Source organism: Chryseobacterium ginsengisoli (genome assembly GCF_039542325.1).
GTDB classification, from domain to species: Bacteria; Bacteroidota; Bacteroidia; order Flavobacteriales; family Weeksellaceae; genus Chryseobacterium; species Chryseobacterium ginsengisoli.
In genome coordinates this window covers 57,672-173,014 of record NZ_BAABHX010000009.1, presented here as the reverse complement: position 1 = coordinate 173,014, position 115,343 = coordinate 57,672, and the positions used below count along the sequence as shown (strand labels likewise).

Here is a 115,343-nt window from a genome sequence, read left to right as displayed (position 1 = left end):
ATGTGAACTTTGTTGTAAACGTCTGTAAGACCGTCTAAAACCATTCCGTCCTGCATTTTAACATCGCCTAATTTAGTCGCGTTTCTTGCGTTATAATAATGAGGAACTGAAGACATGTTTTCCATACCTCCTGCAACAATTACTTCCGCATCACCAGCTTTGATTGCCTGTGCTGCCATCGTTACAGCCTTCATTCCTGAAGCACAAACTTTATTGATCGTTGTAGCGATAGTTTCATTCGAAAGCCCCGCTCCTAAAGCAACCTGACGAGCCGGAGCCTGTCCTTCTCCAGCCTGTAAAACGTTCCCCATATAGATTTCCTGAACCGACTTCGGATCAAGACCGATTTTGTCTAATGCTCCTTTTACTGCAACAGATCCAAGCTTAGTAGCCGGAACAGCTGATAAACTTCCCAAAAAACTTCCCATCGGAGTTCTTACTGCGGAAACGATGAATACTTCTTTCATGTGTATATACTTTATTTCTATTTTTTATCTTCTATTACTTTTTCTAATGGCAAATCGTATTTTTCACCATTCAAGACACTTTCAATTCTTAAAAAATTATCCTGACTTGCAAATATTCTATTTGAATAAACATCACCTATTTTTATAGGATTTTCTTTTTCTGATTTTTCAAGGACAATAGCTTTATAATTACAATCATCAACAAAAACCATAGTCGATTTTATAAAATCTTTCCCGTCATTATAATATTCTGTCTGAACATTATCTTTTACCGTCATATACCAAAGATTCTTAGGATAATTGATTCGTAAAAAAGTTCCGTCCTTAATGTTATTACATTTCACAGGATTGTCTAAAGGTTTTTTAGCCACTTCAGTTTTAGCCTTATTGTCTTCTTTTTTCTGAGCATCTATTTGAGAAACACATAAAAATAAAGCTGCTACAGAAAGTATTTTTAAAAAGTTCATATATGTGTCTATTTATTATTTTTTGCTAAAATGATAATGAAAGCGCCTAAAAATTCAACAGCCCATCCCCATCTTAATTTTACAATCCCTGCCAGTTTTTCCTGAAAAGATTTGATGGGCATAAAACTAAAATAGTCCATAGACTGCATTTTTACCGCAAATAGTGTAAAACCGAATAATACGATTAATAAAATCGCAAAAATTCTAGCTACTTTCGCACTGTTATTCACAATCCCAAACAACGCTCCAGCAGAAAGAATCCAGCATACAATAGCTAATGAATGATCAAGTTTCCAATAGTTCCAGTTTCCTATAATAGGCACATGAACTAAAGGCAGGAAACTTCCTACAATCACCAATAACAATCCTAATAACTGAATATTTTTCATAATTCTTAAAGTGCCAAAATACAAAAAAAAACACACTTAAAATGAGTGTGTTTTAAAAACAGTAATTTATCGTTAACTAAATATTAATATTAAAAATTTTAAAATTAAATTTAATATTTCACAAAAAATAATGACCATTATTATCAAATTAAAAATTGACATTCAGTAATTCGATACCGATTTGAAGTCCATATTTGTGTGTAAGATTCGCATTATTGTTAAATGTCGGTGTAAAATCTTTCTGCACATAAATATTGAAACCTGCATATCCGATCCCAAGTTTTCCTCCAACAACAAAATCATTCACTCCATGCGTTAATCTTTCTCTTTCCACAATCCTGTTACTGAATTCATTAGAGTATTTATTATAAATATTGCTCGTAACTCTTACTCCTCCATAAATTCCCGCGATAATACTGAACTGGCTTTTTCTATTATCCAAATATTTTACGCCATCATAATCAATATATTTAGGATTTAAAACAAATCTGAAATCTACCGGAACGAAAATATAATGGTTGTCAAGATGTGTTTCTTTCAAATTTCCTTTCGTAAAATCTTTGATTGCCAATGTATTATTATCCTGAGTAAAAACCTGTCCGTATTTCGGTTTTACCTGATCCCATCTGTAAGCAACACCCAAACGGTAAAATACAGGGCTTTTGAATCCACCAAGCTGATTTTCATATCGTATCGCAAAACTGGAAGAGTTGAAAACTACATTTTTTATATCAGAACTTTTATCATAGAATTTGAAAGGATTATCTTTTGAAGCATAACTCGTTCCCACAAGTGCAACAGAGTATTCCCAAGAACTAAGAAAATCTTTTGGTGTTTTCTTTTCTGTATCCATACGCGATTTGATTCCACCCAACCCAAAAATTATTTGATTTTTACCTCTTCTTGAAGAATCATTCGGTTTCAAAACAGCATCTTTTACCATTTCTCTGGTTGCCTCTTCTAGTTCAGATTTTTGGGAGTCAACTTTTTCATTGATGCTCTGTTCGTATTTTGAAGCGATTTCGGCTCTTTGCTTTTGTTTTTCGTCGATATTAATTTTGTTATTATTGAAGTTTTTATCAACATCATCAAGCTCCTTATTCATTTTTATTTTCTCCGAAACCACGATGCTGTCAATCTTTCTCGAATAGCTTTTCATTGAAGGATTTGCATGTGGATTTTCCTGTGCAAAAGTGTAAGAAAAAGCCATTAAAGCAGTCATTAAAGCAATTTTTGTTTTCATATATTTTAGATTATTTTTAGACAATATTTTACCTCTGTTCATTTTTATAAACAGTATTTTAAGATTAAAAAAGTTTAAGATTTATTTAGAATCAACGTATACGGACACTCCCAAAACCGTAACATTATCTATTTTAGGCTTATCAAAATTAAAAACTCCGAACTTTACATCATCTTTGTAAGGATTTTCTCTTGTTTTATCAAATTCTCTTCCCAAAAGAAGCTCATTGGAATTGATGTAGGTTGATTTAGCTTTTTTAACTTCTGCAATTACTGGAAGATTTGGAATTTTATTTTCAATTTCAACTGATTTAATATCAATCTTTTCAGGCTGTTTGATTGTTATTTTAGATATTTTGAATTCTGAAATCTGAGGTTGAATGATTTCTTTTTCTTTGTTTGAATTCAATTTTTGATTTTCAACAACAACTTTCACTTCATTATTTTTTATTTTTTCTTCATCTGAAATAATTGGTTGATTTTCAAACTCCGGATTTATCAGATTCATCTTATTTTCTAACCGTTTTTTAACGATATAATCTGTTTTTTTATAATTAAAGCTTTTTTTATTGATATTAAAATAGATGAAAGTTCCTGCAGAAATCAATAACAAAATAACTGCGGCATATTTCAACCACTGGAAAGATGTTTTTGAAACAATTTCGGGTGATTCGTCCAACCTTTGATCCAATTTGTTCCAAAGCTCTAATGAAGGCTTTATTTCAAGCTCTTCATAGTCGGATTTTAATTTATTTAACGTATTGTTTTTCATCTTTCTTTTGCTTTAAAAAATCTGCGATCCATTTCTTAGATTTGCTCAACTGGCTTTTGCTCGTGCCTTCAGAAATATTGAGAATTTCTGCAATTTCGTGATGCTTTTTCTCTTCAAAAACGTAAAGATTAAAAATCAGCCTGTATCCGTCCGGCATTTTGGAAAAAATTTCTTCCATATTGATCTCTTCCACTTTATCTTCCCAATCGTCTTCTATATTTCCAATTTCATTCACCTCAACATCTGTATAAAGAATATTTTTGCTTTTCCTGATGAAATTAATTGAATTATTGACTACAATTTTCCTCAGCCAAAACTGAAAACTTTTCCACTCTCTGCATTCGTCAATTTTTGAAAAACACGTAAAAAAAGAATTCATTAAAATGTCTTCCGCATCATGGAGATTATTGACGTAAGAATTTGCAATGGCAAGCATTTTCACCGAAAACATTTCGTAAAGAGCTTTCTGCCCTCTCCGATCCTGTTTTTTTGCCAGTTTAAAATTCTCTTCTATGTTCTTCATTTATCAGTTTCTATTTATAAGACGAAAGATTGCTAAAAAGGTTGCCTTAAAAACAAAAAAAATTGCACTTTTTTTGAAAATGCAATTTAATATATTAAAAATCAATGATATAATATTAGTGTTTTATATCTCCTAATTCGTTCGGGTCATGCTTATGTTTAAATAAAACAGCAAAAAGAACCGCAAGAACTAATGCATAAGCAGCAAAAGCAATCCAGATATTTGGCCAGTCTCTCAGCATAACGGCAGAAGACAAAGTTCCATCCGAATTCACTACCGAATTGAATGTATTTTTAAGAATTTCAAGAAAAGTAGCATTATCTGGCGTTGTATCAAGATGATTTGCTAATTCTGTAGCGTTTGTAAATTTGTGCGTAAAAAATTTATCAATTGCCCAACCCGCAATATTACTCCCGAAATAAGCTCCGAAACCATTCGTCATCATCATGAATAATCCCTGTGCAGAAGAGCGGATTTTTTTATCTGTAGTAGTTTCTACGAAAAGTGATCCCGAAATATTAAAGAAATCGAAAGCCATTCCATAAACAATACAAGATAAAATGATTAATGATACTCCATATCCTTCCGGCGTTCCGTAAGCAAAGAATCCGAATCTTAAAACCCATGCAAACATTGAAATCAACATTACTTTTTTAATTCCGTATCGTTTTAAAAAGAAAGGAATTGCCAAAATAAATAATGTCTCAGAAACCTGAGAAATAGACATCACAATTGTTGATCTCTGAACTACAAAGGATTCTGCATATTTAGGAAAATGAGAAAATTCACTTAGAAAAACGTCTCCATAAGCGTTTGTCAACTGCAATGCAGCGCCTAAAAGCATCGAAAATCCAAAGAACAATGCCATTTTATAATTTCCAAACAGCTTGAATGCATTCAGACCTAACTGTTCCACTAAAGGAGCACTTTTGTCTATTAGTTTCTGTGGCGGACATTTAGGTAAAGTCAATGCATAAATCCCCAAAACAATTGCCGCTACTCCTCCAATATAAAACTGTCCTTCTGTAGCTTTATTTCCCGTAAGATTGGTAACCCACATTGCCACAATAAAACCAATGGTTCCCCAAACACGAATCGGGGGAAAATCTTTAACAACATCCAAATTACTGTTCTTTAAAACAGTGTAAGATATAGAGTTTGCCAATGCGATTGTCGGCATATAAAAGCACATCGCAGCCAACATTACATAATAAAAAGAACTTGGGCTTTCAGTATGTGGTAAAAAGAAAAGAACTAAACCGTACAGGATTTGTAAAACCGAAAAAATCCGTTCTGCATTTACCCAACGGTCCGCAATAATTCCGGTAATGGTCGGCATAAAAATGGATGCGATCCCCATTGTTCCGAAAACAGCTCCAAACTGCGCTCCATCCCAATGTTTTGTACCAAACCAAAAATTGGCCATCGTAATCAACCATGCTCCCCAAACGAAGAACTGCAGAAAACTAAGGATGGTAAGTCGTAATTTTAAATTCATAATTAGTGTAAAATATCTCTATTAATCAATTTTCTTTTTCCTCCTCTTGATTTCTTCCTGAATCTCCAAGGCAGTGTCGTAATCTTCTTCTTTTACGGCTTCTTCCAATAATTTTTGAAGCTCTTCCATAGAAACAGATCTCAAACTGTCTTCCGTTGTCTGAATAGTTTCAGAAAAAGGCTGGTCTTCTTTAGCTACATCTTCCAATTCTAAAAGAATTCCTGCTTCGTTCAACACTTGCTGAGTCGTAAAAATAGGAGCATCAAATCTTACTGCCATTGCCACTGCATCGGAAGTTCTTGCATCAAGAATCATTTCCTCTTCATTAGCTTTATTTTTAAAGTTAATATTGGAGAAGAAAACTCCGTCTACAATCTGATAAATGATCACAGAGATCAGTTCATAATTGGCAGAAACTATAAATTTTGTGAATAAATCGTGTGTAAGAGGACGAGGCGGATGAATGTCTTTCTCCAGACCAAGAGAAATGGATTGAGCCTCGAAATTTCCTATAACAACAGGTAATTTTATGTGTGTTTCTTCATGTTCCAATAACAACGCGTACGCCCCGGATTGTGTCTGGCTGTACGATATTCCGCGAATAATTAACTGTTTATAATCCATAACTACAAATATAAATTAATTTTTTATTGTAGGATTTAATTTTAGACAAAAATAAAAGCCCAAAAATGGGCTTTTATTGTATTATAATGATCGGTGAATCGTGAATTATATTTCAATAAATCAATTTTACCTTGCCAATAAATTTTCTAATTAAACAAAATTGACAGCAAAGCGAATTGATCATTCACAATTTACGTCTCTTATCCTTTAAGAGCTTTAATTTTCTCTGTTAATGCAGGGATAATCTGGAAAGCATCTCCCACTACACCGTAATCAGCCGATTTGAAGAACGGAGCTTCAGCATCACTATTGATTACAACAATCGTTTTAGAAGAGTTCACTCCTGCCAAATGCTGAATTGCACCAGAAATACCGATTGCAATGTAAAGATTTGGAGAAATTGCTTTACCTGTCTGTCCTACGTGTTCTGTGTGAGGTCTCCAACCGATGTCTGAAACCGGTTTAGAACAAGCCGTAGCTGCACCTAAAAGGTTTGCTAAATCCTCTACCATTCCCCAGTTTTCAGGACCTTTCAATCCTCTACCCGCAGAAACTACGATTTCAGCTTCTTTTAAGTCTAATTTTCCTGAACTTTGCTCATGAGAAATTACTTTAGTATCTTCATTAGCAACAAATAAGTTTTTCACTTCTTCTGAACCTGAAACTGCATTTTCTTTAACTCCAAAAGCATTTTGAGAAACTGTTAGGATAACTCCTGCTGCTTCAGATTTTGCATGCATGAAACCTTTTCCTGAAAAAGCTTTTCTTTTTACCTGAAACGGAGAAAGACTTTCCGGAACTTCCAAAACATTAGTAATTAAAGAATGTCCGTTCATTACTGCCAACATCGGAGCAACTGAAGAAGCATCTGTTGTGTGAGGAAAAACGATGATATTTCCGTTTGCCACTTCACTTACAGCCTGAGCATAAGCTTTAGCCGAGAAACTTTTAAGACCTTCGTCCTTGATATTAATTACATTTGATGCTCCATATTTATATAATAAATCTGAAGAATCTGTTGGGTTTACAGAGATCGCTGTAACTGTGTCTCCAGCTTTATCTGCAACAGCTTTAGCATAAGAAACTGCCTCAAAAGCCGCTTTTTTGTAAACTCCGTTTATATTTTCTGCGTATACGAATACTGCCATTTTTTTTATTTTTTAGGTTGTAGGGGTTAGGTTTTAGGAATTAGGTTAAAAAGCATGTATTAAACTATTACCTTTTATCTAATACCTATGATCTCTTAAATTACTTTTGCTTCTTCGTGAAGTAATCTTACCAATTCATCCAAATTATCCGGAGAAACCAATTTTACAGCAGCTCTTGGAGGAACACTGTCGTAAGAAACTCCCTGAACTTTCACCTCTGTAGAAGTAGGTTCTACAACCTGTAAAGGTTTTGTTCTCGCAGACATAATACCTCTCATGTTTGGAATGATCAAATCTTTTTCGTCTACTAATCCTTTCTGACCAGCGATTACGGCCGGTAATTTCACAGAAATAGTTTCTTTACCTCCTTCAATTTCTCTTACCGCAGTAGCTTCAGCTCCGTTTACATCCAAACCTACAGAAGCGTTTACGAAAGGCTGATTCAACAACTGAGCAACCATTCCCGGAACGGAACCACCATTGTAATCAATAGATTCTTTACCGCAAAGAATCAAGTCATAACCACCGTTTTGAGCAACAGCAGCGATTTCTTTAGCAGTCGAATAACTGTCTTTAGGATCAAGATTTACTCTTACCGCATCGTTTGCTCCGATTGCCAAAGCTTTTCTCACAACTGGTTCTGTTGCAGCATCACCTACGTTGATTACCGTTACAGTAGCACCTTGAGACTCTTGTAATTTGATTGCTTTTGTTAACGCAAATTCGTCTAGCGGGTTGATTACCCACTGAATTCCGTTTTTGTCGAACGCAGACTTATCCGCTGTAAAGTTAATTTTGGAAGTAGTATCCGGAACACTACTTATACAAACTAATATTTTCATGTGTACTATTTTATTGTTTCTCTTTTGTATAAAAATTAGGGGATTTTATACTGAGATTTTGTTTTAATTAATTTTTGCTAATATAAATAAAAAATATATTATGCATGCATAGTACTTATTATTTTACTATTCAATGCATTAAAGTCCCTACTTTGCAGGCTTGGTTGCCCTAAATTCGATCTTACTTGGCAAAACTCTAGGGTTCATTTTTAAAATATCCAATACCAGATTTCCCATGTCTTCGGGCTGAATTTTCCATTCATCTTTTTCAGAAGGAATATTTCCATTAAAATTTGTTGCTACTGAACCCGGCATGATTACCGTTGATTTAATATTATATCTTCTTAAATCAATCATTGCAGCCTGTGTGAAACCTACTACACCGAATTTTGAAGCGTTATAGCCCGTTCCATTTTCGAAGAAATTTGCACCTGCTAAACTTGAAACAGTGATATAGTATCCTTCTGTCTTTTTTAATTCTTCAACAGAAGCTTTTAAGGTGTAGAAAGCACCCGTCAAATTTGTTTCGATCATATCATTCCATTCCTCTGCGGACAGTTGATCTACAGGCTTGAAAATCCCTAAACCTGCATTAGCAATCACAAAATCCAATCTTCCGAATTTTTCTATGGTATATTTTACAGCTTTTTCTTCACTTTCAAGATTTCTTACATCTGAAACAACTCCTAAAACATTTTCAGAATATTGTTTTAAATCTTGTTCAGCTTTTTCAACATCATCTCTTTTTCTCCCCGAAAATGCAACTGAAACTCCATTTTCAAGTAGAATCTTTGCGATTCCGAAACCTATTCCTTTTGTTCCACCTGTTATATAAGCAACTTTATTTTCTATCGTCATATTCTAAATTAAGTTCCTAAAAATAATAAAAACGCTCCAATTGGAACGTTTTTATTAACTAACATTTGTCAGTTTACTTTTTACGACAATAAAAAAAACGCTTGGATTGAAGCGTTTTAAAATTTATTTTATTAATCTATTTTTTAACTATTCTATCAATTACCTGACCTTTAGGTGTGTTTATTTTTAAAAGATAAACACCAATCGGTAATGTTCTTAAGTCAACTTTATTTTCAACAAAAGACGCATTTATTTTATTTCCTGAAAAATCATAAATCTCAATTGAATTTATTTTATCTTTAGTTTCAATAACTACAAAATCAGAAGTTGGGTTTGGATACATTTTATACGATATTTTTTTAACATCAGAAGTTCCTAATACTCCACTCACAACTTGAATTCCATCAAAATATGCTGCACTATTATAATTATCACTGGTAATAGCAAGATTTCCAACCAAAGTTCCTCCTGCAACCTGACCAGTATAGATTAGAGTTCCATTTTGATAATATGTTGCTATATTATTTGTAAAATCTAATTGTATCTTGTATGTATTCCAAGCATTTCTTGTAAAATTTGTACCAGTGTCTATATAAGCAAGTTGAAGAGTTGATGGATCCATATCAATTACTTGGATGTTATTTTGATAATCAAATCTTAATCTTGCATTAATTGTACTTTGAGCAGGTGATTGTGGTGAAAAAAAGAAATCACATTCATCTCCTGCTGGAGTAGATGTTGTAAAATAAGCATTGAAAACAACTGTTACAATAGGTCCATTTACAGTTACAGTTGGGCTAATAGCACCTGCAGACGCATGATTAGTCCCATTATTTCCTGTAATTTTCAAAGATTGTGTTCCTGGGTTAGCTTGCTCTGCAGTTACTGCTCCAATATATACAGCTGCAGTTCCTCCCCATCCATTTTGACCAGCAATAGCTCCTACATTAAATCCTTGTGCAGATTCAAAACCGTAATTCATCTGAGCACTGCCCATAAAATAGCTAAAAATAGCTAAAGAAAGTAAAATTTTTCTCATGTCATAATTATTTAGTTTCATAAATATAGTAATAATATTTTAATAGTCAAATGATTACGAATAAATTATTTAAATTCATTCTCTAAAAGCAAATGGAAAACAAAAACTCTACTTTTGAATGTACCTAACGAAGGGAAGATTACATATAATCATTACGATCAGAACAACTAAAATTATTGGCACCCATTCCGATCTTACCTACACTATTCATGTAAAGTGCTTTATAAGACTCCGGATAGATAACCATTCCTGTATTTATATCTATTGAAAGGAGATCTGATGAAAATGGATAAAGATAAAAACCACTTGAGAGATTTGAACTACTATTATCAACATATCCCATAGAAAAATAAGAATTCATACTGGCTGTAGAAAATGGTATATATCCAAAATTAACAGTACCACCAAGCATTCTCAATCCTCCGCTAACATTTAATTTATCTACACTTTGCGAAGAACCGACACTTACTTTTCCATCTCTGTAAATACTATCGGTAGAATTTAGATTCCCTGTCCATTATTGAGAAAATAAAGAATTAGCAAATAAGGCACAAGCTGCCACTAAAGCAATTTTTTTCATAGTTATTAATTTATTATTTTGATTGTTAAATATAGGGAAAATCTCTAAACAGTGATATTTGAAAACAAAAAAATCTCATAAATAATTATGAGATTTTAAAGCATAAAAGAATACTTTTAATTATTTCGAATAATTCTCAAAAAACAAAGGAATACTCTCAATCCCTTTATAGAAATTGAATAATCCATAATGTTCATTTGGAGAATGGATCGCGTCAGAATCTAACCCGAATCCCATTAATACAGATTTAGCACCTAAAACCTGTTCAAACATTGCTGTAATCGGAATACTTCCTCCACCTCTGTATGGAAGAACTTCTTTTCCGAAAGCTGTTTCCATAGCCTGTTTTGCAGCTAAGAATTCTTTTGTGTCTGTAGGTAAAACGTAAGGCATACCTCCATGATGTGGCGTAACTTTCACTTTTACGTTTTCAGGAGCAATTTTTTCAAAATATTTTGTAAACTTCTCTGTAATTTCTTCCGGAGTCTGATAAGGAACCAAACGCATTGAAATTTTAGCAGAAGCCTTAGAAGGAATAACTGTTTTTGCACCTTCTCCTGTATAGCCACCCCAAATTCCGTTGCAGTCTAAAGTCGGACGGATAGAAGTTCTTTCAAGCGTTGTATAGCCTTTTTCACCTTCAACTCCACTTAATCCGATCGATTTTTTGAATTCTTCCGGATTGTCTTTTAATTTATTCATATCGGCTCTATCTGCGTCAGAAACGGTTTCTACATTGTCGTAAAATCCGTCGATTGTGATATGACCATCTTCGTCGATCAATTTAGCAATCATTCTTGAAAGCACATGAATTGGGTTCGGAACTGCTCCACCATAAAGTCCTGAGTGTAAATCTCTGTTTGGTCCTTCAATTTCAACTTCTACATAGCTTAAACCTCTCAAACCTGTTGTAACAGTCGGTTGTTCATTGCTATAGATATGAGTATCTGAAATCAAAATACAGTCGCAAGATAATTTTTCTTTGTTTTCATTAACAAAATCTCCTAAACTTACTGACCCAACTTCTTCTTCACCCTCTAAAATAAACTTAACATTACAAGGAACAGCATTTGTTTTCATCATCGCTTCGAAAGCCTTTAAATGCATAAAAAACTGACCTTTATCATCTGCGGAACCTCTTGCGAAAATCGCACCTTCAGGATGAAGTTCGGTTTTCTCGATATATGGTTCGAAAGGTGGTTTCGTCCATAATTCCAAAGGATCAGCAGGCTGAACATCATAATGCCCGTAAACCAAAACCGTCGGCAAGTTTTTATCTAAAATTTTATCCCCGTAAACGATAGGATATCCCTTTGTCTGACAAATTTCCACATTATCGGCACCTGCATTTTTAAGGTATTCCGCTACTACATCTGCACATTTCAAAACGTCATCTTTATACGCAGGATCTGCAGAAATAGAAGGAATTCTCAATAATTCAAATAATTCATCTACGAAACGCTGTTTATTTTCGTTGATGTAATTTAATGTCTCTTGCATTGTAAAATATTATTTTGTTAAAAGTAAAAAATTTGCCCCGCAGGAACAAACAAAAACATATAATTTTCCTCAGGTTTATTATTAAACCTAATTTCTTTCTCTGTCAAAATCTTCTGAATTATGTAATATTTTGATGAAATGACGAAATTCCTAGCCCGATTGTAGTGAAAATCCCGCAATGGAGCGGCGGAGCGAAGCGTAGCCGCGTAATGAGGAATTGTAACGGAAAGCGGGATAAGCTCCAAAAAAATATCCCGCATTTCTGCAGGATATTCTTTATATTGTACTAATAATTAGTGCTCAGCTTTTGGTGCTTTTTCAGCTTCAGCAGGCTTTGCAGTAGCTGCGCTATCCGTTTTTGGAGCTTCAGTCTCATGCTTTTCTGCAGTTGCCTCCTCTTTATGTGTAGCTGCAGCTTCATGACCGTGACCTTCACCTTGTGGATCATCAGAATATCTTTCAGCTCCTTCTTCAAGCTTTAAAGTATTTTTATTTCCTCCAGCCTGAATTTTTTTACAGCTTACAGCAACAGTCGCAAGAGCTAAACAGATAACTAATTTTTTCATATCTAAAATTATTTTTTTAAAGTTCGTATGGAATCACATTATTTAAGCTGTTCATAATTATTTTAGCAGCAAGCGATTTCATCCCTAAATTTTTAATTGCCCAAAATTAAGAAATCCTATATTTTTCGGCAACATTTTTATACTGATTTTACTATTATTTTTCCTTTTTTGGATTGTGTAAAAATAATATAGCTTTCTCCACCGTCCTTTAAGCCATATTTTTTCTTTATTTCTTCAGGTTTTAACGGATAGTTCTTTGAAATAATATTAAATTGACTTTTCTTTTTAATTTGTTTATTTCCAACAACTTCTACTTCTAAAATCCTTCCGGGAAAATCATTAATTTTTTCATTTGAAGTATAAAGATGTGTATTCGGATGCAGCTTTTTCAATCCAAATTTCTCTGAGATTACATTAAAAATCCCTGCCTTTAAAATTGAATTATTGGGAATATAAATAAATTTTTCCGGTTCGTCATATTCTGAATGAGCATTTTCCTCTTCTCCAAACTTAAATGTAAAAGTAGATTCTCCACTTTCGAGATTCACGCAATTACAGGTAATTTCTCCTAAATTTTCTTTTGATAAAAAAATAACGACCTCCTTTACGTCATTTTTTAACGCAATAATATCAATCCTGAAAATACTTGGTAAAACAGAAACAAGATATTTCAAATCGATTAATGGAGACAGTTTTATCACAACCACGTTAGAAATTGAAAGTAATTTTTCCTGAATTTCAAGAATATCGGGTGACAAATCTTCCAACAGAAAAACCTTATTTTTATTATTATCTCTTCGCGCGGGATCAAGATAGATTACATCAAAGGTTTCTTTGTTTTCATTAAGAAAATCTTCCAGTTTTTGATTAATAAATTTTGCTTTTCTTTGTAAAACAGTCCAATTATGTTCAACAATTTCTAAAAGATCTGAATTTTGTTCAACTAAAGTTATTTCATCAAAATTTTTGGACAAATAATAAGCATCAATCCCAAAACCACTCGTTAAATCAATAAACTTCTTTCCTTTTAAAATTTCGGATTTATATAATGCTGTTTTTTCGGATGAAGATTGCTCTAAGCTCAATTGTGGTGGGAAAATTATTCCTTCTTTCAATAAAAAAGGAAACTTTTTCTGCGCAACCTGCTTTCCTTTGATTTGTTGAACGATTTCCTGCATGGAAACTTCAGGAAATGGGGATTTTTTCAATAATAAGGTGTGCAAGTCTGTATTTAGATTTGCGTTGATGTATTTTTGAACTTCGGTGTTTATTATTTTTTTGACCACAGATTTTCACAGATTTTCACAGATGATCGTGTTTTATTTTTAATAATCTAAATTGCCATTTATTTTTCTGAAAATACTTTTATCAATATAATCCGTATTGAAATTTACTAAAATGCCTAGCTTTAAATTTGTTAATTTCAGATAGGTTAATAATTGTTGATGGTGGATGTTGTTAATTTCTATAACAGCTTTCACCTCAATAATAACTTTATTTTCAACAATAATATCTGCAATAAAACTAGAATCAATAAAAGTATCTCTATATTTTATTTTCATTGGAACTTGAGCTTTTACATTCAAGCCATTATTTTGAAGTTCATGAATTAAAACATTTTCATAGACCTTTTCAAGCAAGCCAGGACCAAGCTCATTATAAACAGAAAATATTGATTTTCTGATATAAAAACTTATCTCATTTTCTTTCATTATATTTGTTTGTGTTTATTTAAATTTTTCCAAAATACTATCCACAATCATCTGTGAAAATTTGTGAAAATCTGTGGTTAATATTTATAAGAATTATTTATTTGACCACAGATTTTCACAGATCGGCACAGATATTTACGTCTAATTATCTTTTATAAAAAATATAATCCGTCAATACTGGCTCAATTCCGCTTTGTTTCAATAGAGAATTGAGTTGTCCCCGATGATAAGTTGAATGATTGATTGCATGAAAAAGCATTTCAAAAATACTGTTTTCAAAGGATGTTCCTCTTGAATTTTTATATTCGATTATTTGATCTAAATCTGAATTCTTTACAATTTCAATACTTCCATTAAAATTTTGCAGATTAATTTCATTCAAATTTTCAAAAGGATTGATCTGCCAAACTTCGAAAGTCGCTTCGTTTAATATTCTGGAATTCCAGATTTGTTGAGCGTTCAAGGTATGATTGATCAGACTGATCGTTTTTTCATCAACTTTCGATATATTTTCCGCAATAACTTTAATCATTTCTTTGTTAAAATGAAACGTATACTCAAATAAATCAACCAGTTTTTCCTTCATTATTCAAACATTTCAGCCCAACGAACAGCTTTTATTTCTTTTTCGTTATACAATTCCCCAACAGACTTTTTAACGTCTAGTTTTGGATATAAATTAACTCCGATCAACTTTATTTTTCCTTCTTCCACCCATTTTTGTTCTTCAACAGCATAGTCGTAGATCTTTTTCTGGATAATTCCTTGTTTTAAAAGCTCAAGATATCCTCCATTTTCTTCAATCTCAACAAATAAAGCCCAAGATTTTTCTGCAATCTGCTTAGTAATATCTTCTACATAATAACTTCCGTTTGAAGCATCTTCAAAGACATTAATGATACTTTCGTAAGCCAAAACAATCTGTTGTTTAAAAGAAATTTCTTCAGAATTATCCGTACTTCTGTCAACCAAATAATTATTACTGAAAACCGCATCAGCTCCGCCAATCATTGCAGAAGCCAATTCTAAAGTAGAGCGGATCAGGTTATTTTCGTTGTCAGAAACAGCTTTATTTCTTAAAGAAGTCTCTGCAAAAATATATGGAATTTCGTCTAAGTTATATTCTTTAGAAAGTTGATTGAAAACCATTTTAAAAGCTCGCAGTTTTGCCATTTCGAAGAAATAGTTTCCTCCGATTGCGATTCTGAAAATCAGTTTATTTAAAATTTCAGAGCCATAAACTTCTACCAATTCTTTAGTTTTTGCCAAAGCAATTCCCAATTGCTGGTAAATTGCAGCTCCAGCGTTTTGATGAAGGGAAATATCTATACAAATATTTCTTCTAAACTGTTTTGCCAATAATTCTTTCACCAACTGATCATTAATTGTAGCTTCTTTTTCATCAAAAACATCAATTAAAGAAAAATACTGATCTTCTTCTTTCGGACTGATATGTCCCGCCAAATCGATATTATTTACGAAAATTGTTTTTTCCTCAAGATTTTCTACATTTTGATCCAAAATAAAAGCAAATACATCTTCTTCTAAACTTTCATGATATCTTGCCACCAAATGCGTGCTTTCTTCAATTTTTGGCAGGTTTACCAAAGGTTTTTGCACCGAATCATAAAAAGGTTTTACTTCAATCCCTTCCAAATTTTCTTTGGTAAGAATTGAATAAATATCGTCAATTTTAAGTTGTTTTTTTACTAGATTTTCCCAATTAGAAAATGTATCTGTATTTGACATTCTTTATTATAAGTTTTGAATTAAAAAATTTGACAAGCAAAGCAAATCGGCAATTCACCAATCACTTTTTTAAATTATTTTTTAGCTTTTGCACTATCTACGACCAGAATAAAAATCTCTTCATCCGGCTTTTTCATAAAATAATTTTCTCTTGCGTATTTTTCTTTTTCAGATTTATTGTTCATCAATTTTTTATAAAACGCATCGTTTTTTTCGTATTCGGTTTTATAATATTGAAGCTGTTCTTCGTATTTGCCAATCTCGCCATTCAGCTCATTGATTACCAAAAACGAAGTTTTATCAAAGAAAATCATCCAAACCAGAAACAGGCAAATTGTAATAGTATATTTATTCAAAACATATTTTTGAATAACTTTAAGTGTTTCAGACTTTGGCTGGATGTCTTTAATAAGCTTATTTTCTTTCATTTTTAATGTTTTCTCAACGAATTTTTAATAACAGTAGTTAAAAAATCAATCGCTACGGAATTCTGCCTCATGTTCGGAATAATAAGATCCGCTTCATTTTTTGAAGGCTCAATAAATTCCTGATGCATCGGTTTTAAAGTCGTTTGATAACGGTGCAAAACTTCTCCCAAATCTCTTCCTCTATCCTGAGTATCTCTTCGGATCCTTCTGATCAGTCTTTCGTCAGAATCTGCATGAACAAATACTTTTAAATCAAACTCTTTTAATAATTCTTTGTTGGTAAGAACTAAAATTCCTTCCACCACCAATACATTTCTAGGCTCTACAGTTACATGATCTCCGGTTCGTCCATGTGTTACAAAGCTGTAAATCGGCTGTTCAATCGGCTCATTATTCTTTAAAGCTTTTACATGCTGTATCAGCAAATCAAAATCGATGGATTTTGGATGATCATAATTCAAAGCCTCTCTTTCTGTAAGCGTAAGATTATGATTATCATGATAATAATTATCCTGAGAAAGGATATTCATTCCTTCGATATCAAGCTGTTGAAGTATCTTATCAACAACCGTAGTTTTGCCGGATCCTGTACCTCCTGCAATTCCTATTACAAGCATTCTTTTTTGTTTCTTTATAGTTTTTACAAATATACTATTTTAGTTCAATGCAAATAAAATAATGAAAGCTGAATTTCTCAAGAAAAAATCCGATGCAGAAACACCGGATTTAATATTTAAATTCAATTTTATTTTTTGATAAATTTAGTTGAGATCTCCAAACCTTTTATCCTTAAAAGATAATCTCCAACCTGTAAATGTGAAACATTAATGGTATTTCTTCCGTTTCCAATTGTTGTTTCCATTATTTTTCTGCCTTCCATATTGTAAATTTCGGCTTTTTCTTCTTTGTTAATTTTCATAGAAACCGTTAAAATATCTGAAACCGGATTCGGATATACGGAAATAATATCTTTTTTCTCTGCTTCATTAACTGCCAAAAGACAAGTATATGCCGGTAAAACGTAACCTGCCGCTGTAAATTCCTGTGTCATTTGAGCAATATCCGCACAGGTAAACCCAAATGTTCCCAACATATCAATTGCAGCCTGTCTTACGGCAATCGCAGCATTCTGTTGGTTTGAACTTGAATTTGTCATGCTTATTCCTTCCAGAAATGCTCTGTCTGTCTTTGCTTTGCCTATTTTATCGTAGATTCTCATAAGAGCAGATGCCCAAATCTGTCCTCTTGTATGGATTGCTCCGGAACCAGGATATAAAACTGTATAATTGGTAATTCTTCCCGCCCAATATTCGTTATGTCCGTCCCAACTGAACATCCAGTTGTAAGCTGCTGCAGAGGAAGGCCATTGATTTAGGCTTCTGCTATAGGATTGTGCCCAATAATCTCCACAACCTTCACTTAATCCCTGAACTTGGGACAAACTTCCATTGGTAAGCCAATCGTGGATTCCGTGTCCTAATTCATGCAGAACAACGTCTGCATCTTCAGCGTCATCTACTCCACCTTCTCCAAAAACGAGCCTTCCGTTGCTGTAATAAGAATTATCATCACCATCCAAACCATGAGGATCGAACCATAAAATTCCCGCGTTTGTTAATGGCTTGCAATCAATATTCATTGTTTCATTAATATAACGTAAGCTGTTGTCAATATGCCAATAAGCATTTACAGCTTCAAATCCCTGATCATTTCTATTAAATAAAAACTGATTGGTAGCTTGTGTAAAAAGACCTGTTGATGGTGTTTCAAGATCTTTAATTTCTGCATAAGAACCTTTTAATTTGTAAACTCCGGCAGTTAAATCCAGTTCAGGAATTGTAACTAAAGTTCTTGCAGCATCTAAACTGGCATTCGTAGCATCATTATTATCAACATACTGTCCTGCATAAGCCACCTGCATTTTAGAAAGAGGATCCGGATTGAAAATATATCCAGTTCCTGAAACCAAAACTTTTTTGGCTTTAGTATTCTTTTTATTTGATTTCTTTTCAGGATTTTTATCTTTTTCTTTATAGTAATAAGCCACATCTTTAACGCTTATTACTTCTCCAGTCTGTGCATCTATAATTGTTTCCCAACTTCCCGGATTTTCGAAAGAGCTCGTCAAAACACGATATACTAATTTTGTATCTCCCGAATCTGTAAGATATACATACAGTTTATTATCTTCATGGGTAATTGTTCCTTTCGTGTGTGAAGCTTGATGAGCCTTTATAAGAGCTTCGGATGCTGGAAACGAAGGAATAACACTAATTTCTTTTATATCTTTTTTAAAACTTTCTGTAGAAGTATAAGATATTCCTCCATTTTTATTAAAATGAACAACAAGTTCAGACTGGAAAACAGGAACGTCCTTCATCATCTGTTGAAAACGTAATGTTTCTCCAGAACTTCCTTTTCTGACAAAATTTAATTTGAATTGACTAGAATTCTGAATTCCAAGATTTCGTGAATTTTCTGTGATCCATCTTCTTGCAGGTGCTTCCAAAGATGATTCCTGACCCATCATTACAGAGCATGATAATACACAGCCAAGAATTAACGAATTAATTTTCAGTTTCATATAAATGTTTTTTGATGTTATAAAAAGCCAATATATAAAATATTTACTAAATATTAACATCTTTTTATAAAACATTAAAAAAAACTTAAAATTATTAAATACAAAAAAAGCTCCGACAACTGTCAGAGCTTTGTATTATACTATTTCGCTTGTTAATTCCCTTGAAAGTAGTTTTTCGTGCATTGGCTTCAAAATATCTATTGAGCCTGTTTTTACCGTACATTTGCCTTTAAAATGCACCAAGATAGTACATTGTTCGGCTTGTTCTAAGGTATGCTTACAAACTTCTATCAAAGAATCAATTACATAATCGAAAGTATGAACATCGTCGTTATGTAACACCAATTTATAGACTTCATCTGTATCATCTAATACAAGAACTTCTTCTTCGTATTGGCGTTTCGGGTCTTCGTAATCTTTTATACTGTTATAAAAAATCATTTTTAATATATTTAAAATAGATTAAACCTCTCCTATTTTATCGGCAAGATCATTAATATTATTAGGCTCTTCGTATATCAATTCTACAAGTTCGACACTTTTATTATTCATTTTCAAAATCTTGAAATGGTAATCATCTAATTCGAATTCCTGATTTTCTTCCGGAATATCTTCCAAAGCGTGTAGAATAAAACCTGCCAAAGAATTATATTCACTTTCCTCAGAAAGCGGTAATTTTTTAGGAATAAACTCGTTGATTTCATCTAAAGGCTGAGTTGCCTGAACCCAATATGTATTTTCCCCGATTTTATCAACTATTTTCTCTTCATCATCCTCTTCATCCTGAATTTCACCTACCAATTCCTCTAAAATATCTTCAAGAGTGATAATACCTTCCGTTCCACCGAATTCGTCGATAACGATTGCCAAATGCTGTTTTTTTTGCTGGAAAATTTTCAATAAATCTGAAATCTTTTTACTTCCAACCACAAAAAATGCATCACGCATTAATTCTTTTAAATCATCATGATTAAGCTCTCCTTTTCTTTTAACGAATTCTCTGATGATTTCTTTCGTATATAAAATACCAATCACATTATCAATCGAATCTAAATACACCGGAATTCTGGAATATCCACTATCCATGATTGTATTAATGATCTCATTGATGTCTTCTTTAAAATCAATTGAGGTGATATTCTGACGTGGAACCATGATCTGTTTTGCAGAATGATCCGTAAAATCAAAGGCATTTTTAATGATCTCGTAGTTTTCTTCTTCAATTTCACCACTGTCAGCACTTTGCTTTACCAATAGCTGCAATTCTTCCGTCGAATGAATTTCATGCTCTGAAGCAGGATGAATTTTAACTAATCTCAAAAATGTATTTGACATCAGATTCATCAACCATATAAAAGGTTTAAAGATTGTATAAAAAACCCTCAAAGGAATTGCAGTCGCCATTGTAGTAGCTTCTGATTTTCTTATGGCAATTGATTTTGGGATAAGCTCACCAAAAACAATATGCATAATTGTAATCAAGACAAAACTTGTAGCTACCGAAATTGAGGTAACTGTTGCCTGACTAAGATCAATACTAAGAGATGTGAAAATATTTTCAACAATATGATGTAATGCGCTTTCACCAACCCAACCTAAAGCAAGAGAAGCCAACGTAATACCAAGCTGTGTAGCCGATAAATACTCATCAAGATGCTTGATGATATGTTCTGCCTGTTTTGCCATAGAGTTTCCTTCTGCGGCTTTTATCTGGATTTGTGAATAACGAACTTTAACAATTGAAAATTCTGCGGCTACGAAAAAGCCATTAAGTAAAACAAGTAAGACGGCTAGCAAAAGCCTGACTATGTCCGAGTCCATTTAGAAATTATATAAATTTGTTGATACAAAGATATATAAAATAAAAATAACAAAAAAAGCATCGTGTGATACGATGCTTTAATATTGTGTTAAAATAATTCTTTATGAATTTTTCAAAGCTTCTGCTCCAGAAACGATTTCTAAAATCTCGTTTGTAATTGCAGCTTGTCTTGCTTTGTTGTAGAAGATTACAAGGTCATTCTTCAAAGCCTGTGCGTTGTCTGTTGCTTTGTGCATCGCAGTCATTCTCGCTCCGTGTTCAGATGCTACTGAATCCAGGATTGCTTTGAAAACCTGAGTTTTAATAGATTTAGGAATCAAGTTATCCAAGATTTCTGTTCTATTCGGCTCAAAAATATAATCTGTTTCTACTTGAGGTTCTGTAGTTTCAGGCATTGAAATTGGAAGAAGCTGTTCCGTAGTCACTTCCTGAGTTGCAGCATTAACGAATTTATTATAAATTAAATAAACTTCGTCAAATTTACCTTCTTTGAAGCTATTCATCACTCCTTCCGTAACGTGAGCTACAGAATCGAAGTTTAAATTATCGAAAACAGAACTTGCATTATTATACACCGTGCGATTTCTTCTTACAGCATCAAAAGCCTTTTTTCCTACAGGAAGAACTTCAACCTCATATTGAGAATTGTTCTGAAACTGTACATTAAGCTCCTTAACAATTGATGAGTTAAAAGCTCCAGCAAGACCTCTGTTTGAAGTAACAGCAATAAAAAGGACTCTTTTTACTTCTCTTTTCTGAGCGTAAACAGAAACCTGATCAGGATCTGAGCTAGAATTTACATTCTGGATAAGCTCCTGTAATTTTTCAGAATAAGGTCTTAACATTACGATTGCATCTTGCGCTTTCTTCAGTTTCGCAGCGGAAACCATCTTCATAGCACGTGTAATTTGCATCGTAGATGAAATTGAACTAATTCTGCCTCGTATTTCTTTTAAGTTTGCCATATTTGGTTTAGTTGTTGGTTGTCGGTTGTTGGTTGCTAGTTTTAGATATTTCTGTCAACTATCAACCAACAATCATCAACTAATTTTTAGTTATATTTAGAAGCTAAATCGTTAGCCGCCTGCTTAAGAACGCTAGTAATTGAATCATCGATTTTTCCAGCTTTGATAGCAGCCATTGTATCTGGGTGCTTAGATCTTAGGAACTCGATATATTCTATTTGGAATTCTTTTACTTTTCTGATCGGAACGTTTCTCAATAAATTCTCAGTTCCAGCATAGATCATAGCAACTTGGCTATCTACAGGAAGTGGAGAATTTACAGGTTGCTTCAACAACTCTACGTTTCTTTCACCTTTAGAGATAACTGCTAAAGTAGAAGCATCAAGGTCTGAACCGAACTTAGCAAACGCTTCCAATTCCTTATACTGAGCCTGGTCTAATTTAAGAGTACCAGAAACTTTTTTCATTGATTTGATCTGAGCATTACCTCCTACTCTCGATACAGAGATACCAACGTTGATCGCTGGACGAACCCCTGAGTTGAATAGATCAGACTCCAAGAAGATCTGTCCGTCTGTAATAGAGATTACGTTTGTAGGAATATATGCAGAAACGTCACCCGCTTGAGTTTCGATGATTGGAAGTGCTGTTAACGAACCACCACCTTTTACAATTGGTCTTAAAGACTCAGGTAAATCATTCATTTGGCTAGCGATTTGGTCATCAGCTATAACTTTCGCAGCTCTTTCCAATAATCTTGAGTGAAGATAGAAAACGTCTCCAGGATAAGCCTCACGTCCCGGTGGTCTTCTCAATAGTAGAGAAAGCTCACGGTAAGCAACCGCTTGTTTAGATAAATCATCATAAACGATCAATGCAGGTCTTCCAGAATCTCTGAAGAACTCACCGATAGATGCTCCTGCCATTGCAGAATATACCTGCATTGGAACCGGATCTGATGCGTTTGCTGCAACAATTACGGTATATGCTAAAGCTCCTTTATCAGAAAGAGTTTTAACGATTTGTGCTACAGTAGAAGCTTTCTGACCGATAGCAACATATATACAATATACAGGCTTACCTGCATCAAAGAATTCTTTTTGGTTGATGATCGTATCAATCGCAACAGTAGTTTTACCTGTTTGTCTGTCACCGATGATAAGCTCTCTCTGTCCTCTTCCTACAGGGATCATAGAGTCAATCGCAACGATACCTGTTTGTAAAGGCTCAGTTACCGGCTGTCTGAAGATAACTCCAGGAGCTTTTCTTTCCAATGGCATTTCGTATAAATCCCCAGTAATAGGACCTTTACCATCGATAGGGTTACCAAGAGTATCAACTACTCTACCAAGCATACCTTCTCCTACTTTAATAGAAGAGATTCTGTTTGTTCTTCTTACTGTGTCTCCTTCTTTTACTAATTTACTTTCACCAAGTAGAGCAACACCTACGTTGTCTTCTTCAAGGTTTAGTACAATACCTTCTACATCACTAGAAAATTTCACCAACTCTCCGTATTGTACGTTTTCTAACCCGTATACACGAGCAATACCATCACCGATGGTTAAAACTGTACCTACTTCCTCAACGTTTGATTGAGTGTCGAAGTTGGCCAATTGCTGTTTTAAGATCGCAGATACTTCTGCCGGATTTATTTCTGCCATTGTATGGTTGTTTTTTCTTTTTTAAAATAATTTTTATCTTCCGATACTAATATTCACTCCATTTTTAGGAGTAGAATCTTGAATTATTATTGTATTTGTTGAACCCGTGTCTTTTGAAAAATCATTTCCATACTTTTCAACTAATACATTTAACTTATCCTGATTTAACGTAAAATCTGAATTTATAACATTAGATTTATAAATGATTTTAAGAATATCTTCAGGAAACTGTCTGATTTCGATCGACTTATCAGTCCCAATAAATTTCACCAAATAATAGTTAGGTTTACCAGAACGATTAAAAAGCATATTATCTCCTATATTTTGTTTCATATATTTGAAAAAGATAATTTCATTTTTATTTTTATCAAATATTGAATAATCAAAAGTATCTTCCTCTGCCAAAAGCCATTCCTGACCATCGACATAAACGATATCTTTCTTTATCTTAACTTTTTGTCCGAAAGTTATACAAGAAACAATAAGTCCAAAACCAAATAAAACTTTTTTCATCCGTGTGTTTATTAATTTAAGCTAAAATCTTTTTTAACTTGGTTAAGTTTAGACTTCACAGAAGCATCAACTTGCTGATCTCCAACTCTTAAAATGTATCCACCTAAAATCTCAGGTTTTACATTTAACTTTAAATCAAAGTTTGAGTTTGGATTAACCAAATTTGTAGATCTTAGGATCTGATCAAGATTTTCTTTTGAAAGCTGAGTTGCCGTAGTCACTGTAACTCTCTGTACTCCACTCATATCTTCAACTTTATTGATGAATTCCTGAGCAATATTTTTCAATTGATTTTCACGACCGTGTCTGATAACCAATGTAATCAAATTCTGGGAAGAAACTGATAAACTTTTGAAAATCTCTTTTGCTACCTCTACTTTCTTTTTAGAATCAATGTAAGGTGTAAGGAAGAATTTGTTTAAGTCCTGAGACTCAGCCATCAACTTTACTACATCTTTCATTTCAGAAAATACAGTAGCCGTTTGACCTGATTCATTTGTAAAATCAAGTAAACCTTGTGCGTATCGTTTAGCTACTTTAGATGTAAGCATTATTAGTTAAGGTTTGATTTGTTTAAATAATTTTGAACTAATTCGTTTTGAGCTTCGCTGTTATCCAATTTTTGTTTCAAGATAGACTCTGCGATGTTCACTGATAAAGTACCGATCTGAGATTTGATATCTGCCATTGCAGCATTCTTCTCAGCGTTGATAGTTTGTTTAGCAGCTTCGATCAATTTGTCACCTTCAGATTTTGCAACATCCTTAGCTTCACCTACGATCTTATCTCTAATTTCTCTGGCTTCTTTAAGGATTGCATCTCTTTCGATTTTAGCTTCACGAATGATTCTTTCGTTATCCTCTTTTAAAGTTTCCATTTCTTTTCTTGCTAATGTAGCTTGATTAAGAGCGTCAACGATAGAAGTTTCTCTGTCATTGATAGACTTTAAAATAGGTTTCCAAGCAAATTTACCTAACAAAAATAACAATGCTAGAAAAATAACAGACTGAATGATAAATAATCCTGATGAAAACTGATGAATTAATTCCATTATATAAATGTATAAATAATTATTACTTTTTTTCTTAAATAACCACTATCTGTAACCAACCGTTACGGATAGTGGTTTTAGTTTTAATTAGTTTACTGCGAATAGAGCAGCAAACGCAACACCTTCTACAAGGGCAGCAGCGATAAGCATAGCTGTTTGGATTTTTCCAGATTGTTCAGGTTGTCTAGCGATAGCTTCAAGAGCAGCAGCTCCGATTTTACCAAGACCGATACCTACACCTAGTACTACGATACCAGCACCTACAATTTTAGGGATTTCCATAATATATAATTTTAAAAATTTGTTTCTATTTAAAATATTTTAAATCTACTGATTAGTGAGCTGCATGATGTTCATGCTCGTGCTCCTGTACTGCCATTCCGATGAACAAAGCTGATAACATTGTAAAGATATAAGCCTGTAAGAATGCAACCAATACTTCCAATAAATAAATTACCAATGTTAAGAATGGGAATGCAACACCTGCTGCAAAGTTCTTGAACACATAGATCAATCCGATCAAACTCATTACTACGATGTGTCCTGCAGTCATGTTTGCAAAAAGACGGATCATCAATGCGAAAGGCTTAGTGATAGTTCCTAATAATTCGATTGGCAACATAATCAACTTCATTGGTACAGGAACTCCCGGCATCCAGAAGATGTGTTTCCAATAATCTTTATTTGCAGAGAATGTAGTAATTAAATAAGTAAGGATAGCCAAGAAGAACGTCATTGTAATATTACCTGTAACATTGATTCCAAAAGGCATTAATCCTAATACGTTTAAGAATAAAATAAAGAAGAATACAGTTAAAAGATAACCCATAAATCTTTTATATTTATGTCCGATGTTCGGGATAGCTACTTCATCTCTTACAAAAATAATCAATGGCTCTAGGAATCTTGCAGCTCCTGTAGGAACCTGAGATTTTTTATAAGATATAGCCATTCCTGTAAACAATACAAACATAAAGATTGAAGTTAACAAGATAATAAGAACACTCTTCGTAATTGATAAGTCTAAAACTTTTTCAGAAGCAACATGACCTTCTTTATCTTCTGCTAAATTTCCAGCTGCATCAGTCTTGTAAATTTTTTCGTGGTGTAATTTGTAGAAAGCTCCGTCAACTTCTGTAGTTTCTCCGTGCATGAAACCTTCTTTATTACTCATGAAAGCGTGAATACCATTATCATAAAAAATAACAGGAAGAGGAAATCCTATGTGATGACCTTCTTTATCCACCATCAATGTAAAATCATGTGCATCTAACAAGTGATGATCGATGTACTCTTTGTTTTCTTTACTTACTTTATCTTTCTCTGAAAGTTCTGTAGTAGCAGAACCTGCCTCAGCAGTAGCTTCACCGTGCTGTGCAGACACTAAGTTTAATACAAAAATACTGTAGAATAAAACTGCGAATTTCTTAAACATTGATAGGTTTTTTTCGTTGTGCAAAAATATAATAATTTTTCTAGTTTCAATAATTAATTTTCCTGTTTTTTGTCATGATTGATTAGCTTAATCGCATAGTAAGTAAGCAGTGTTGTCAGGACAAAATAAGGTATGATAAAGTGAAATTTATAGCCTGGAATGACTTCAAAGTTTAATTTTTTTCTAATTAAATACATCAAACCGAATTTTAATAAGATTAAACCGATTACAGACAAACCTAAAAATTCAGGAACTGTTTTATTTATTAAAATAACAAGCGTAATCATCATCATAAACATTACACTTAGGAATAAATAAAATTTCACGATAACAATTTCATCCAAATGAAAAACAAATTTCCATAGAGAGAAATGAATCATAAAGGTTAAAAAAAATAATATCGTAACCAGAATATTTGGATTGACTTTCATTACTAAATTTATTTTTACCTAACATCTATTAGGCTAATTTTAATTTATCGCAAAAATAGACTTTTTCTATCGAATTTTTGTATGATTTGATTTTTATCATCTCAAACAATTTATACCTTATATATAATATTACGTGTCGAAGTCTTTAGATATAGTAAAAATTCACTATTTTTGCAAACCTATAATTTACAATACATATGTTTAATAGTTTACAGGATAAATTAGACAAAGCGTTACATAATATTTCCGGAAGAGGAAAAATCACGGAAATCAATGTTGCGGAAACCGTAAAAGAGATTCGTAGAGCATTGGTAGATGCCGATGTTAATTATAAAGTTGCAAAAGATCTTACTAAAAGAGTTCAGGATAAAGCTTTGGGAGAAAACGTTCTTACTTCGCTTACTCCGGGACAATTGATGACAAAAATCGTTCATGATGAATTAGTAGATTTAATGGGAGGTTCTCAGGAAGGAATCAACCTTTCAGGAAAACCATCTGTAATTTTGATTGCAGGTCTTCAAGGTTCAGGTAAGACTACTTTCTCAGGAAAATTAGCCAGTTATTTAAAAACAAAAAGAAATAAAAAACCTCTTTTAGTTGCTTGTGACGTTTATCGTCCCGCTGCGATTGATCAGCTTAAAGTTCTAGGCGGACAGATCGGGGTTCCTGTTTTCACAGAGGAAGGTTCTATGGATCCTTCAAGCATCTCTCAAAACGCTATTAATTTTGCTAAATCTAATGGTCACGATGTTGTGATTGTGGATACAGCAGGTCGTTTGGCGATTGATGAGCAGATGATGAAGGAAATCAAAACGGTTCATTCTACGATTACACCTAACGAAACTTTATTCGTTGTTGACTCAATGACAGGTCAGGATGCTGTAAATACGGCAAAAGCATTCAACGATGCTTTAAATTTTGATGGAGTTGTTTTAACGAAATTAGACGGTGATACTCGTGGTGGAGCTGCTTTAACAATTCGTTCGGTAGTTGAAAAACCAATCAAATTCATTTCTACAGGTGAGAAAATGGAAGCTTTGGATCTTTTCTACCCTGAAAGAATGGCGGACAGAATCTTGGGAATGGGAGACGTTGTTTCCTTAGTAGAAAGAGCTCAGGAACAATTTGATGAAGAAGAAGCTAAAAAACTTCACAAGAAAATTGCTAAAAATGAGTTTGGTTTTGATGATTTCTTAAAGCAAATCAATCAGATCAAAAAGATGGGTAACATGAAGGATTTGATGGGAATGATTCCGGGAGTTGGAAAAGCAATCAAAGATGTTGAGATCAGCGATGATGCCTTTAAACATATCGAAGCTATTATTTATTCAATGACGCCGGACGAAAGAAGAAGACCTTCGATCATCAATACTCAAAGAAAAAATAGAATTGCTAAAGGTGCAGGAAGAAAAATTGAGGATGTAAACCAATTGATGAAGCAATTCGACCAAATGGGCAAAATGATGAAGATGATGCAGGGTCCTCAAGGAAAGCAAATGATGCAGATGATGAGCAAAATGCCAAATATGCCGGGAATGGGCGGAATGTTCGGCAAATAAAAACACTAAAAAAAACGATTTAAAAAATATTATTATGGAAATCAATGAAAAACAAGGGAATTACAATCAACCTTACAAGTCTGAGAAAAAAGTAACTGCAGGAATTTTAGCAATTCTACTTGGTGCATTCGGTGTGCACAAGTTTTATTTAGGTTATACAAAAGCCGGAATTCTTCAGATATTATTAAGCTTATTATGTCTTGGAGGTCTTATTGGTTTAATTGAAGGTATTATTTATCTTACAAAATCAGATGAAGAATTTGACAGAACATATGTTCAAAACCAAAAAGAATGGTTCTAAGACAATGTTTTTGTTAAATTAAAACATAAAATCCGACTCAGTTTGAGTCGGATTTTTTTATCTTTAAATAAAATTAATTATTTATCGCTTTTTTGAGCTTTAGCTTTGATGAAATAAGAGAAACCTACGTTTGCACCGAAGTTGCTTGTTGTAGTTTTTACTTCTGTTCCAAAATAAGTATCTTTATTATAGAACTGATCAAATCCAAGACCTAAGTTGATACCTAAAGACTGAGTAGCCATAAAAGTAACACCAACTTTAGCTTTCCAAGCTAAACCATCTGTTGTAGCATCTCCAGAGAAAAGTACAGGATCAGAGATTGAGCTAGAAAGACTGTATTTTGTTTTAGATGATGCATAACCAACACCTGCTCCTACGAATGGGAAAAATTTACCTCCTGTATTGAAATAATATGTTGCAGTTGGCATTACAGAGAATGTAGAAACAGTTACCTTATCTCCATCCTGCTTAGTTGTTCTGCTATCAAATCCTAAATCAATTCCAACAGCCAAACCGTTGATTACGAAATAACCTACAGAAGGAGTAACAGAAAAACTGCTGATTTTAGGTCCGTCTTCAGATTGTCCGTTAGCTTTTACTTTAGAGCTTGTAGCATTGAATCCTAAACCTGTGTTTCCGCTAATTACCCAGTCTCCTTTAGTCATTTGAGCGTTAGATAATCCAAAAAGTGCGATTGCACCTGCTAATAATAATTTTTTCATGATTATTTATTTAATTAAAATTAATTTATTTTTTATATGCACAAAAAGCCCTAAGTAAACTCAGGACTTTTTCTAGCTTTATATGCTCTGTTTATTATTTTGCAAAAACATACTTAACTCCGAAAGTTACAGAAGATAAGTTTAAACCAAAGTTGTAGTTGTTTGTAGCATCACCATCTTTTGGCTTATAGTTGTTGTAACCAAACTCACCAATAGTAGCTTCGATAGACCAGTTTTTGTTCAAGAAATAATCTAAACCTGGTTTTACAGTAACACCGATTTGAGTGTATTTAGCTTCAGTAGAAGTTGAGTTTGTAGTAGTTGTAGAACCTGAAGTAACTACAGTAGTTGCTTCAGTTTCAGTTTTTCCAAACTGCATTGGCACAGCCAATTGTCCGAAGATATACAATTTATCACCTAAAGTCCAATATTTTCTTACGAAAGGAGCAACAACGAAAGCTGGCTTCTTAATTTCGCTAGTAGATACTGCTGTAGCACCTGGAAATACAGTTGTATTAGTGATCTCAGTAACTTTTTCAGTTTGGTATCCAATTCCTAAACCTACTGCTAAGTTTGTTCCAACGAAATATCCTACTGTAGGCAATACGTTGAAATTTTCTTTTTTATAGTTACCATTATCAGATTCTTGTTGAGAATAACCAACAGATCCTGATAAATATGCAGTTCCTTTTGCAATCTGAGCATTAGATAAACCGAAAAGTGCAATAGCACCTGCTAATAATACTTTTTTCATTTTTTTAAAATTTTAATACTTTCTGATGGCAAATTTACAGTGGTACCCTTTAATATTAAAATTTGTTAACGTGATTAATATCAGTATCAAATATTGGCAATTTTCGAGAATAAAACGTACTAAATAAAGGCTTTTAGCTTTTTCACAATTTTTTGAATAAAAAAACTCCAATTTAGCAATTGGAGTTAAATATACTTGATTTTTAAAAATTCTTATTTCAGGAAGAAATTTACACCGAAATTCACTGCCCCGAAATTAAATCTATCATCACCATACCAATAATAGTCATGCCCATGATTTTTATATTTACTGCTGATATTCTGGAATCCTAAATATAATTCTATATTTTTCACCTGATATCCTACTCTTGGTGCAATATAAAGACCACTGTTGATATAATCTTTAGTAGAAATAGCGGCTCCTAAATCCAATCCTACAAAAAGTGGAATTTTACTAAATCTATATTTTCCGGAAGCTGCGATAGGCACAAAACCAAAATCATCAACATTATCCTTTCCAAAAAAGTGAGAATATCCTGTAGTAGCACCTATATCAAGTCCTTTAGTAATATTCCACATATAAGCTGCATCTATACCTAGTGTAACGCTTGCTGCATCAGACGCATCACCCAGCGGAGCACCAACATGAGCTCCCAATCTAAAACCTTCCTGCGCGTGTGCAAGACCACCTAAAAGTGCAAAAGCACCCAATAATAATAGTTTTTTCATTTTAATAAGTTTAAATATATTGAATTGAAAATTTTCAGAAAATAAAAATGTGGTATCATTTTATATAAAGAAAAAGCGATACAAAATTTGTACCGCTTTAAATTTTTTATGCAAAAAACTAAATTTTAGTTTCCTCCGAATTTAAATCCTACACCGATTTGTGCAAAGCTGTTAGTAACTTTACCACCGCTGTTATCATTAGAAAGATTAGACACACCTAAACTGTATCTTGCATCAAAGAAAAGTCCGTTTTCCAACATATATTCTACACCTACGAATGGAGCAATGTTCAGTTTTTTGATATCTTTTTTAATATCAACTTCACCAGAACCATCTTCGTCTTCTACATCTATACTAATAAAATCAGACCCAATTACAGTTTTTTGTTTAGCAGTAAGAATAACTCCAAAGTTAGCACCTGCAGCAACTGAGAAACCTTCTGTAATGAAATATTTCGCTGAAATTGGTACCAAAAGAGTTCCTAAATTAACCTTAGTTTGCTCACCTACATAAACAACTCCTGCATCTATTCCATCAATTTTTTCTTTTGCTCCAAGTGGCGAATATAAAACTTCTGCCTGAAAACCAAAGTTATCATTGATTTTGTATTCTGCCATACCTCCAACGTAGAAAGTATATTTCGGGCTCATTTTTCTAGCTCCCAAATCATCTTGATTCTCATCAATCTTCATTGTTGACATTGCAAAACCAACCTTCGGTCCAAATCTGAATTCCTGAGCTGAAACGCTCATTCCCATAACAGCAACAGCTGCAAGAAGTAAAATTTTCTTCATTTTGTTAATAGTTTTTTTAAATTAATCGTGAGCAAAAATAGTACTTTTTTTTAAATATCAAAATCTCGGGAGTTTTTATTCATATAAACAAAAAGCAGAATGATCCTCACCATTCTGCTACTATAATTATTTGTATTTAAATCAATTAGTCATTTCGTTGTCGTTTATCCTCTGCGTTATAAGCTAAAATAATTTTTTTAACCACAGGATGCCTTACAACATCTTCTTCTGTAAGATGTACAAATCCTATTTCTTTCACGTCGCTTAAAATCCTCATTGCTTCTTTCAGCCCGGACTGTTGTTTTGGCGGCAAATCTACCTGAGTAGGATCTCCGGTGATAATAAACTTAGCATTCATTCCCATTCTTGTTAAGAACATTTTCATCTGAGAATGTGTTGTATTTTGAGCCTCATCCAAAATCACGAAAGCATCATCCAATGTTCTGCCTCTCATAAAAGCCAATGGCGCAACTTCAATTACTTTTTTCTCAATAAAACCTTCCAGCTTTTCATGAGGGATCATATCTCGAAGAGCATCATATAAAGGCTGTAAATACGGATCCAGCTTTTCCTTTAGATCACCCGGCAAAAATCCTAAACTCTCCCCTGCTTCCACCGCAGGTCTTGTTAATACAATTCTTTTAACCTGTTTATCTTTTAATGCTCTCGCAGCCAAAGCGACACTTGTATACGTTTTACCCGTTCCCGCAGGTCCGATCGCGAAAACCATATCTTTTTTCTCAGATTCTTTGACTAATTTTTTAAGATTGGTGGTTTTAGCCTTAATTATTTTACCATTTACTCCCTTTACAATAATATCCTGATCAAAAATCAGTTGCTTTTCGTTTTCGTCCTTAATATTCAGAATATTTTCAACGTCTTTCAGGTCAATAGAATTGTTTTTTGTAATAAATTTTACAATATCATCCAGCTTTTGTTTAAAAATATCCAAAGCTTCCTGATTTCCCATCGCAAAGATATAATGATCTCTTCCTGTGATTTTGAGGGTCGGAAAAGTAGATTTTATTAAATTGAAATATTGGTTATTAACTCCATAGAAGATTTTCGCATCGATATCCTCCAAATCATATGTTAATTCAAACATGCAGTATTTTTATTAATTTTAGATTTTAAATTTAAAGCTTTTTTTGAAAATTATATCAAATTCTTTTCCATAATTTTTCGGGCTTTCCTTTTATTTTAGATAAATTTGCATTTCTATCATTCTATAAACAATCAATGTCAATCATTACCCTTACTTCAGATTTCGGAAATTTGGATTACAGAGTTGCCGCTGTAAAGGGCAGCATTCTTTCTCTGAATCAGAAGGTTAATATTGTTGATATTACCCACGATATTCAGGCATTCAATCTTATACAGACATCATATATTGTAAGAAATGCTTACAAACATTTTCCAAAAGGCACCATTCATATTGTTTCCGTTGACAGTTTTCAGCATAAATCGAGAAAAAATATTTTATACAGAGCCGACGGACATTACTTTTTGTCTGCCGATAACGGACTTTTAAGCTTAATTCTTTTTGATATTAAGCCTGAAGCTATTTATGAAATTACTTTGAATAACAGATTTGATGATATTGTAAACTTCACTTCAACTGATGTTTTTGTTCCTGCTGCTGTACATTTGGCGAATGGCGGACTTCCAGAAGTGATCGGGCGAAAAATTGATTCTGCAAAACAGCTTTTATTCCCTAAACCTGTTTATAATGAGTCTGAAAAGATGATTATTGGTGAAGTAACTTACATTGATAATTTCGGAAATATAATCTCAAATATCAGCAAAGACTTTTTCGAAAGTACAGGCAATGGATACGAGAATTTCACCATAAAATTCAGAAACTTAGCTCTTTCAAAAGTATTTTCGAGCCATACTGAAGTGGTTTCCGACTGGGAAAGAGAGACGGAGTTTCATGGGCAGTCTGCGGCAATCTTCAATGACAGCGAGCTTTTGGAGTTAACGATCTATAAAGGCAGCAAAAAAAACGGAGCAAAATCTTTGTTCGGACTCAATGTTGGAGAAAATATTTACATCGAATTTTTCTAAAATTTAATATTTCATAAAAAAATCGTTTTTTTTTATATATTTGTCAAAATCTAAAAAATAAAAATGGCAGAGTACAAATTATTGCTTCCTTCCATGGGAGAAGGTGTTATGGAAGCGACAATTATCACTTGGTTGTTCAACGAAGGTGATAGTGTAAAAGAAGATGATTCCGTAGTAGAAATTGCAACAGACAAGGTAGATTCAGACGTTCCGACACCAGTTTCGGGGAAAATCGTAAAGATTCTGAAACAAAAAGACGAGGTTGCAAAAGTGGGAGAAGCTATTGCTATTTTAGAAATTGAAGGAGAAGGCGGAAATACAGTTTCGGAAGAAGTAAAAACTGAAACTCCTGTTGCAACTCCGGATGCAGAAACTTTAAAAACAATCGAACAGCCATTACAAGTAGCTGCTTCGGCAGAGTTTTCGGGAGATCTTTATCTTTCTCCACTTGTAAAATCAATTGCTCAACAAGAAAATATTTCTGAAACTGAACTTAAATCTATCAAAGGAAGCGGTTTAGAAGGAAGAATTACAAAAGAAGATATTTTAGCTTACGTTAAAAACAGAGGAAATCAGTCTGTACAGCAAACTGCTCCGGCACAAGTGGCTTCCACTCCACAACCGGTTGCGACTTCAGCTCCCGCTTCTACTATTTCTGTAGCTGCAGGTGATGAGATCATTCCGATGGACAGAATGAGAAAGATCATCGCTGAAAACATGGTGAAAGCAAAACAAATTGCTCCACACGTGACTTCTTTCATCGAAACAGACGTTACCAACGTTGTAAAATGGAGAGCTAAAAACAAAGATATGTTCGAAAAACGTGAAGGTGAAAAACTAACTTTCATGCCGATTTTCGTAAAAGCTATCGTGAAAGCAATTCAAGATTTCCCAATGATCAATGTTTCTATCAATGGTGATAATATCATCAAGAAGAAAAATATCAATATCGGTATGGCAACTGCTTTACCAGACGGAAATCTTATTGTTCCTGTTATTAAAAATGCAGATCAATTATCACTCTCCGGTCTTGCAAAAGCTATCAACGATTTAGCTTACAGAGCAAGAAACAAAAAATTAAGACCTGAAGACACTCAAGGTGCAACATATACGATTTCTAATGTAGGAAGTTTCGGAAACCTTATGGGAACACCGATCATTCCTCAACCTCAGGTTGCAATTATGGCAATCGGAGCTATCGTTAAAAAACCTGCAGTTCTAGAAACTAAAGATGGTGATGTAATCGCAATCCGTCAGTTGATGTTCATGTCTCACTCTTACGATCACAGAGTTGTAGATGGATCTTTAGGTGGAATGATGCTAAAACACGTTCATGATTACCTTCAAAACTGGGATCTGAACACAGAAATATAAGCAATAAGTAATGGGCAATGAGTAATTCTTGCCGATTTTAAAATATAACCTTCGAATTTTTTCGAAGGTTTTTTGTTTGAAAAAGCTGTAACATTTTATAATAATGCGAACAAACAATGTAATAGAATAAGCTTTTCAACTGTCTTACATTAAAAACAAGAACCAATATTCTCAAAATATGAAACAAATTCTCTTAACAGCTTTAGCTTTAAATATCTCTACTCTAGCTTTTTCGCAACAAACCAATCAATATAAATTAATTGACAATTATCTAAAAGAAGCTATTAAAGCGAATCAAATTCCCGGATTAGCTGTTGGTGTTATAAAAGATGGCAAAGTAATTTTTGAACAATATTATGGGGCGGAAAATCTGGAAGACCTTAAAAAAGTAAGTCCAACTTCAATGTTCCGGGTATATTCTACTTCAAAACTAGTGACCAACGTCGGTATTTTCCAACTGATCGAACAGGGGAAATTATCTTTAGAAGACAACATCTCAAAATACGTTGAAAACCTTCCAAAAGACTGGCAAAATGTAAAAATAAAGAATCTTCTGACACATTCTTCAGGAATACCGAATTTTATTGCATTTAGTGATATTTTGCCAGAATACTCCAGTTCTAAAACCATTGAACGTTTGAGTAAAGAAAAAATGGATTTTACAACAGGAAACGAATATCAGTATAATCAAACGAATTACATGCTTCTTTCGATGATTATTGAAAAAATTACAGGACAATCTTTTGAAAATTTCATTTTGAATAGTCAATTTTCTGATGCTAAAAATCAAGTTGTTTTTTCTTCAAATGCTCTTGAAAAAATTCCGAATCGTATTACAAAGTATAATTACAATTCAGAAACAAAAGAATACGAAAAGTCTACAGATATCGAAGGAAAAAAGGCATATCCAGGAAACGGATTGGCAATTACCCTACCCGCTTTTTTAAAATGGAGCAGCCATTTAAGTAAAAACGATTTTCTGAATCAAAAAACGAAAGACATGATGTGGCAACCGTTTGAATATGGAAACAAAAAAAATGTTTTTGCCTACGGTTGGGAAATCAGCAAAGCGAATAACATTCCTTCTTATGGCTTTTCTGGCGGAAATGTGAGCGCATATAGAATTTTCCCGCAAAATAATATGGCCATTGTCATGATGTCGAGTGGATACAATTTTTTCCCGGCACAATATCAGATCGTTAATCATGTTGCGGCAATCATTGATAAAAATTTAACGGATGCTTATTCTTTAGCCGAAGAATCCATCATTCTCGAATTTTCTAAAAAAGATAATTCTAATGCAGAAAAGAATTATTATAATATTAAAACAAAAAATCCGAAATGGAATTTTGAAGATACGTTAAATAATATTGGATATATTTTATTGAGAAATTCAAGGATTAATGAAGCTGTAAAAGTTTTTGCGTTAAATACCAAAGAAAATCCACAGTCAGCAAATGCCTTTGACAGTTTGGGTGAAGGATATTTTTCAGTTAAAAATTATGCTTTAGCTCTAGAAAACTATAAAAAATCTTTAGAATTAAACGCTGAAAATACCTACGCTTCGAATATGATCAACAAAATACAGGATTTAATGAAAAAAGATTAAGATTTAAATAAAAATTAAGCCGTTCAATAAAAATCAATCTCAATGAAAGTTGAGATTGATTTTTATTTGCAAATTTTGCGTAATAATTCTATCTTTAAGACAAACAATTCTCACAAATGGATCTTGATTTTAGGAAATTAAATTCTACTAAACTTTTCGACTTTTCAAAAGAAGAAGAAAATTTGATTGCTGAAGTGTATCATCAACTTTTTGAAATCTATGACATATCGATCATCAATATTGAAGATTCAATTTATAATCAATTTAGCTCAGACAGCGAAAATCCATTTTCATTATTTACACCCAAGATTTGTTACTTTATAACGGATAAAAATAAAGAAAACCCTTTTTATCTTTTTATTGTCAATAAAATTGAGAAAACAATAAAAGGAGGTCGCTTACCTGCTCAACTCGAAACTTTACAAATTTGGGGATTGAAAAAACTAGATGAAGATTGTGGCTTTATTTCCGTCAATAAAAAGAAATGGGCAGATAAAATTGCAGGAATTTTCAGTAGTTTTAATGTAAATTTCAAAGACCGCGATTTTAAAGATTATTATGTTTTGGGAAGCGATCAATTCAAAACCATGACTTTTTTAAACTCAAAAAGAAAAGAAACTATAAAATCATTTTCTGATGAGGATTTTAAGCTGGAAGTTAAAAACAATATTTTAAGTTTCGGCTTGCCAAAAGAACTTTCGGTTGACAATACCTTGCTAGTCTCCAATTTCTTAGAAAAAATATAAATTTCGCAATTTTAATGTAAATTTACGCTCCAAGATTATCAAATGCTGAAAATTTTCAATCTCCTGCGAAGAAGTATCAAAAAATCTTTCGACAACATCCGAAACGAGCAACTGAAGAACAACCTTCTTCAGGCGATTCCTTTTTGGATAGGGTCGGTGATCACAGGTTTCATAGCAGTGATGTATGCAAAAATATTTGCCTGGGGTGAAGGTCTTTTACATTTAATAATGAACTGGCATTCGTGGATGATTTTCATTATTGCGCCGATTGGTTTTGTTTTATCTTGGTGGCTCGTGAAAGAATTTGCACCCAATGCAAAAGGAAGCGGAATTCCTCAGGTAATGGCAGCTGTAGAACTTGCCAATCCGAAGGAACACAGAAAAATAAGAAGTTTATTAAGTTTAAAAATCATTGTTTTTAAAATTATTTCATCTGTAATTTTAGTGATTGGTGGCGGCGCAGTTGGTCGAGAAGGTCCTACAATTCAGATCGCAGGTTCCGTTTTCAGAAAAGTGAATGAATATCTTCCTGAATGGTGGCCAAAAATTTCAAAGAAAAACATGATTATGACGGGCGCTGCAGCCGGACTTGCAGCAGCCTTCAACACTCCTCTTGGCGGAATTGTATTTGCTGTTGAAGAACTTTCAAAAACACATATCAATTATTTTAAAACAGCTCTATTTACAGCGGTTATTATTGCCGGTTTAACGGCTCAAACTTTGGCAGGCTCCTATTTATACTTAGGTTATCCGAAAACTAATGACGTTTCATTAATGGTCATGTTTCCAATAATCCTTGTTGGAGGAATCGCAGGAATTTTGGCAAGTCAGCTTTCTGTAACGATGCTGAAAATGACCGACTGGAAAAAAAGAAAATTAAAAACAGACAGAGCCAATGTGATTTTTTTGGTAATCTGTGCTTTAATTATTGCTTCCATCGCGTTTTTTATTAATCGAGAAATTTTAGGCTCAGGAAAAGAGATTATGGAGCGCGTTCTTTTTACTTCTGAAAAACACGAAGACTGGTACGTTCCTATTTTAAGGATGTTCGGTCCTGCGCTTTCCTTTACTTCCGGTGGAGCTGGAGGAATTTTTGCGCCTGCTTTAACTGCCGGAGCAAGTATTGGTTCTGTAATTTCGGGTTTTATTCATTTGACTCCCAATGAAACGAATGTTGTAATTCTCGCAGGAATGGTTGCTTTTTTGACAGGAATTACAAGAGCTCCGTTTACATCAGCAATTATTGTGTTGGAAATGACCGACAGACATTCATTAATTTTCCATTTAATGTTAGCCGGAATGATTTCCTCTATAGCTTCTATTCTGGTAAGCAGACATTCTTTGTATGATTTAATTAAAGTAAATTTTCTCACTGAAATAAGAAATAACGAAGATTAATACTTTATCATTCTAATATTTATGTTAATTTTTAAATTTTCATTAAAATATATTCAAAATCCATAATTTAAAAATGTAATTTATTGATTTTTTGATTGTTATCATTTTTCATTATATTTGATTCAACCAAAAAATTAATAATTATGCGAAAAAAATTACTTCAGGCAGTCTTGATGATTTTGCCATTCCTGGGCTTCGGACAAGTCGTTCTCAGTGAAAATTTCAACGGTACTTCAATTCCCGCTACATGGACAGTACAACAATCAAACGCCAACGAAACATGGGAAATCTCTACTGTTTCATCTGGCAGCGTTGCATCCGTAGATTACGATGCAGCTCTCGGTCAGCAGAATGAATGGCTGATTTCTCCAAGCATGAATTTAGGTAATGCTACTTATTATTATCTTAAATTTAAAGCAGGTTTAAGCTATTATTGGGCAGTAGATCCTAATAATAATTACGATGCTTTTGTGAAAATTTCCACCGATAATGAGATTACATGGACTCAGGTTTGGTCTGAAGCAAGCTTAGGAACATTCTCCAATTATGCGATGAATTCTGTAATGATAGATATTAGTGCATACAAAAATAACCCAAATGTAAAAGTTGCCTTCCAATATGTAGGTTCTGACGGAGCAGCTTTATATATTGATGATTTTTCAGTAGAAGCGTCAAGTTCCGCTCAGCTTAATTATTGCGGCCCTCTTGTTTTTGAAGACAGCTTCTTGGGTGATCCGGGAGATGAACCGATTACATTGGTCAATTTTGCAGGCATCAATAATATCACTGATTCTGATACTTATGTTGGAAACAGCCATGAATATTTCTTGTCACAATCTGCAAACGTAACTGCAGGACAATCTTATAATATTACATTAAAAGGAAATACAGCCGGAAATTACGAAAATAGTTTTGCCGTATTTATCGACTGGAATCAAAACGGAATCCTTAATGATCCAGGTGAAGTCTATCCTGTTACACAAACAATTACAGCTTCTACCGGTGAAGATGCCGTTCAAACAGTACAATCCATCGCTGTTCCTGCAACCGCTCTTACAGGCTCTACAAGAATGCGTGTGAAAAAGATTTATGGAACAATTGATGACAATCCTGATCTTATAGAGCCTTGCACAGGTTCTGATTACGGACAGGCAGAAGATTATACGGTGACTGTTTCAGCAATACCTTTAGCAGTTAATGAAATTGATAAAAAAGATTCTACATTCAAAGTTTATCCAAATCCGACAAATGATATTTTGAATTTCGATTCCAAGACAAAAGTAAAATCTGTGAATGTAGTAGATCTATCAGGCAGAAATGTTATCAGTTCAGAAGTTAATCAGAATAAATTCAACATCAGTTTATCAAAATTACCTTCAGGAACTTATATTGTAACAGCGCAAACAGAAAACGGCTTACAATCTACGAAAGTGATTAAAAAATAAATATTTAACCGACAAATAATAAAAAAAGACCTGTAAATGCAGGTCTTTTTTTATTTAAGCTAATTCTTTGACACTTAATCTTTTTTAAGCATAACTTGCAGATCTTTCATTGCTTCCAATAATTCTACGGCAGCCTGATAATCTGTGAACTTAATGACAAGTTTATCTAACTCGGATTTAGATTTTCTGGATTTGTAGGTTACTATATTCAAATAGAAAACATTATTTTTTCTTGCCGAAATATTATGAAATTTAACAACTTTACTTAAATCCCAAAGATCACCTTCATCTACAATACGTCCCTTTCTGTTAATGGAATTTATCTTGATCTGATCTCCTTCAAATTCAGCCTGTAATCTTTGATTATCGTTATCCCTGTCGATTCCAAATTCATTTATTTTATTGACAATAAAATTTTTAGCATCTTCAACGTTTGAATATTTCCCCAAAACTTCAGTTTTGCCATTGCTGTAATTTATTTGATAAACTTCAGATTTATTGAGAGAATGTGCAGGTCCGTCCAGATTATCCAATTCTTTATAAATGATATTCGAAGATCCTATTTCAACAATTTTTGCATCAAACTGTTCTCCGTTTTTCTTAGAAATTTTGTCCTGGCAAAAGCAAAATGTACCAACACATAATAATGGTAAAATGTAATTCTTGTTTTTCATGGTATTAAATTGATCTTTAACATCAAGATTAAAGGCTCCGCGAAAATACAAAATCTATAATTATTACACATTAAAACTTGTATGGTTTATAAAATTACACTATTTTTGCACCTCGAAATAATTAACAAATTCATTTAACATTATGAACAATTACGAAACTGTTTTCATTTTAACTCCCGTTCTATCTGAAGCTCAGGTGGAGGAAGCAGTGAACAAGTATGTAGATCTTATTAAAGAAAAGAACTGCGAAATCGTTGCCAGAGAAAACTGGGGATTAAAAAAATTAGCTTATCCAATTCAATTGAAAAAGAATGGATTCTATACTTTAATCGAGTTTAAAGGTGAAGGAACTGTAGTTGCTGATCTAGAATTAGCATTCAAACGTGACGAAAGAGTAATCCGTTACCTGACTACAAAACTAGACAAGCACGCTATTGAGTATGCTATCACTAGAAGAACTAAAGTAAAAACAGCTAAGGCTTAATAATTAACCCCAATTTTAAAAAAGACAAAGACATGGCAATAGATGATATGGCTAAACAAGCCTCAGCTGGAGGAGAATCTGAAGTAAAATTCCTTACTCCACTTGATATCAATACAAAATCTGAAAAGAAATATTGTAGATTCAAAAAATTCGGAATCAAGCACGTTGATTACAAAGATGCTGATTTCTTATTACAGTTCGTAAACGAGCAAGGTAAAATCTTACCAAGAAGATACACTGGAACTTCTTTGAAATACCAAAGAAAAGTTTCTGCTGCTATCAAAAGAGCAAGACACCTTTCTTTACTACCTTACGTAGCTGACTTATTGAAATAAGACAAACAAAAATAAATAAAAGAAGAGAGCAATCTCTTCTTTTGTTGCTGAATAAATAATTAATTCTAACTTGATTTTAGATAACTCTAAGATCTAAAAAAGGACAACAACAATGGACATTATCCTAAAAAAAGACGTAGAAAACTTAGGTCTTGAATTCGACACAGTAAGCGTAAAGCCAGGTTATGCAAGAAACTTCTTGTTACCTCAAGGTATCGCTCTTTTAGCTACACCTAAAAACAAAGCTGCTCTAGAAGCTACTTTGGAAGCTAGAAAAGAAGAAGAAGCTAAATTAATCGCTACAGCAAACGGTGTAGTAGATCAATTGAAGAAAACTTCTATTACTATTCCTGCAAAAGTAGGTTCTGGTGACAAATTATTCGGATCTATCAACAATGCGGATCTTTCTGCTGCTCTTGCTAAAGCTGGAGTTTCTGTTGACAAGAAATATATCAAAATTCCTGGGAACACTATTAAGAGAACAGGTAAAGTAACTGCAAACGTAAGATTACACAGAAATGTTGAGTACAATTTCGAATTCGACATCGTATCTGACGCACCGGTAGAAGCTCCTAAACCAGCTGCTCCAAAACCAGTAGCTAAAGTAGAAGAAACTCCTTCTGGAGAAGCTTAATATTGACGAGATTTTTCTCAAAATATATGAAACCACTTCGTTTGAAGTGGTTTTTTTATGTCATTGCGAGGAGCGAAGCGACGAAGCAATCTACAGTAATATGTTTTATAATAATAAGCAGAAACACTCAAAATCTCTACACTCTCCCTACAACTCAATCCTGTCCTTTCAACTTCTGCTGATATTCTGTCGGCGGAATCCCAATTACTTTTTTAAAAATATTACTGAAAGAAGAAAGACTGTTATATCCCACCATCATTGCAATCTCATACATATTATATTTTCCTTCAATCATTAATTCTAAAGAGCGGGTAATTCTCAAAGCGCGTAAAAAACGAACGTAATTCATCCCCAAAATCTCTTTAAACTTTCTCGATAAAGTTCTTGTACTCATTCCAAATTCTTTTGCCGTAGATTCTATGGTTAAAGGCTTTTCAAGGTTAGCGTGAATGTATTGAGCAACCTTTAATAAAATTTCATCATTAGGAAAAGGATGCTGAACAGGAAATGCTAAATTCTTATCTCTTTTTTCAGGTAAAATTCCTTTTAAAGCTTTGAGAAAATAATATTTAGTTTCATCATTTTTTGTGATTTTCCCATCCCATTCTTTTGTATATAAAATCATCTCTCGAAGTAAATGGCTTACCGAATAAATATTAATTTCATCAAAAAAGCCATTTTCATTTTCTCCTTTTTTAAAATAAAAGTTATACAGATCAACTTTCGGACTTGTTGAAAAAATATAATGTGGTGTTCCTGCAGGAATCCACATGAAACATCTTGCCGGTAAATACCAGTGTTTCAGATCTGTAAAAACATGCACTATACCTCCTTCTGCATACACCAATTGAGCAGAACTGTGATAATGATTCTCTGTTTTCACATCTCCTTTTAGCACATGATATACATAAAATTCTGTATCTTTTTCCTCAATGGCTCCAAAATGACTGTCATTCATAAAATAAAGGTAGGAAGAAAATTTTAATTTGGCGTAAATGGACAAATCTTTTTCTGTTTTTACAAATCGTGTCCTATGCTTTGGCTTGTAACTTTGCACTATCAAAATTAATTCAGCAAAAAACCTTTAATTAAATTATGAAAATGATATTTAACGCAAAAAAATATCAATGTATTGCGTTGTGCTTATTTCTAATAAGCGGTTTTCTACACTCACAAATGATAGATTATCAAAATCTAAGCTTACAACAGGCTTTGGAAATAGGTCTTAAGAATAATAAAAACATTCAGATCAGTCATTTGAAAAATGAAATATCAGAAACAAAAGAGAAAGATCTTAAAATGGAAAAACTTCTGGATATTGAATTTCACACAAGCTATACTCAGGTTACTAATCTTTTTCAGCAGGAAAATGGCGTATTCGGAAAAGCTACAAAGTACAATATTATCAATGGGATGTACGATTTTACTCTTTCTGCATCAATTCCCGTTTATATGGGCGGAAAAATTAAAAACACAGAGAAAAAAGCAGCTATTGACACTGAAATTTCTTCATTGAAAACTCATTTGGACGAAAGACAATTAACAATGGAAATCATCACTGCTTTTCTTCAAATTCATCATTTAAAAGAACAGCAAAGTTTGATTAATGATAAAATGAAAGAAGATTCTGTAAATATCAAACAGGTAAAAGCCTTGAAAGCAAACGGAGTTGTAACAGTGAATGAAGTTTTAAGAACCTCTTTACAGCTTTCTAATCATAAAATGAGCTGGACAGAACTCGACAATGATATTCAGATTGCAGAACATAAACTGAAAACGATTCTCTCGTTTCCGGAAAATCAGGAAATGCATGTTGATACAGAAGATTTGATTTCAGAAAACGCAGAAATTCCTTACGTTGATGAATTAACCGAAACAGCTTTGCATAAAAACGAATCCGTTGAAATGGCAAACAAAAATCTTTCGCTTAAGGAATTAGATCAAAAAATTACAAAAGCGAATTATTTACCGAAAATTACAGCAGGTGGAGAATATTTTTTAAAATATCCAAACATGATGTTTTTCCCACCAGAACCTTATGCTTATCGTTTAGGAATGATTGGGGTAAATCTCTCCTATCCTATTGAAAACTTGTATAAAAACAAATATAAAATGCAGGAAGCAAAGGAAAATATAAGCTTAGCTAAACTTCAAATCGAAGAAAACGAAGAAAACATCAGACACGATGTTTACGAAGCTTATAAAAAATTTGAGGAAACCGACCAAAAGGTGAAAATTTCGGAAGAAGCGATTAATCAGGCTAAGGAAAATTACAGAATTGTAAGAACAAAATATGCCAATAAATTAAGCTTAATCACAGAATTAATCGATGCTGACAATGCTTATCTGGAAGCTCAATCTAATCTTATTTCCGTAAAAATCAACAGACAACTTAAATATTACCAACTCCAATACACGATTGGAAACTTATAAAAGCTATGGCAAAAAGGCAATTAACTCAAAAAGAAAAAAGAATCAACAAAACCATTACTTTATTAGCATGGATTCTCATCATCAGCGGAATCACAGGAATGATAAGTTTCTACCTTTTTTCGAGAAAAAACGTAACGACAAACGATGCGCAAATCGAACAATATATTACGCCTGTTTCAAGTAAAGTTTCTGGTTTTATCAAAACTATTAAGTTTAACGAAAATCAATTTGTTCATAAAGGAGATACTTTAATTGTAATTGATAATCGTGAATTTGTCAACCAAGTGAAAATGGCTGAAGCCAATCTCCACGCGAATTCTGAAAATATCAATACCATCGAAAGTGGCGTAAATACAAAAGAAAGTGATACAAAAATCATCGATGCTAAAATTGCTTCTGCAAGAATTGATATTTGGAGAACCGAACAGGATTTTAAAAGATATAAAAACTTAGTTTCCGAAGACGCAGCAACCGAACAGCAATTTGAAAACGTAAAAGCATCTTACGAACAGGCAAAAGCCAATCTTTTAGCTTTAGAACAGCAAAAAAATGCAGTGAGAGCGAGTGTGAATGAACAAGGAACAAAAGTTGCACCCGCGAAAAGTCAGATTCAGCAAAGTTCTGCTAATTTGAATAATGCTAAACTTTTTCTTTCGTACACGGTTGTCACAGCGCCTTATGACGGTTGGGTCGGCAAGAAAACTATTCAGGAAGGACAATTGATTAAAGAAGGTCAGGCTTTGGTACAGATTGTGAGCAAAGAAAAATGGATTATTGCCAATTATAAAGAAACACAAATCGGGCAAATCGACCAAAATAAAGAAGTCATCATTACTGCAGATGCTTATCCTGATATAGAATTCAAAGGAAAAATTGTTTCTGTTTCTCCTGCTTCGGGTTCACAATTTTCACTAATAAAACCTGATAATGCAACAGGAAATTTCGTAAAAATCGAACAGAGATTTCCCGTGAAAATTCTTTTAGATAATCATCAAAACAATGAAAAACTACTTTCCGGAATGAATGTTTTGGTAAGTGCGAAAAAGATTTAAAGCTTGAGTGTGAGAGAATTTGAAAGCTTTAGTAATTGTTAGAAAATATAGAAGCTTTCGAATTCCTTCTCTCAAATTTTCAAATTAATAATTTCTTAGCGAAAAGGCAGAATCGCAATTTTGCCATCTTACCTTTACTTTACACCTTGTTTTTTTGTCTTTTCGCATTTTTTAATCAATAGAATATTCTTCAATATATCATGCATCACAATACTGTTTATCATAAATGGGTACCTCAATGGCTGAAACTTCCGCTTCTTATTCTGGCGTTGTTTCCACATCTGATGCTGTTGTCGATATTGCATTCCAACAGTGCTTTTACGTCTTCATTTATGGATGTAGATTCGGACGACATTCAATATTTAATGATATTAATGTACGGAACTTTCGTGGTTACACTTTTGGTAATACAACGATTTATGGCATACTTCAGTGTGAAATATTACACTTTGCTGATGTCTTCCATTTCAATTCTGATTCTTTATGCATTATCAATTACAAATGATTATCATATAATTTTAGTAATTCGTGTATTAGAGGGAATTTTTGGAGTTTTGGAAGGTGCTATTTTTTTGCCATTAATTATTGCCGAACTGAAAACAAAGCACGCCAAAGAAATTGCCTATCTTTTCATGTACACCATTATTCTCACCGGCGGAACGATCACCACTTCCCTTTTGAAGTCGAGTATTGAAGATTACGATTTTCAGCATATGATTTTAATGATGGTTTATTTTCATGTTTTTGTTTTGATTATTGCGGTGGCTATTTTTAATAAAAATAGATTTTTCCCTAAAAAACCTTTGTATCAACTGGACATTACGAGTTGGTTTTTGCTTTGGCTAAGTCTGCAATCCGGAGCGTATGCAATTATTTACGGGAAAAGATTAATGTGGTTCGAATCGAATATTATCATTATTTGTCTTTTTATTTGCATAATTTCCGGAGGTTTATTTATGCTAAAACAGAGAAATTCTGCAAGACCATTTTTCCATTTTGAAGTTTTCAGTTCAAAAAATGTGATTGTCGGCGTTATTCTTTTTTTCATTTTTTATATTTTGAGAGCAAGCATCAATAATGTTTACAATATCATGGCAACTGTCTGGAAATGGCCATGGGATTACATCGTTGAAATTCAATATTGGAATGTTGCAGGAACACTTTTAGGCGTTTTATTTTCAGCATTTTGCATTACAAAAGGGGCTTCATCAAGATTGGTTTTCTTTAGCGGGTTCCTCATTTTAGCCATAGATTGCGCTTGGTTTACTTATACTTTTTATCCTGACACAACGCTGCAAATGATTTGTCCTCCTTTATTTCTTCAGGGAGTTGGGCAAGGATTACTTTTCACACCTTTGGTATTTTTTCTCATTGCAGGAATGCCAGAACAATACGTTTCAAATGCAACGGCAGTCGGAACTTCCACAAGATTTTGGACAACCGCAATCGGGTACGCTTTGATGCAAAATTTGATGTTATTTTTAACGTTGAAACATTCAGATGCTTTAAGTTCAGAATTTACAGATACAAATCCTATTTTTTATTCACAATGGAATCAAATTTTCGGAGCCAACATTTCTAAACTTCCAGTTAATGAATCATTATCACTTACTGCAGGAGCTTTTAAAGCTAAAATTAATGCACAGGCAATTCTTCTCTCCAATATGGAAATCTTTACAGGGCTATTTTGGTTGGCTTTAATCACTGCAATTGTAATTTTACTGTATCATCCCGTAAAAATCGCAGTCAGGAATATTATGTGATTTTAGGCAGAGGTTTTGCTATAATTTCTGAAATTTGATTTATGGAAATTCAGGAAATCGTATCAAAACAGAAAGAGTTTTTTAAAACTCAGCAAACGAAGAATATCAGATTCAGAAAAATGTATCTTGAAAAACTTCGTGATTTGATTTTAGAGAACGAAAACCTTTTGTATGAAGCCATTTATAAAGATTTTGGTAAATCTAAATTTGATACTTTTACCACAGAAATTTCCTTTATTTTAAATGATATTAAATATTATCTGAAAAATTTAAAATCGCTTTCAAAACCTAAAAAAGTAAGTACCAATCTTGTCAATCAATTTGGTAAAAGCAGAATTTATTCTGAGCCATTAGGAAATATTTTGGTCATCGGAGCTTGGAATTATCCTTATCAACTCTCCCTCTCTCCTATTGTTGCAGCTTTGGCAGCAGGAAATTGCTGTATCTTAAAACCAAGTGAAATTTCAGAAAATACAATGAAAGCAATGGCAAAAATCATTAATGAAAACTTTTCTCCGGAATATTTATACGTTTATGAAGGCGGAATCGATGAAACAACAGAGCTTTTAAAATTCAAATTTGATAAAATATTTTTCACAGGAAGCACTAAAGTTGGGAAAATTGTTTACAAGGCTACTGCAGAAAATCTAACTCCGGTTACTTTAGAATTAGGAGGAAAATCTCCCGCAATTATTACAAAAGATGCCAATCTCGAAGTTGCAGCAAAAAGGATTATTTGGGGAAAATTCTTAAATGCAGGACAAACCTGTGTTGCACCGGATTATCTATTGATTGAAGACTCAATTCAGGAGCAATTTCTGGAAATACTCATAAAATATATTCAGGAATTTAAATATGAACCTAATTCCGAGCATTATACTAAAATCATCAATCAAAAGAATTTTGAGCGACTTGTTAATTTAATTAATAAAGATAAAATCTATTTCGGTGGAAATTTTAACGAAGAAAAATTATATATCGAACCGACAATTCTTACGAATATCAATTGGCAAGATGATGTGATGCAGGAAGAAATTTTTGGACCGATTTTACCTGTAATCTCTTTTAAAAATTTTAATCTTATTTTAAATGAAATTCTAGAACTGGAAAAACCACTTGCCGCATATTTATTCACCAATAATTCTGAAGAAAAAGAAAACTTCATTAATAAACTTTCTTTCGGAGGAGGCTGTATCAATGATGTGATGATGCATTTAGGAAATGAAAACCTTCCATTTGGCGGTGTCGGAAATTCCGGAATTGGAAATTATCACGGTAAATTTGGTTTTGAAACATTTTCGCATCAGAAAGCAATTTTAGAAAAAGCAACTTGGGGAGAACCCAACATTAAATATCCTCCATATTCTGAGAAAAAATTAGGCTGGATTAAAAAATTTCTATAAAACAAAAAACCGAGAAAAATTTTCTCGGTTTCATTTTTATGATTTTGGACTCCATACATTGAAAAACTCTTTCACTTTTTCAAGACTGTATCCTTTTCCTTCTTCTAAAACGTCACTCTGCTGAACATGAATCATTTTTCCGTTCTGATCTAAAATGATGAAAACAGGGTAACCGAATTTTTTACCAGGATCTCCATATTTTGCAAAAACAGCTTTATTTTCGTTATCTGGAGAATAGTTCAAGTGATAATATTCATAGTTTTCATCAACAACTTTTTTCAATTCTGGAGTTGTCTGCACGAATTGATTAAATCTCAAACACCAGATACACCAGTTTCCACCTGCCTGAATCATGATATTTTTCTTCTCTTTCTTTGCTTTTGCAATTAAGTTCTGAATATCTTTTTCTGCATCTGCTTTCGGATCATAAGGCTTTGGCAATTTGGCTTTTTCTTCCGCAGCTTTTTTCTTTGCTTCTAATTCTGCGTGATCTGTCTTCACTAATAAAGCTTTCTCGTCATTTTTTACGTCCTCCACTTTATTTGTATTTACATTCTGAGAAAAAGCAAAAAAGCTTAAACCCAAAAACGCTACTAATGATAATTTTTTCATAACATAAAAATAAAAAAATAATACTATTTGCAAGCAAAAATAGAACCATAATTTTATTATCCGTAAATTTGCCTGTTTTATGAATTTCCTGATCAAAATATTATATCTAATTTCAAAACTTCCACTGAAAATTTTATACATTTTTTCAGATATTATTTTCTTTTTGAATTATTATATTGTCGGCTACCGAAAAAATGTAATTACACAAAATTTAAAGAATTCGTTCCCTGAAAAATCGGATGAAGAAATTAAAGAAATCAGAAAAAAATTCTACCTGAATTTCTCTGATTATTTAGCTGAAACTGTAAAATCTTTCAGCATTTCCGAGTTGGAGTCGCGTGTAAGAATGCAGCATATAAATCAACATTTATTTCACGAAGCCAAGGAAGAAGGAAAAAATATAATTTTAATGGCAGGACATGTATTCAATTGGGAATGGATGAATGCTTTAGCAACACTTACTCCGCAAAAAAATTCTCATCCTGTTTATCGAAAAGTTAACAGCAATTTCTGGGAAGATCAGATGAAAAAAGTTCGTAATAAATTCGGAAATGAAGCATTAGAAGCGAATGAAGTTATTTTAAATATTTTCAGGAATAAAAACGATGGCGAGTCGATTTATATGTTTGTTGCAGATCAGACTCCACATGTTGCACATGTTAATTATGGATTGAATTTCCTGAATCAAAGAACACCCGCTTTTATCGGTTATGATAAATTGGCGACCAGAATGGATTTAATTTTCATTTACTGTGAAATGACAAAGGTAAAACGCGGATTTTATCAGGTTAATTATCACAGAATTTATCCTGAAGGAGAAAAATTTGTAAAAAATGAAGTGGTAAGGAAATTCCATCAATTACTCGAAAATACGATTAGAAAAAATCCCGACAATTATCTTTGGTCGCACAGAAAATGGAAATATCAGGATTCTATTAAAAATTTTGATTCAGAAAAAGCATAGATTCTTATGTCGAAAAATTTAGCAGTTGTCATCTTAAACTGGAACGGAAAAAACTGGCTTGAAAAATTTCTTCCAAGCGTAGTATTATTTTCCCAGAATGCAGATATTTATGTTATTGATAATCTTTCCACTGACGATTCTATTGAATTTCTTCAAACTCATTTTCCATCTGTAAAAATTATTAAAAATGACAAAAATTATGGTTTCGCAGATGGTTACAATGAAGGTTTAAAAGAAATTAAAAACGAATTTTATTGTCTTCTGAATTCAGATGTAGAAGTCACTGAAAACTGGATTGAGCCCGTTTTACATTTATTTGAAAAAGATCCATTAATTTCTGCTATTCAGCCTAAAATATTATCATTTAATAATAAAAATTATTTTGAATTTGCAGGAGCTGCAGGTGGTTTGATCGACAATTTGGGTTATCCTTATTGTAGAGGAAGGGTTTTTGATGATTTGGAAGAAGATAAAGGTCAATACGATGATGAAACGGAGATTTTCTGGGCATCCGGATGTTGTTTGTTTATCCGTTCGAAAGATTTTTGGGAACAGAAAGGTTTTGATGAAAGATTCTTTGCTCATCAGGAAGAAATAGATCTTTGCTGGAGATTAATTAATTCAGGAAAGAAAATATTTTATACCGGAAAATCGAAAGTTTATCACGTTGGCGGTGGAACTTTAAATAAACAAAGTGCGCAGAAAACGTATTTAAATATTAGAAATAATCTTTCAATGATGCTGAAAAACTTACCATTTCCAAAGCTGATCTGGTTGATATTTTTCAGGTTATGTTTAGATGGGGTTGCTTCTTTTTATTTCGCCTATAAAAATGGATTTTCACATCTTTGGGCAGTTGCAAGAGGACATTTTGGATTTTATGCACAACTTCCTGAAACTTTAAGACGTCGCCAGAAAAACCAAAAAGCAGATTATTATCAAATAAAATGGCTTATTTTCAAGCATTTTTTAGGAGGAAAAAAGAATTAAGGATCATCATTTATCACTTATAATTAATTATGGATTTTTGTGCATTAGATTTCGAAACAGCAACTCACGAAAGAAATTCTGCGTGTGAATTGGGAATCTGTATTGTACAGGATTCTAAAATTGTGGAGACTAAAACCTGGCTGATAAAGCCACCGAGTTTTCCTTATTTCAGTAGATTTAATGTTGATGTTCACGGAATTGTTCCTGATGATGTGAAAAACTCTCCTACTTTTGATGAAATTTGGTATGAAGTTGAGGAAATGATGTACGGAACACTGATGATTGCTCATAATGCTGGTTTCGATGCAGGAGTATTGCGAGGTTGTTTAAATCATTATGGAATGTTTACTCCGAAATTAGAATATCTTTGCAGCATTCAGTTAGCAAAAAAATCATGGAATTATTTGCCTAAATATGGTTTGAAACACTTGGCTGAATATCATCAAATAAAATTTAATCATCACAGAGCAGGCGACGATGCAGAAGTTTGTGCAAAAATATCTCTCTTAGCCTTTGAAAAATTATTTCTCACAAGCAATGAAGAAGTTTCTAAGTATATGAAACTGAAGATCAAAAAGCTTTAGCTTTTCTCCCGAGATTTGGCAGGTGATGTAGATGTTGAAAGTATTTTTAGTTAAATTAATTACTCAAAACTTCCGACAATAAATTAAATTTAGGAATATCTATTTCAAAATTTTCCTGTGTTTCCATGTTTTTAACTAGGTATTTTCCGCTCATATTTCCAACTCCGGAACGAAGCATTACGTTTGAGAAATAAGCGAAATTTTCATTTGTTGGAATTTCCGGTGTTAATCCGATTACCCCATCACCAATAATTTCTGTGTATCCAAAACCAACGTCGAAGATCAACCATTTTCTTTTAAGGATTTTTATCGGAAAACTTCCGTCATTTTCAATCGTAATATTGTACTTGAAAACATAACGGTTTTCGGATGGATAACTGTTTTTACTATCATATTCAGGTATTACTGAAACTTTGATATTTGAAGTCATTTTTGAGAACATCATTTTAGTATTTATTGTCTTAAATACAAAAATCTCGCCTTTTTGAGGCGAGATTTGATATTTATATTATAATTTTTCTTAAGATATTATAATCCAAGACCTTTTCTTTCGTCTCCACCCATTAGAATTCCAACAGGATTGTCGATTGCTTCTTTTACTGCAACAAGGAATCCTACAGATTCTTTACCGTCGATAATTCTGTGATCGTAAGACATTGCAACGTACATCATTGGACGAATTACAACTTGCCCGTCAACCGCAACCGGTCTCTGGATAATGTTGTGCATACCCAAGATTGCAGATTGAGGAGGGTTGATAATCGGTGTAGACATCATAGATCCGAAAGTACCACCGTTTGTAATTGTGAAAGTACCACCAGTCATTTCGTCAACAGTGATTTTTCCGTCTCTTACTTTGATAGCTAAATCTTTGATGTTTGCTTCAACGCTAGCAAAAGACATATTTTCAGCGTTTCTCAATACAGGAACCATCAATCCTTTAGGACCTGAAACTGCAATTGAAATATCGCAGAAATCATAATTTACTTTGAAATCTCCGTCGATAGATGCATTTACATCTGGATACATTTGTAATGCTCTTGTAACTGCTTTTGTAAAGAAAGACATGAAACCAAGTCCTACTCCGTGTTTTTGAGCAAATTCTTCTTTATATTGTTTTCTTAGTCTAAAAATTTCAGACATGTCAACTTCGTTGAAAGTAGTCAACATTGCTGTTTCATTCTTTACAGAAACTAATCTCTGGGCGATTTTTCTTCTAAGAACTGAAAGTTTAGTCGTTGTTGTTCCTCTAGAACCTGTAGCAGAAAGCGGGTTTCCTCCGAATGCAGGAACAGCAGCCAATTCAGCGTCAGATTTAGAGATTCTTCCGTCTCTTCCAGATCCTGAAACCTGAGAAGCATCGATACCTTTTTCGTCTAGAATTTTCTTAGCTGCAGGAGACGGAGCACCAGTAGCATACGTTTGAGTCGCAGCAGCTGCAACAGGTTGAGCAGCAGGTTTTGGAGCTTCTTGTTTAGCCGGTTCAGCCGCTTTAGGAGCCTCTTCTTGTTTTGGAGCTTCTGCAGCAGGAGCAGCACTACCCGCAGGTTTTGCAGCATCCATATCGATTAAACAAACCACTTGTCCTACTTGTACCACGTCACCTTCTTCTGCTTTTAAAGTAATGATTCCGCTTTGTTCAGCAGGCAATTCAAGAGTAGCTTTGTCTGAATCTACTTCAGCGATTGGTTGATCTTTTTCTACATAATCACCATCTTTCACAAGCCAAGTTGCAATTTCAACTTCTGTAATTGATTCGCCCGGTGAAGGAACTTTCATTTCTAAAACTGACATATCGTATTTTTTATTTTTTAAATGATTATTATTTTTAATTAAGCCGTTACAGGTCTTTTTACAGGAGCATCGTTTCTGTCGAATACTCTGTTAATTACTGCATTTTGGTTTTTCTCAAACATTTTATGACTTCCCGGAGCCGGAGCACCACTTGGAACCGGAGAAATTACCTGAATTCCTGTATCTCTGAAGTTTCTTAAGATATAAGACCAAGCCCCCATGTTTTCTGGTTCTTCCTGAGCCCAAACAAGTGATGTTCTGTTTGAATATTTAGCAAATACCGCTTCGATAGCATCAGTCTGAAGAGGATATAACTGTTCAAATCTTACCAAAGCAACATTTTCGCAATTTAACTCTTCTTTTTTAGCCAATAATTCGAAGTATAATTTACCTGAACAAAGAACTAATTTTTCAACTTTTGCAGGATCTGCACTTGGATCATCTAAGATTGGCTGGAATCCTTTGTTTGAGAAATCTTCAAGCGGAGAAACCACTTTTGGATGTCTTAACAATGATTTTGGACTCATTACAATTAATGGTTTTCTGAATGACCATTTCAATTGTCTTCTTAATAAGTGGAAATAGTTTGCAGGAGAAGTAATATTCGCTACAACCATATTTTCGTTAGCACAAAGTGTTAAGAATCTTTCCAGTCTTGCTGAAGAGTGTTCTGCACCCTGTCCTTCCGAACCGTGAGGCAATAACATTACCAAACCGTCCTGAATTTTCCATTTTTCTTCTGCTGCAGCCAAATATTGGTCAACGATGATTTGTGCACCGTTCACAAAATCTCCGAACTGAGCTTCCCAAATTGTTAATGTATTAGGAGAAGCCATTGCATAACCGTAATCAAAACCTAAAACACCATACTCAGAAAGGTGAGAGTTGAATACATCAAATCTGCTTTCAGAAACTTGTCTTAAAGGAATATATTCCTCTTCTGTATCTTCAGTTTTTACAACTGCATGTCTGTGAGAGAAAGTTCCTCTTTCAACATCTTCACCGGAAATTCTTACGTTGTGACCTTCTACCAAAAGTGTAGCATAAGCCAACCATTCTCCAAGAGCCCAATCTAAAGAGTTTCCTTCGATTGCTTTAATTCTGTTTTCGAAAAGTCTTGTAATTTTATTTAAGAACTTTTTATCAGCTGGAAGCGTTGACATTTTAATTGCCAATTCTTTCAGCTTTTCTAAGTCATATTTTGTATCAACAGCTTCCTGAACAGCTCCTCTTTTCCCAATAGGATAATTTGTCCAGTCTTCTGCCATGAACAAGTCCATAACGTTTTTCTCAATTTCTTTAGAAGCATCAAAGTCTTTATCTAAAAGTGCTTTGAATTCCGTCTCCATTTTAGCGATAACATCGTTTGAAGTAACGTTATCTTTCAATAATTGATCTTTGTAGATCTCTCTTGGATTCGGGTGCTTAGAAATTGTTTTATACAAATTAGGCTGAGTAAATCTTGGTTCATCACCTTCGTTATGACCGTATTTTCTATATCCTAATAAATCAATATAAACATCTTTACCAAATTTCGCTCTGAAATCAGCAGCAAAGTGGATAGCATGAACTACAGCTTCTGCATCATCCGCATTTACGTGCATTACAGGAGATTCTGTAACTTTCGCAACGTCTGTACAATACGTAGAAGATCTCGCATCCATATAATTTGTTGTAAACGAAACCTGGTTATTTACAACGATATGAACTGTACCTCCGGTTTTGTAACCCTCCAAAGTCATCATCTGAGCAACTTCGTAAGCAATACCCTGTCCTGCAATCGCACCGTCACCGTGAATAATGATTGGTAAAACTTTAGAATAATCTTTATACTTATCATCAACTTTCGCACGGCAGATTCCTTCTACAAGAGCTGCAACCGTTTCAAGGTGAGACGGGTTTGGAGTTAAATTGATTGCAACTTCTTCTCCGGAAGCTGTTTTTATTTTTTTAGAAGAACCTAAGTGATATTTAACGTCACCTGAGAATACATCTTCTTCAAATTCTTTACCTTCAAATTCTGAGAAAATCTGCTTGTAAGATTTACCGAAAATATTTGTCAATACATTCAATCTACCTCTGTGAGCCATTCCTAACACAACTTCATCTACGCCCAACTGAGAAGATCTTGAGATCAATTGATCCAATGCAGGAATCAAAGTTTCACCACCTTCTAATGAGAATCTTTTTTGCCCAACAAATTTTGTATGAAGATAATTTTCAAACGCTACCGCCTGATTTAATTTTAATAAAATTTCTGTTTTTTCATTTGCTGAAAGACTTGGATGGTTTTCGTTAACCTGAAGCCATTGCTTAATGAAATCTTTTTCTTCAACGTTGTTGATGTGCATGTATTCAACACCGATAGAATCACAGTAAATGTTTTCTAAGTGCGTAATAAGCTCCTGTAAAGTTGCAGGACCTTTCATACCTGTTTCAACAGCGCAATTGAATTTTGTATTTAGATCTGACTTATCAAGACCAAAATTTTCGATATCCAAAGTCGGAGTATAATGTCTTCTTTCTCTTACAGGGTTTGTTTTTGTAAACAAGTGACCTCTCGTTCTGTAAGCCTCAATAAGGTTTACTACTTTGAATTCTTTCTTGATATGCTCAGGAACTTCACCATTTGATGCTGCCTGAGTCGCTTGCTGTACTACCGGCGCAGAAACTGCCGGAGCCTGAATATATTGAACATTATCGTCATCTCCGTAGTTCTCCAAAGCAAAATCGAAGCCTTGAAAGAAAGCTTTCCATGATGGTTCTAGAGAGTCCGGGAATTTTAAGTACTGTTGGTATAAATCCTCAATTAACTGAGAATGAGCTGCGTTTAGGAATGAAAATCTGTCCATTATTACAGTTTATCTGTTATTAAAATTTGTTTGTAGAATTAAGCTTCAAATTTAATAAAAAAAACCGACTTGGAACAGCCTTTAAACTATTAAAAAAACTATAAAAAAAATAAATTCAATAAATTTACTTAAATACTGATAATGAGAGCTTCATATTGACATCCTGATCATCCATCGGGCGTTCCAGAAAAGTCTGACGAATATCATTAAAACGCATCTCATCTTTCTTTGCCTTCTGGATTAATTGTTGTATAGCCTTTACTCTTCCCTCGTAATTTCCTTTGTAATACATGACATAATTCTGAGTAGGATTTTGTGTTCTGAAACTGAAGTTGTTATCTGTAACCCCAAACTTTTTAGACAACGGAATTCCAAGGAAATAAGACACTTCTTTGTCTTTGTAATTATCTGCATCCGTGATCAGAGTTGGAAATCCGAATTCATCATCTTTTTTGCCTAGATCCATTGTTGTGTAATTATAAATTTTATTATAATTCATCACGATATTTTTGTAAAGTGCATCTTTTTTATTGGAAGTACTCACATTAATCCCCAATAATAATTTTTCTTCTTCATTTTCAACCATTAGACTGTCATATTTTATCGCAGCCATCTGATTATCTTTTTCTACTTTGTTGCCCAGAACATTATTAAGATTAGTCATGCTCTTATTAATATTTTCAGCAAATCTGTCTTCTGTCCAAAAGTTTTCAACACGTCTTAAAACTGATAATTTCGGAGTATGAACTACCCATGTTATCTGTGTTTTTTCTGCGGAAACAGCTTTAAATTTAACATCAACAATAGTCGGACTTTCGTTTCTGTCTTCAAAAAGTTGATATCTTAATGCTCTGTTGGATTTTTCGTAACGGATAAACATTTCTCCATTGGTATCTTTTTTCGGATCTACATAACTGATGGAACTCCCCTGTCCTTCGTACGGCGTATAATAATCAATATCAATCGATTGAGAGCTTGTAAAGAAATTATTCCATCGGGTAAAATGCTGCAGATTATTAAACTGTGAAAAGACCTTCTCCAAAGGATAATTAATCTCCTTTTCTATCTTGAAATCTTTGCTTTCATCCACAAAATAATACATCGAAGCTGCATAAGCTCCAACCAACAAAACAATAAATACCGCTATGATCTTAAAAAAACGCATTGCACAAAAGTATAGAAAATAACAAGAGTGACCAATATGTTGATCACTCTGTTTTTATGTTTAAGTAAAATTATCCTATATGAGTTCCCGGTTTTAAAACTGCACCTTTTTTTACAACAACAATTCCGTCCTGAACAGAATGTGTTCCATAATCACCATCTTTCATATGTTTTCCTCCAATAATTCTTACATTATCTCCGATGTAACAGTTTTTATCTAAAATTGCTTTTTCGATATAGCAGTATTTTCCGATTCCCATATTTGGCAATCCTTTCCCGTCATTAACGACAATTTCTTTCGTATCCTGATAGAAATCGGCACCCATAACATAAGAATTTACGATCGTACTTCCTTTGTCGATTCTCGTTCTGTTTCCAATCACTGAATTTTCAATTTTATCCGCCATAATGATGCATCCGTCTCCGAAAACAGCTTTACTTACATAAGAGCCATTCACTTTTGACGGCGGAAGCATTCTCGCACGCGTAAAAATCGGCGACGACGAGAACAGATTAAACTGAGGGAAATCCTGACAAAGATCTAAATTTGCTTCGTAGAAAGACTCGATCGTTCCGATATCTGTCCAATATCCTTCGTATTGATAACTCAAGGTTGTATATTTTCCGATGGAGTTTGGAATAATATCTTTTCCAAAATCGTCTCCAGCTCCTTCATCAAACATTTTCTTAAGAATACTTTTCGTGAAAATATAAATTCCCATCGAAGCCAAATATTCTTTTCCAGCATGTTTATTTTCTTCGGAAACTTCAGATTTTAAGCCATCTAAAAGATCATAATCCGGTTTTTCAACGAAAGAAGTAATATTCCCTTCATCATCAGAACTTAAAATCCCGAAACCAGTTGCATCTTTTGCGTTCACAGGAATGGTTGCAATCGTCACATCACCTCCTTTTTCAATATGGAAATCAAGCATTTCGCCAAAATCCATTTGATACAATTGATCTCCGGAAAGAATTAAAATATATTCATAATCATACTTTTCCAGATGCTTCATCGACTGACGAACCGCATCCGCCGTTCCCTGATACCAGCTGTCATTCTCAACATTTTGTTCTGCAGCCAAAATATCTACAAAACCTTTACTGAAAATATCAAAATGGTAAGAATTTTTGATATGAGAATTTAAAGAAGCTGAATTAAACTGTGTTAAAACCAAGATTTTATTCAATCCTGAGTTTAAACAATTCGAAATAGGAATATCTACCAATCTGTATTTTCCCGCGATGGGAACAGCCGGTTTTGATCTTGAATACGTAAGTGGGAACAATCTTGTTCCTCTTCCTCCTCCTAAAACAATGGAAATTACATTGTGATTCATAAGTTTATCTTGCGTTTTATTTTATTAAGTTTACTCTTTTGTCCTTAGTGTTTACGGTTACTGAAAAACATTCTTTATTTTCAGCTTTTAGCTTTTGATTATAAACTACAACTTTATACAAATCATTATTTAATTCCTTTACATTTTCCTCTGCATCATCAATTTCTATGAAATATTTTTTAAGCTCTTCTCTAAATAATTTATTGGTGATTAAAATATCCATCACATTGGCTTTTTTCATCATAAAGTCTTCAATATCTTTCTCATATTCCTCTTCCCAATTTTTCCCGTATCTTCTTGCTATTGCATCAAAAGTTTTCTTATTTAAAGAATCTACTTTTTTCTCTACATCAGAAGATACTACACAACCACCTACATCAGCATACTTTATTTTCCATTTTTCAGAAATACCTTCTGTAGCTTCTTCGGTTCTCATATCTTTTAGTCCATGACCATAGATCCAATAATGACCTCCAACATAAGTTCCTTCTTCTTTCCTACAAGAGAAAATTAATATGAAAATAAATAAAAAAGACAGCTTTTTCAATATTTTTAATTCTTATATAAAGCTATATATTTTTCTGCTGATTTCTCCCATGCAAAATCAAAATTCATGTTTGCCTGGATCAGATTTTTCATTTCATCTTTTTGATTATAAACCAATAATGCCCTGTTCATTGCGTGAATAATATCATCAACTCCCGGAAACGTAAAATTAATTCCCGCTCCTCCTGTCGAAATATCCTCCACTGTATCTCTCAAACCTCCCGTATATCGTACAATCGGAACTGTTCCGTATCTCATCGAATACATTTGATTCAAACCACAAGGTTCAACTCTTGAAGGCATTAGCAGAAAATCCGCCGAAGCATATATTTTATGTGAAAGATGTTCTTTATACCCTAAATCCAACGCAAAATTGGAGTATGTATAATCATATTCTTTCAGCTTATTTTCAATATAAGAGTTTCCAGAACCCAAAATCATAATATTTAAAGCTCCGTAACTTTGTTTAATGCTTTTCCAAACCACATCAGGAAGGAAATCCGCCCCTTTTTCCGTTGCAAATCTTCCAATAAAAGCAAATAAAGGAAGTTCAGGCTTTAAGCCATATTCTTTACAAAGCTTTTCTTTATTTTTTTTCTTCTGAGCAATAGCATTCTTAACGGTAAAATTAAAATCCAACATCGGATCAGTTTCAGGATTCCAAACTTCGGCATCAATTCCGTTGATAATTCCGTAAGCCTTTCCAAATTCATCACGAACCAGACTTTCTAAGCCCCTGAAACTTACAAAAAGTTCTTCAAGATAACCCTGAGAAACCGTTGTAAAGGCAGTTGCGCATTTAATCATACTTGCCAAAGGATTCATGTATCCGTTCCAATCCATCAATCCCCATTTATACTGATCGAAAGACGGCATATAATTCGCCATTTCCCAGCTCATCATTCCCTGATACTCACCATTATGAATCGTTCCGATTGTTTTTACACCTTTTAAAAATGAAAATTCATCGCAATGTTCAATCATAAAAGGAACCAAACCTGTGTGATAATCATGGCAATGCAAAATATCCGGACGAATTTCCATTGCACTCAACCAATGCAAAGCACCATGCTGAAAAGCCAAAAACTGAAAACTCTCATCCTGATAACCGTAAGGATTTTCACGATCCAAAAGTCCCGGAATTTTTATCATATACAATTCAAATCCCAAAGCATCCGTTTTCTCCTTTAAAACCTGTACCTGAAGCATATTTTGCCCCTGATGAATGAAGCCATCAAAAACTATGTCAAACTCATGATCATAAACAAAAGATTTGTTATACCAAGGCATAACCACCTTTGCATCAACACCTTTTATTTTGTTCTGATATTTCGGCAAAGCTCCCACTACATCTGCTAAACCGCCTACTTTTGCTACCGGATAACACTCCGTACTTAGATGATAAACTACCATTTTTCCCTTTTATCTTTTGTGTTGTTTGATTCTATTTTGTTTGTATTTCTTGTCTTTTTTCTTTAAAATAATTCCGGAAAGCGGAGGTAAATTTACACTGATCGATTTCTGATGTCCCATATACTCTTCATTAGAAATCGCAGCATTCACTCCACTTCCTGCATATCTTTCATCATCAGAATTAAAAATAATTTCCCAATGACTTGCTGCATTCACGCCAATTTTATAATCTAAAACTTTTGGAGTTAAATTTAAAACCACCATAAAAACATCATCTTTTCTTTTTCCTTTTCTTAAATAAATATAAACGGAATTTTCTATATCATCAGCCTGAACCCACTCAAAGCCGTGTATATCAAATTGGTTTTCGTAAAAAGCCGTTTCATTTGTGTAAATATGATTTAAATCTTTCACTAAAGTCTGCAAACCTTTATGTACAGGATATTCCAGCAAATGCCAATCCAGACTTTGTTTAAAATTCCATTCATTGGTCTGCCCGAATTCATCACCCATGAAAAGTAGTTTCGCTCCTGGATGCGTAAACATATAGACATACAATGCGCGTAGATTTGCAAATTTTTGCCACTCATCGCCCGGCATTTTGTAGATCAGACTTGCTTTTCCGTGTACGACTTCATCGTGCGATAAAGGCATCATATAATTTTCATTATACATATACATCGAAGCAAAAGTCAGTTTATGATGATGAAATTTTCTGATGGAAGGTTCTTCTTTAAAATAATCTAATGTATCATGCATCCAGCCCATCATCCATTTCATTCCGAAACCGACACCTCCGTCATGAACAGGCTTTGTCAGCATCGGAAAATCCGAGCTTTCCTCAGCAATTGTGATAATATTATCTCCAAATTCTTTATAAACAGCCGTATTAAAATCCTGCAGGAAAGTTTTTGCTTCAAGGTTTACATTTCCTCCGTAAATATTCGGTTCCCATTCTCCCTCATTTCGAGAATAATCGAGATGAAGCATTGAAGTTACTGCATCCACACGCAAACCATCTGCATGATAACGTTCCAGCCAAAACATGGCATTTGAAATTAAAAAAGATTTCACCTCACTTCTTCCATAATTGAAAATATATGATTTCCAATCGGGATGAAAACCTTTACGCGGATCTTCATGTTCGTACAAATAAGAACCATCGAATCTGTGCAAACCATTTGCATCACCTGGAAAATGTGAAGGAACCCAATCTAAAATTACGCCAATATCGTTTTTATGAAGTTCATCAATTAAAAACATCAAATCCTGCGGTGAACCAAAACGCGACGTCGCAGCATAAAATCCGGTGATCTGATAACCCCAACTCGGATCGTAAGGATATTCCATCACAGGCATGAATTCTACGTGGGTAAATCCCATTTCTTTCACATATGGAACCAGTTTTTGGGCTATATCACGATAATTCAAAAACTTTTTCGGATCATCTCCTTCTCTCACCCATGAAGCCAAATGAATCTCATACACCGAAATCGGAACGTTTAAACTATTTTTTTTCCAGCGGTTTTCCAGCCATTCTTTATCTCTCCATTCGTACCAGGTTGTAGAAACCATCGATGCAGCCTGAATATTTTGTTCCCAGCTTAACGCATAAGGATCACTTTTCTCTAAAATTTCTCCCCGAGGAGTTTCAATAGCATATTTATATAAAGTTCCCCACGTTAAACCTGCAATAAATCCTTCCCAAATCCCGGATTCGTCCCATCGTGGAAATAAAATATGATCTTTATCGTTCCAGTTATTAAAATTACCGATAACAGAAACTTTTTTTGCATTTGGAGCCCAAACCGAAAAGTAAACGCCTTTTACACCGTCTTTTTCTGCCGAATGCGCGCCAAACTTATCATATAGCTTATAGTGTTTACCTTCTTTAAAAAGGTAAATATCCTGATCCGTAAAAAGCGTATATGTTTTAACCGAATTCATCACGGTTTTGATTTAAATTATTATTTTCTCTGAAACTACAAAAAATATAAACAATAAGCATTAATTATTATTGAATTAAATATTATGTTAATCTCTTTCTATCACTTGATTCTATCAAATATAGAGCTTTTTAATCACAGATTAATGATTTTAAAAATAATTTAAAATAAAAAGATTTTTTATAAATTTAGCCTTTAAAATTTACTAAACACACAGATGAAGTTTGAACTTTACACAGAAGAAAGTGACGATAGACCTATTTACATCACAGGAAATTTCAATATTTGGAATCCGAAAGATTATAGCTACCAACTTAAACAGAAAGATCCTCAAAACTATTTTATCGAAATTGATGACCAGATTTTGCCTGATATTATCGAATATAAATTCACGAAAGGAGGTTGGGAAAACGTAGAACTGGATAAGTACGGAAATATTACCCCGAACAGAAAAGTTTCAAAATCTACAGGAAAAACTTCTGACACTGTCCAAAAATGGAGATTTAATTGGGGACCTTTTAAAGACGAATACTATCCGATTGCAGAGATTATTTCGGAAGAATTTTACATTCCTCAACTCGACCGCTACAGAAAAGTCTGGGCGCTTTTGCCTTACGACTATTATGTTTCCAACAAAAGTTATCCGGTTCTGTATCTTCAGGATGCACAGAATTTATTCAATGAAGGAAGCGGATACGGAAATTGGGAAATCGACAAAAAGCTTTCGATTCTTGCAGAATATGGACGTGGTGATGTCATAATTATTGCTGTAGAACATGGAAGCGAGGAAAGAATCAAGGAATATATCTTTGATAACGACAATGTAGCCAATGGTTCTGAAGGAAAGAAATACATTCGTTTTATTACAGACACGTTAAAACCTTATGTTGATCAAACGTATCGAACAAAAAAAGATCGCGACAATACAGGAATCGGAGGAAGCTCTTTAGGTGCTTTGATAAGTATTTACAGTGGTTTTCTTTATCCTGAGGTTTATTCAAAATTATTAATTTTCTCTCCGTCACTTTGGGTTGAGCCGAATAATAATTTTCCGATGATGAATTTCAGAATTCCTTTTAAAACAAAAATTTACCTTTACGGAGGCGGTCAGGAAGGCTCGAAAATGGTAAAAAGAATTTACCTTTTTGAAGAATACTTAAAACGTTGGGAAAAGAAAAATTTATTTGATTTTGAATTTAAAACCAATATCAATCCGGAAGGAACACACAGTGAATTTTACTGGTCGCAGGAATTCCCGAGAGCGATCGAATGGCTATATTACAATAATACAGAGAATCCTGTAGAAGTTAAGCCTCAACAACAAAGCATTAAAAATTAAATTATGAAGTTAATCAACAAAAAAAATAAAAACTACACTCAGGTCTTTCACATTTTCACTGAAGAAGACTGGGCGAAAACGAGTAAAAATTTCAATAAAAATATTTCCACTTTCTTTACAGGCAAGAAGCATGAGATTTTTGTAAATGCTCATGAAGAAGGAATTACCTATTTTATCGGTTTAGGAAAATCCACATTACAAAATTTCGAAATCCAACAGGTTGCGATAAAGTTTTCCCAAACTCAAAAAGGTAAATTACAGGCGGCTCCAACGTTGGTTTTAGCTGATTTCATGACCGAAAAACAGTTCGAGGAATTCACAAAAGGGCTTTTAATCGGAACATATAATTATCCTTTCGAAAAAAATCATGCGTTTTGGAGCACCAAATTTGAGCTTCATTTCGAAAATCTAAGTCAGAAAAAACTAGACAACATCAATCAAAAAGCTGAAGCATTAAGCAACGGACAAATCGCTTGTCAGGAATGGCTGAACAAACCTGCCAATCTTAAAAAACCTGACACTTTAAGTTTACATTTGAAGAATCTGGCTAAAAAATATGATTTAAAATACACTTCTTTCAACAGAAAAAAATGTGAAGAACTTGGTTTGGGAGCTTATCTTTCAGTGAATCAAGGAAGTGCTTACGATGCAGCTTTTACAATTTTAGAATATAAAACCACTGTAAAAAACGCAAAAACTTTCGGATTGGTTGGAAAATGCGTACTATTCGATACAGGCGGAATTTCTTTGAAAAACCCTGATAATATGCACTATATGAAATCGGATATGGGTGGTGCAACAGCCGTTTTGGGAACTTTAATTTATGCTGCAGAAATGCAGCTTCCTGTAAATATCGTCGCGATCTTACCTATCACAGATAATGCAATTTCAGAAAATGCTTTCCTTCCAAGTGATGTTATTACAGCTTATAATGGAAAAACAATTGAAGTTCTGAACACTGACGCGGAAGGAAGAATGATTTTGGCAGATGGTCTTTCTTATATGGCTAAAAATTTCAAAACAGACTTTTTGATCGATCTTGCGACACTTACAGGAAGTTCTGTGAGAATGTTTGGTGATACTTGCGGAGCAATGTTTTCCAATAATGAAGAATTGAAAAATCTTTTGATAAAAACGGGTGACAAAACCAATCAGAGACTTTGGAATTTACCATTGTGGGACGTTTGGAAAGATGATATTCAATCTGATGTGGCAGATCTAAAGAATATTTCCATGAAACCGATTGGAGACTGTATTGTTGCTGCAAAATTTTTAGAGGAATTCATTGAAAATCATCCTAAATGGGCGCATCTTGATATTGCAGGAGTAGCATTCGGAAATGTCGGTTATGCAAAAGAAAAAGCTGCGACCGGATTTGGAGTACAATTATTGGCAGATTTAATCGAAAATTATCACTAAAAATTAGTTTATTACAAAAATTCTCTGTATAATTGGTAAAGGATTTCCAAAAGCGCATTATATTTTAATTTTTAACATTAAATAATTAACAAAAAATCGTTTTTATTTTTGAAAATCCATCAAAAACTAAAAAACATTGTATGGAGGAGAAAACAATAGTATGTATTTCGTGCTATTACAAGGGGTATGATTTCATGGACGAAATGAAAAGCCTCGGTAATAAAATAATCTTAGTAACTTCAGAAAATCTTAAGGACAAAAACTGGCCATGGCATGCTATAGATGAGGTATTTTATATGCCTGAAATAAAACCGTCGGTTTGGAATATGGATCATCTGGTTCAGGGCTTTTCACATTTAATGCAGACCAGAAAAGTTGACGCTGTAATTGCTTTAGACGATTACGACGTGGAAAAAGCTGCCCTTATCAGAGAAACGTTCCGAATTCCTGGAATGGGACAAACGACACACAGATATTTCAGAGATAAACTGGCAATGCGTCAAAAAGCAAAAGATTCGGGAATAAATGTACCTGAATTCACTGCGGTTTTTAATAATGATGAGGTTAATCGTTTTGTTGATAAAGTTCCCGCTCCATGGGTTCTGAAACCCCGTTCGGAAGCATCAGCTTCGGGAATCAAAAAACTAAGCTCTAAAGAAGATCTTTGGGAAGCACTCAATAATCTTGGTGAAGAACGCCATTTGTTCTTACTGGAAAGTTTCAAACCGGGAGATGTTTATCATGTTGACAGTCTTACTTTTAATAAAGAAATTGTTTTTACTTCTGCTTCAAAATATTTAGCACCTCCGATGCAGGTTTCACATGAAGGCGGAGTTTTCAGAACGAAAACTCTGGGAAGATATTCGGATGAATTTCAAGCTCTTGATCAAGTCAATGCAAAAGTTCTTTCCAATTTTGGATTGATGAACGGTGCAACTCATACGGAATTTATCAGAAGCAAAGACGACGGAAAATATTACTTCCTTGAAACCTCTTCAAGAGTCGGAGGAGCACATATTCCCGATCTGGTGGAAGCTTCAAGCAATATTAACATCTGGAGAGAATGGGCGAAGATTGAAGATGCTTTGTTGAGAGGAAAAACTTATGAAGTTTCAAAACCGACAGGATATTATTCCGGATTGATTGTAGCTTTAATTAAAGACAAAGAGCCGGATTACAATCAATTCGAATGTGAAGAAGCCGTAAAGTTTTTACCGATTGATTATCACGTAGGAATTGTTTATAAATCGAAGGATTCTACTGTTGTCCAGGAAAGACTGGATAAGGCTGCAGAAAAAATTCACGCAGAGATGTTGAATATTCTTCCTCCGAAAAGCAAGCCGACTTCATAATTTTTTAATAAACAGAAATATTATTCTTCAATAAATTATTGATTTTATAAAATTTAGTTTACCTAAAAAAGCAACTCGCCAGAATTGAATTTATTACATTTAATAACTTCAATCATCTAATTTTTAAACCCAAATAAGAAAAAAATGCCACAGATAGAGCATACAGATTATTACTCACATATTTTAGGAACAAGCCTTAGAGTGGAAGTTACAGGACATTATGGGCATCCGATCATCATGTTTCCAACTTCACAAGGTCTTTATACTCAAAACCATGATTTCCATTTGAATGGAAGCATCAATTGGTTTATAGAACAGGGAAAAGTTAAACTTTACAATATTCAGACAATTGATGCCTGGAGTTTTTATGATGAAAAAATTTCGCCACAGCAAAGAATTAAAAATTATGAAAGATATGTTCAGTTTTTGATTCAGGAATTTATTCCTTACATCCAAAAGATCCACAAAGTGCATCGTGTTGCGATTGCGGGAGCAAGTTTTGGTGGCTATCATGCAGCAAATTTTGCATTTAGATTTCCAGATGTAATTTCACATTTATTCTGTCTTTCGGGTGCTTTCAGTATCAGAAATTTCATGGACGGATATTCTGACGATCTTGTGTATTACAATTGTCCGAGAGAATTTGTGAAAAATGACGAAGCATGGAAGTACAAACACATGCACATTGTTTTGAGCACTTCCGACCAAGATATTTGCAAGGATAAAAATGTAGAAATGGCAGAAATTTTAAGGGCAAAAGGAATTGATTTCTGGTATGACGAAAGAAAATGGATCAATCATGACTGGCCGCTTTGGAGAATGGTTTTTCCAACATTTATAGGGGCTTTCTTTTCTTAAATTTAATTAAAACTAAAATATTAATACAAAACATTAAAAAAATACAACTATGGCTAAAAAAGTAGGGATTCTATTCGGTATGGAAGATACATTTCCTTGGGCATTTATCGATAAAGTAAACGAATTGGGAGGTGGAGACATCATCGCTGAAGCTGTAAATATCGACAAACTGGAACAAGGTGCAGATTATGGATATGCCGTAATTATCGACAGAATTTCGCAGGATGTTCCTTTTTACAGAGCTTATCTTAAAAACGCGGCTTTAAACGGAACTTATGTAATCAACAATCCTTTTTGGTGGAGTGCGGATGAAAAGTTTTTCAATAATGCTTTAATGTCAAAATTGGGAATTCCTCTTCCAAAAACTGTTTTGCTTCCATCACATGAAAGACCGACAGATACTACAGAAACATCTTTCAGGAATTTAAAATTTCCCCATGATTGGGAATATATTTTTGAATATGTTGGCTTCCCCGCTTATATGAAACCTCATGACGGAGGTGGATGGAAAAGCGTCTACAGAGTAGAAAATCCGGAAGATCTTTGGAATAAATTGAGCGAAACTGAGCAATTGGTAATGATGGTTCAGGAAGAAATTGTTTTTGACGATTATTACCGAGTGTATTGTTTAGGACAAAAATATGTTCACATTATGCCTTATGAGCCGAGAAATGCACATCATCTGAGATACGCAACAACACATCAGACTCAAGGTGAAGAATTGGAAAAATTATTGAAAACAATTCATGATTATACAATTAAAATGAATGAAGCTCTTGGATACGATTTCAACACCGTTGAATTTGCAATAAGAGACGGAATTCCTTATGCGATCGACTTCTGTAATCCGGCTCCGGACGCAGACAGAAATTCTGTAGGAGAAGAAAATTTTGCTTGGATTGTAGAACATGCTGCAAAATTAGCTATCGAAAAAGCGAAAGAATATGTTCCTGGAAAACAAAATATTTCTTGGGGAACCTTCGTAAAAGATTCTGTAAAATAACTTTAGAAAAATAAAAAAGCACGAAAAAAAATGCATCAATTTACTATTGGAATCGAAGAAGAATATCAAATCATTGATGTTGAAAGCAGAGATCTGATCTCTCATGTTTCGAAAATTATTGAAGGCGGAAAAGCTGTTTTAAGTGAAAATTTAAAGCACGAAATGCATGAATCCATGATCGAAATGGAAACAGGAATCTGCCAGAACATTCAGGAAGCTAAAGCGGAATTAACCAATCTGAGAAGACACCTTATAAAAACAGCTCACGAGCAGAACCTTCGCGTTTCCGGTGGCGGAACACATCCTTTTTCAAACTGGGAACACAATACGATTACGGATGGTGAACGTTACAACAAAATCGTAGATGACATGGGTGATGTTGCGCGTGGAAATTTAATTTTTGGATTACACGTACACATCGGGATCCCCAATCGTGAAGAAGGAGTAAGAATTCAGAATGTGATGAGATATTTTCTTCCTCACGTTTATGCACTATCTACGAATTCGCCTTTCTGGATTGGTAGAAATACCGGTTTTAAATCTTACAGACAGGAAATTTTTGTAAAATTTCCAAGAACTGGGATTCCTAGTTTCTTTAATTCTTTGGCGGAATTCGACAGCTATGTTGATCTTTTAGTTAAGACTGGAACAATTGACAATGCCAAGAAAATCTGGTGGGATCTAAGAGTTCACCCGTTCTATCCTACCATAGAGTTTAGAATTTGCGATATGCCTTTAAGAATAGAGGAAACGGTTTGCCTTGCAGCAATTATGCAGGCTTTGGTTGCAAAAATCTACAAACTGCATCAGCAGAATTTAAGTTTCAGAAGCTACAGAAGATTATTATTAAATGAAAATAAATGGAGAGCTTCTAAAAGCGGAATTGAAGCTCATTTGATCGATTTTGGTAAAGAAGAATCAGTTCCTTATCCTGATCTTTTAAAAGAACTTTTAGAATTTATCGATGATGTTGTAGACGAATTAGGATGCAGAGAAGAAGTTGAATATGCATGGAAGATTTTAGAGAACGGAACCGGTGCAGACAGACAACTTCAGATCTATAAAGAAACGGGAGATTTGACGAAAGTTGTTGATTATATGATCTCAGAAACAGAGTATGGCATAACACATGGTGAAACTGCTTCATAATATTTTTGGTAACTTTGCAAAAAATATAATGTAGTATGAAGGATATTCGAATTGCTCTGCTGGACATGAACAACAATCATGTAAACCAAGGATTTAGAAACATAAAAGAAATTTCTGAAGCGTTTCAGCAAAGTACAGAAGAAAATGTAAGTATTAAAACATTCGATGTAAGATTCAAAAATGAAATTCCAAATATTGAAGATTTCGACATATTTATTTCTTCGGGAGGTCCCGGAGATCCGCACAGAGAAGGCCTTGAGTGGGAGGATAAATTTGCTAAGTTTTTGGATGATGTTTTTGAGCATAATAAATTCAATGACGATAAAAAATATTTGTTTTTAATATGTCACTCTTTTCAATTGGCTAGTATTCATTGGGAACTAGGCACTATTAATAAAAGAAAATCGTATTCTTTTGGAGTAATGCCGGTTCACAAAACAGAAGAAGGCGAAAAAGAATTTTTATTTAAAAATCTTCCAGATCCTTTTTATGCTGTTGATTCGAGAGCATTCCAGTTTATTGAGCCCAACCATGAGCGTTTTGAAGAATTAGGAATGAAAATCGTTGCGATTGAAAAATTCCGTCCTCATATTAATTTGGAAAGAGCAATTATGGCGATTCGTTTTTCGGAAGAGATCTTTGGAACACAATTCCATCCTGAAGCTAATCCTGCAGGCATGATTGAAAATCTGAAAGACGAAAAGAACAAAGAAGCCATGATAGAAAATTATGGTATGGAAAAATACCTTGAGACCGTTGACAGAATGGATGATGAAGACAAAATCATTTTGACACAGGCTCAGATTCTTCCAAGATTTTTAGACTTAGCAAAAAAAAACGTTTTGAAGCAAGCTAAAATAATGGCTTAAAAATTTAAAAATCAAATAATTAATATAAAAATCGGGCAAAAATTGTCCGATTTTTTAAATCACAAAAAAGAAAAAGAATATGATTCCAAAATATAGAAAGCAATTCAATCAGGAATTTTCACAGGAAAAATACGAACAATTTAAAGAGATTTTAAAACAAAAAAGCGGTTTGGAACCTGCATTCAGAATTTCTGAAAGTCCTTTATTTTTAACCAAAAAATTTGAATCTAAATTAATTGACGCCAGCGAAAGTATTATTGATCAGATTAAAAATTTACCTGACGAAACATTGCAGAAAGCTATTCCAGATAATTGCAGAGTTCCTAATGATACGAAACAACCACATTTTTTCACCATAGATTTTGGAATCTGCAAAAGTGAAAACGGAGAAATCGAACCGCAATTAATTGAACTTCAAGCCTTCCCTTCTCTCTATGCTTTCCAAAAAGTTTTTGAAGATACATTTTGTGAGGTTTATCCTTTTCTTTCGGAAATTAAAAATAAAATGCCTCATGAAGAATTTAAAAATTACATGAAGGATTTAATTCTTGGCAATGAAAATCCTGAAAATGTTATTCTTCTTGAAATTTATCCTGAAAAGCAAAAAACAGCCATTGACTTTGTTTTGACTGAAAAATTATTAGGAATAAAAACGGTTTGTTTAACAAAATTAAAAAAAGAAGGTAAAAAATTATTCTACGAAAACGACGGAAAATTAACTGAAATTAAAAGAATTTATAACCGCGTTATCTTTGATGAATTAGACAGAATTCCTGATCTTAAAACTGAGTTCGATTTCCGTGAAGATATTGATGTAACTTGGGTTACTCATCCGAATTGGTTTTTTAAAGTTTCTAAATTTTTACTGCCGCTTTTACAACATCAATTTGTTCCGAAAAGTTATTTTTTACATGAATTCCCGGAAAGTGAAAACCTGGAGAATTTTGTTTTAAAACCTTTATTTTCTTTTGCCGGAAGTGGAGTTAATTTGAATCCAACAAAAGAAATTACAGACGCTATTGAAGATAAAGAGGATTATATTTTACAAAGAAAAGTAACTTATGAGCCGGTTTTCCAAGATATCAACGGTGAATTTTCAAAAGCGGAGATCAGATTATTGTATATTTGGCGCGAAAATGACGAACGTCCTATCCTACTTGAAAATCTTGGAAGAATGACAAAAGCCGCAATGGTAAATGTGGATTTTAACAAGAAAGACGCAATTTGGATTGGCAGTTCTAACGCTTTTTTTGCAGAGGAATAATTTATAAAGGTATTGTTGCTTATGGACTTTGGTTTGAGCAAAAATGGGCTCCACAAGCCGCGATTATTGATGCAATCATTGGTATTGTAGTTTGTATTATTATGATGGCAGTTATTCCGTTTACGGTTTCAAATATCAGCTTTACTGTAAGATTAGAATTGATTCCTTTATATTTTTATCTTCTTAAAATGCAGAAAATAAAGACAACTTGGGAAAATATTTAATGATAAAAACCTTCGGAAATTCGAAGGTTCTTTTATTGTATATATGAATAAATTATTTGTTGAGGAAATTTAAATCCATGAAGAAAATTCCACTTTTTTTATTTTTAATAATTTCAATTGGTATCCATTCACAAAAGATTCCAGCTATAAAATTCGTCGTTGAAAAAGGAAAATTTATTTTCGATAAAAATGATTTCTTAAGACTCAAAAAAGAAACCGATGAAGCAAAAAAATCATTGAAAAAAAGTGATAGTTTACAAAAATTGTATCCTTCTAACAACTCTACCTATATTGATGACAGAATACTTTATCACGCGAGATTCAATTATTCAGGATCTAAACACTGGACATCATTATTAACTGATGAGATCAACCTTTCTGAAAACTCCAAAAAAGGAGAAAACACTTTCTGTATAATTATTGATAAAACCGGAAAGCCCATAAAATTTTACGCTGACAAAATCACAGATAAAGTTTTATACAAACAAGTTGAGGAAATTTTTAAAACAGATAAGTTTAAGAATTGGGAACCTGCTGACTTCTATGGAATCAAGGTTGAGTATATTTTTAAGTTTAAGTTGATAATTGATGATGATTTTACAAATTATGATCTGAAAAATAAATGGGCAAGAGAAACAGATACCAATCTCGTTGATTTTGGAGGAATATAGTTTCGGCGGCATCTTCGATGCCGCCGAAACTTTTAAATATTATTGAATCTTATCATCCTCAAGCAATTCTCTCGCCTGATATTCCTGAACGAGATCAATAGCATTAGAAATAACATCACTTAACGCTGTGATAAAAGTCCCTTCTTCAGCCATTCCCATTGCGTGTTTCAGGGCATCAATTTCTTTAGGAATCGTTTCATAGCTTACATCTCTTCCGGAATTCTGCATTCCTTCGATAATCAATCCGTTGATCTCTTCTTCAGTTCTTCCACGAAGATGTTTTTCGTTTCGGATAATAATATGATCGAACATTCTTCCGGCGATTTTTCCACATTCTCTGATATCATTATCTCTTCTGTCTCCAACACCTGAAATAATACCGATTTTCTTTGTAGACTCTACATTTTTAAGATAATCTTCAATTGCTTCATATCCTGAAGGATTGTGGGCAAAATCAATTAAAACTTTAAAATTTTTAAATTTAAAAACATTCAGTCTTCCCGGAGTAAGTTGTGCACTTGGAAGAAAAGTTCTCAATGAATTTGAAATATCTTCAATTCCAAAACCTTGAAGATAACTTGCCAAACTCGCCGCCAAAACATTTTCAATCATGAATTTTGCTTTACCTTCCATTGTGATCGGGAAATCTTTTGCTTTACCGATTCTTATCTTCCAGTCACCTTTTTTAATAGTTACAAAACCTTCCTCATAAACGCAGGTAACTTTTCCTTCTTTCGCGAATTTCTTGATGTGCTTATTATTTTCATCCATACTGAAAATCGCCACATTACAATGAAGGTCATTGACAATTCGCATAGAATACTCGTCATCAGCATTCATAACGCTCCATCCGTTCTTTTTTACACTGTCAAGAACTACCCTTTTTACTTTAGTAAGGTCTTTTAAATTGTGAATATCATTTAATCCTAAATGATCTTCTTTAATATTGGTCAAAACCCCGATATCACATTGAGAAAACCCTAATCCTGAACGTAAAATTCCGCCTCTTGCTGTCTCCAAAACGGCAAATTCTACAGTTGGATCTTTTAATATAAATTCCGCTGAAAGAGGTCCCGTTGTATCTCCTTTTGTCAGCATTGTATTTTGGATGTAAATTCCGTCAGAAGTGGTGAAACCAACTCTGTATCCATTACTTTTAACGATATGAGAAATCAATCTTGTTGTCGTTGTTTTTCCGTTTGTTCCGGTAACAGCAATAATCGGAATTGTAAAAGGTTTCCCTTGAGGATACAACATATCTACAACCGGAGCAGCAACGTTTCTTGGAAGTCCTTCACTCGGAGCCAAATGCATTCTGAAACCGGGAGCTGCATTCACTTCAATAATAGCTCCACCGCTTTCTTTCAAAGGTTGAGTAAGATTTTCAGCCATAATATCAATTCCGCAAACATCAAGACCGATGATTTTTGAAATTCTTTCTGCCATTGTGATATTTTCCGGATGAACCATATCTGTAACATCAATCGAAGTTCCCCCTGTAGAAAGGTTTGCTGTTGATTTAAGATAAACAATTTCTCCCTTATGAGGAACGGTTTCAAGCGTATAATGAAGTTTTTCAAGAAGTTCTGTCGTGTCTTTATCTACTTCAATTTCAGTTAAGACATTTTCATGACCATAGCCTCTTCTCGGATCTTTATTTTCTTTCTCAATTAATTGCTGAAGATTATGTTCCCCGTCTCCTACAACGTGAGCAGGAACTCTTCTCGCAGCAGCAACCATTTTATTATTAATCACCAAAACTCTGAAATCATAACCCGTAATATATTTTTCAACAATTACTTTTCTTGAGTATTTCTGAGCATGTTCAAGACCTATTTTTGCAGCTTCCCAATCGTTCACATTAATTGATGAACCTTTTCCGTGATTTCCATCCAAAGGTTTGATAACGACAGGATAATTTATTTTTCTGATTACGCTGTTCAGGCCTTCTTCATCAACGATCAAATCTCCTATGGGAACAGGGATTGCAGCATCATGAAGCATTCTTTTCGTTAATTCTTTATTACATGCAATATCAACAGCAATTGAACTTGTTTTACCTGTAATTGTAGCCTGAAATCTCTGTTGATTAACCCCATAACCAAGCTGTACCAAAGAATTTGTACCCAAACGAATCCACGGAATTCTTCTGGAAACCGCTTCTTCCACGATACTTCCCGTAGAAGGACCAAGACGTACTCTTTCTCTGATTTCTTTTAATCTGTGGACACAGGCATTTATATCATAATCTGTTCCGTCAATTAATGATTGTCCAATTTTTACGGCTTCTTCAGCAGCGTAAATTCCTGCATTTTCTTCAATATAATCAAAAACAACATTATAAATTCCGGGAGTTTTGGTTTCGCGTGTTCGTCCAAAACCAGTATCCATTCCGGCTAAGGTTTGAATTTCCAAAGCGATATGTTCGATGACGTGTCCCATCCATGTTCCTGTTTCCACACGGTGAAAAAAACCGCCTTCTACACCTTCAGAACATCTATGAGTGTATAAAGAAGGAATGAGTCTTTCTATCCTTTCTCTGAAACCATCGATCTTATTGGTAGGGAAATTTTCCATTTCTTCAAGATCCAACCTCATCTGTATCAGCTTCTTTCTTCTGATGCTCCAAATGTTTGGGCCACGCAATGCCTGTATCTTCTCAATTTTCATAGTCTATTTGCATTTTTAATAGTTAACAATAACTTCATTTAAAATCAAAGATAATGCAAAACCCTAAACGAAACTATACCACAGTTCAACATTTATTAAAAAATAAAGAAATTTTATCAACAATTCTAAAATACTCACAGTCAATTAAAATGTGGTAGGAATTTCGTCAAATGTTAATTATTTTTTAAATTTGCAGTCTATGATGAAACCAGTTGGAAAATTAATTGTTATCGGAGGTGCTGTAAACAAAGGTAGTTTTGCTGAAACCGATTTTGACCAGAATATAGAAAAAAACCTAAACTTTTTTGAAAGAGGCATTCTTCGAAAGATCATTAACGAATCTAAACTTAAGGAAGATTCTGTTATTGAAATTATTACGACAGCCTCTCAAATACCGCAGATTGTAGGTTCAGAATATAAAAAAGCATTTGAATTTTTAGGTGCCAGAAACGTAAATATACTTGATATTCACAACCGTGAAGAAGCCAATTCTGATGCTATTGTCGCAAGAGCAAACGCAGCAGACGTCGTTATGTTTACAGGTGGAGATCAGCTGAGACTAACCTCAATTCTTGGAGGAACAAGATTTCACGATACGATTTTATTAAAATATCAGGAGCAGGATTTCGTCTATTCCGGAACTTCTGCAGGAGCTGCAGCTGCATCTGAAAATATGATCTATCAAGGAAGTAGTTCGGAATCTCTTTTGAAGGGTGAAATTAAAACTACTCAAGGTTTAGGATTGATTGATAATGTAATTATCGATACGCATTTCGTACAGAGAGGAAGAATCGGAAGACTTTTTCAGGCTGTTGTAAACAATCCGAGAACGTTGGGAATCGGTTTAGGAGAAGATACCGGACTTTTTATTCATAATGATGTGATGACTGCCGTTGGTTCTGGACTAGTAATTTTGGTTGACGGAAGGTTTATTAAAGATACCAATCTTACGAATATCAATCTTGGAGAACCTATTTCTATTGATAATTTAACAGTTCATGTAATGTCGATGAATGATCATTATGATTTGACGACAAAAACTTTAACGATCGAAAATTCTCAGTTTAATCCAATTCCACAAGATAAATAAATTATAAATGATGGATGATAATTAATCAATGATTTAAAATTTATAATTAACTTCATAAAGATCAATTATTATTTATCAACAATCAATTATAGTAAGCATGAAATTAATTATCCACGGCGGATTTTTCTCAGAAAGCGATCAAAGCCACGAAATAAAAACTGCCAAACAGGAATCTTTAAAAAATATTGCTCAAAAGGCATTCGAATATTTACAGTCACATTCTGCATTTGATGCTGTTGCGTATGCAGTTTCTCTTTTGGAGGATGATCCTTTGTATAATGCAGGAATCGGTTCACAAATCCAAAGCGACGGCGTAATCAGGATGAGTGCAGCCATTATGAATGGTGAAACTCAGAAATTGAGTGGTGTTATTAATATTCAAAACGTAAAAAATCCGATTTTTGTTGCTAAAGATCTAATTACTGAAGATGACAGAGTTTTAGGTGGAAACGGAGCAAAAATCTATGCTAATGAAAACGGTTTTGAAGATTTTTCAACTGAAATTCCGCAAAGAAGGAAGGAATACGAAGCTAAACTGAATAACGGCGGAAAAGGAACTGTCGGTTGCGTCGCTATTGATAAAGACGGAAAATTAGCTGTTGCCACTTCTACCGGAGGAAAAGGTTTTGAAATTCCGGGAAGAATTTCAGATTCTGCGACAGTTGCAGGAAATTACGCCAATTCTTTCTGCGCAGTAAGCTGTACCGGAGTTGGAGAAGATATTGTAAGCAATGCTACGGCAACAAAAATTGTCACAAGAGTTACCGACGGAATGACTTTAGAAAATGCTTTTACAAAAACTTTTGAAGAATTAAAAACAATCGACGGCTTTGCAGGTGCGATTGCCATTGACAAAGACGGAAATATTTATCATCAGGATTCTTATCCAAAAATGGTTTTCGCAAGTTTTGACGGTGAGAATTTTGAAGTCTTCAATTAATTTTAACAATATTTTATCATTTTAATTATTTTTTTGGCACACATTTTACATGATAACTAACATTAAACTTTAATATTAACATTAAAAAATAGAAATCATGGGAAATAAGACAAAAGGTTTATTGGCATTAGTAGGTTTAGGCGCATTAGCATACTGGAAATACAAAAATTCATCTGATGAAGAAAAACAAGCTGTAAAAGATAAAATCAATAATGCAAAAGATAATCTGAATAAATGGGGAAATGATCTTAAGGATAAGGCAAATAATGTTGCTTCCCAAGTTCAGGATAAAGTAGATGAAGTAAAAAATAAAGCACAGGAAACTGTAGGATAAGACTAGTTTATTTAACATTCATATATACAGAAAGTCATCGTAATTCAAAACTACGATGACTTTTTTTGTGCTTCGATAGCAAAAACCAACGGAATTTTGTTTCCGAACTGCGGAATTCTCCACTTCCCTTTTTCGAATTCTTCTACATGTCTGAAACATGGATATGGCGACCAATCGAATTCTTTAAATTTTTCTATCTCTATATGATTTTCAATTAAATTTTGTAGAACATCTGCCAAAGAATGATTCCACATCACGTAATCCTGAACGATATCTGCAGATTGATCTGCGTAAGTTCCTTCATAAGTTTCTACAATTGGCTTTTCATTGAAATAATTGTATTTTACGCCTTCAAAATCATCATCAAACATCCAAACAACAGGATGAAATTCTGCCATGATAAATTTCCCGTTGGGCTTTAGAAAATGATTAATAATTTTTGCCCATTTATTAAGATCCGGAAGCCAGCCAATCGTTCCGTAACTTGTAAAAACAATATCAAATTTTTGATCTAAAACATTGGGAAGATTATAGAGATCAGTACAAATGAATTCTGTATCTGTTCCATTCTTTTGAGCCAAATCTTTTGCCGTTTCAATGGCTTTATCAGACAAATCGATTCCAGTAACTTTCGCTCCCATTCTCGATAAAGAAATAGAATCCTGACCAAAATGGCACTGCAGATGAAGAATAGTTTTATCTTTTATATCTCCTAAAAGTTCGAGTTCAATTGAGTTTAATGACGTCCTTCCTTTTAAAAATTCATCAACAAAGTAAAAATCTGATTTCAGATGTGGCTCTACTTTGGCGTTCCAGGAGTTTTTGTTGATTTCTAAATAATTTTCCATTGGTTTTTTTATTTTGGTTACAATTTAACGAAATTTCAAATCATAAGAACATATATACATTTTTGTCATTTCGTAGGAATCTAAGTTAATTTTTACAATTCAATCTCTAAAAATAAGTCTAGATTCTTAGAGAATGACAATAAAACGAATAACTTTCTAAAAAAATCAATTAAAAGTAACATTGTTAAGTAAAAATTCTACCATCCCTGAATAACATAATTTTTCATCATTAATTTCTTTTCAGGCTGGTTTTTATCTTCAGGCTGAAACCAAACTTCTATTCTGCTCCCGTAATAATCGCCCCAATCTCCTTCTTCAACATTAAAACTACCTTTAAGATTGAATTCTTTCAGTTCATCCGTAGAATTAAAGACTTCAATTTGAGATTCTTTTTTAATTTCTTTTTCAGAAAGAATTCTGTTTGTATTGAAATCATAAACTTTTAAATAGACTTTTCCTTTGCCTATTTTATTAAGAAAAACTTCATATTTATAAGAACCCGGCTGCAAATAATCGTAAAGAAGTATATTGGGTTTAATTACTTCTACTAATTGCTTTTCCTCATTGACAGTCATTTTTAAGGGCATTGAAAACTTTGCATTCTTAGGATTTTTAATATCTCCTTTATAAGGTTTGTAAGGACTTTTGGGAGGACAATATGCAAATGATCCTCCAATAATAGTAAAAATTACAAAACTCGAAAAACATTGCAAAAGCCCATTTTTTAGTTCACCTTTTTTAAATAATCTTAAGATTCCCAGAATAAAACTAATGGCGATTAGGATAAATGGAAGTGCTGAGAAAAAAATCCAGGTAAAGCTACTGATTGGCAGAATAAGAAGCACTACCCAACAAAACAATCCGAAAACTAGCGATATAAAAGATGTAAAATACCATCTTCCATTGAACATTTTAAAAATTATTGCTTTTATCATAGTTTATCTAACAGTTTTTTCTTTTGTTCTGTAAATTCCTGATCTGTTAAAATTCCCTTTTCTCGAAGTTCGCCAAGCTTTTTCAGTTGATCCATAATATCAGGTTCAGAGTTTTGATTTGAATTAATGGGTTTAGATTCTCCTTTCTTAGAACCCGAAAGAATTTCATCCATTTTATTACAAAAGCTTAGAGCATTTTTTTTGTTGTTAACGTTCTCTATGAGAATATTTTTTTCTGAAGTAAAAATAGAAATATCTGCATAAAACACTCCAGGATTGCAACTTATAGAATTTATGACACTGTAATTGATAATTTCTTCAAACGAATTAAAAATTCCATATGCTAAAAATATAAGCTTTTTATCTGTTGCTACTAAAAGTCCCTGTTTTCTACCTTCCCAATTTCCTGTTACGGCATGAATAATTTTTTCATCACTGTCAAGAACATCTGGTAATCGACTAAATTCCCCATTCATTAAAAAAGGAGAAACCGGAACTTCGATATTACCAATTTGTCTTTTTATTTCCAAAAGTCGTTGATTGTAAGCTTCTGTATTTGTCATTTATTTAAAGTAACATGAATTTACAGTTTTTCTAAAAGTCTTTTCTTTTGTTCTGCAAATTCGTCTTCGGTTAAAATTCCACTTTCTTTTAATTGAGCCAGTTTCTCAAGTTGTTCGAAAACCGCTTCAGAAGAAACCGTTTTTACTTCTTCAGATTGCTTTTGAGGTTCTTCCTTGTTGTAGATTTTTTTTATGAAATTGTAAAAATCTTCAGCGTAATCTTTATTAAAGAAAGATTCAAACTCAACAATTTTATCGGTAGTATGAATTTTAATGATTGGCGATAAAAAGTTTTTCACAAAGCTTACCTCAAGAATATTTTCATTAAGATATTCGTGAACTTTTGCCAGAGAAAACATCGCTTTTGAAACAGAAATAATTCTTTTTGGAGTTACCAACAAAATTCCCGCATCTGCAGTTTTCACAAACTGAGCATCAGTTATCGCCAGGATTTTTTCATCTAAAGCAAGAATATTTGGCAGCTCTTTGATCTCTCCTTTCGCAAACATGGAAAGATTTGCTTTTAGCTGATCCAGCTGTTGTTTTATTTCTTTCAGTCTTTTTTTATAAAGATCTTTAGTCAATAAACCTTGCTCAGAATTTATAACGATTGGTAAATTTTCAACGGTATTTTCCTCAGTTTTATCTTCCTGAATTATTGCGCCATTTTGTACAAGATTTTCAATATCTTTTATGCTGAATTGATGCAGATCGGAAAGTAGTTCTTCATTAATAATACTGGCTTTTTCCAGACATTTATTACACAGAATATTTCCGTCCGAAAGTAGATTTTCACCCAACATCGTATCTATCGAAGTCAGTTCATTTCCGCATAATCCACAACGATTATTCATGTTTTATATTTAAATTAAGAGATTTTAATTAGATTTTTAAAGTCTATCCAACAGTTTTTTCTTTTGTTCTACAAATTCTTCTTCTGTTAAAACACCAAGTTCTCTCAACTTTCCAAGCTTTTCCAATTGTTCAAAAATCACTTCTGAAGATTCTTTTTTTACATTGACAGGGTTTTGCTGAACAGGCTTTGGAGCACTTTGCTGAAATGGCATTTCCGAAGTCGGCAAATTATACAAATTGAAAGACGAAGCCTGAATTTGTTGCTGCTGTTGTTGTACAGGTGGAACAAATGGCTTTGCAGAACCGTTGAGATAAGCATTTACAGCATTACAGAAAGTCTTTCCATCATTTTTATTATGAAGTTTAAATTCTGCCATCGAGCCATTTTTAGTAAATATCTTGAGAGTAGAAAACAAAAGGCTTTCAATATGATCTACTGAAGAAATATTTTGGTAAAGATATTCGTCTTTCTGTACGTTTCCGAAGAATTTTTTATCGATAAAAACCACTCTTTTCTGCGTAGAAAAAATAAGACCTTCAATCTTTCCGGGCATTGTTAAACCTTCTGCAATTGCGGTCAGTCTTTCATCGTTATCTAAAACATTTACGAGTTCTTTTACCTCATCATTTACGAAAACACTCAATCTTGCATTCAGAGCAACGATTTGATCCTGAATATTATCGAGTCTTGTTGGTGTTCCTCCAAACCCAAAACTTGGAGCCTCATTATTCTGAAAACCCGAAGGTTGTGAACTTGTAGTATTTTCGAATTCCCCAATTTTCCCCTGAAGAATTATTCCTCTGATCTCAGGAAGGAAAAACTGACTAAGATTATTGACAACATCTTTATTAATGTTGGTCGCCTGATTAAAGCACTTATTGCACAAAACATGACCGTCTGCCAATTTATTTTCGCCCAAAAGCGTATCCATAGACGTTAAAGGTGTTCCGCACAATCCACAAATGTTGTTCATTTGGTTTTATGTTTAATAGTTTAAAAAATTATCACAATAATAAAATTGATCTTTGCTTATGACATTCTAAAATACAAAATTGTATTTAATTTCGAGATAATCATTGCAGTCTTTAAAATTACAATGATTAATTTCTAGCAAAAAGCACTATCTATCGATAATGCTTTTATTTTTTTACAGATATATTTTATCCTAAAAACTCCTCCAAAGAAACCGTTTTCTGTTCTCCAGCTTCAAGATCTTTATAGGTAACTTTTCCGTTTTTAATCTCTTCTTCACCCAAAAACACAAGATTTTTGATTCCTTTCTTTTCTGCATAAGTAAATTGCTTCCCAATCTTTGCCGCTTCTGGATAGATTTCTGCAGAAATTCCTTTATCTCTTAATTGTCTGATCAATTTTAAAGCTTCCAAAGTTTCGTTTCCTCCAAAGTTGGCAAACAAATATTCAACTTTTGAAGTGGCTTCTGAAGGGAAAAGTCCGAGTTCTTCCATTACCAGATAAATTCTGTCAAGACCGAAAGAAATCCCGATTCCCGGAATATTTTTTACTCCGAAAACTTCCGTAAGATTGTCATATCTTCCGCCGCCGCCGATTGATCCCATCTGAACTTCATGAGCTTTCACCTCGAAAATTGCTCCTGTATAATAATCCAATCCTCTCGCCAACGTAATATCGAAAACAAGATTCTGAATATCAACACCAAGATTTAAAGATTGTGTAATTACAGTTTCCAGTTCTTCAACACCTTTCAAGCCAATTTCATTTCCTGCAAATTTTTCTTTTAACTGAAGAAGATTTTCCAAGGCATCATTAGATTGAGTGAACAAGAAATCCAATTTATCTATCGATTCCTGAGCAATTCCTCTTTCCAGTAATTCTTTTACAACACCGTCTTTTCCAATCTTGTCTAATTTGTCAAGAGCAACTGTGAAGTCAATTAATTTATCTGTAATTCCAGCATAATCAGCCAAACCGGAAAGAATCTTTCTGTTATTAATATGAATTGTTACAGAAACTCCAAGTTCCGCAAATGATTTTAAATACAATTGAACCAAATCCACTTCCTGCAAAAGACTTTCGCTTCCTACAACATCTGCATCACACTGATAAAACTCTCTAAATCTTCCTTTCTGAGGACGATCTGCTCTCCAAACCGGCTGAATTTGATAACGTTTAAAAGGAAAAGTTAATTGATTATGATTCATTGCCACGAATCTTGCAAAAGGTACGGTAAGGTCGTAACGAAGGGCTTTATCTGTTAGATTTTCTGAGCTAAAAGGTTTGTCTAAAGCTTTTTGAAAATCAGCCAACATAGTATTTTTTTTATCCTCTTTCGCTTCATTAATACTTGAATTTAAGATCTTAAAAATCAAACGATCTCCTTCCTCTCCGTATTTTCCTGTCAAAGTCGAAAGATTTTCAAAACTTGGTGTTTCCAATGGCTGGAATCCAAATAATTCGAAGTTTTTCTGTAAAATATTGATGATAAATCTTCTTCTTGCAACTTCCAATGCTGTAAAATCTCTCGTCCCTTTTGCTAAACCTGGTTTCATTTTATAATAGATAAATGATGATTAATATTTATAAGTATTGCAAAAATAAGGAATTGAAAGGACTTTTAAGCTAAACAAGAAAGCCGGAGAAAAGATATTTCCCAGCTTTCATTGTAATGATAATATTTAAATCATTTGTGTTTCTCTATCATTGGAAAATCAGATGCTTTCTAAAATTTCCAGAATTTCTTCACCGTAATTTTCTATTTTGTGTTTTCCAAAACCCTTAATATCAAGCAATTCTTCTTTCTTTGCAGGTTTATATTTAGCTACAGACATCAGTTCTTTGTTGGTTGCAATAAAATAGGAAGGTAAATTCTGTTCTTTTGCTTTTTCGGATCTCCAGTATTTTAAAGCTTCAAGAATTTTCTCTTCGTCAGAATTCAGCATATCATTTTCTACAGAATATTTTGCTGATTTTGACTCTTTTACAATTTGCTGAACAATTTTCAGTTCATCAAAATATAAAACTACAGACCAATAATTTTCATCATTCACAAAAGCGGTTTCCACTTTTATAATTTCATGAGATTCCAGAAAGGCATCTAATATTTTCTGATCTTCATGAAGAAATTCCTGCGGCAATCTGATTTTAAAAACTTTTACTTTCATGATTTTAGTTTTTGTTTTATTTACTTCCTAAAAGTAGAATTTCATCTACCCGAATTTCCGTTATATATCTTTTTACTCCATCTTTATCATCGTAAGATCTGTACGTCAATTTTCCTTCAACGGCAATTTCTTTTCCTTTCGGAACATACTTTTGGAAAATTTCGGCAGTTTTTCCGAACGCAACCAAATTGTGCCATTGTGTTTCCTCTACTTTCTCGCCTTTTGCATTGGTGTAATGGTCAGAAGTAGCCAAAGATACACTTGCTTTTACATTTCCGTTTTCAAAACTGATCATTTCAACTTCTTTACCTGTGTGACCGATAAGTGTTACTTGATTTCTTAGTGACATAACTTTTAAATTTTTTAAGATTAATACTCAGATAAGAGATGCTCACTATTTTCTCAAATCTCTGTTGCAAAGGTTGTGGAAATCAAAAATCAGAGTCGGTTGCAAACTATTTAAATTCGTTTGTAGTCATTTGAAAACGTTTTATTAATTAGTAATCAAATGATTAAAAACAGCATCTTTCATTAATGATTTTAAATATTTCTAACTGCATTCCGATAAAAAATTAATTTGATTCTGTCATAGTCGTTTGCAAACGGATAATTATGTATATTTGAACATATATGAAGAAGACAATAAAAAGAACATTCAGAGTTTCAAAATATGTGATCTATAAAGAAACACTGGTTGATTATAAAGAACATTTCTGGTCGTTTTTGGGAGCATTTTTCGGAATCGGAATTATCGCTTTCATACAATCGCATACTTTATCTGCAGCAGAAAATATCTTTCTGATCGGTTCTTTCGGGGCTTCAAGTGTTTTAATTTATGGAGCAATCCAAAGTCCGTTGGCACAACCAAGAAACCTGATTGGAGGTCATGTTCTTTCTGCATTGGTAGGAGTTACAGTTTATAAAATTGTTCCGGATATTATCTGGCTTTCAGCACCTTTAGCCGTAGCCTTTTCAATCGTTTTGATGCAATACACAAAGACTTTACATCCTCCCGGTGGCGCAACAGCACTAATTGCGGTCAGTTCGACAGGAAAAATTCCTGAGCTGGGATTTTGGTATGTCTTTTCTCCCGTTCTTTCAGGATGTATTATTTTATTGATTGTTGCTTTGATTTTTAATAATATTACCTCAAACAGAAGTTATCCGAATCATAACAGGTTCAAATATTTACTCAAGAAAAAACACGAACATATACACAAAATGAAAAAATAAAAATTATGAATTGTCTCGAATGTGGCGAAAAAATTATCGGAAGATCTGACAAGAAATTCTGCAACGATGCTTGCCGAAACGCCTTTAATAACAAACAAAACAAGGATTCCAGCAATCTGATGCGAAACATAAATAATAAACTTCGCAAAAATTACAGAATCCTGGTAGAAATAAATACAGACGGTAAAACAAAAATTGCCAAATCAAAGCTTGATGGCTTAGGTTTTGATTTTGAATATTTTACTAATCTTAAAGTTTATAAAAACGGTTCGGAATACAAATTTGTCTACGATTATGGTTATAAACTTTTAGAAGATGATTTTGTTCTGATCGTAAAAAATCAGGCATAAACAACACCTCAAAATTATTATATGAAAGAAGTTGTCCTGATTACCGGAGCCAATGGTTTGGTTGCCAAAGAATTATCAAAAAAGCTTGAAAAAGAATATTCCGTACGATTTTTAACCCGAAAAAAGAAAAATGACAATGATTTTGAATGGGATATTAAAACTGGAACAATTGATGAAAAAGCTTTTGAAAATATATCGCATGTCATTCATTTAGCCGGAGCCAATATTTCTGAAAAACGTTGGACAGATGAACGGAAGAAAGAATTAATTTCAAGCCGTGTAGATTCTGCCAATCTGATTTTAAAAACTTTACAAAAAAACAATATTAAGTTAAAATCTTTCATTTCTGCATCAGGAATTAATTATTACGGAACAAAAACAACAGAGAAAATTTTTACGGAAAAAGATGATCCGGGAAATGACTTTTTAAGTGAGGTTGTTGTGCTTTGGGAAAGAGTTGCAGATGATTTTAAGGAACAAAATGTAGCTGAAAGAGTTGTGAAAATCCGAACAGCAGTTGTGCTTTCAGAAAAAGACGGAGCATTGAAAAAGATGATTCCGACCATAAAAATGGGAATTGGTTCGCCTTTGGGCACAGGACAACAATATATGCCTTGGATTCACATTAAAGATATTTGCTCGATTTACGAATTTGCTTTAAAAAATTCTGAATTGGATGGAGCTTTTAATGCCACCTCACCGGAACATACGACCAATAAAAATTTAACTGAAAAAATTGCAGAAGTTTTAAAAAAGCCTTTATTCATGCCGAATGTTCCGAGTTTTGTGTTAAAATTAATTTTCGGAGAATTGGCAAGTGCTTTGCTGGAAGGTTCAAGAGCTTCTTCAGAAAAAATTCAACACGCAGGATTTGAGTTTAAATTCCCTGATTTAAAGGGGGCTTTGGAAGATTTATTAAAAAGTTAGATAAAAAATTTAATCAAGATTGTACAATCTATGAATGATATCAACGTAAATATTGAAAAAACAGAAATATTATCAGACAACTGGTATACCTTGAAGAAGGTAACTTTCAATATTCAAAAAAAAGACGGAACTGTTGAGCAACAAAGCCGTGAAGCTTATGACAGGGGAAACGGAGCCGTCATTTTACTTTACAACAAAAATTCTGAGACGGTAATTTTAACCCGACAATTCAGATTGCCAACTTTCATTAATGGAAATCCGAGCGGAATGTTGATCGAAGCTTGTGCGGGATTATTAGATAATGACAATCCTGAAGAGTGCATCAAAAGAGAAACGGAAGAAGAAACAGGCTATAAAATTTCGAAAGTTGAAAAAATCTTTGAAGCGTATATGTCGCCCGGTTCTGTAACGGAAATTCTTCATTTTTTTATCGCGGAATATTCAACGGAAATGAAAATTACAGATGGCGGAGGTTTGGACGAAGAAGGCGAAAATATAGAGGTTCTTGAACTTTCATTTGATAAAACATTGGAAATGATCGATTCCGGAGAAATTAACGATGCAAAAACGATTATGTTGCTGCAGTATTTAAGAATTAAAAATATTTTATAAAAAATTAAACTAAACATCATGAAACTAATATACACAGTAAGCCTTTCTTTATTTCTGTCTGTCTCTGCTTTTGGGCAAAAAACTGAAAAAGCCAGCCCGAAAGATAAAGCCGTGATTGAACATTTTAAAAATGATTATAAAAAGAAAAATTATAAAAAATTCTCAGGAAAAATGACGCTCAATGATAATCAGATATTATTTGATAATAAAATTATTTTTTATGATAAAGCTGATAAAATTACAGAAACACTGTTAAAAGAAGGATTAATTTATCCTCAGCTTTTAACACAGTTTCAGGTTGATAAATTCGAAAACGAAGACAGTGACAGAACGCAGAAAAGGTTTGCCAAACTGCAAAAAAACTGGAAAGATGCTTTTGAAGTGAATAATATTAAGCTAAATAATGCTTCTGAATTATCATTTTTAAGTTCGGATGAAAAAGTAAAAAGATTTAAAGTTGTTTGCAAAGATCCAAAATTCCCAAATTTGATGGTTTATTATTTTGAACTTACCGATAAAAATGCAACAAAAGATACTTCTGTTCAGGATTTTATTAAAAATTCAAAACTGACGTATATTTATCAGAAAACGGAGTAAAATCGATAACTAAAACCATGAATTATTTAGAGAAAGAAGGGAAAGAAAAAACCTTATTAACTTTTGCCAGTTTGTTGTTGATCAGCTTATATTCAATATATGTAAACCAATCTTCAAAATCTGAAATTGATGTTCAGCAACTTGTCATCCAAATTATCAGATTTCTTTTGACGATAGGGCTTTTTGTAATGGTTTATGATGGGAAAAACTGGGCAAGAATTTTATTGATGGTTCTACTTTCAATTACAATTTTAATTGCAATCATCGCTTTATTTACAATAAATATTTCTTTTACAGCAAAAGCTCCGTTTATTGTGATGATCTTCATTTATTCTTCGGCAATTTATCATTTCGGAGTTTCTAGCTATAAGGCATTTTATAATTATCAGAATAGAAAAGAAAGAGACGAAAATTTTCAATGATGAAAAATATATTTTCAATAATTTTATTCATACTTCTTATTAGCTGTGGTAATAAAAAACACAAAGAAAATCAAGAATTAATTCTTACAGCAAATGCCATTAAAACAACTAATAATAGTAAAGAATTAAAAATTCAAATTAAATTAACCAACAATTCTGAATCTGTAAAATCTTATTCAATAATGAGTTGCAGTTATTCAGACAATTTTGTTTTAGGTAACTCAGCTTTATTAATTTCTCCGATTGAATGTGATAAAAATTTCCCTGCCCGATTAATTTTAAATCCTAATCAATCAAAAACTCATAATTTAACTATTTTAAAGATAAGAGCTTCAAAAACTGAAGATTTTAAAATTGGATTTAAAATAATAAAAATTCAGGATAATTCTAATTATTTTGACGAATATGAAAAGCAAATTAAAGATCCGAACATAAAAATTGTTTGGAGTAATCCTGTTAAAATTCAATAATATTTTGAAAAAAACAATCAATATTTTCTTCATTTTCGGCGTATTTCTATTCAGTATGATTATGCTGAATACAATTTCACAATATGCTTCTTTTGATAAGAATGTTGGCTTTTTGAAGTTCAAACAGGAAGTTGTAAACAATCAGATTTGGTTAATATTTTTCTATATTCATATTTTTTCAATCCCGTTTTGCCTTCTTACAGGAATTACACAATTTTCGGATCAGTTTTTAACCGAGAACCGAAAGTTGCACAGAATCATTGGAAAAGTGTATGCTTACAATATTCTTTTCATTAATTTTCCTATTTGTTTTCTCCTTTCTATCTTCTCAAATGGTGGATTGATTGGAATTACAGGATTTTTAGTTCAGAATTTTCTTTGGATTTACTTCACGATTGCTGCTATCGTATTCATTAAAAAAAGAAATGTTGAAAAACACAAAAAATATATGATCCTGAGTTATAGTATTACAACAACAGCAGTAACTTTCAGAATTATTAAAAACAATTTTTATCAGACAGATATGCCTTATCATTTATTTTACGGAATCGTTGTTTGGATTTCGTTGTTTATCAATCTTCTAATTGCTTATTTCATTATTCGAAAGAAACAGAAATTATCGTTCAAGGGTGAAAGTATTAGCTAAAATAAAGAAAGAAATACCAAGACACAACATAAAGAAAGCTATAAAAATTAGCGTATTATAAAGATATTCAAGTTTTTTGCCTTTTGTAAATTTTTGAAAATATCTTGTCAAAAGAGTAGCAATTGCAAGATGAATTGCCAAAACAACAATAAAAAATATAGAAAGTGTATCCATGGATTTTGTTTTTCCAAATCTATTATTAAAAATTAACATGATCAACAAATGAAAAAAATTATTATAGCATCATTATTATTAATTTCAGCAATTTTTTATACTCAGAAAAAAGTTGAAACTATTTTGACCAATGGTAATGGAAAAGTTCTTAAAACAAAAAGTTCCGTAAAATATACTCTGGAGGAGACAATCAATCAGTTTTATAAAAGAATTGATGATGCATCTAAATTAGACAATTTTATGAGTTTCCGTTTCTATCAGAAAACTCCATATTCAGAATTTAAAGAATGGATAAATACCAAGTCAAAAAAATATGGAGCATTTCAAAGAAAAAAATTAATTGATGAAAAATTTGCTCCAGATAATATGGCTGTGAGATATATTTTCGAAGTTAAATACGCTAAAGGAAACCTGAGAGAAATTTTAATTTTAAGCAAAGAAACTGGAAAGGATAATTTTCAAGTTTATGAATATAATATCAGTGAAATAAAATAAAGCTATGCAAATCAAAAATTTAGATCACATTGTTTTAACTGTTGCGGATATCGATAAAACCGTAGAATTTTATACAAATATCTTAGGTTTTGAGGTTGTAACTTTCGGCGACAACAGAAAGGCATTAACTTTCGGAAATCAGAAAATCAATCTTCATCAAAAAGGAAAGGAATTTGAACCGAAAGCTGAACACCCGACTTCAGGTTCGGCAGATTTATGTTTTATTGCGAAAACAGATATTGAAGAAGTTTTGGAGGAATTAAAACTAAAAAATATAGAAATTATCGAAGGAATTGTTGACAGAACCGGAGCGATGGGAAAAATAAAATCTGTGTATTTTAGAGATCCGGATTTGAATTTGATTGAAGTGAGTAATTATTAAAAATCAAATAATGATAGATATAAACCACCCGCAATCGGAATTCATTTTTAAAGCATCGAAATTTACAAATCAGTTAAAAGAATATTGTAGAAAATATATTTTAGAAACATTTGAAGAAAGAAAAATCACGTTTCAGGATATGAAAATTGAGGCTTTATTATTGGAGGAATTTTCAGAAGCCCATTTTAAAGAAAGCTTACATACAATATCTTCGCTTATAAATAATTTAAATATTGAAATTGATAAGCTGGAATCTATAAATATGATTAGTAAAGATGGAAATTGCACTGTTTGTAATACAAAACTTACAACTTTCGACACTTTAATTAAAGAAAAAAATTTTAGGTTTATTACAATTTGTGAAAAGTGTCCCAATGAAATTTATAACATTATAAATAAAATTGATTGGGCAACAGGAGTAGCATTTATTTAATTTAAAATCCAAATTTCAAACAAATAATCCCTACATTTGCTCCGAAAACAGTTCTTTTACATACTTCATCAAACGGAAAAGGTTTTACATAACGTAGATTAATAGGGAATCGTGTGAGAATCACGAGCTGTCGCGCAACTGTAAGTAACATACCAAAAGTTTTTGTCCACGAATATCCACTGTGCAAACGGGAAGGATGATAAAAGCTGTTACAAGTCAGGAGACCTGCCTGTTCCGAATTGACAATGCTCTCGCGGTTTGGAGTTTTTTGGTCAGACAGATGATACTTTTGAACGTATTTTGGTTTAAAATTTTAACTTGATCTTTAATAATAAGAATTTGAGAGCCTTAAGTTTAATAAAAATTCTTTAAGATAATTTGATATATCAAATTATTAAGCATTAGGCTTATGTAAATATCTTTGATGTTTCCTTAATGAATCTTAACTGCTTAAATACCCTTAATGGTTAAATTTTAAATTATTAATAGGAAAATTACGTCCTCACTGTATCTACTCTAATCCACAAAATTTCTTTCTCCGACGGCATTGCGAAGCATCTGAAGAGCTTTTAAAATCATTGTTTAATTTAAAAGTTTTTAAGAAATGCAAACGCACATTCTTGGCTATCCGCGAATTGGTAGCAACAGAGAACTCAAAAAAGCCTGCGAGCAATATTGGACAGGCAAAATCGAAGCATACGACCTTTTGGAAGTCGGAAAAACCATCACTCAAAACAACTGGAAACTGCAGCAGGAAGCAGGAATTGACCTTATTCCGTGTAACGATTTTTCGTATTACGATCAGGTTTTGGATATGACTTTGACGGTTGGAGCGATCCCGGAACGTTATCAGGAAATTGCCTTCAAAAAGCCTGAACTGGATGTTTATTTTGCGATGGCAAGAGGTTTTCAAAAAGATGGTTTAGATATCACTGCGATGGAAATGACTAAATGGTTTGATACCAATTATCACTACATTGTCCCTGAATTTCAGAAAAATCAGGAGTTTAAATTATTTTCCAATAAAATTATTAAAGAGTTCATCAGCGCAAAACAGGCAGGAATCAATGCAAAACCTGTGATTATCGGTTTGCTGACGTATTTATTGTTGGGAAAAGAGAAAGAAGAAGGTTTTGATAAATTAGATTTAGCGCAAAATTTACTTCCTGTTTATATTCAGATTTTAAAAGAACTTGAAAATCATGGTGCGGAATATATTCAGTTTGATGAGCCGTTTTTAGCTTTAGATCTAAATGAAAAAGCGAAAGAAACCTATCAGTTTATTTATGCTGAAATCAGAAAACAGTTCCCGAAACTTAAATTTATTGTTGCAACTTATTTCGAAGGTTTAAAGGACAATCTTTCATTATCAACTTCCCTTCCGATCGATGTTTTGCATATTGATTTGGTTCGTTCTCCTGAACAATTAGATGAAGTTTTAAATACAATCCCTGAAACGTTAAGTCTCTCTTTAGGAATCGTTGATGGAAGAAATATCTGGAAAAACGATTTCGGCCAGTCTCTGGCTTTTATTAATAAAGCTTTGAATACATTAGGTTCGGAAAGAGTTTTTATCGCTCCGTCTTGTTCGTTCTTGCACTCTCCTTTCGACCTTGATTCCGAGAAAAACGAAGATATTTTATCTCCTGAAATCAAACAATGGCTGGCTTTTGCAAAACAAAAAGTAACTGAAATTGTTAATTTAAAAAAATTAGCTTCAGAAAATCCGGATTATAATGCTTTACAGGCTTTAGCTGAAAATAAAAAAGCCATTGAAAACCGTAAAATATCCACATTAATTCATAATCAGGATGTAAAAAACCGTGTTGATGTGACGACTGAAGATGATGCACAGAGAAATTCACCATTCAATATTAGAAAAGAAACGCAACAAGATGTTCTACAACTTCCTTTGTTTCCAACGACGACAATTGGTTCGTTTCCGCAGACGAAAGAGGTTAGAAATTGGAGAGCAAAATTCAAAAAAGGTGAATTAAATGCCGAAAAATATGATACTTTACTGAAACAAGAAACTGAAAGAACGATTCGTTGGCAGGAAGAAATTGGGATCGATGTATTGGTTCACGGAGAATTTGAACGAAACGATATGGTAGAATATTTCGGGGAACAATTGGCAGGATTTGTATTTACACAAAATGGCTGGGTTCAGAGTTATGGAAGCCGTTGCGTGAAACCTCCGGTGATTTTTGGAGACGTTCACAGACCAAATCCGATGACGGTTTATTGGTCGGAATATGCTCAATCTTTAACTCAAAAATGGGCAAAAGGAATGTTGACGGGACCTGTGACCATTCTTCAATGGTCTTTTGTACGTGACGATCAGCCTCGTTCATTGACTTGCAAACAAATTGCACTAGCGATTCGTGATGAAGTGAATGATTTAGAAAAAGCAGGAATCAGAATTATTCAGATTGATGAGCCTGCGATTCGTGAAGGTCTTCCATTGAGAAAATCTGACTGGCAAAATTATCTGAAATGGGCGGTTGAAGCTTTTAGAATTTCGGCAAGCGGTGTGGAAGATGCGACACAGATTCATACGCATATGTGTTATTCTGAATTTAATGACATCATCCAAAATATCGCCGATATGGATGCCGATGTGATTACAATTGAATGCTCCAGAAGTCAAATGGAATTGTTGAATGCTTTTGCAGACTTCAAATATCCGAATGAAATTGGACCGGGAGTTTATGATATTCACTCTCCGAGAGTTCCGTCGAAAGAGGAAATGGTGGAATTGCTGAAAAAAGCACAAGCCGTAATTCCTGCACAGCAACTTTGGGTAAATCCTGATTGCGGCTTGAAAACCCGTCGTTGGGATGAAACAGAAAAGGCGTTGATTGCGATGGTGGAGGCTTCGCGGGAGATGAGTAAGGAGTTTACTTTAGAGATATTTTAATTTATTAATATTTTTACAGGAGCTTTAAGGCTCCTGTTTTGTTTTCATTTAAAATAAACTTTATATTTACGAAATATTACTAATAACTTAATATGCAAGCTAGAACTCAAGACGAATTAATTCAAGAAATAGTAGAATATTTTAAAGTTTATATTTTTGATAACCATATTAAAGCATCTCTAAATACTCATTCAAAATTAAAAAGTTACAATATAAATCCAATTGTGGTAAAATATTTATCTAAGGTTTTAGAAAATAATTACACAGCAATTGGAGTTGCAAAAGCATTATTTTATCCAAGAGTTTTAGGCACTTCAATCAATACTTCATTCGGTACAAGAATTCAAAATATGTTTGTTGATTTAAAAATCGCTGAAGGTTCTTTAATAAAAGGGATGGATATTGAGTTTGTTGATAAAATTGATAATCGAAGAAAATGGTGTCAACTAAAATCTGGTCCGAATACTATCAATTCTGAAGATGTTAAACCTTTAATTAAAAAATTCACAGATACTATTAATCTCGCTCGAACCAATAAAGCTTTTAAAAATATTAATAATACTGATTTTATGGTTGGTGTACTTTACGGAGAACAAGATGAACTAAGCATGCATTATAAGGTTATTGATAAGACACATCCTGTTATTGTTGGAAAAGAATTTTGGTATAGAGTAACAGGATTCCCTAAATTTTATGGAGGTTTAGTAGATGAACTTCATTTACTTATTGGAAATATTGATACTCAAGATTTAATAAATCAAGGAGTCGAAAAACTAGCAGAGGAAATTGCTAGTTCTCAACTTTTTAGTTTTAAATAATTATAATAAGAATTCAAAAATTTAATAATAGAATATCCAACTTCCTTTCCTAAATTCACAGGAACTGCATTTCCTATTTGCTTATATTGTTGAGCCATAGAGCCTGCAAAATCCCACTCATCAGGAAATGTTTGGATTCTGGCGTATTCACGAACTGTAAAAGGACGTGTTTCATCTGGATGACATCTTTCCGTCTGCTTTTGAGCAGGACTACAAGTCAATGTTAAACTAGGTTCATCCCAACCAATTCTTCTTGCCATTCCTGTTTTTCCGCCTCCTAAATAAAAACTTCCACCCATATATTCTTTTTGAATTTCAAAAGGTAAATCTCTCCAATATCCTTTTGGCGGTACTAAATCTAAAACATCTTTTTTGCTTTTAGGATAAGTTGCACCATTTGAAACAGGAACATCACAATCGAATAATTCTCCTTTTTTTAATGCATCTTTTAAATTATAAATTTTAGAATAAGGTTTAGGATAATTAAAATTAACATTAATATCTTTTCTAATACCAACCAAAATAAGACGTTCTCTTTTCTGTGGAACTTTAAAATCAATTGCTCTTAATATTTCTACCGGGACTACATTATATCCAATTTCATCTAAGATAGAAATCATCCCTCTTAGAGTATTCCCATTATCATGACTCAGAAGCCCTTTTACATTTTCGCCAATACATATTGGAGGATTAACTTCTTGAACGGCTCTTGCAAACTCATAAAAAAGAGTTCCTCTTGCATCTTCTAAACCTAATCTTTTCCCGGCGTAGCTAAAAGCCTGACAAGGAAATCCACCAGTTACCACATCTATTTCATTTCTATATTCTGTAAAGCTGAAATTCTTAATATCCCCTTCAAGAACGTTCCATTGTGGTCTATTTTTTCTTAAAGTTTGACAAGCAAATTTATCTATTTCATTTAATGCTTCACATTTTAATCCTGCCTTTTCAAGACCTATAGCTAGCCCTCCTGCGCCTGCAAAAAGCTCTAAAACTTTATAATTATTTTCAGCTTTAACATAGTTATCGGTAGATTTGTTATTATCAACTAAGAAATCAGGAAATAAATTTTCTATATCATTTCTATGATACACACGATAATTGCTCATTGGTTCTCTCACAGCAACCAGTTTACCCTCTTCATCCCATCTCCTAAGTGTTTTTGTACTTTTATTTAACATTTCAGCAGCTTCAGATATCGTATAAAACTCTTTAATAACCATATTGGACAACATTAGACATTGGTTACAAATTTATTTGAAATTTTCTCTATTTGCAATAATGATTATTAAGAAAAAAAAGTATAAATTAAAACCGCATCACAATTACTCGCAATCTAAATATCAAATAAATTAATACTGAATAACTTACAATTTTCTCAATTAAAAACCTTACTTTTGCACCGCGAAACAAGGATCATACGTTATGAAAAGAATAGGTGAACACAGAAAACTTCTTGGAGTAGACAATACTGCTACTTTAAAAGAATTGAAAACAATTTACAGAAATGCGATGAAAGATACGCATCCTGATAAATTTGTGAATGACGAAGCCGGACAACTGGAAGCGGAAGAAAAAAGCAAATCTGTGATTGAAGCCTATCACTTTTTGGTAAGCATCAATCCGGAAACGCAGGAAAAATATAAAGAAGAATACACAGAAACGATTACAACATCTATCATTACTGACTTTTATCTTGAAAAACAGATTCTAAAAGTTCAGCATTTGAATGGAAAAATGTTTGAATATATTGGTGTTCCAAGAAATATTTATATCAAAATGGTGAATGCAGATTCGCCAAGTCGTTTCGCAAGAAGGCACATCTACGGAAATTTCATCTACAGAAAGTCCGGTGAAGTGATGGCAGATTAATTTGTCAATTATAAAATAATAAAAAAAGCTTTCAGTTGATTCTGGAAGCTTTTTATTATTTTTTTAAACTTATATTTTTGTTGGAAATCACAAAGGCGCAAATTATAATCATAATTTTGTTTTTAAGGCGCAAGGATTTTGTCTGTGACAAAATTGATTATGTTATAAATAATGACAAAAAGATATTAGATAGTTTTCAGGTAGAATTGAAAATCTATGATTTTCTTGCGCCTTAGAAACAGTATAAAAATCAAAACTCTTTGCGCCTTTGCGATTTCCAACTTTATCATAAGTTTGTTAATATTGTTTGCTTCGAAAGCCTCAACCACCAATTTTTAGTCACTAATTTTTAAAACACAAAAAAGCGCATCATTTCTGATGCGCTTTTCGGTTAATTAAGGTTGTTATATTAATCTACGTGTTTAGGTGTAAAACCGTCTTCACTTAGTTCTTTATGTTCATATTCAGCTTTCATTTCAGCTTCATAATCTACTTTTTCACCTTTGCCCATTCTTCTTAGAATTGAATCAAATAATGAATAAACTACCGGTACAATGATTAGCGTAAGGAATAATGACGATGTCAAACCACCGATAACTACCCAAGCCAATCCGTTGTTCATCTCCGCTCCTGCTCCTTTTGCAATCGCAATCGGGATCATACCGAAGATCATCGCAATCGTTGTCATCAAAATCGGACGAAGACGTGCATGGTTTGCCTGAACCAAAGCGTCGTGTGTATTCGCACCTGCTGCTTTTCTCATATTTGCAAAGTCGACAATCATAATCGCGTTCTTCGCTACCAAACCAATCAACATGATCATACCCAACATGGTAAAGATGTTTAATGAATTTCCTGTCAAAGCAAGAATTACCATTACTCCGATCAATGCCAAAGGAATTGAGAATAATACTACGAAAGGATATACAAAACTGTCATATAGTGAAACCATTACTAAATAAACCAATACAATAGCCGCCATCAAAGCGATTCCTAATGTACCAAAGCCTTCTGTCTGGTTTTCCATATCACCACTCCATATGTAATTAACTCCGGCAGGTTTTGTTTTTTCATTATCCATAAACATTGCAGACCATTCGTTGGCAACGTCTCCTACAGGACGACCTACCACTTTTGAAAGTACTTTTACAGAAGGCGATTTATCTCTACGTTGTAGTAAACTCGGACCTGAACTCATGTCTACATTAGCAAACTGAGCTAATCTGATCTGCTCTCCGTTATTATTCGTAAACATTAAGTTTCTTACATCATCAATCGATTTTCTATTGTTATCAGCAAAACGGATGTTGATATCATATTCGTATTCTCCAGCTCTGTATTTTCCATCTGTATTTCCGTTAAATGCAGTCTGCATCGCCTGTCCTACACTTGAAAGATTTAAACCTAAAGAAGCCATTTTATCTCTGTCGATATTTACTCTTACTTCCGGACTTCCTGTATCAGTAGACAATTCAGCATCTACAGAACCAGGAACTTTTTTCAGTAATTCTAAGATTCTTGTTGCTTCTTTTGTTGCTGTTGCATTATCCGGTGCAGTTACTACCATTTCGATTGGTGCATTATCTGCTCCCATCAATCCGATTGGTGCTGTTTTAAACTCAACTCCTGTGAATTTTTCTTCCAGATCACGCTTCATTTTTGCAGCGATGATATCTGTACTTTCTGCTCTTTCAGATTTATCAATTAAATTAACCTGAACTTCAGACTGATAAACCGTTGCCTGTGAAGCCCCAAATCCTGAAGATTGCTGACCAACTGTTGTGATCAAATCCACTACATCTTTATCGTTTCTTAAATATTTTTCAACTTCTAAAGTTACCTGATTGGTTTTTTCAACTGTAGCATCTTTTGATAATTCGATCTGAACCAAGAACTGTCCACGGTCCATTTTCGGGAAGAATTCACCTCCGATAAATCCGAATGCCACCAACATGAATGAAGAAATCAAGATTAAGAATGTTACGATAACCGTCATTATTCTTCTTAAAGTTGATTTTAAACACCATTCAAGAATTCCTGTGATCCACTGTGTGAATTTATCCAATTGTCTTTCAAACCAAAGAATAAATTTCTCGAAAGGATTTTTACCTGTTAAATGTACAAGCTTTCCGAATCTTGAAGACAACCAAGGAATGATCGTAAATGAAGCCAATAATGATAACATCGTAGCGATAACTACAGTAACACAGAACTGCGCCAAGATATCAGAAACTAGCCCTGAACTCATCGCAATCGGTAAGAACACCACCACAATTACTAATGTAATCGCCGAAACGGTAAATCCAATTTCCGAGGCACCGTCATACGCTGCACGAATTCTGCTTTTTCCCATCTCCATGTGACGGTAAACGTTCTCCAATACAACAATCGCGTCATCCACAAGAATACCTACAACCAATGAAAGTCCTAATAAACTCATCAAGTTTAGTGTGTATCCCATTAAGTACATTCCAATAACAGTGGCAATCAAAGAAACCGGAATAGAAACCATTACAATGAATGCGTTACGGATGTTGTGAAGGAATAATAACATTACAACTGCTACCAAGATTACCGCTAAGAATAAGTCAAAAATAACGTGATCTGCAGCTTCTAAGGTAAAATCTGTACTGTTATCTACAATTTTTACTTTTACACCCTGAGTTGCGTAGTTCTTCATTACCTCATCCACAGTTTTCTGAATGCTTTCTGAAACCGCCACCGCATTTGCATCCGACTGTTTCTTCACCTGCATCAAAATCGTAGGATTCTGGTTGAATCTTGCAATTTTCTCTACATCCTGCTGAGCATCGAATACTGTTGCCACATCAGAAAGTCTTACCTGAGCTCCGTTTTTATTAGAAATAACAAGGTTGCTCATTTCTTCGATAGACTTATATTTTCCTGATAATCTGATTGTAGATTTCGTCGTTCTTGATTTTAAACTTCCCGTAGGGAAATCTAAGTTTGATGAAAGAATCGCCTGTTGTACATCTCCGATTGAAAGACCGTAACCCTGCAATTTTTTCTCATCAATACTCACCTGAATTTCTCTCTCCTGTCCACCAACAAGGTCAACCTGAGCAACACCGTTCACACGGGAGAAAATAGGTTCAATTTTTTTATCTAATAAGTCGTAAAGCTCCTTACTATTCAGTTTATCACTGGAAACACTCATCGTCATGATCGGTAGATCGTCTAATGAGAATTTATTCAGTGAAGGTGCATCTGCATCGTCCGGAAGTTCGGAAAGGATTGCATTTACTTTACGTTGTGCGTCATTCAGGGCATAATTTACATCAGCTCCTGTATTTAATTGAACCATGATCACCGAAAGACTTTCGTATGAAGATGATTCTACTTTTTTCACGTTTTCCAAAGCACCAACGGCATCTTCTATCTTTCGGGTTACCGAAGTTTCCACCTCACTAGGCGAAGCTCCCGGATAAACCGTAGAAATAGTAACCATGTTGGTTTCAAATTTCGGAATCAATTCGTACCCCATCATGGAGTAACTCAAGATCCCACCCAATGTAAGTATCGTAAATAATACGATTACTAAGGATGGTCTTTTAATGGATATTTCTGCTAACTTCATCTCTTACTTTACGATATTGATTTTAGAACCATTCTCTAAGTTGATCTGTCCGCTGGTAATTACCTGTTCGCCACCGTTAAGTCCGCTTAAAATCTGTACTTTATCTCCATATACTTTTCCAATGGTAACTTTGATCAGTTTAGCTGCTCCGTTTTGAACAATAAATAACTGTCCTGAACTTACCCCATTCACGAAAGCTTCTGCAGGAACGGTTAACATATTCTGAGTTTCAGCACCATGATTTGTTTTAAACACAGCTGTTGCGTACATCCCTGCTTTTAGGTTTCCTCTGTTCTGAACTTCAATTTCAACTGGGAAATTTAAAGAAGCATCACTTTTAGGAGCAATAAATGTAATTCTACCGCTGAAAGAATCTTCCGGTAAAACATTAACATTAATCGGAACTTCCTGACCTAAAGCAATTCTACCAATCTGGCTTTCATCCACTAAAACTGAAAGTTTTAAACTGTTAATATTTACAATTTCAAACATAGAAGTTCCTATAGAAACCACAGTTCCCGGCTCAACCATTTTCTTGTTGATCGTTCCGCTGATTCCTGCGCGAATGCTTGTATCATTTACTTTTACACCTTGAGCTCTTACTGCCACCTGTGCATTTTTCAGTTGTAATCTTGAATTATCAAGCTGTTGTTTTGTAACACCTCCTGTTTTGAAAGCATTTTCGTAACGTTGATTATCAATAATAGCATTTTGCAAGTTGTTTTGAGCCTGAGAAATATCAACTTCAATCGCATCTCTTTTAATGGTTGCCAAAACCTGACCTGCACCAACTTTTGAACCTTCTTTAACCAAAACATTTACAATACGTCCTGCAATTTCAGAAGCCTGATTCATTTCCTGCTTCGGAAGAAAAGTTCCGTTTGCTGAATAATCTGTATCTATATTTTCTCTTGCTACCGTTACAATATTTACGTTGATCTTATCAACCTGCTTGGCAACTTCTTTTACTTCTGTCTGCTGTTTCTTCTTATTATCGGCAATCTTATAGGCTCCCAAACCAATAAGGACAGCTGCTACGATGATATATATTAAAGTCTTTTTCATAGTTTATTACGGGTTTTGTAGTGTGTTTAATTCTCCTTTTGCTTTAATTAACTTAATTTCAGCCTGTTTGTAATCCAATAAAGCATTTGCATAGTTCTGTTTTGCCTGTGTTAAAGCATTTTCAGCGTCTAAAACTTCTGTAAGGGTTGCAAGACCGTACTGGTAATTGGATTGAGTATTTTTCTGAACTCTTTCCGCCAAACCTACATTATCTTTCATGCTTCCGATATTGATCAATGCATTTTCCATATTGGTGATTGCATTTTTATAATCTAAACTTAAGCTTAACTGAGTATTCTGAATATCAAGATCAAGATCCTGAATATCAACTTCTGCCTGATTAATCTTGGCTTTTGTAGCACCTCCCGTGAAAATCGGAATATTGACATTTAAACCAATTGCAGAAAAATCACTCCAAAGAACTCCATTTTTAAGACCGTTTGTCAATGGGAATTTTGCTCCGTTTGCTCCCCATCCGTAATTGGCAGTCAAACTTACCGAAGGATAAAGATAAGCTTCCGTTGCTTTTTTATTGAAAACCAAAAGTTCTCTGTTTTTATTTAAAACTTTGATCTCTGTACGATCATCAAGGTTTACGTTACTTCCGATTAATTCAGGTTTTGGCTCGATTGTTTTTTCTTCAAGCTCTATATCTGTAGAAATTGGAACGCCCATGTAAAATTTCAAAGCATTTTTTGAAAGTTCTACAGAATTGATCAATGTTTGTTTGTTTGAACCTATGTTAGTTAACTGAACATTTGTTCTGTCCAAATCGATTGATTTTGCCAAACCGTTGTCAACCAAACTTTTAATAACATCTCTTACTCTTTCAGTATTTGCATAGCTTGCTTCTACCGTCTTCAGATTTTCCTCCTGAACAAAAACCTGATAGTAAGCTGTTGCTACGTTTTCAATGATCTGTTCGTTCGTCAGTTGAGCATTCAGAACATAAAATTCTCTTGTTGATTTTGCAGCTTTAAGCCCTGTGAATACTCTTTGATCAAAAATCGCCTGTTGAAGCTGCACAGAAGCTGTAGAACCCCATGGCTGTCCAAACTGAGCTCTGATCTTTTCTCCTCCAAATTCAAGCAAAGACTCCTGAATAACAGGATTGTAGGTTAAACCCGCTGTTGCGCTTATCTGTGGTAAAGCTCCGGCTCTGGCTTCATCAATTTTGTATTCGGCTTTTTTAATCTGCAAAGCAGCTTTTTTTGCCTCTGCTTTGTTTTGAAGTGCCTGTTTGATGGCTTCCTGAAGAGAAACCTGCTGTTGAGCAGACACTGATGAAAAACCGAAAATCATAAATGCAGCCGCTATCCCAATTTTTAGCTTATTTGCAGTTATACGTTTTCTTTTCATAATCTTATACTTCGTTTATTTTTTTAATGTAATTTATCTCTTTGATGTAATTATTTCTAAATGACGTATCATTTCTTAAAATACTTTAACATTTTTTCTAATTTTTAAATAACATATTCAAAATGATATCTTTTCTTTCAGAAATGATCTTGTCGAATTCTTCTTCGTCTATCATAAGATTTTCCATTAGTAATGGTCTTACAGCACTCGGGAAAACCAATAGGGAAATCATATTTAAAACAAATTGAATAGGTTTCATTCTTTCGATATTTCCAAGTTCCATTTCTGTTTCAATATCTTTGTAAAGCTTTTGAAGTTCATCTTCTTCGATATCTTTTTTATGGCAATTTCCTTTATTGATTTGTGAAACAATATAAGTTTCCAAATATGGATATTGAAGACTTGTTGACAAGCTTCCTTCTATAAACTGACCGATCTTTTCCTTAAAAGGCAGATCAGAATTCATAATAATATCAGATTTTTCATGCTCAACTTTCTGAGCCTCGTCAAAAATAATCTGTATCAAATTATCTCTTGAACGGAAATAATAATTGATAAGCGTTCTGTTAACTCCCGCTGCATCGGCAATTTCCTGTGTTGTGGCATCAAACTTCCCTTTCACAAAGAATAAATTCTTCGCGGTTTCTTTGATTAATTCCTGTGTTTGGTCCTTTTTTGCTTGATTTGACATTTTTGTTAAACAAATTTGTGCAAATATAAATCAATCAATCGTTTTGACAAAATTGTTAAACAAAATAATTAAACAAAATTGTATGATTTGCATCAGGTTTTAAGAATTAGGCTTCAGATTAATATTTGTTAACCCGCATGAAATAAGCTCTATCATTGGGCAGAAACCTTTCTCAATCTTTAATATTCCAAATGCATTTACACCAAATGGAGACGGATATAGTGATAAGTGGAAAATTGCAGGTCTTGAAAATTATCCCGGAACTGAAGTGAATGTTTATGACAGAAAAGGTCTTCCGGTTTTCAAAGAAATAATCTCTAAAAAACCAATGGAATGGGACGGAAAATTAAATGGAGGCCAAATTCCGACAGGAAATTACTGGTACACAATAAAAGTTTCCGATGGTAGAGTTTACACAGGCTGGCTGCTAATCAAAAACAGAGAATAAAACAAAACGAGCAGAAATTTCTGCTCGTTTTTTATTTTATAACAATTTGATTTTATCGTCTGAAATATCAATAATTTTATCCTTGTAAAGTCCTCCGATTGCTTTCTTAAAGTTCTTTTTACTCATCTGGATTTCATCTTTAATCTCTTCCGGAGTCGATTTGTCTGAAAGATAAAGCAAGCCGTAGTTTTCTTCCAGTTTGTTGAGGATTTTCTGTTTGAATTCATCGATATTTTCAAAACCTTGTGGCTGCAGAGAAACATCTATTTTTCCATCTTCACGAATCTCTTTTATATAGCCAGATTCTTCAGATAAAGGATATAATTTTTTGAAGACATCGGAAGCATAGATCAACCCGATATATTTTTTATTGATAACAACATTCCAGCCCAATTCGCTTTCATTCATCATGATCAGATCAACTCTGTCTCCTTTTTTGAAAGGCAAATCATGATATTGCGGATTTCTTTTGAACTTTGTTGTTCCTGTAATTAATTCAAGATCTTCATCAATATAAATGTTAACCAAATATCTTTTTCCTTCAATGATTTTTGTTTTCTGCTGTTTGTAAGGAATAAATAAATCTTTAATAATTCCCCAATCCATAAAAGCTCCGCTTGGAAGGCTCTGAACACAGCTCATTACTGCAAATTCATCTACTTCTGCCAAAGGAATCTCTGTAGTAGCCTTTAGTTTACTATCATCCTGATATACAAAAACTTCAATTTCATCACCAGTTTCTTTATCATCCTGAGTGAAAATTTTAGGCAAAAAAGCCTTTTCGCCGGATTCGTCCGTTAAGATCCATCCTGAATTATTTTTGTCTGAAATTTTTAATGTCTGAGTTTTCCCGATTTGCATGAATGATAAAATTAGTCTGTAAAGGTATGAAAATTGAAAATTTTAACCTATTTATATTCCTTCAAATCTTCTTTTAAACTTTTTGCTTCTTTTAAATAATCAGTTTCCTCCTCATTATTTGCTGGAATTTTAACAACTTTACGAAGCTTTTCGTTGATATAATAAAATTTTGATTCAGAAATTTGTTTAGGATTTGTTAAATAACCGTTTTTGTCTAAAATCTGGTATTTTTTAGCTAAAACAAAAATTAATTTACCATCTTCTGCGAAGAAATATTGAGTCACAATTTTCCAGGCAGAAAGACCGACGAAATATTCTATTTTCTTTAATTTCCCATCTTTGTAGAAACCTTTTAGCTCAATTCCGTTGTCAGTTGTCTGATTTTTATCCATAAAATATGAATATGGAACAGTTTTGACCAGATAACTTTTTGTCTGATTAATTTCAGTAACAGTATTAATAATTGATTTCAAATTCTGACTTAAAGCAAAACCTGAAAAAAGAATCAATAAGAATAAAACAACTTTTTTCATTTAAATTTAAGATCATAAAAAAGAGAGATAAAACTATCCCTCTTCTTTTATTTTTTTAAAATCTTGATACAAAATCCATCAATTCTCTTTTGCTGCTTTCGAAATCAAACGCATCATATACTAAGAAATATTTATTTTTATCAACACATTTAGAATAAAGAGATTTTGCTAATGACAATCTGTTTTTATCAAAACTCATTTCTCTTACCAAAGTATTTATCTGCTGAGAAGTAAACAATGTTGTACGCGTCTGCTGATTGATCATAGAAAGTCTGCTGTCATCAAATCTTGCATTTTTATGCAACATTTCAAGGAACTGACTGAAAGTATTATTATCCATCACATCCGCATAATTTCCCGAATCATTCCCATTATTACCTTGGTTTCCGTAAGGATCATTCCAGACATCATTCCAGCTGTTAAAACCATAAGACTGGCTCTGAACAGGATATGAATCTAATAAAAATAAACCTTTATTAGTGAAAAAATCTAATACTAATCTATTGTTGTTACGAACATCCAATGTTGTTCTGTATAACAGATATCCGTTATCATAGATAGAAAGCGGAATTCTTCCTGACGGTAAATCAAAAAAGCGGAATTTCCCGGAACTGTTTGAAATCGACTGATCTCCTAATTCTATGGTAAAAAATCCCTGTTCAGGAATTCTGAGAAAAACTTCTGAATATCCATAATTCTGATTCCATTGATAATTTGGATCTTTGATTCTTTGACCTGAATTATAATTATTTGGATTTCTAAATCCTGAAGTATTGCTGTTTCGTGAATCTGTTTTTCTGATATTGGAAGATTCCATTTCTGTTTTAGAAGCTTCATTTTTCAAAAGTTCCCCTGCTTTGCCCGCTTCTTGCGCATAAGAATAAATTCCTGCAAAAAACGCCAAACTGATAAAAATATTCTTCATAAGTAATTTTTTATTTGACAATCTCCATTTCTATGCCAAAAATAAAGAGAAACCAAAACTGATTTCTCTTTATTTATTTAAATTATTTAAAATTCAATACAGATTACATATGGATCGGTCTTTTACCTGTAGCATCCAAAGCAGCTTCTTTAATAGCTTCTGCATATGTCGGGTGAGCGTGAGAACTTCTTGCAATATCTTCAGCACTTGCACGGAATTCCATTGCAATTACACCTTCAGCAATCAAATCGGCAGCTCTTGCTCCGATGATGTGCATTCCTAAAACTTCGTCAGTTTTTTCGTCTGCAATAATTTTAACCAAACCATCAACATCACCACTTGCACGGCTTCTTCCCAAAGCTCTCATTGGGAAAGATCCAACTTTGTAAGCCACACCTTCCTCTTTCAATTGCTCTTCAGTTTTACCAACTCCGGCAACTTCAGGCCAAGTGTAAACAACTCCAGGAATCAAATTATAATTAACGTGAGGTTTTTGCCCAGCCAAAGTTTCAGCAACAAAAACTCCTTCTTCTTCAGCTTTGTGAGCTAACATTGCCCCTTTGATAACGTCTCCGATTGCGTAGATGTTGGCAACGTTTGTCTGTAAGTGATCGTTTGTTTTCACTCTCCCTCTTTCGTCTAGTTCTACACCAGCTTTTTCAAGTCCAAGTCCATCTGTGAAAGGTTTTCTACCAACAGAAACTAAACAATAATCTCCTTCAACCGTTACCTCTTCTCCTTTTTTATCTTTAGCAGTGATTTTTACTGTATCTCCATTTCTTTCAACCGCAGAAACCGCTGTAGAAAGCATGAATTTCATTCCTTGTTTTTTAAGAACTTTAGTTAATTCCTTACTTAAAGCCCCATCCATTGTAGGAATAATCTTATCCATAAACTCAACAACAGTTACCTGAGCTCCTAATCTCAGATAAACAGAACCTAATTCAAGACCGATAACTCCACCACCGATAACTACTAAATGTTTAGGAATTTCCTTAAGATTTAAAGCTTCTGTAGAAGTAATCACTCTTTCTTTATCCAAAGTAATAAATGGCAAAGAAGATGGTTTTGAACCTGTTGCGATAATTGTATATTTAGAATCGATCGTTTCCGTAGAACCGTCGTTTTTCGTCACCTTGATCTGAGTGGCAGATTCGAAGCTTCCAACTCCTTCAAAAACAGTGATTTTGTTTTTGTTCATCAGATAACTTATTCCGTCTGTATTTTGCTTAATTACCTCATTTTTACGCTCGATCATTCTTGCGATATCAGCTTGAGGCTCATTGATAATGATTCCGTGACCTGCAAAATTGTGTTTTGCATTTTCAAAATGCTCAGAACTGTCTAAAAGAGCTTTTGATGGAATACAACCAACATTAAGGCAAGTTCCTCCTAAAGTTGGATATTTTTCAATAATTGCTGTTGTGAAACCTAATTGTGCAGCACGAATTGCAGCAACGTAACCTCCAGGACCAGAACCGATTACGGTAACATCGAATTGACTCATTTTATTTTATGAATTTTTTATTAGTATCTTACTTAATTACCACAAATTTAATGATTAATTACCACGTGAGAAAGTGAGATTTATCAAATTTTCGAGTTGGATTTAAAGCTTTTTATTTAAAAGTAAATTTAAGATGCTTCGACAGGCTCAGCATGACACCGCAACAAATAAACGGCTGAAATAAAGCAGTTAGTATTAGAGATGTCATGCTGAGCCTGTCGAAGCATCTCTAAAATCTTATAAATCCACATTCAATTTTCCCTCTCCAAATGTTCCTGTACTTTCGAAATACGAACCTCCATAAACATACCAGTCAAGGCTTTCCAAATATTCTACAGCATTTTCAGGGGTTATGTTTGGGCGGTCTTTTTTAGAAACAATTCCTTTGTACCATCTTCCGGATTTAGAAAAACTTTCAAATTCAACAAAATAACGGATCCATATTCTCTGGCAAAGTTTACATTGCTGAAAGCTTACTTCTGCAAATCTTCCTTTGGTTTCATCGATACCCAATTCTGAACTTCTGTATTCCGTATACGTTGATGTAGGTTTTTCGCAAGCGCATCCTAATTTCTGGATTTTATTCATTGATGAACATTGATTTTAAAATAAAATTTATAAAGTTCAAATGTAAGAAAATAAGAATCCATCATACAAATTCGTGTATTACTTCTTCACCAGATCCAGTAAAACCTTTTCGTATTCATCTAAAATAATATTCTTTGAAAATCTGGATTTTATAGAATTTTTTATTGAATCTTTATCATAATTTCCATGAAGAATCCTCATTATTTTCTGTGAAAAATCTTCATGATTGTCGATATCTGAAATTTCGCCGTTGGTATTATTTTGAATAATTTCGTTGATTCCGCCTGGACAATTATTAGCTAAAGAATAGGTTCCGCAAGCTCCGGCTTCCAGTAAAACGTTCGGAAAACCTTCATATCTTGACGAAAGAATAAACAAATCTGCATATTTCAAAAATTGATAAGGATTTTCCTGTCTTCCGTGAAAAACAACATTTTTTAATCCTAAAAATTCTTTCATTTGATGCAAAACATCTCGATCCTGTCCGTCACCTAAAATATGAAGTAGAATATTTTCATTTTTTAGTCGGGAAAAAACTTTAAGTAAGTTATCAAAACCTTTTCTTGCCGATAAATTCCCGATAGCAACGACGTTTTTATAATTATATTTAAAACATTCGGGTTTTGAAGAATTTGTGAGCTTTTCATCAATAAAATCAAAATCAACAGGATTATTTATTTTAATGATCTTATTGGATTTTATTTTAAAGTTTTTGTTAAGATCTTTCATCATATCATCGCTTTGCGCAATGATTTTATCATAATTATTGTAGAAATTATAGAAAAATTTGATTTCTTTTCTCGTAACGTGCTCACTTACAACATTGGTTTCTCTTGCAATGAATTTCGTTCTTGGGAAAAGCTTGATAAATAATGACAGATAAGCATTTACTTCGCCAAAACCAGAAAATACAATATCCGGTTTTCGTCTGTATATCTCTGCTAAAATAGGCTTTAAAGAATGTCGGATTCTTTCTGTATTAATGTCTATAATTTCAACATCTTCTCTTACTAAATTAAGATAGCCTCCCTGTTTGCGTAAAAGCAAAATCTTAGGCTCAAATCGATCTCGGGAGAGATGATTCGCAATGGTAGTAACGATCCTTTCTGCGCCTCCGGTTTCCAAATCCGGCAGAATAAATATAACAGAAATCTTTTTCATGAAAAATAAGATTTAAAGAAATCAATATTCATTTTCATATACTTTTACGTGATTAACATTAATTATTTGAACAATATCAAACACGTTTTGAATACTTTCAAGTGAATATTTATTTTCTCCATAATTCATTCCTCTACCTCCAAATAATGATTGTGGCTTTTCCAAAATAATATTACCAAACATACGTGTATTAAATTCTACATATATTTCTTTAATATCACCAATATTAATAATTACATCTTTAAATAAAATAAAACTTGATTTAATGATTATTCTTTTATTAGTAATTATATATTTTGTAGAATATAGTTTTAGTCCTTTTTTCAAATATCTTCCAATTAATATATAAAATCCACTAATTGTAAAAAACGGAAATAAAATATAATCAAAGAACTGAAAATTATCTAAATGTCCTTTCAAAATCATATATGCTATCCCACACCAAAAAATCGAAAAAATAATTTTAATAAATTCAACTACATTAAATAATATCGCAATTTTTGGAGATAACAGCTTTATAATAGTCTCATCTTTAATTAATAAAGAATTATATTCGTCTAACATCTATTCTAATTCGCAACATCAGAAATAAACTTTATTCGTAACATTCTCACTTCTTCATCAGAAAGTTCATCCCCGAATTCATCCAGTAAAACTTTCATACTGTCGCTTTCAGATTCAGTCATGAATTCCATGAAACCATCTACAATGTCTTCGTCAAAATTATCTTCAATATAATAATCGATATTCAATTTAGTTCCCTGATAAACAATACGTTCCATCTCTTTCAACAATTCATCCATTGAAAGGTTTTTCGCTCTTGCAATATCTTCAAGATCAATTTTTTTATCAGTACTTTGGATGATGAAAACTTTGTGACTGGATTTATTTGCCACCTGCTTCAAAACCATATCCTGAGTACGTTCGATATTGTTATCTTCTACATATTTACTGATAAAATCGGCAAATTCTTTACCATATTTTTTGGCTTTTCCTTCACCAACTCCGTAAATTTTCGCAATTTCTTCAACCGTTATCGGATATTGAACTGTCATATCTTCAAGACTTGGTTCCATAAAAACCGTATAAGGCGGAATTCCATGTTTTTTTGCAACTTTTTTCTGCAGATCTTTTAATAACGCGAAAAGATTTTGATCCAAACCACCTGCTGACTGCATTTGAATCTGGTCGCTTTCTGCTTTTGTCTGGCTCAAATCAAACTCTCTGTCTTCGGCAATAAGGAACGAATGCTCAAGCTTACCTTCCAATACCAATCTTCCTCTTTCTGTAATCTTTAAAACACCATACATTTCAATATCTTTTTGCAGGAAATTCTGAACTGTTGCCTGTCTTAAAATTGTTTTCCAGTGATTATCCGTTTCTTCTTTTCCAAAGCCAAAATAAGAAGTCTGCTCAAGTTTATAAGATTTTGTAACTGCATTTTCTTTCCCTGAAATTACAGAAATCAAATCTTTAGATTTAAATTTTTCTCCGGTTTCATTAATTAAATTGAGAACTTTTTCCAAATCTTTTGTGGCATCCTTCAGTTTTGGAGGATTTGAAGCGTTGTCGCACATTTTTGCACCGTCCCCGTTGATCGGATCAAAATTTTCACCAAAATAATACAGAATATATTGTCTTCTGCTCATTGAAGTTTCGGCATATCCTACTACTTCATTCAACAGCTGTAATCCGATTTCTCTTTCAGAAACAGGTTTTTGAGCTAAAAATTTCTCTAATTTTTCAATGTCTTTCGGGTCATAAAACGCAAGACAATAACCTTCTCCTCCATCACGACCTGCACGACCTGTTTCCTGATAATAACTTTCCAGCGATTTCGGGAAATCATAGTGAATCACAAAACGAACATCGGGTTTATCGATTCCCATTCCGAACGCAATGGTTGCTACTATTACATCGACTTCTTCCATCAGGAATTTGTCCTGATTTGCAACCCTCACTTTTTGGTCAAGACCCGCATGATAAGGCAGAGCATTAACACCGTTTACCTGCAAAAGCTGGGCAAATTCTTCCACTTTTCTTCTGCTCAAACAGTATACAATTCCGGATTTCCCTTTATGTTGATTAATAAATTTAACGATTTCGCGGTCTACATTTACTTTAGGACATACCTCATAATATAGATTTGGTCTGTTGAAACTTTCCTTGAAAACCAACGCATTGATCATTCCCAAAGTTTTCTGAATATCATCCTGAACCTTTGGAGTTGCCGTAGCTGTCAATGCAATCACCGGAACATCGGCAATTTTATCGATAATTGACTTCAGATTCCTGTATTCAGGTCTGAAATCGTGTCCCCATTCCGAAATACAATGTGCTTCGTCAATCGCAACGAAAGAAATCTTAACTTCTTTCAAAAATTCTAAATAATCTTCCTTAATCAACGATTCAGGAGCCACATACAACAGTTTTGTCTTACCAGCTTTAATGTCGTCGAAAACCTGTTTGGTCTGCGTTTTGTTCAATGATGAATTTAAAACGTGTGCTACTCCGTCATCAGATGACAGACCATTCACTGCATCTACCTGATTTTTCATTAACGCTATTAAGGGCGAAACAACGATTGCCGTGCCTTCAGAAATAAGTGCCGGAAGTTGATAACATAAGGATTTACCACCTCCTGTTGGCATCAACACAAATATATCCTTCCCATTCAACAGGTTTTCTATAATTTGTTCTTGCTGACCTTTAAAAGTAGAAAACCCGAAATATTTTTTCAATTCGCCTGATAAATTGGCTTTTTTTGCGCTCATCTAATTTTCTATTGCTAAATTTGCATCTTATCCAAAGTTAATAAAATTCTGCTTAAAATAAAAGCGAACGAATTTATAAAAATTAAATTTGTATTAAAATACTCTTTTAAAATATAACGTTTTTTTAGATATTATTTGTATTCTTTATAAAATAAAAATGAAAAAATCCGATATCCTTTCAATAGCAAAAAGCACTTTAGAGATAGAAATTTCAGAACTTGAAAAACTAAAAAACAGACTCGACGATCAATTTTTAAAAGCCGTAGAAATTATAAATTCCGCAAAAGGAAAATTAATTGTTGTAGGAATCGGAAAATCTGCACATGTCGGAAATAAGATCGTTGCAACGCTGAATTCTACAGGAACTCCTTCACAGTTTCTTCACGCTTCAGAAGCTATTCACGGAGATTTGGGAGTTATTCAGAAACAGGATGTGGTTTTATGTATTTCACAATCGGGAAATTCTCCGGAAATCGTAAATCTTGTTCCTTATTTAAAAAGCTATTCTTCTGCATTGATAGGAATGACGGGAAATAAATCGAGTAAACTTGCCGAATTTTCTGAAATAATTTTAGATACTCATGTCGATTTGGAAGCCTGTCCGAATAAACTGGCTCCAACAAGTTCAACCACCTTACAAATGGCTTTGGGAGACGCTTTGGCAGTTTCTTTAATGGAAATGAACGATTTTAAAGCCAATGATTTTGCAAAATTCCATCCGGGCGGAAGTTTAGGAAAAAATTTAATCTCAAAAGTTGATGATTTTCTTTCTTCACAAAAACCTAAGGTTACAGAAAATGAAACCGTTAAAGATGTTATCATTTCCATCAGCAGTTCAAGGCACGGAATTACTGTCGTGACGAATGAAGATGAAATTATCGGCGTAATTACAGATGGTGACCTGAGAAGAATGTTGATGAAAGGCGATGATATTTCGAAAGTTTTGGCTAAAGATATCATGTCTGCAAACCCAAAAACGATTGAAAAAACAGCTTTGGCAAAAGAAGCCATGAAAATTTTAAAGGACAATAATATAGGACAGCTTATCGTAACGGAAAACGGAAAATATTTCGGGATTATTGATCTGCATAAATTATTGGATGAAGGAATTAATTAAAAACTAACTTCTAACGCTAACTTCTTTAAATATTTCCTAAATTTGAAATCTTAAAAAATATTATTCCGTGAGTGAAGGTAAAGACATGTCTTTTTGGGGACATATTGGAGAATTAAGAGGTCACCTCATCCGCTCCATTATTGCAATTATAGTTGCTGCAGTGGTCATCGGTTTTAATATCAACTGGATTATGGATCATATCTTTTTTGGTCCTACGAGGAACGATTTTGCGACTTTCGAGATCGTTAATCACTTTTCTAAAATGATTTTGGGGGAAGACAGCATTCATCTTCCAAAGGATTTCCCGGTTCGTGCCAGTAAACTTTATCAACAGTTTAATGTGATGATGGCAGTTTCCATTTTTGGTGGAATTGTTGCGGCATTTCCTTACATTGTCTGGGAACTTTGGAGATTTATCAGTCCTGCTTTACACCCGAAAGAGAGAAAAAATTCAATTTTTATCATCAATTCTGTTTGGATTTTATTCATGACGGGAGTTTTATGCGGATATTATTTAATTCTTCCTTTTGCAGTAAATTTTGGAGTTATCTTCAAAATTTCAAAGATTATCATTCCGCTTTACGATCTTAGCGACTATACCACATTATTTTTACAGGTGGTTTTAGGAATGGGTGTAATTTTCCTTTTCCCGGTTCTTATCTATTTCCTTACAACAATCGGAATTTTAACACCAAAGTTTATGAGAACTTACCGTCGTCATGCGATTGTCTTAATTATGGTTGTTGCAGCGATTATCACTCCTGCAGATGTCTTAAGTATGATCATGGCAGCGTTTCCATTATTATTATTGTATGAATTCAGTATTATAATGTGTGCTTACACTTATAAAAAAGTACAGAAAGCAGCAGGAAATTTGCCTGCAGTTCAGAACTGATTTAACTTAAATTAAAAATATTTCCCATAGACTTTTCTGTGGGATTTTTTTGGAGCTTTTTCGCGCTTTCCGTTGCAATCTTTTTTTTCAAAAAAGGATTTCCACTGCAATCACGGCTAGGGTTTTTGTCGGAATTATAAACAGTCTATAATATATTAAAATTTCGTCTTTTGCAGAATTTGAGGAACATCTTTGAATATATTCTGTAAAAAGACCACCCCGTCAAAAATTCTAAAGAATTTTCGCCACCCCTCCAAAGGAGGGGAATTTCTTACCGTAAATTAAATAGTTAAACACTGAAATATTTTCAAAAATGTAACAAAATTTTATTTCTTTCGTCTAATCGATTAATTCTTTATTTTTAGTAAATTAATTTAATTCAGATGAAAAAACTTTCGTACACACTTTTGTTTGCTTCAGGACTTGTTTTTGGGCAGTTCTTCGAAAAAGATAAAGTTTTCACCAAAGAAGATACTTTAAAAGGTTCCAATACACAATTCCGAAATTTTTGGGATGTAAAAAAATATGATCTTTCCGTTGAACCGGATTTTGCTCAGAAAAGCATCAAAGGAAACAATAAAATCAGTTTTGAGATCA

General features: G+C 33.4%; 118 protein-coding genes and 1 riboswitch (2 of these 119 cut by a window edge). Of the genes, 49 read left to right on the top strand and 69 right to left on the bottom strand.

Going from position 1 to position 115,343, the window contains the following annotated elements; translation table 11 throughout:
• The 31 genes from ABD940_RS21095 to ABD940_RS20945 all read right to left on the bottom strand — a co-directional run.
• On the bottom strand, window positions 1–467 hold the 5' portion of the coding sequence (locus ABD940_RS21095) for an acetyl-CoA C-acyltransferase (RefSeq protein WP_345208231.1). Its footprint begins 712 nt before the window's first position; 467 of the gene's 1,179 nt are visible here — the first part of the coding sequence; it begins with the start codon at window positions 465–467; its stop codon lies beyond the left edge, outside the window.
• Between the two features lie 17 nt (window positions 468–484).
• Window positions 485–934, bottom strand: coding sequence for a hypothetical protein (locus tag ABD940_RS21090; protein WP_345208229.1), 450 nt, complete (start codon window positions 932–934; stop codon window positions 485–487).
• A gap of 8 nt (window positions 935–942) precedes the next feature.
• On the bottom strand, window positions 943–1,323 hold the full coding sequence (locus tag ABD940_RS21085) for a hypothetical protein (protein WP_345208227.1): 381 nt from the start codon (window positions 1,321–1,323) through the stop codon (window positions 943–945).
• A gap of 148 nt (window positions 1,324–1,471) precedes the next feature.
• A complete protein-coding gene (locus ABD940_RS21080) occupies window positions 1,472–2,566 on the bottom strand; it encodes a hypothetical protein (protein ID WP_345208225.1) in 1,095 nt (364 codons plus the stop codon).
• 81 nt (window positions 2,567–2,647) lie between these two features.
• On the bottom strand, window positions 2,648–3,337 hold the full coding sequence (locus tag ABD940_RS21075; RefSeq protein ID WP_345208223.1) for a hypothetical protein: 690 nt from the start codon (window positions 3,335–3,337) through the stop codon (window positions 2,648–2,650).
• Window positions 3,315–3,860 carry an RNA polymerase sigma factor gene (locus ABD940_RS21070; RefSeq protein ID WP_345208221.1) on the bottom strand — a complete coding sequence of 182 codons (546 nt, stop codon included), beginning with the start codon at window positions 3,858–3,860 and terminating at the stop codon, window positions 3,315–3,317. Before ABD940_RS21070 ends, ABD940_RS21075 begins: the two co-directional genes overlap by 23 nt.
• Window positions 3,861–3,975: 115 nt before the next feature.
• Window positions 3,976–5,358: a nucleoside permease gene (locus ABD940_RS21065; protein ID WP_345208218.1), complete on the bottom strand. Its 1,383-nt coding sequence runs from the start codon at window positions 5,356–5,358 to the stop codon at window positions 3,976–3,978.
• Window positions 5,359–5,379: 21 nt separating this feature from the next.
• Window positions 5,380–5,982: a bifunctional nuclease family protein gene (locus ABD940_RS21060; protein WP_345208216.1), complete on the bottom strand. Its 603-nt coding sequence runs from the start codon at window positions 5,980–5,982 to the stop codon at window positions 5,380–5,382.
• 200 nt (window positions 5,983–6,182) lie between these two features.
• Entirely contained in the window at window positions 6,183–7,130 is a 948-nt protein-coding gene (locus ABD940_RS21055) for an electron transfer flavoprotein subunit alpha/FixB family protein (protein ID WP_345208214.1), read from the bottom strand.
• A 95-nt stretch (window positions 7,131–7,225) separates the two neighbouring features.
• Window positions 7,226–7,972, bottom strand: coding sequence for an electron transfer flavoprotein subunit beta/FixA family protein (locus ABD940_RS21050; RefSeq protein ID WP_345208212.1), 747 nt, complete (start codon window positions 7,970–7,972; stop codon window positions 7,226–7,228).
• Window positions 7,973–8,119: 147 nt separating this feature from the next.
• Window positions 8,120–8,830 carry an SDR family oxidoreductase gene (locus tag ABD940_RS21045; RefSeq protein WP_345208210.1) on the bottom strand — a complete coding sequence of 237 codons (711 nt, stop codon included), beginning with the start codon at window positions 8,828–8,830 and terminating at the stop codon, window positions 8,120–8,122.
• A 136-nt stretch (window positions 8,831–8,966) separates the two neighbouring features.
• Complete coding sequence (locus ABD940_RS21040; protein WP_345208208.1) at window positions 8,967–9,869, bottom strand: T9SS type A sorting domain-containing protein; 903 nt, start codon at window positions 9,867–9,869, stop codon at window positions 8,967–8,969.
• 700 nt (window positions 9,870–10,569) lie between these two features.
• Complete coding sequence (locus tag ABD940_RS21035) at window positions 10,570–11,949, bottom strand: dipeptidase (protein ID WP_345208206.1); 1,380 nt, start codon at window positions 11,947–11,949, stop codon at window positions 10,570–10,572.
• A 293-nt stretch (window positions 11,950–12,242) separates the two neighbouring features.
• Entirely contained in the window at window positions 12,243–12,515 is a 273-nt protein-coding gene (locus ABD940_RS21030) for a hypothetical protein (RefSeq protein ID WP_345208204.1), read from the bottom strand.
• Window positions 12,516–12,652: 137 nt separating this feature from the next.
• Window positions 12,653–13,723 carry a class I SAM-dependent methyltransferase gene (locus tag ABD940_RS21025; protein WP_425550376.1) on the bottom strand — a complete coding sequence of 357 codons (1,071 nt, stop codon included), beginning with the start codon at window positions 13,721–13,723 and terminating at the stop codon, window positions 12,653–12,655.
• A 117-nt stretch (window positions 13,724–13,840) separates the two neighbouring features.
• A complete protein-coding gene (locus tag ABD940_RS21020; RefSeq protein ID WP_345208200.1) occupies window positions 13,841–14,227 on the bottom strand; it encodes a GxxExxY protein in 387 nt (128 codons plus the stop codon).
• A 145-nt stretch (window positions 14,228–14,372) separates the two neighbouring features.
• Window positions 14,373–14,813 (bottom strand): DinB family protein, encoded by a 441-nt coding sequence (locus ABD940_RS21015; RefSeq protein ID WP_345208198.1) that lies wholly within the window; start codon window positions 14,811–14,813, stop codon window positions 14,373–14,375.
• Window positions 14,813–15,976 carry a methylmalonyl-CoA mutase family protein gene (locus tag ABD940_RS21010; RefSeq protein WP_345208196.1) on the bottom strand — a complete coding sequence of 388 codons (1,164 nt, stop codon included), beginning with the start codon at window positions 15,974–15,976 and terminating at the stop codon, window positions 14,813–14,815. The genes ABD940_RS21015 and ABD940_RS21010 overlap by 1 nt, the downstream gene beginning before the upstream one ends.
• A 74-nt stretch (window positions 15,977–16,050) precedes the next feature.
• Window positions 16,051–16,404 (bottom strand): FtsB family cell division protein, encoded by a 354-nt coding sequence (locus ABD940_RS21005; RefSeq protein WP_345208194.1) that lies wholly within the window; start codon window positions 16,402–16,404, stop codon window positions 16,051–16,053.
• A gap of 2 nt (window positions 16,405–16,406) precedes the next feature.
• Window positions 16,407–17,021 (bottom strand): uridine kinase, encoded by a 615-nt coding sequence (gene udk / locus ABD940_RS21000; RefSeq protein WP_267402912.1) that lies wholly within the window; start codon window positions 17,019–17,021, stop codon window positions 16,407–16,409.
• A gap of 128 nt (window positions 17,022–17,149) precedes the next feature.
• Window positions 17,150–18,988, bottom strand: coding sequence for a T9SS type A sorting domain-containing protein (locus ABD940_RS20995; protein ID WP_345208191.1), 1,839 nt, complete (start codon window positions 18,986–18,988; stop codon window positions 17,150–17,152).
• A gap of 135 nt (window positions 18,989–19,123) precedes the next feature.
• Window positions 19,124–19,429: an ATP-dependent Clp protease adaptor ClpS gene (locus ABD940_RS20990; RefSeq protein ID WP_345208189.1), complete on the bottom strand. Its 306-nt coding sequence runs from the start codon at window positions 19,427–19,429 to the stop codon at window positions 19,124–19,126.
• A 21-nt stretch (window positions 19,430–19,450) separates the two neighbouring features.
• Window positions 19,451–20,809 (bottom strand): hemolysin family protein, encoded by a 1,359-nt coding sequence (locus ABD940_RS20985; protein ID WP_345208187.1) that lies wholly within the window; start codon window positions 20,807–20,809, stop codon window positions 19,451–19,453.
• Between the two features lie 102 nt (window positions 20,810–20,911).
• The gene (gene atpG / locus ABD940_RS20980; RefSeq protein WP_345208185.1) at window positions 20,912–21,775 is read right to left on the bottom strand and encodes an ATP synthase F1 subunit gamma; all 864 of its coding nucleotides are present in this window, start codon (window positions 21,773–21,775) and stop codon (window positions 20,912–20,914) included.
• Between the two features lie 86 nt (window positions 21,776–21,861).
• A complete protein-coding gene (gene atpA, locus ABD940_RS20975) occupies window positions 21,862–23,439 on the bottom strand; it encodes a F0F1 ATP synthase subunit alpha (protein WP_345208183.1) in 1,578 nt (525 codons plus the stop codon).
• Between the two features lie 33 nt (window positions 23,440–23,472).
• Window positions 23,473–23,952 carry a hypothetical protein gene (locus ABD940_RS20970; RefSeq protein WP_345208182.1) on the bottom strand — a complete coding sequence of 160 codons (480 nt, stop codon included), beginning with the start codon at window positions 23,950–23,952 and terminating at the stop codon, window positions 23,473–23,475.
• Between the two features lie 11 nt (window positions 23,953–23,963).
• Window positions 23,964–24,503, bottom strand: coding sequence for an ATP synthase F1 subunit delta (gene atpH, locus ABD940_RS20965; protein WP_345208181.1), 540 nt, complete (start codon window positions 24,501–24,503; stop codon window positions 23,964–23,966).
• 2 nt (window positions 24,504–24,505) lie between these two features.
• Complete coding sequence (locus ABD940_RS20960; protein ID WP_345208179.1) at window positions 24,506–25,003, bottom strand: F0F1 ATP synthase subunit B; 498 nt, start codon at window positions 25,001–25,003, stop codon at window positions 24,506–24,508.
• 87 nt (window positions 25,004–25,090) lie between these two features.
• Complete coding sequence (gene atpE / locus ABD940_RS20955) at window positions 25,091–25,285, bottom strand: ATP synthase F0 subunit C (RefSeq protein ID WP_002979108.1); 195 nt, start codon at window positions 25,283–25,285, stop codon at window positions 25,091–25,093.
• Window positions 25,286–25,337: 52 nt separating this feature from the next.
• The gene (atpB, locus tag ABD940_RS20950) at window positions 25,338–26,438 is read right to left on the bottom strand and encodes a F0F1 ATP synthase subunit A (protein WP_345208177.1); all 1,101 of its coding nucleotides are present in this window, start codon (window positions 26,436–26,438) and stop codon (window positions 25,338–25,340) included.
• Window positions 26,439–26,491: 53 nt separating this feature from the next.
• Window positions 26,492–26,869 (bottom strand): hypothetical protein, encoded by a 378-nt coding sequence (locus tag ABD940_RS20945; protein WP_345208174.1) that lies wholly within the window; start codon window positions 26,867–26,869, stop codon window positions 26,492–26,494.
• 197 nt (window positions 26,870–27,066) lie between these two features.
• Between ABD940_RS20945 and ffh the strand changes: the two genes are divergently transcribed.
• Both ffh and ABD940_RS20935 read left to right on the top strand, forming a co-directional pair.
• Window positions 27,067–28,428, top strand: a complete 1,362-nt coding sequence (gene ffh / locus ABD940_RS20940; protein ID WP_345208172.1) for a signal recognition particle protein — start codon at window positions 27,067–27,069, stop codon at window positions 28,426–28,428.
• A gap of 34 nt (window positions 28,429–28,462) precedes the next feature.
• Window positions 28,463–28,729, top strand: coding sequence for a TM2 domain-containing protein (locus ABD940_RS20935; RefSeq protein WP_345208170.1), 267 nt, complete (start codon window positions 28,463–28,465; stop codon window positions 28,727–28,729).
• A 77-nt stretch (window positions 28,730–28,806) separates the two neighbouring features.
• Here ABD940_RS20935 and ABD940_RS20930 read toward each other — a convergent pair whose 3' ends face one another.
• The 5 genes from ABD940_RS20930 to ABD940_RS20910 all read right to left on the bottom strand — a co-directional run bounded on the left by ABD940_RS20930 (window position 28,807) and on the right by ABD940_RS20910 (window position 32,832).
• Window positions 28,807–29,451 carry an OmpW family outer membrane protein gene (locus tag ABD940_RS20930; RefSeq protein WP_345208168.1) on the bottom strand — a complete coding sequence of 215 codons (645 nt, stop codon included), beginning with the start codon at window positions 29,449–29,451 and terminating at the stop codon, window positions 28,807–28,809.
• 94 nt (window positions 29,452–29,545) lie between these two features.
• Window positions 29,546–30,205 (bottom strand): outer membrane protein, encoded by a 660-nt coding sequence (locus ABD940_RS20925; RefSeq protein ID WP_345208166.1) that lies wholly within the window; start codon window positions 30,203–30,205, stop codon window positions 29,546–29,548.
• A gap of 212 nt (window positions 30,206–30,417) precedes the next feature.
• The gene (locus tag ABD940_RS20920) at window positions 30,418–30,933 is read right to left on the bottom strand and encodes a hypothetical protein (protein ID WP_345208164.1); all 516 of its coding nucleotides are present in this window, start codon (window positions 30,931–30,933) and stop codon (window positions 30,418–30,420) included.
• A gap of 125 nt (window positions 30,934–31,058) precedes the next feature.
• A complete protein-coding gene (locus ABD940_RS20915; protein WP_345208162.1) occupies window positions 31,059–31,727 on the bottom strand; it encodes a porin family protein in 669 nt (222 codons plus the stop codon).
• A 145-nt stretch (window positions 31,728–31,872) separates the two neighbouring features.
• The gene (locus tag ABD940_RS20910; protein ID WP_345208160.1) at window positions 31,873–32,832 is read right to left on the bottom strand and encodes a PhoH family protein; all 960 of its coding nucleotides are present in this window, start codon (window positions 32,830–32,832) and stop codon (window positions 31,873–31,875) included.
• 134 nt (window positions 32,833–32,966) lie between these two features.
• On the opposite strand from ABD940_RS20910, the gene ABD940_RS20905 reads away from it, so the two are divergent.
• From ABD940_RS20905 to ABD940_RS20880, 6 genes are all read left to right on the top strand, one after another.
• A complete protein-coding gene (locus ABD940_RS20905; RefSeq protein ID WP_345208158.1) occupies window positions 32,967–33,794 on the top strand; it encodes an SAM hydrolase/SAM-dependent halogenase family protein in 828 nt (275 codons plus the stop codon).
• Window positions 33,795–33,857: 63 nt separating this feature from the next.
• Window positions 33,858–35,168, top strand: coding sequence for a dihydrolipoamide acetyltransferase family protein (locus tag ABD940_RS20900; RefSeq protein WP_345208156.1), 1,311 nt, complete (start codon window positions 33,858–33,860; stop codon window positions 35,166–35,168).
• 178 nt (window positions 35,169–35,346) lie between these two features.
• Window positions 35,347–36,777 (top strand): serine hydrolase domain-containing protein, encoded by a 1,431-nt coding sequence (locus tag ABD940_RS20895; protein WP_345208154.1) that lies wholly within the window; start codon window positions 35,347–35,349, stop codon window positions 36,775–36,777.
• Between the two features lie 116 nt (window positions 36,778–36,893).
• Window positions 36,894–37,523 (top strand): hypothetical protein, encoded by a 630-nt coding sequence (locus tag ABD940_RS20890; protein ID WP_345208152.1) that lies wholly within the window; start codon window positions 36,894–36,896, stop codon window positions 37,521–37,523.
• A gap of 42 nt (window positions 37,524–37,565) precedes the next feature.
• Window positions 37,566–38,921: a chloride channel protein gene (locus tag ABD940_RS20885; RefSeq protein WP_345208150.1), complete on the top strand. Its 1,356-nt coding sequence runs from the start codon at window positions 37,566–37,568 to the stop codon at window positions 38,919–38,921.
• Window positions 38,922–39,064: 143 nt separating this feature from the next.
• Window positions 39,065–40,366: a T9SS type A sorting domain-containing protein gene (locus ABD940_RS20880; protein WP_345208148.1), complete on the top strand. Its 1,302-nt coding sequence runs from the start codon at window positions 39,065–39,067 to the stop codon at window positions 40,364–40,366.
• A 74-nt stretch (window positions 40,367–40,440) separates the two neighbouring features.
• Here the strand turns inward: ABD940_RS20880 and ABD940_RS20875 are convergent, their stop codons facing one another.
• Window positions 40,441–41,040 (bottom strand): hypothetical protein, encoded by a 600-nt coding sequence (locus ABD940_RS20875; RefSeq protein ID WP_345208146.1) that lies wholly within the window; start codon window positions 41,038–41,040, stop codon window positions 40,441–40,443.
• Between the two features lie 142 nt (window positions 41,041–41,182).
• Here ABD940_RS20875 and rpsF point away from each other — a divergent pair, with 142 nt between their 5' ends.
• The 3 genes from rpsF to rplI all read left to right on the top strand — a co-directional run bounded on the left by rpsF (window position 41,183) and on the right by rplI (window position 42,493).
• Window positions 41,183–41,524 (top strand): 30S ribosomal protein S6, encoded by a 342-nt coding sequence (gene rpsF, locus ABD940_RS20870; RefSeq protein ID WP_345208144.1) that lies wholly within the window; start codon window positions 41,183–41,185, stop codon window positions 41,522–41,524.
• A 32-nt stretch (window positions 41,525–41,556) separates the two neighbouring features.
• Window positions 41,557–41,859 carry a 30S ribosomal protein S18 gene (gene rpsR, locus ABD940_RS20865; protein WP_027385529.1) on the top strand — a complete coding sequence of 101 codons (303 nt, stop codon included), beginning with the start codon at window positions 41,557–41,559 and terminating at the stop codon, window positions 41,857–41,859.
• 112 nt (window positions 41,860–41,971) lie between these two features.
• Complete coding sequence (rplI, locus tag ABD940_RS20860) at window positions 41,972–42,493, top strand: 50S ribosomal protein L9 (protein WP_345208142.1); 522 nt, start codon at window positions 41,972–41,974, stop codon at window positions 42,491–42,493.
• A gap of 154 nt (window positions 42,494–42,647) precedes the next feature.
• Here rplI and ABD940_RS20855 read toward each other — a convergent pair whose 3' ends face one another.
• Window positions 42,648–43,451, bottom strand: coding sequence for a helix-turn-helix domain-containing protein (locus ABD940_RS20855; RefSeq protein ID WP_345208140.1), 804 nt, complete (start codon window positions 43,449–43,451; stop codon window positions 42,648–42,650).
• A 218-nt stretch (window positions 43,452–43,669) separates the two neighbouring features.
• Here ABD940_RS20855 and ABD940_RS20850 point away from each other — a divergent pair, with 218 nt between their 5' ends.
• The 4 genes from ABD940_RS20850 (at window position 43,670) to ABD940_RS20835 (ending at window position 49,144) form a co-directional block, all read left to right on the top strand.
• The gene (locus ABD940_RS20850) at window positions 43,670–44,926 is read left to right on the top strand and encodes a TolC family protein (RefSeq protein WP_345208137.1); all 1,257 of its coding nucleotides are present in this window, start codon (window positions 43,670–43,672) and stop codon (window positions 44,924–44,926) included.
• Window positions 44,927–44,931: 5 nt separating this feature from the next.
• Entirely contained in the window at window positions 44,932–45,978 is a 1,047-nt protein-coding gene (locus ABD940_RS20845) for an HlyD family secretion protein (protein ID WP_345208135.1), read from the top strand.
• Window positions 45,979–46,178: 200 nt separating this feature from the next.
• Entirely contained in the window at window positions 46,179–47,741 is a 1,563-nt protein-coding gene (locus ABD940_RS20840; RefSeq protein ID WP_345208133.1) for an MFS transporter, read from the top strand.
• Window positions 47,742–47,782: 41 nt separating this feature from the next.
• On the top strand, window positions 47,783–49,144 hold the full coding sequence (locus tag ABD940_RS20835) for an aldehyde dehydrogenase (RefSeq protein WP_345208131.1): 1,362 nt from the start codon (window positions 47,783–47,785) through the stop codon (window positions 49,142–49,144).
• Between the two features lie 36 nt (window positions 49,145–49,180).
• Here ABD940_RS20835 and ABD940_RS20830 read toward each other — a convergent pair whose 3' ends face one another.
• Window positions 49,181–49,756: a thioredoxin family protein gene (locus tag ABD940_RS20830; RefSeq protein WP_345208129.1), complete on the bottom strand. Its 576-nt coding sequence runs from the start codon at window positions 49,754–49,756 to the stop codon at window positions 49,181–49,183.
• Between the two features lie 79 nt (window positions 49,757–49,835).
• On the opposite strand from ABD940_RS20830, the gene ABD940_RS20825 reads away from it, so the two are divergent.
• The 3 genes from ABD940_RS20825 to ABD940_RS20815 are packed head-to-tail and all read left to right on the top strand — an operon-like array spanning window position 49,836 to window position 52,294.
• Window positions 49,836–50,720 (top strand): lysophospholipid acyltransferase family protein, encoded by an 885-nt coding sequence (locus ABD940_RS20825; RefSeq protein WP_345208127.1) that lies wholly within the window; start codon window positions 49,836–49,838, stop codon window positions 50,718–50,720.
• A 6-nt stretch (window positions 50,721–50,726) separates the two neighbouring features.
• Window positions 50,727–51,710 (top strand): glycosyltransferase family 2 protein, encoded by a 984-nt coding sequence (locus ABD940_RS20820; RefSeq protein ID WP_345208125.1) that lies wholly within the window; start codon window positions 50,727–50,729, stop codon window positions 51,708–51,710.
• A 29-nt stretch (window positions 51,711–51,739) separates the two neighbouring features.
• Window positions 51,740–52,294, top strand: a complete 555-nt coding sequence (locus tag ABD940_RS20815) for a 3'-5' exonuclease (RefSeq protein WP_345208123.1) — start codon at window positions 51,740–51,742, stop codon at window positions 52,292–52,294.
• Window positions 52,295–52,349: 55 nt separating this feature from the next.
• Here the strand turns inward: ABD940_RS20815 and apaG are convergent, their stop codons facing one another.
• From apaG to glgB, 8 genes are all read right to left on the bottom strand, one after another.
• On the bottom strand, window positions 52,350–52,724 hold the full coding sequence (apaG, locus tag ABD940_RS20810) for a Co2+/Mg2+ efflux protein ApaG (protein ID WP_345208121.1): 375 nt from the start codon (window positions 52,722–52,724) through the stop codon (window positions 52,350–52,352).
• A gap of 98 nt (window positions 52,725–52,822) precedes the next feature.
• Window positions 52,823–54,088, bottom strand: a complete 1,266-nt coding sequence (gene odhB, locus ABD940_RS20805; RefSeq protein ID WP_345208119.1) for a 2-oxoglutarate dehydrogenase complex dihydrolipoyllysine-residue succinyltransferase — start codon at window positions 54,086–54,088, stop codon at window positions 52,823–52,825.
• 38 nt (window positions 54,089–54,126) lie between these two features.
• Complete coding sequence (locus ABD940_RS20800; RefSeq protein WP_345208117.1) at window positions 54,127–56,940, bottom strand: 2-oxoglutarate dehydrogenase E1 component; 2,814 nt, start codon at window positions 56,938–56,940, stop codon at window positions 54,127–54,129.
• 124 nt (window positions 56,941–57,064) lie between these two features.
• Entirely contained in the window at window positions 57,065–58,105 is a 1,041-nt protein-coding gene (locus tag ABD940_RS20795; protein ID WP_345208115.1) for an SRPBCC domain-containing protein, read from the bottom strand.
• A gap of 70 nt (window positions 58,106–58,175) precedes the next feature.
• On the bottom strand, window positions 58,176–59,444 hold the full coding sequence (locus ABD940_RS20790) for a glucose-1-phosphate adenylyltransferase (RefSeq protein WP_345208113.1): 1,269 nt from the start codon (window positions 59,442–59,444) through the stop codon (window positions 58,176–58,178).
• A 16-nt stretch (window positions 59,445–59,460) separates the two neighbouring features.
• Window positions 59,461–59,991 carry an FEKKY domain-containing protein gene (locus ABD940_RS20785; RefSeq protein ID WP_345208111.1) on the bottom strand — a complete coding sequence of 177 codons (531 nt, stop codon included), beginning with the start codon at window positions 59,989–59,991 and terminating at the stop codon, window positions 59,461–59,463.
• A gap of 5 nt (window positions 59,992–59,996) precedes the next feature.
• A complete protein-coding gene (locus ABD940_RS20780; protein ID WP_345208109.1) occupies window positions 59,997–61,403 on the bottom strand; it encodes a glycogen synthase in 1,407 nt (468 codons plus the stop codon).
• Window positions 61,404–61,412: 9 nt separating this feature from the next.
• Complete coding sequence (glgB, locus tag ABD940_RS20775) at window positions 61,413–63,350, bottom strand: 1,4-alpha-glucan branching protein GlgB (protein WP_345208107.1); 1,938 nt, start codon at window positions 63,348–63,350, stop codon at window positions 61,413–61,415.
• Window positions 63,351–63,566: 216 nt separating this feature from the next.
• Between glgB and ABD940_RS20770 the strand changes: the two genes are divergently transcribed.
• The 10 genes from ABD940_RS20770 (at window position 63,567) to ABD940_RS20725 (ending at window position 73,497) form a co-directional block, all read left to right on the top strand.
• A complete protein-coding gene (locus ABD940_RS20770; RefSeq protein WP_345208105.1) occupies window positions 63,567–64,688 on the top strand; it encodes an alpha/beta hydrolase in 1,122 nt (373 codons plus the stop codon).
• A 3-nt stretch (window positions 64,689–64,691) separates the two neighbouring features.
• Entirely contained in the window at window positions 64,692–66,107 is a 1,416-nt protein-coding gene (locus tag ABD940_RS20765) for a leucyl aminopeptidase family protein (protein ID WP_345208103.1), read from the top strand.
• A 140-nt stretch (window positions 66,108–66,247) separates the two neighbouring features.
• Window positions 66,248–67,459 carry an ATP-grasp domain-containing protein gene (locus ABD940_RS20760; RefSeq protein WP_345208101.1) on the top strand — a complete coding sequence of 404 codons (1,212 nt, stop codon included), beginning with the start codon at window positions 66,248–66,250 and terminating at the stop codon, window positions 67,457–67,459.
• Between the two features lie 144 nt (window positions 67,460–67,603).
• Entirely contained in the window at window positions 67,604–68,317 is a 714-nt protein-coding gene (locus ABD940_RS20755; RefSeq protein WP_345208099.1) for an alpha/beta hydrolase-fold protein, read from the top strand.
• A 49-nt stretch (window positions 68,318–68,366) separates the two neighbouring features.
• On the top strand, window positions 68,367–69,320 hold the full coding sequence (locus ABD940_RS20750) for an ATP-grasp domain-containing protein (protein ID WP_345208097.1): 954 nt from the start codon (window positions 68,367–68,369) through the stop codon (window positions 69,318–69,320).
• Between the two features lie 30 nt (window positions 69,321–69,350).
• Window positions 69,351–70,469, top strand: coding sequence for a carboxylate-amine ligase (locus ABD940_RS20745; protein ID WP_345208095.1), 1,119 nt, complete (start codon window positions 69,351–69,353; stop codon window positions 70,467–70,469).
• A gap of 35 nt (window positions 70,470–70,504) precedes the next feature.
• Window positions 70,505–71,338 (top strand): type 1 glutamine amidotransferase, encoded by an 834-nt coding sequence (locus tag ABD940_RS20740; protein WP_345208093.1) that lies wholly within the window; start codon window positions 70,505–70,507, stop codon window positions 71,336–71,338.
• 79 nt (window positions 71,339–71,417) lie between these two features.
• A complete protein-coding gene (locus ABD940_RS20735) occupies window positions 71,418–72,602 on the top strand; it encodes a hypothetical protein (RefSeq protein ID WP_345208091.1) in 1,185 nt (394 codons plus the stop codon).
• Between the two features lie 101 nt (window positions 72,603–72,703).
• A complete protein-coding gene (locus ABD940_RS20730) occupies window positions 72,704–72,826 on the top strand; it encodes a hypothetical protein (protein ID WP_345208089.1) in 123 nt (40 codons plus the stop codon).
• A 77-nt stretch (window positions 72,827–72,903) separates the two neighbouring features.
• The gene (locus ABD940_RS20725) at window positions 72,904–73,497 is read left to right on the top strand and encodes a hypothetical protein (RefSeq protein ID WP_345208088.1); all 594 of its coding nucleotides are present in this window, start codon (window positions 72,904–72,906) and stop codon (window positions 73,495–73,497) included.
• 39 nt (window positions 73,498–73,536) lie between these two features.
• Here the strand turns inward: ABD940_RS20725 and cphA are convergent, their stop codons facing one another.
• Window positions 73,537–76,167 (bottom strand): cyanophycin synthetase, encoded by a 2,631-nt coding sequence (gene cphA / locus ABD940_RS20720; protein ID WP_345208087.1) that lies wholly within the window; start codon window positions 76,165–76,167, stop codon window positions 73,537–73,539.
• A gap of 202 nt (window positions 76,168–76,369) precedes the next feature.
• Here cphA and ABD940_RS20715 point away from each other — a divergent pair, with 202 nt between their 5' ends.
• From ABD940_RS20715 to ABD940_RS20705, 3 genes are all read left to right on the top strand, one after another.
• On the top strand, window positions 76,370–77,257 hold the full coding sequence (locus ABD940_RS20715) for a cyanophycinase (protein ID WP_345208272.1): 888 nt from the start codon (window positions 76,370–76,372) through the stop codon (window positions 77,255–77,257).
• A gap of 97 nt (window positions 77,258–77,354) precedes the next feature.
• Complete coding sequence (locus tag ABD940_RS20710) at window positions 77,355–78,197, top strand: isoaspartyl peptidase/L-asparaginase (protein WP_345208086.1); 843 nt, start codon at window positions 77,355–77,357, stop codon at window positions 78,195–78,197.
• 97 nt (window positions 78,198–78,294) lie between these two features.
• Complete coding sequence (locus ABD940_RS20705) at window positions 78,295–78,531, top strand: YtxH domain-containing protein (RefSeq protein ID WP_345208084.1); 237 nt, start codon at window positions 78,295–78,297, stop codon at window positions 78,529–78,531.
• Between the two features lie 50 nt (window positions 78,532–78,581).
• Here the strand turns inward: ABD940_RS20705 and ABD940_RS20700 are convergent, their stop codons facing one another.
• The 8 genes from ABD940_RS20700 to ABD940_RS20665 all read right to left on the bottom strand — a co-directional run bounded on the left by ABD940_RS20700 (window position 78,582) and on the right by ABD940_RS20665 (window position 85,222).
• On the bottom strand, window positions 78,582–79,379 hold the full coding sequence (locus tag ABD940_RS20700) for a class I SAM-dependent methyltransferase (RefSeq protein ID WP_345208082.1): 798 nt from the start codon (window positions 79,377–79,379) through the stop codon (window positions 78,582–78,584).
• Between the two features lie 197 nt (window positions 79,380–79,576).
• Complete coding sequence (locus tag ABD940_RS20695; RefSeq protein ID WP_345208080.1) at window positions 79,577–80,314, bottom strand: hypothetical protein; 738 nt, start codon at window positions 80,312–80,314, stop codon at window positions 79,577–79,579.
• Window positions 80,311–80,877 (bottom strand): PH domain-containing protein, encoded by a 567-nt coding sequence (locus tag ABD940_RS20690; RefSeq protein ID WP_345208078.1) that lies wholly within the window; start codon window positions 80,875–80,877, stop codon window positions 80,311–80,313. The genes ABD940_RS20695 and ABD940_RS20690 overlap by 4 nt, the downstream gene beginning before the upstream one ends.
• Window positions 80,878–80,897: 20 nt before the next feature.
• A complete protein-coding gene (locus ABD940_RS20685) occupies window positions 80,898–81,731 on the bottom strand; it encodes a PH domain-containing protein (RefSeq protein ID WP_345208076.1) in 834 nt (277 codons plus the stop codon).
• A 36-nt stretch (window positions 81,732–81,767) separates the two neighbouring features.
• The gene (locus ABD940_RS20680) at window positions 81,768–82,706 is read right to left on the bottom strand and encodes a PH domain-containing protein (protein WP_345208074.1); all 939 of its coding nucleotides are present in this window, start codon (window positions 82,704–82,706) and stop codon (window positions 81,768–81,770) included.
• 187 nt (window positions 82,707–82,893) lie between these two features.
• Window positions 82,894–84,261, bottom strand: coding sequence for a histidine--tRNA ligase (gene hisS, locus ABD940_RS20675; RefSeq protein ID WP_345208072.1), 1,368 nt, complete (start codon window positions 84,259–84,261; stop codon window positions 82,894–82,896).
• Window positions 84,262–84,420: 159 nt separating this feature from the next.
• Complete coding sequence (locus ABD940_RS20670; protein ID WP_345208070.1) at window positions 84,421–84,873, bottom strand: HRDC domain-containing protein; 453 nt, start codon at window positions 84,871–84,873, stop codon at window positions 84,421–84,423.
• Window positions 84,874–84,889: 16 nt separating this feature from the next.
• Window positions 84,890–85,222: a single-stranded DNA-binding protein gene (locus ABD940_RS20665; protein ID WP_047402266.1), complete on the bottom strand. Its 333-nt coding sequence runs from the start codon at window positions 85,220–85,222 to the stop codon at window positions 84,890–84,892.
• A gap of 281 nt (window positions 85,223–85,503) precedes the next feature.
• Between ABD940_RS20665 and ABD940_RS20660 the strand changes: the two genes are divergently transcribed.
• The 13 genes from ABD940_RS20660 to ABD940_RS20600 all read left to right on the top strand — a co-directional run bounded on the left by ABD940_RS20660 (window position 85,504) and on the right by ABD940_RS20600 (window position 95,352).
• Window positions 85,504–86,106 carry an HPP family protein gene (locus ABD940_RS20660; protein ID WP_345208068.1) on the top strand — a complete coding sequence of 201 codons (603 nt, stop codon included), beginning with the start codon at window positions 85,504–85,506 and terminating at the stop codon, window positions 86,104–86,106.
• A gap of 5 nt (window positions 86,107–86,111) precedes the next feature.
• Entirely contained in the window at window positions 86,112–86,456 is a 345-nt protein-coding gene (locus ABD940_RS20655; RefSeq protein WP_345208066.1) for a hypothetical protein, read from the top strand.
• A gap of 21 nt (window positions 86,457–86,477) precedes the next feature.
• A complete protein-coding gene (locus ABD940_RS20650; protein WP_345208064.1) occupies window positions 86,478–87,383 on the top strand; it encodes a TIGR01777 family oxidoreductase in 906 nt (301 codons plus the stop codon).
• Between the two features lie 30 nt (window positions 87,384–87,413).
• Window positions 87,414–87,995 carry a GDP-mannose pyrophosphatase NudK gene (gene nudK / locus ABD940_RS20645; RefSeq protein ID WP_345208062.1) on the top strand — a complete coding sequence of 194 codons (582 nt, stop codon included), beginning with the start codon at window positions 87,414–87,416 and terminating at the stop codon, window positions 87,993–87,995.
• Between the two features lie 18 nt (window positions 87,996–88,013).
• Complete coding sequence (locus ABD940_RS20640; protein WP_345208060.1) at window positions 88,014–88,592, top strand: hypothetical protein; 579 nt, start codon at window positions 88,014–88,016, stop codon at window positions 88,590–88,592.
• Between the two features lie 17 nt (window positions 88,593–88,609).
• Window positions 88,610–89,014: a hypothetical protein gene (locus ABD940_RS20635; protein WP_345208058.1), complete on the top strand. Its 405-nt coding sequence runs from the start codon at window positions 88,610–88,612 to the stop codon at window positions 89,012–89,014.
• Complete coding sequence (locus ABD940_RS20630; protein ID WP_345208056.1) at window positions 89,014–89,484, top strand: hypothetical protein; 471 nt, start codon at window positions 89,014–89,016, stop codon at window positions 89,482–89,484. Before ABD940_RS20635 ends, ABD940_RS20630 begins: the two co-directional genes overlap by 1 nt.
• A gap of 4 nt (window positions 89,485–89,488) precedes the next feature.
• A complete protein-coding gene (locus tag ABD940_RS20625; protein ID WP_345208054.1) occupies window positions 89,489–90,130 on the top strand; it encodes a DUF2306 domain-containing protein in 642 nt (213 codons plus the stop codon).
• Window positions 90,131–90,352: 222 nt separating this feature from the next.
• The gene (locus ABD940_RS20620) at window positions 90,353–90,799 is read left to right on the top strand and encodes a hypothetical protein (protein ID WP_345208052.1); all 447 of its coding nucleotides are present in this window, start codon (window positions 90,353–90,355) and stop codon (window positions 90,797–90,799) included.
• Between the two features lie 4 nt (window positions 90,800–90,803).
• Window positions 90,804–91,181 (top strand): VOC family protein, encoded by a 378-nt coding sequence (locus ABD940_RS20615; RefSeq protein ID WP_345208050.1) that lies wholly within the window; start codon window positions 90,804–90,806, stop codon window positions 91,179–91,181.
• A gap of 10 nt (window positions 91,182–91,191) precedes the next feature.
• On the top strand, window positions 91,192–91,614 hold the full coding sequence (locus ABD940_RS20610) for a hypothetical protein (RefSeq protein ID WP_345208048.1): 423 nt from the start codon (window positions 91,192–91,194) through the stop codon (window positions 91,612–91,614).
• Window positions 91,615–91,676: 62 nt separating this feature from the next.
• A riboswitch (cobalamin riboswitch) is annotated at window positions 91,677–91,861 on the top strand.
• A 357-nt stretch (window positions 91,862–92,218) separates the two neighbouring features.
• A complete protein-coding gene (gene metE, locus ABD940_RS20605) occupies window positions 92,219–94,534 on the top strand; it encodes a 5-methyltetrahydropteroyltriglutamate--homocysteine S-methyltransferase (RefSeq protein WP_345208046.1) in 2,316 nt (771 codons plus the stop codon).
• Window positions 94,535–94,626: 92 nt separating this feature from the next.
• On the top strand, window positions 94,627–95,352 hold the full coding sequence (locus tag ABD940_RS20600; RefSeq protein WP_345208044.1) for a PmeII family type II restriction endonuclease: 726 nt from the start codon (window positions 94,627–94,629) through the stop codon (window positions 95,350–95,352).
• On the opposite strand, the gene dcm is transcribed toward ABD940_RS20600, so the two are convergent.
• A complete protein-coding gene (dcm, locus tag ABD940_RS20595; RefSeq protein ID WP_345208042.1) occupies window positions 95,331–96,575 on the bottom strand; it encodes a DNA (cytosine-5-)-methyltransferase in 1,245 nt (414 codons plus the stop codon). The two genes, ABD940_RS20600 and dcm, sit on opposite strands and share 22 nt — an antisense overlap.
• Window positions 96,576–96,777: 202 nt before the next feature.
• Between dcm and ABD940_RS20590 the strand changes: the two genes are divergently transcribed.
• Window positions 96,778–97,224, top strand: coding sequence for a KTSC domain-containing protein (locus tag ABD940_RS20590; RefSeq protein ID WP_047401801.1), 447 nt, complete (start codon window positions 96,778–96,780; stop codon window positions 97,222–97,224).
• 409 nt (window positions 97,225–97,633) lie between these two features.
• Here the strand turns inward: ABD940_RS20590 and ABD940_RS20585 are convergent, their stop codons facing one another.
• The 4 genes from ABD940_RS20585 to ABD940_RS20570 all read right to left on the bottom strand — a co-directional run bounded on the left by ABD940_RS20585 (window position 97,634) and on the right by ABD940_RS20570 (window position 103,937).
• A complete protein-coding gene (locus tag ABD940_RS20585) occupies window positions 97,634–100,822 on the bottom strand; it encodes an efflux RND transporter permease subunit (RefSeq protein WP_345208039.1) in 3,189 nt (1,062 codons plus the stop codon).
• Between the two features lie 3 nt (window positions 100,823–100,825).
• Complete coding sequence (locus tag ABD940_RS20580; protein ID WP_345208037.1) at window positions 100,826–101,887, bottom strand: efflux RND transporter periplasmic adaptor subunit; 1,062 nt, start codon at window positions 101,885–101,887, stop codon at window positions 100,826–100,828.
• Window positions 101,888–101,893: 6 nt separating this feature from the next.
• Window positions 101,894–103,246 carry a TolC family protein gene (locus ABD940_RS20575; RefSeq protein ID WP_345208035.1) on the bottom strand — a complete coding sequence of 451 codons (1,353 nt, stop codon included), beginning with the start codon at window positions 103,244–103,246 and terminating at the stop codon, window positions 101,894–101,896.
• A gap of 97 nt (window positions 103,247–103,343) precedes the next feature.
• Entirely contained in the window at window positions 103,344–103,937 is a 594-nt protein-coding gene (locus tag ABD940_RS20570; protein ID WP_345208033.1) for a TetR/AcrR family transcriptional regulator, read from the bottom strand.
• 121 nt (window positions 103,938–104,058) lie between these two features.
• Here ABD940_RS20570 and ABD940_RS20565 point away from each other — a divergent pair, with 121 nt between their 5' ends.
• The gene (locus ABD940_RS20565; protein ID WP_345208270.1) at window positions 104,059–104,385 is read left to right on the top strand and encodes a T9SS type B sorting domain-containing protein; all 327 of its coding nucleotides are present in this window, start codon (window positions 104,059–104,061) and stop codon (window positions 104,383–104,385) included.
• A 36-nt stretch (window positions 104,386–104,421) separates the two neighbouring features.
• Here the strand turns inward: ABD940_RS20565 and ABD940_RS20560 are convergent, their stop codons facing one another.
• The 8 genes from ABD940_RS20560 to recQ all read right to left on the bottom strand — a co-directional run bounded on the left by ABD940_RS20560 (window position 104,422) and on the right by recQ (window position 112,734).
• Complete coding sequence (locus ABD940_RS20560; protein ID WP_345208031.1) at window positions 104,422–105,246, bottom strand: CvfB family protein; 825 nt, start codon at window positions 105,244–105,246, stop codon at window positions 104,422–104,424.
• Between the two features lie 47 nt (window positions 105,247–105,293).
• The gene (locus ABD940_RS20555; protein ID WP_345208029.1) at window positions 105,294–105,779 is read right to left on the bottom strand and encodes a hypothetical protein; all 486 of its coding nucleotides are present in this window, start codon (window positions 105,777–105,779) and stop codon (window positions 105,294–105,296) included.
• 55 nt (window positions 105,780–105,834) lie between these two features.
• Entirely contained in the window at window positions 105,835–106,704 is an 870-nt protein-coding gene (locus ABD940_RS20550) for a proline and serine-rich protein 1 family protein (protein ID WP_345208027.1), read from the bottom strand.
• Window positions 106,705–106,807: 103 nt separating this feature from the next.
• Window positions 106,808–108,211: a dihydrolipoyl dehydrogenase gene (lpdA, locus tag ABD940_RS20545; RefSeq protein WP_345208025.1), complete on the bottom strand. Its 1,404-nt coding sequence runs from the start codon at window positions 108,209–108,211 to the stop codon at window positions 106,808–106,810.
• A gap of 237 nt (window positions 108,212–108,448) precedes the next feature.
• The gene (locus ABD940_RS20540) at window positions 108,449–108,799 is read right to left on the bottom strand and encodes a hypothetical protein (RefSeq protein ID WP_345208023.1); all 351 of its coding nucleotides are present in this window, start codon (window positions 108,797–108,799) and stop codon (window positions 108,449–108,451) included.
• Window positions 108,800–108,877: 78 nt separating this feature from the next.
• On the bottom strand, window positions 108,878–109,960 hold the full coding sequence (locus ABD940_RS20535) for a glycosyltransferase (protein ID WP_345208021.1): 1,083 nt from the start codon (window positions 109,958–109,960) through the stop codon (window positions 108,878–108,880).
• Between the two features lie 21 nt (window positions 109,961–109,981).
• Window positions 109,982–110,524 (bottom strand): YdbT family protein, encoded by a 543-nt coding sequence (locus tag ABD940_RS20530; protein WP_345208019.1) that lies wholly within the window; start codon window positions 110,522–110,524, stop codon window positions 109,982–109,984.
• Window positions 110,525–110,529: 5 nt separating this feature from the next.
• Window positions 110,530–112,734 (bottom strand): DNA helicase RecQ, encoded by a 2,205-nt coding sequence (recQ, locus tag ABD940_RS20525; protein WP_345208017.1) that lies wholly within the window; start codon window positions 112,732–112,734, stop codon window positions 110,530–110,532.
• Between the two features lie 157 nt (window positions 112,735–112,891).
• Here recQ and ABD940_RS20520 point away from each other — a divergent pair, with 157 nt between their 5' ends.
• The 3 genes from ABD940_RS20520 to ABD940_RS20510 form a co-directional block, all read left to right on the top strand.
• Complete coding sequence (locus ABD940_RS20520; RefSeq protein ID WP_345208015.1) at window positions 112,892–113,851, top strand: KpsF/GutQ family sugar-phosphate isomerase; 960 nt, start codon at window positions 112,892–112,894, stop codon at window positions 113,849–113,851.
• Window positions 113,852–113,918: 67 nt separating this feature from the next.
• Window positions 113,919–114,746: a twin-arginine translocase subunit TatC gene (gene tatC / locus ABD940_RS20515; protein ID WP_345208013.1), complete on the top strand. Its 828-nt coding sequence runs from the start codon at window positions 113,919–113,921 to the stop codon at window positions 114,744–114,746.
• Between the two features lie 383 nt (window positions 114,747–115,129).
• Window positions 115,130–115,343: the start of a M1 family metallopeptidase gene (locus ABD940_RS20510; protein WP_345208011.1), read on the top strand. It continues 1,415 nt past the right edge of the window; the window shows 214 of its 1,629 coding nt (coding positions 1–214); its start codon is at window positions 115,130–115,132; the stop codon falls past the right edge of the window.

What these genes read in the sequence shown, in the direction of transcription:
- ABD940_RS21090 (WP_345208229.1), bottom strand. Translation starts at nt 934, where the DNA reads ATGAACTTTTTAAAAATACTTTCTGTAGCAGCTTTATTTTTATGTGTT.
- ABD940_RS21085 (WP_345208227.1), bottom strand. Translation starts at nt 1,323, where the DNA reads ATGAAAAATATTCAGTTATTAGGATTGTTATTGGTGATTGTAGGAAGT.
- ABD940_RS21080 (WP_345208225.1), bottom strand. Translation starts at nt 2,566, where the DNA reads ATGAAAACAAAAATTGCTTTAATGACTGCTTTAATGGCTTTTTCTTAC.
- ABD940_RS21075 (WP_345208223.1), bottom strand. Translation starts at nt 3,337, where the DNA reads ATGAAAAACAATACGTTAAATAAATTAAAATCCGACTATGAAGAGCTT.
- ABD940_RS21070 (WP_345208221.1), bottom strand. Translation starts at nt 3,860, where the DNA reads ATGAAGAACATAGAAGAGAATTTTAAACTGGCAAAAAAACAGGATCGG.
- ABD940_RS21065 (WP_345208218.1), bottom strand. Translation starts at nt 5,358, where the DNA reads ATGAATTTAAAATTACGACTTACCATCCTTAGTTTTCTGCAGTTCTTC.
- ABD940_RS21060 (WP_345208216.1), bottom strand. Translation starts at nt 5,982, where the DNA reads ATGGATTATAAACAGTTAATTATTCGCGGAATATCGTACAGCCAGACA.
- ABD940_RS21055 (WP_345208214.1), bottom strand. Translation starts at nt 7,130, where the DNA reads ATGGCAGTATTCGTATACGCAGAAAATATAAACGGAGTTTACAAAAAA.
- ABD940_RS21050 (WP_345208212.1), bottom strand. Translation starts at nt 7,972, where the DNA reads ATGAAAATATTAGTTTGTATAAGTAGTGTTCCGGATACTACTTCCAAA.
- ABD940_RS21045 (WP_345208210.1), bottom strand. Translation starts at nt 8,830, where the DNA reads ATGACGATAGAAAATAAAGTTGCTTATATAACAGGTGGAACAAAAGGA.
- ABD940_RS21040 (WP_345208208.1), bottom strand. Translation starts at nt 9,869, where the DNA reads ATGAGAAAAATTTTACTTTCTTTAGCTATTTTTAGCTATTTTATGGGC.
- ABD940_RS21035 (WP_345208206.1), bottom strand. Translation starts at nt 11,949, where the DNA reads ATGCAAGAGACATTAAATTACATCAACGAAAATAAACAGCGTTTCGTA.
- ABD940_RS21030 (WP_345208204.1), bottom strand. Translation starts at nt 12,515, where the DNA reads ATGAAAAAATTAGTTATCTGTTTAGCTCTTGCGACTGTTGCTGTAAGC.
- ABD940_RS21020 (WP_345208200.1), bottom strand. Translation starts at nt 14,227, where the DNA reads ATGAAAGAAAATGAGATAAGTTTTTATATCAGAAAATCAATATTTTCT.
- ABD940_RS21015 (WP_345208198.1), bottom strand. Translation starts at nt 14,813, where the DNA reads ATGAAGGAAAAACTGGTTGATTTATTTGAGTATACGTTTCATTTTAAC.
- ABD940_RS21010 (WP_345208196.1), bottom strand. Translation starts at nt 15,976, where the DNA reads ATGTCAAATACAGATACATTTTCTAATTGGGAAAATCTAGTAAAAAAA.
- ABD940_RS21005 (WP_345208194.1), bottom strand. Translation starts at nt 16,404, where the DNA reads ATGAAAGAAAATAAGCTTATTAAAGACATCCAGCCAAAGTCTGAAACA.
- udk (WP_267402912.1), bottom strand. Translation starts at nt 17,021, where the DNA reads ATGCTTGTAATAGGAATTGCAGGAGGTACAGGATCCGGCAAAACTACG.
- ABD940_RS20995 (WP_345208191.1), bottom strand. Translation starts at nt 18,988, where the DNA reads ATGAAACTGAAAATTAATTCGTTAATTCTTGGCTGTGTATTATCATGC.
- ABD940_RS20990 (WP_345208189.1), bottom strand. Translation starts at nt 19,429, where the DNA reads ATGATTTTTTATAACAGTATAAAAGATTACGAAGACCCGAAACGCCAA.
- ABD940_RS20985 (WP_345208187.1), bottom strand. Translation starts at nt 20,809, where the DNA reads ATGGACTCGGACATAGTCAGGCTTTTGCTAGCCGTCTTACTTGTTTTA.
- atpG (WP_345208185.1), bottom strand. Translation starts at nt 21,775, where the DNA reads ATGGCAAACTTAAAAGAAATACGAGGCAGAATTAGTTCAATTTCATCT.
- atpA (WP_345208183.1), bottom strand. Translation starts at nt 23,439, where the DNA reads ATGGCAGAAATAAATCCGGCAGAAGTATCTGCGATCTTAAAACAGCAA.
- ABD940_RS20970 (WP_345208182.1), bottom strand. Translation starts at nt 23,952, where the DNA reads ATGAAAAAAGTTTTATTTGGTTTTGGACTTATTGTTTCTTGTATAACT.
- atpH (WP_345208181.1), bottom strand. Translation starts at nt 24,503, where the DNA reads ATGCTTACATCTAAAGTAGCTAAACGATACGCACAAGGTTTACTTGAT.
- ABD940_RS20960 (WP_345208179.1), bottom strand. Translation starts at nt 25,003, where the DNA reads ATGGAATTAATTCATCAGTTTTCATCAGGATTATTTATCATTCAGTCT.
- atpE (WP_002979108.1), bottom strand. Translation starts at nt 25,285, where the DNA reads ATGGAAATCCCTAAAATTGTAGGTGCTGGTATCGTAGTACTAGGTGTA.
- atpB (WP_345208177.1), bottom strand. Translation starts at nt 26,438, where the DNA reads ATGTTTAAGAAATTCGCAGTTTTATTCTACAGTATTTTTGTATTAAAC.
- ABD940_RS20945 (WP_345208174.1), bottom strand. Translation starts at nt 26,869, where the DNA reads ATGAAAGTCAATCCAAATATTCTGGTTACGATATTATTTTTTTTAACC.
- ffh (WP_345208172.1), top strand. Translation starts at nt 27,067, where the DNA reads ATGTTTAATAGTTTACAGGATAAATTAGACAAAGCGTTACATAATATT.
- ABD940_RS20935 (WP_345208170.1), top strand. Translation starts at nt 28,463, where the DNA reads ATGGAAATCAATGAAAAACAAGGGAATTACAATCAACCTTACAAGTCT.
- ABD940_RS20930 (WP_345208168.1), bottom strand. Translation starts at nt 29,451, where the DNA reads ATGAAAAAATTATTATTAGCAGGTGCAATCGCACTTTTTGGATTATCT.
- ABD940_RS20925 (WP_345208166.1), bottom strand. Translation starts at nt 30,205, where the DNA reads ATGAAAAAAGTATTATTAGCAGGTGCTATTGCACTTTTCGGTTTATCT.
- ABD940_RS20920 (WP_345208164.1), bottom strand. Translation starts at nt 30,933, where the DNA reads ATGAAAAAACTATTATTATTGGGTGCTTTTGCACTTTTAGGTGGTCTT.
- ABD940_RS20915 (WP_345208162.1), bottom strand. Translation starts at nt 31,727, where the DNA reads ATGAAGAAAATTTTACTTCTTGCAGCTGTTGCTGTTATGGGAATGAGC.
- ABD940_RS20910 (WP_345208160.1), bottom strand. Translation starts at nt 32,832, where the DNA reads ATGTTTGAATTAACATATGATTTGGAGGATATCGATGCGAAAATCTTC.
- ABD940_RS20905 (WP_345208158.1), top strand. Translation starts at nt 32,967, where the DNA reads ATGTCAATCATTACCCTTACTTCAGATTTCGGAAATTTGGATTACAGA.
- ABD940_RS20900 (WP_345208156.1), top strand. Translation starts at nt 33,858, where the DNA reads ATGGCAGAGTACAAATTATTGCTTCCTTCCATGGGAGAAGGTGTTATG.
- ABD940_RS20895 (WP_345208154.1), top strand. Translation starts at nt 35,347, where the DNA reads ATGAAACAAATTCTCTTAACAGCTTTAGCTTTAAATATCTCTACTCTA.
- ABD940_RS20890 (WP_345208152.1), top strand. Translation starts at nt 36,894, where the DNA reads ATGGATCTTGATTTTAGGAAATTAAATTCTACTAAACTTTTCGACTTT.
- ABD940_RS20885 (WP_345208150.1), top strand. Translation starts at nt 37,566, where the DNA reads ATGCTGAAAATTTTCAATCTCCTGCGAAGAAGTATCAAAAAATCTTTC.
- ABD940_RS20880 (WP_345208148.1), top strand. Translation starts at nt 39,065, where the DNA reads ATGCGAAAAAAATTACTTCAGGCAGTCTTGATGATTTTGCCATTCCTG.
- ABD940_RS20875 (WP_345208146.1), bottom strand. Translation starts at nt 41,040, where the DNA reads ATGAAAAACAAGAATTACATTTTACCATTATTATGTGTTGGTACATTT.
- rpsF (WP_345208144.1), top strand. Translation starts at nt 41,183, where the DNA reads ATGAACAATTACGAAACTGTTTTCATTTTAACTCCCGTTCTATCTGAA.
- rpsR (WP_027385529.1), top strand. Translation starts at nt 41,557, where the DNA reads ATGGCAATAGATGATATGGCTAAACAAGCCTCAGCTGGAGGAGAATCT.
- rplI (WP_345208142.1), top strand. Translation starts at nt 41,972, where the DNA reads ATGGACATTATCCTAAAAAAAGACGTAGAAAACTTAGGTCTTGAATTC.
- ABD940_RS20855 (WP_345208140.1), bottom strand. Translation starts at nt 43,451, where the DNA reads ATGAATGACAGTCATTTTGGAGCCATTGAGGAAAAAGATACAGAATTT.
- ABD940_RS20850 (WP_345208137.1), top strand. Translation starts at nt 43,670, where the DNA reads ATGATAGATTATCAAAATCTAAGCTTACAACAGGCTTTGGAAATAGGT.
- ABD940_RS20845 (WP_345208135.1), top strand. Translation starts at nt 44,932, where the DNA reads ATGGCAAAAAGGCAATTAACTCAAAAAGAAAAAAGAATCAACAAAACC.
- ABD940_RS20840 (WP_345208133.1), top strand. Translation starts at nt 46,179, where the DNA reads ATGCATCACAATACTGTTTATCATAAATGGGTACCTCAATGGCTGAAA.
- ABD940_RS20835 (WP_345208131.1), top strand. Translation starts at nt 47,783, where the DNA reads ATGGAAATTCAGGAAATCGTATCAAAACAGAAAGAGTTTTTTAAAACT.
- ABD940_RS20830 (WP_345208129.1), bottom strand. Translation starts at nt 49,756, where the DNA reads ATGAAAAAATTATCATTAGTAGCGTTTTTGGGTTTAAGCTTTTTTGCT.
- ABD940_RS20825 (WP_345208127.1), top strand. Translation starts at nt 49,836, where the DNA reads ATGAATTTCCTGATCAAAATATTATATCTAATTTCAAAACTTCCACTG.
- ABD940_RS20820 (WP_345208125.1), top strand. Translation starts at nt 50,727, where the DNA reads ATGTCGAAAAATTTAGCAGTTGTCATCTTAAACTGGAACGGAAAAAAC.
- ABD940_RS20815 (WP_345208123.1), top strand. Translation starts at nt 51,740, where the DNA reads ATGGATTTTTGTGCATTAGATTTCGAAACAGCAACTCACGAAAGAAAT.
- apaG (WP_345208121.1), bottom strand. Translation starts at nt 52,724, where the DNA reads ATGACTTCAAATATCAAAGTTTCAGTAATACCTGAATATGATAGTAAA.
- odhB (WP_345208119.1), bottom strand. Translation starts at nt 54,088, where the DNA reads ATGTCAGTTTTAGAAATGAAAGTTCCTTCACCGGGCGAATCAATTACA.
- ABD940_RS20800 (WP_345208117.1), bottom strand. Translation starts at nt 56,940, where the DNA reads ATGGACAGATTTTCATTCCTAAACGCAGCTCATTCTCAGTTAATTGAG.
- ABD940_RS20795 (WP_345208115.1), bottom strand. Translation starts at nt 58,105, where the DNA reads ATGCGTTTTTTTAAGATCATAGCGGTATTTATTGTTTTGTTGGTTGGA.
- ABD940_RS20790 (WP_345208113.1), bottom strand. Translation starts at nt 59,444, where the DNA reads ATGAATCACAATGTAATTTCCATTGTTTTAGGAGGAGGAAGAGGAACA.
- ABD940_RS20780 (WP_345208109.1), bottom strand. Translation starts at nt 61,403, where the DNA reads ATGGTAGTTTATCATCTAAGTACGGAGTGTTATCCGGTAGCAAAAGTA.
- glgB (WP_345208107.1), bottom strand. Translation starts at nt 63,350, where the DNA reads ATGAATTCGGTTAAAACATATACGCTTTTTACGGATCAGGATATTTAC.
- ABD940_RS20770 (WP_345208105.1), top strand. Translation starts at nt 63,567, where the DNA reads ATGAAGTTTGAACTTTACACAGAAGAAAGTGACGATAGACCTATTTAC.
- ABD940_RS20765 (WP_345208103.1), top strand. Translation starts at nt 64,692, where the DNA reads ATGAAGTTAATCAACAAAAAAAATAAAAACTACACTCAGGTCTTTCAC.
- ABD940_RS20760 (WP_345208101.1), top strand. Translation starts at nt 66,248, where the DNA reads ATGGAGGAGAAAACAATAGTATGTATTTCGTGCTATTACAAGGGGTAT.
- ABD940_RS20755 (WP_345208099.1), top strand. Translation starts at nt 67,604, where the DNA reads ATGCCACAGATAGAGCATACAGATTATTACTCACATATTTTAGGAACA.
- ABD940_RS20750 (WP_345208097.1), top strand. Translation starts at nt 68,367, where the DNA reads ATGGCTAAAAAAGTAGGGATTCTATTCGGTATGGAAGATACATTTCCT.
- ABD940_RS20745 (WP_345208095.1), top strand. Translation starts at nt 69,351, where the DNA reads ATGCATCAATTTACTATTGGAATCGAAGAAGAATATCAAATCATTGAT.
- ABD940_RS20740 (WP_345208093.1), top strand. Translation starts at nt 70,505, where the DNA reads ATGAAGGATATTCGAATTGCTCTGCTGGACATGAACAACAATCATGTA.
- ABD940_RS20735 (WP_345208091.1), top strand. Translation starts at nt 71,418, where the DNA reads ATGATTCCAAAATATAGAAAGCAATTCAATCAGGAATTTTCACAGGAA.
- ABD940_RS20730 (WP_345208089.1), top strand. Translation starts at nt 72,704, where the DNA reads ATGATGGCAGTTATTCCGTTTACGGTTTCAAATATCAGCTTTACTGTA.
- ABD940_RS20725 (WP_345208088.1), top strand. Translation starts at nt 72,904, where the DNA reads ATGAAGAAAATTCCACTTTTTTTATTTTTAATAATTTCAATTGGTATC.
- cphA (WP_345208087.1), bottom strand. Translation starts at nt 76,167, where the DNA reads ATGAAAATTGAGAAGATACAGGCATTGCGTGGCCCAAACATTTGGAGC.
- ABD940_RS20715 (WP_345208272.1), top strand. Translation starts at nt 76,370, where the DNA reads ATGAAACCAGTTGGAAAATTAATTGTTATCGGAGGTGCTGTAAACAAA.
- ABD940_RS20710 (WP_345208086.1), top strand. Translation starts at nt 77,355, where the DNA reads ATGAAATTAATTATCCACGGCGGATTTTTCTCAGAAAGCGATCAAAGC.
- ABD940_RS20705 (WP_345208084.1), top strand. Translation starts at nt 78,295, where the DNA reads ATGGGAAATAAGACAAAAGGTTTATTGGCATTAGTAGGTTTAGGCGCA.
- ABD940_RS20700 (WP_345208082.1), bottom strand. Translation starts at nt 79,379, where the DNA reads ATGGAAAATTATTTAGAAATCAACAAAAACTCCTGGAACGCCAAAGTA.
- ABD940_RS20695 (WP_345208080.1), bottom strand. Translation starts at nt 80,314, where the DNA reads ATGATAAAAGCAATAATTTTTAAAATGTTCAATGGAAGATGGTATTTT.
- ABD940_RS20690 (WP_345208078.1), bottom strand. Translation starts at nt 80,877, where the DNA reads ATGACAAATACAGAAGCTTACAATCAACGACTTTTGGAAATAAAAAGA.
- ABD940_RS20685 (WP_345208076.1), bottom strand. Translation starts at nt 81,731, where the DNA reads ATGAATAATCGTTGTGGATTATGCGGAAATGAACTGACTTCGATAGAT.
- ABD940_RS20680 (WP_345208074.1), bottom strand. Translation starts at nt 82,706, where the DNA reads ATGAACAACATTTGTGGATTGTGCGGAACACCTTTAACGTCTATGGAT.
- hisS (WP_345208072.1), bottom strand. Translation starts at nt 84,261, where the DNA reads ATGAAACCAGGTTTAGCAAAAGGGACGAGAGATTTTACAGCATTGGAA.
- ABD940_RS20670 (WP_345208070.1), bottom strand. Translation starts at nt 84,873, where the DNA reads ATGAAAGTAAAAGTTTTTAAAATCAGATTGCCGCAGGAATTTCTTCAT.
- ABD940_RS20665 (WP_047402266.1), bottom strand. Translation starts at nt 85,222, where the DNA reads ATGTCACTAAGAAATCAAGTAACACTTATCGGTCACACAGGTAAAGAA.
- ABD940_RS20660 (WP_345208068.1), top strand. Translation starts at nt 85,504, where the DNA reads ATGAAGAAGACAATAAAAAGAACATTCAGAGTTTCAAAATATGTGATC.
- ABD940_RS20655 (WP_345208066.1), top strand. Translation starts at nt 86,112, where the DNA reads ATGAATTGTCTCGAATGTGGCGAAAAAATTATCGGAAGATCTGACAAG.
- ABD940_RS20650 (WP_345208064.1), top strand. Translation starts at nt 86,478, where the DNA reads ATGAAAGAAGTTGTCCTGATTACCGGAGCCAATGGTTTGGTTGCCAAA.
- nudK (WP_345208062.1), top strand. Translation starts at nt 87,414, where the DNA reads ATGAATGATATCAACGTAAATATTGAAAAAACAGAAATATTATCAGAC.
- ABD940_RS20640 (WP_345208060.1), top strand. Translation starts at nt 88,014, where the DNA reads ATGAAACTAATATACACAGTAAGCCTTTCTTTATTTCTGTCTGTCTCT.
- ABD940_RS20635 (WP_345208058.1), top strand. Translation starts at nt 88,610, where the DNA reads ATGAATTATTTAGAGAAAGAAGGGAAAGAAAAAACCTTATTAACTTTT.
- ABD940_RS20630 (WP_345208056.1), top strand. Translation starts at nt 89,014, where the DNA reads ATGAAAAATATATTTTCAATAATTTTATTCATACTTCTTATTAGCTGT.
- ABD940_RS20620 (WP_345208052.1), top strand. Translation starts at nt 90,353, where the DNA reads ATGAAAAAAATTATTATAGCATCATTATTATTAATTTCAGCAATTTTT.
- ABD940_RS20615 (WP_345208050.1), top strand. Translation starts at nt 90,804, where the DNA reads ATGCAAATCAAAAATTTAGATCACATTGTTTTAACTGTTGCGGATATC.
- ABD940_RS20610 (WP_345208048.1), top strand. Translation starts at nt 91,192, where the DNA reads ATGATAGATATAAACCACCCGCAATCGGAATTCATTTTTAAAGCATCG.
- metE (WP_345208046.1), top strand. Translation starts at nt 92,219, where the DNA reads ATGCAAACGCACATTCTTGGCTATCCGCGAATTGGTAGCAACAGAGAA.
- ABD940_RS20600 (WP_345208044.1), top strand. Translation starts at nt 94,627, where the DNA reads ATGCAAGCTAGAACTCAAGACGAATTAATTCAAGAAATAGTAGAATAT.
- dcm (WP_345208042.1), bottom strand. Translation starts at nt 96,575, where the DNA reads ATGGTTATTAAAGAGTTTTATACGATATCTGAAGCTGCTGAAATGTTA.
- ABD940_RS20590 (WP_047401801.1), top strand. Translation starts at nt 96,778, where the DNA reads ATGAAAAGAATAGGTGAACACAGAAAACTTCTTGGAGTAGACAATACT.
- ABD940_RS20585 (WP_345208039.1), bottom strand. Translation starts at nt 100,822, where the DNA reads ATGAAGTTAGCAGAAATATCCATTAAAAGACCATCCTTAGTAATCGTA.
- ABD940_RS20580 (WP_345208037.1), bottom strand. Translation starts at nt 101,887, where the DNA reads ATGAAAAAGACTTTAATATATATCATCGTAGCAGCTGTCCTTATTGGT.
- ABD940_RS20575 (WP_345208035.1), bottom strand. Translation starts at nt 103,246, where the DNA reads ATGAAAAGAAAACGTATAACTGCAAATAAGCTAAAAATTGGGATAGCG.
- ABD940_RS20570 (WP_345208033.1), bottom strand. Translation starts at nt 103,937, where the DNA reads ATGTCAAATCAAGCAAAAAAGGACCAAACACAGGAATTAATCAAAGAA.
- ABD940_RS20560 (WP_345208031.1), bottom strand. Translation starts at nt 105,246, where the DNA reads ATGCAAATCGGGAAAACTCAGACATTAAAAATTTCAGACAAAAATAAT.
- ABD940_RS20555 (WP_345208029.1), bottom strand. Translation starts at nt 105,779, where the DNA reads ATGAAAAAAGTTGTTTTATTCTTATTGATTCTTTTTTCAGGTTTTGCT.
- ABD940_RS20550 (WP_345208027.1), bottom strand. Translation starts at nt 106,704, where the DNA reads ATGAAGAATATTTTTATCAGTTTGGCGTTTTTTGCAGGAATTTATTCT.
- lpdA (WP_345208025.1), bottom strand. Translation starts at nt 108,211, where the DNA reads ATGAGTCAATTCGATGTTACCGTAATCGGTTCTGGTCCTGGAGGTTAC.
- ABD940_RS20540 (WP_345208023.1), bottom strand. Translation starts at nt 108,799, where the DNA reads ATGAATAAAATCCAGAAATTAGGATGCGCTTGCGAAAAACCTACATCA.
- ABD940_RS20535 (WP_345208021.1), bottom strand. Translation starts at nt 109,960, where the DNA reads ATGAAAAAGATTTCTGTTATATTTATTCTGCCGGATTTGGAAACCGGA.
- ABD940_RS20530 (WP_345208019.1), bottom strand. Translation starts at nt 110,524, where the DNA reads ATGTTAGACGAATATAATTCTTTATTAATTAAAGATGAGACTATTATA.
- recQ (WP_345208017.1), bottom strand. Translation starts at nt 112,734, where the DNA reads ATGAGCGCAAAAAAAGCCAATTTATCAGGCGAATTGAAAAAATATTTC.
- ABD940_RS20520 (WP_345208015.1), top strand. Translation starts at nt 112,892, where the DNA reads ATGAAAAAATCCGATATCCTTTCAATAGCAAAAAGCACTTTAGAGATA.